Origin of the sequence: Methylocella sp. (assembly GCF_044226135.1) — a bacterium.
GTDB lineage: Bacteria > Pseudomonadota > Alphaproteobacteria > Rhizobiales > Beijerinckiaceae > Methylocapsa.
The window spans coordinates 25,642-128,872 of sequence record NZ_JBGAHM010000006.1 but is presented as its reverse complement, the minus strand read 5'-3'; the positions used below and the strand labels follow the sequence as shown (position 1 = coordinate 128,872).

96 protein-coding genes, 1 tRNA gene and 1 pseudogene are annotated in these 103,231 nt (G+C 69.1%); 55 read left to right on the top strand and 43 right to left on the bottom strand.

Annotated features, from left to right (window positions below):
* Nucleotides 1-39 precede the first annotated feature (39 nt).
* The 8 genes from ACILRB_RS05055 to ACILRB_RS05020 all read right to left on the bottom strand — a co-directional run bounded on the left by ACILRB_RS05055 (nt 40) and on the right by ACILRB_RS05020 (nt 6,869).
* Nucleotides 40-495 (bottom strand): MaoC family dehydratase, encoded by a 456-nt coding sequence (locus tag ACILRB_RS05055; protein ID WP_395665209.1) that lies wholly within the window; start codon nt 493-495, stop codon nt 40-42.
* Entirely contained in the window at nt 492-917 is a 426-nt protein-coding gene (locus ACILRB_RS05050) for a hypothetical protein (RefSeq protein ID WP_395665208.1), read from the bottom strand. Before ACILRB_RS05050 ends, ACILRB_RS05055 begins: the two co-directional genes overlap by 4 nt.
* Nucleotides 917-2,140, bottom strand: a complete 1,224-nt coding sequence (locus tag ACILRB_RS05045; RefSeq protein ID WP_395665207.1) for a beta-ketoacyl-[acyl-carrier-protein] synthase family protein — start codon at nt 2,138-2,140, stop codon at nt 917-919. Before ACILRB_RS05045 ends, ACILRB_RS05050 begins: the two co-directional genes overlap by 1 nt.
* Nucleotide 2,141: 1 nt before the next feature.
* Nucleotides 2,142-2,411, bottom strand: a complete 270-nt coding sequence (locus ACILRB_RS05040; RefSeq protein WP_395665206.1) for an acyl carrier protein — start codon at nt 2,409-2,411, stop codon at nt 2,142-2,144.
* 104 nt (nt 2,412-2,515) lie between these two features.
* Nucleotides 2,516-3,097: a L,D-transpeptidase gene (locus tag ACILRB_RS05035; RefSeq protein WP_395665205.1), complete on the bottom strand. Its 582-nt coding sequence runs from the start codon at nt 3,095-3,097 to the stop codon at nt 2,516-2,518.
* Between the two features lie 209 nt (nt 3,098-3,306).
* Nucleotides 3,307-5,244 (bottom strand): acetate--CoA ligase, encoded by a 1,938-nt coding sequence (acs, locus tag ACILRB_RS05030; RefSeq protein ID WP_395665204.1) that lies wholly within the window; start codon nt 5,242-5,244, stop codon nt 3,307-3,309.
* Between the two features lie 125 nt (nt 5,245-5,369).
* A complete protein-coding gene (locus tag ACILRB_RS05025) occupies nt 5,370-5,990 on the bottom strand; it encodes an invasion associated locus B family protein (RefSeq protein ID WP_395665203.1) in 621 nt (206 codons plus the stop codon).
* A gap of 183 nt (nt 5,991-6,173) precedes the next feature.
* On the bottom strand, nt 6,174-6,869 hold the full coding sequence (locus ACILRB_RS05020) for a DUF1223 domain-containing protein (RefSeq protein WP_395665202.1): 696 nt from the start codon (nt 6,867-6,869) through the stop codon (nt 6,174-6,176).
* 381 nt (nt 6,870-7,250) lie between these two features.
* On the opposite strand from ACILRB_RS05020, the gene ACILRB_RS05015 reads away from it, so the two are divergent.
* The 3 genes from ACILRB_RS05015 to ACILRB_RS05005 are packed head-to-tail and all read left to right on the top strand — an operon-like array spanning nt 7,251 to nt 9,359.
* A complete protein-coding gene (locus tag ACILRB_RS05015; RefSeq protein ID WP_395665213.1) occupies nt 7,251-7,877 on the top strand; it encodes a LemA family protein in 627 nt (208 codons plus the stop codon).
* A 12-nt stretch (nt 7,878-7,889) separates the two neighbouring features.
* Nucleotides 7,890-8,738: a TPM domain-containing protein gene (locus tag ACILRB_RS05010; protein WP_395665201.1), complete on the top strand. Its 849-nt coding sequence runs from the start codon at nt 7,890-7,892 to the stop codon at nt 8,736-8,738.
* A 12-nt stretch (nt 8,739-8,750) separates the two neighbouring features.
* Nucleotides 8,751-9,359, top strand: coding sequence for a TPM domain-containing protein (locus tag ACILRB_RS05005; protein ID WP_395665200.1), 609 nt, complete (start codon nt 8,751-8,753; stop codon nt 9,357-9,359).
* Nucleotides 9,360-9,484: 125 nt separating this feature from the next.
* Here ACILRB_RS05005 and ACILRB_RS05000 read toward each other — a convergent pair whose 3' ends face one another.
* Nucleotides 9,485-10,630 (bottom strand): lytic murein transglycosylase, encoded by a 1,146-nt coding sequence (locus ACILRB_RS05000; RefSeq protein ID WP_395665212.1) that lies wholly within the window; start codon nt 10,628-10,630, stop codon nt 9,485-9,487.
* Nucleotides 10,631-10,906: 276 nt separating this feature from the next.
* Nucleotides 10,907-11,329 carry a cell cycle two-component system response regulator CpdR gene (gene cpdR, locus ACILRB_RS04995; RefSeq protein ID WP_395665199.1) on the bottom strand — a complete coding sequence of 141 codons (423 nt, stop codon included), beginning with the start codon at nt 11,327-11,329 and terminating at the stop codon, nt 10,907-10,909.
* Between the two features lie 340 nt (nt 11,330-11,669).
* On the opposite strand from cpdR, the gene ACILRB_RS04990 reads away from it, so the two are divergent.
* Nucleotides 11,670-12,644, top strand: coding sequence for an N-formylglutamate amidohydrolase (locus ACILRB_RS04990; protein WP_395665198.1), 975 nt, complete (start codon nt 11,670-11,672; stop codon nt 12,642-12,644).
* 30 nt (nt 12,645-12,674) lie between these two features.
* Here ACILRB_RS04990 and ACILRB_RS04985 read toward each other — a convergent pair whose 3' ends face one another.
* Nucleotides 12,675-13,226, bottom strand: a complete 552-nt coding sequence (locus ACILRB_RS04985; protein WP_395665197.1) for an invasion associated locus B family protein — start codon at nt 13,224-13,226, stop codon at nt 12,675-12,677.
* Between the two features lie 305 nt (nt 13,227-13,531).
* Here ACILRB_RS04985 and coxB point away from each other — a divergent pair, with 305 nt between their 5' ends.
* The 6 genes from coxB to ACILRB_RS04955 all read left to right on the top strand — a co-directional run bounded on the left by coxB (nt 13,532) and on the right by ACILRB_RS04955 (nt 19,047).
* Nucleotides 13,532-14,458: a cytochrome c oxidase subunit II gene (gene coxB, locus ACILRB_RS04980; protein ID WP_395665196.1), complete on the top strand. Its 927-nt coding sequence runs from the start codon at nt 13,532-13,534 to the stop codon at nt 14,456-14,458.
* Between the two features lie 41 nt (nt 14,459-14,499).
* Nucleotides 14,500-16,173 carry a cytochrome c oxidase subunit I gene (gene ctaD / locus ACILRB_RS04975; protein ID WP_395665195.1) on the top strand — a complete coding sequence of 558 codons (1,674 nt, stop codon included), beginning with the start codon at nt 14,500-14,502 and terminating at the stop codon, nt 16,171-16,173.
* A gap of 46 nt (nt 16,174-16,219) precedes the next feature.
* Nucleotides 16,220-17,164: a heme o synthase gene (locus tag ACILRB_RS04970; protein ID WP_395665194.1), complete on the top strand. Its 945-nt coding sequence runs from the start codon at nt 16,220-16,222 to the stop codon at nt 17,162-17,164.
* On the top strand, nt 17,161-17,382 hold the full coding sequence (locus ACILRB_RS04965) for a hypothetical protein (RefSeq protein ID WP_395665193.1): 222 nt from the start codon (nt 17,161-17,163) through the stop codon (nt 17,380-17,382). The genes ACILRB_RS04970 and ACILRB_RS04965 overlap by 4 nt, the downstream gene beginning before the upstream one ends.
* A 10-nt stretch (nt 17,383-17,392) precedes the next feature.
* The gene (locus ACILRB_RS04960) at nt 17,393-18,010 is read left to right on the top strand and encodes a cytochrome c oxidase assembly protein (protein ID WP_395665192.1); all 618 of its coding nucleotides are present in this window, start codon (nt 17,393-17,395) and stop codon (nt 18,008-18,010) included.
* Between the two features lie 170 nt (nt 18,011-18,180).
* A complete protein-coding gene (locus ACILRB_RS04955; protein ID WP_395665191.1) occupies nt 18,181-19,047 on the top strand; it encodes a cytochrome c oxidase subunit 3 in 867 nt (288 codons plus the stop codon).
* A 139-nt stretch (nt 19,048-19,186) separates the two neighbouring features.
* On the opposite strand, the gene ACILRB_RS04950 is transcribed toward ACILRB_RS04955, so the two are convergent.
* The 4 genes from ACILRB_RS04950 to ACILRB_RS04935 are packed head-to-tail and all read right to left on the bottom strand — an operon-like array spanning nt 19,187 to nt 33,325.
* A complete protein-coding gene (locus tag ACILRB_RS04950) occupies nt 19,187-20,473 on the bottom strand; it encodes a dienelactone hydrolase family protein (RefSeq protein ID WP_395665190.1) in 1,287 nt (428 codons plus the stop codon).
* 29 nt (nt 20,474-20,502) lie between these two features.
* Entirely contained in the window at nt 20,503-23,361 is a 2,859-nt protein-coding gene (locus ACILRB_RS04945) for a condensation domain-containing protein (RefSeq protein ID WP_395665189.1), read from the bottom strand.
* Complete coding sequence (locus ACILRB_RS04940; protein WP_395665188.1) at nt 23,358-31,397, bottom strand: amino acid adenylation domain-containing protein; 8,040 nt, start codon at nt 31,395-31,397, stop codon at nt 23,358-23,360. The genes ACILRB_RS04945 and ACILRB_RS04940 overlap by 4 nt, the downstream gene beginning before the upstream one ends.
* Nucleotides 31,398-31,405: 8 nt before the next feature.
* The gene (locus ACILRB_RS04935) at nt 31,406-33,325 is read right to left on the bottom strand and encodes an amino acid adenylation domain-containing protein (RefSeq protein ID WP_395665187.1); all 1,920 of its coding nucleotides are present in this window, start codon (nt 33,323-33,325) and stop codon (nt 31,406-31,408) included.
* Between the two features lie 604 nt (nt 33,326-33,929).
* Here ACILRB_RS04935 and ACILRB_RS04930 point away from each other — a divergent pair.
* The 6 genes from ACILRB_RS04930 to ACILRB_RS04905 all read left to right on the top strand — a co-directional run bounded on the left by ACILRB_RS04930 (nt 33,930) and on the right by ACILRB_RS04905 (nt 41,482).
* Nucleotides 33,930-34,316 carry a DUF983 domain-containing protein gene (locus ACILRB_RS04930; RefSeq protein ID WP_395665186.1) on the top strand — a complete coding sequence of 129 codons (387 nt, stop codon included), beginning with the start codon at nt 33,930-33,932 and terminating at the stop codon, nt 34,314-34,316.
* Nucleotides 34,313-35,074 carry an SURF1 family protein gene (locus tag ACILRB_RS04925; protein WP_395665185.1) on the top strand — a complete coding sequence of 254 codons (762 nt, stop codon included), beginning with the start codon at nt 34,313-34,315 and terminating at the stop codon, nt 35,072-35,074. Before ACILRB_RS04930 ends, ACILRB_RS04925 begins: the two co-directional genes overlap by 4 nt.
* A gap of 177 nt (nt 35,075-35,251) precedes the next feature.
* Nucleotides 35,252-36,670, top strand: coding sequence for a threonine synthase (thrC, locus tag ACILRB_RS04920; RefSeq protein ID WP_395665184.1), 1,419 nt, complete (start codon nt 35,252-35,254; stop codon nt 36,668-36,670).
* Nucleotides 36,667-37,929 (top strand): M16 family metallopeptidase, encoded by a 1,263-nt coding sequence (locus ACILRB_RS04915; RefSeq protein ID WP_395665183.1) that lies wholly within the window; start codon nt 36,667-36,669, stop codon nt 37,927-37,929. Before thrC ends, ACILRB_RS04915 begins: the two co-directional genes overlap by 4 nt.
* A 20-nt stretch (nt 37,930-37,949) precedes the next feature.
* Nucleotides 37,950-38,591, top strand: coding sequence for a GNAT family N-acetyltransferase (locus ACILRB_RS04910; protein ID WP_395665182.1), 642 nt, complete (start codon nt 37,950-37,952; stop codon nt 38,589-38,591).
* Nucleotides 38,592-38,677: 86 nt separating this feature from the next.
* On the top strand, nt 38,678-41,482 hold the full coding sequence (locus ACILRB_RS04905; RefSeq protein ID WP_395665211.1) for an EAL domain-containing protein: 2,805 nt from the start codon (nt 38,678-38,680) through the stop codon (nt 41,480-41,482).
* A 24-nt stretch (nt 41,483-41,506) separates the two neighbouring features.
* Here the strand turns inward: ACILRB_RS04905 and ACILRB_RS04900 are convergent, their stop codons facing one another.
* Complete coding sequence (locus ACILRB_RS04900) at nt 41,507-42,127, bottom strand: YqgE/AlgH family protein (RefSeq protein WP_395665181.1); 621 nt, start codon at nt 42,125-42,127, stop codon at nt 41,507-41,509.
* 212 nt (nt 42,128-42,339) lie between these two features.
* Between ACILRB_RS04900 and ACILRB_RS04895 the strand changes: the two genes are divergently transcribed.
* Entirely contained in the window at nt 42,340-43,275 is a 936-nt protein-coding gene (locus ACILRB_RS04895; RefSeq protein ID WP_395665180.1) for a protein-disulfide reductase DsbD domain-containing protein, read from the top strand.
* On the top strand, nt 43,272-43,757 hold the full coding sequence (locus tag ACILRB_RS04890; protein ID WP_395665179.1) for a peroxiredoxin: 486 nt from the start codon (nt 43,272-43,274) through the stop codon (nt 43,755-43,757). Before ACILRB_RS04895 ends, ACILRB_RS04890 begins: the two co-directional genes overlap by 4 nt.
* Before the next feature lie 36 nt (nt 43,758-43,793).
* Here ACILRB_RS04890 and rnhA read toward each other — a convergent pair whose 3' ends face one another.
* From rnhA to ACILRB_RS04870, 4 genes are all read right to left on the bottom strand, one after another.
* Nucleotides 43,794-44,276 carry a ribonuclease HI gene (gene rnhA, locus ACILRB_RS04885; RefSeq protein ID WP_395665178.1) on the bottom strand — a complete coding sequence of 161 codons (483 nt, stop codon included), beginning with the start codon at nt 44,274-44,276 and terminating at the stop codon, nt 43,794-43,796.
* Nucleotides 44,273-45,250: a homoserine kinase gene (thrB, locus tag ACILRB_RS04880; protein WP_395665177.1), complete on the bottom strand. Its 978-nt coding sequence runs from the start codon at nt 45,248-45,250 to the stop codon at nt 44,273-44,275. Before thrB ends, rnhA begins: the two co-directional genes overlap by 4 nt.
* 117 nt (nt 45,251-45,367) lie before the next feature.
* Nucleotides 45,368-46,078: a DUF502 domain-containing protein gene (locus tag ACILRB_RS04875; RefSeq protein ID WP_395665176.1), complete on the bottom strand. Its 711-nt coding sequence runs from the start codon at nt 46,076-46,078 to the stop codon at nt 45,368-45,370.
* A gap of 682 nt (nt 46,079-46,760) precedes the next feature.
* Nucleotides 46,761-47,171 (bottom strand): hypothetical protein, encoded by a 411-nt coding sequence (locus ACILRB_RS04870; protein ID WP_395665175.1) that lies wholly within the window; start codon nt 47,169-47,171, stop codon nt 46,761-46,763.
* Nucleotides 47,172-47,343: 172 nt separating this feature from the next.
* On the opposite strand from ACILRB_RS04870, the gene folE reads away from it, so the two are divergent.
* The gene (gene folE / locus ACILRB_RS04865; RefSeq protein WP_395665174.1) at nt 47,344-47,916 is read left to right on the top strand and encodes a GTP cyclohydrolase I FolE; all 573 of its coding nucleotides are present in this window, start codon (nt 47,344-47,346) and stop codon (nt 47,914-47,916) included.
* Between the two features lie 17 nt (nt 47,917-47,933).
* On the opposite strand, the gene crcB is transcribed toward folE, so the two are convergent.
* Nucleotides 47,934-48,362 (bottom strand): fluoride efflux transporter CrcB, encoded by a 429-nt coding sequence (gene crcB, locus ACILRB_RS04860; RefSeq protein WP_395665173.1) that lies wholly within the window; start codon nt 48,360-48,362, stop codon nt 47,934-47,936.
* 170 nt (nt 48,363-48,532) lie between these two features.
* Between crcB and ACILRB_RS04855 the strand changes: the two genes are divergently transcribed.
* Nucleotides 48,533-50,227 carry an MFS transporter gene (locus ACILRB_RS04855; RefSeq protein WP_395665172.1) on the top strand — a complete coding sequence of 565 codons (1,695 nt, stop codon included), beginning with the start codon at nt 48,533-48,535 and terminating at the stop codon, nt 50,225-50,227.
* Nucleotides 50,228-50,320: 93 nt separating this feature from the next.
* On the opposite strand, the gene ACILRB_RS04850 is transcribed toward ACILRB_RS04855, so the two are convergent.
* On the bottom strand, nt 50,321-50,632 hold the full coding sequence (locus tag ACILRB_RS04850) for a hypothetical protein (RefSeq protein WP_395665171.1): 312 nt from the start codon (nt 50,630-50,632) through the stop codon (nt 50,321-50,323).
* Between the two features lie 270 nt (nt 50,633-50,902).
* On the opposite strand from ACILRB_RS04850, the gene ACILRB_RS04845 reads away from it, so the two are divergent.
* Nucleotides 50,903-51,985 (top strand): aminotransferase class III-fold pyridoxal phosphate-dependent enzyme, encoded by a 1,083-nt coding sequence (locus ACILRB_RS04845; RefSeq protein ID WP_395665170.1) that lies wholly within the window; start codon nt 50,903-50,905, stop codon nt 51,983-51,985.
* A gap of 33 nt (nt 51,986-52,018) precedes the next feature.
* On the opposite strand, the gene fliQ is transcribed toward ACILRB_RS04845, so the two are convergent.
* From fliQ to ACILRB_RS04795, 10 genes and pseudogenes are all read right to left on the bottom strand, one after another.
* On the bottom strand, nt 52,019-52,285 hold the full coding sequence (fliQ, locus tag ACILRB_RS04840; protein WP_395665169.1) for a flagellar biosynthesis protein FliQ: 267 nt from the start codon (nt 52,283-52,285) through the stop codon (nt 52,019-52,021).
* On the bottom strand, nt 52,285-52,680 hold the full coding sequence (flgD, locus tag ACILRB_RS04835) for a flagellar hook assembly protein FlgD (protein WP_395665168.1): 396 nt from the start codon (nt 52,678-52,680) through the stop codon (nt 52,285-52,287). Before flgD ends, fliQ begins: the two co-directional genes overlap by 1 nt.
* 14 nt (nt 52,681-52,694) lie before the next feature.
* Complete coding sequence (gene flbT, locus ACILRB_RS04830) at nt 52,695-53,105, bottom strand: flagellar biosynthesis repressor FlbT (protein WP_395665167.1); 411 nt, start codon at nt 53,103-53,105, stop codon at nt 52,695-52,697.
* Nucleotides 53,106-53,113: 8 nt separating this feature from the next.
* Nucleotides 53,114-53,461, bottom strand: coding sequence for a flagellar biosynthesis regulator FlaF (flaF, locus tag ACILRB_RS04825; RefSeq protein ID WP_395665166.1), 348 nt, complete (start codon nt 53,459-53,461; stop codon nt 53,114-53,116).
* A gap of 119 nt (nt 53,462-53,580) precedes the next feature.
* Nucleotides 53,581-54,615: a flagellar hook-associated family protein gene (locus ACILRB_RS04820; protein ID WP_395665165.1), complete on the bottom strand. Its 1,035-nt coding sequence runs from the start codon at nt 54,613-54,615 to the stop codon at nt 53,581-53,583.
* 9 nt (nt 54,616-54,624) lie between these two features.
* Nucleotides 54,625-56,100, bottom strand: coding sequence for a flagellar hook-associated protein FlgK (flgK, locus tag ACILRB_RS04815; RefSeq protein WP_395665164.1), 1,476 nt, complete (start codon nt 56,098-56,100; stop codon nt 54,625-54,627).
* Nucleotides 56,101-56,125: 25 nt separating this feature from the next.
* Nucleotides 56,126-57,358 (bottom strand): flagellar hook protein FlgE, encoded by a 1,233-nt coding sequence (locus ACILRB_RS04810; protein WP_395665163.1) that lies wholly within the window; start codon nt 57,356-57,358, stop codon nt 56,126-56,128.
* A gap of 269 nt (nt 57,359-57,627) precedes the next feature.
* Entirely contained in the window at nt 57,628-58,026 is a 399-nt protein-coding gene (locus tag ACILRB_RS04805; RefSeq protein ID WP_395665162.1) for a type II toxin-antitoxin system HicB family antitoxin, read from the bottom strand.
* 4 nt (nt 58,027-58,030) lie between these two features.
* Nucleotides 58,031-58,218, bottom strand: a pseudogene (locus tag ACILRB_RS04800) (type II toxin-antitoxin system HicA family toxin).
* A gap of 193 nt (nt 58,219-58,411) precedes the next feature.
* Nucleotides 58,412-58,487 (bottom strand) — tRNA-Ala (locus ACILRB_RS04795).
* Nucleotides 58,488-58,809: 322 nt separating this feature from the next.
* Here ACILRB_RS04795 and ACILRB_RS04790 point away from each other — a divergent pair.
* Both ACILRB_RS04790 and ACILRB_RS04785 read left to right on the top strand, forming a co-directional pair.
* Entirely contained in the window at nt 58,810-59,100 is a 291-nt protein-coding gene (locus ACILRB_RS04790) for a YggT family protein (protein ID WP_395665161.1), read from the top strand.
* Between the two features lie 21 nt (nt 59,101-59,121).
* Nucleotides 59,122-59,442: a DUF167 family protein gene (locus ACILRB_RS04785; RefSeq protein WP_395665160.1), complete on the top strand. Its 321-nt coding sequence runs from the start codon at nt 59,122-59,124 to the stop codon at nt 59,440-59,442.
* Nucleotides 59,443-59,508: 66 nt separating this feature from the next.
* Here ACILRB_RS04785 and ACILRB_RS04780 read toward each other — a convergent pair whose 3' ends face one another.
* The gene (locus tag ACILRB_RS04780; protein ID WP_395665159.1) at nt 59,509-60,390 is read right to left on the bottom strand and encodes a phospholipase; all 882 of its coding nucleotides are present in this window, start codon (nt 60,388-60,390) and stop codon (nt 59,509-59,511) included.
* Nucleotides 60,391-60,720: 330 nt separating this feature from the next.
* Here ACILRB_RS04780 and sdhC point away from each other — a divergent pair, with 330 nt between their 5' ends.
* From sdhC to ACILRB_RS04665, 23 genes are all read left to right on the top strand, one after another.
* On the top strand, nt 60,721-61,131 hold the full coding sequence (gene sdhC / locus ACILRB_RS04775; protein WP_395665158.1) for a succinate dehydrogenase, cytochrome b556 subunit: 411 nt from the start codon (nt 60,721-60,723) through the stop codon (nt 61,129-61,131).
* A 54-nt stretch (nt 61,132-61,185) separates the two neighbouring features.
* Nucleotides 61,186-61,569 carry a succinate dehydrogenase, hydrophobic membrane anchor protein gene (sdhD, locus tag ACILRB_RS04770; protein ID WP_395665157.1) on the top strand — a complete coding sequence of 128 codons (384 nt, stop codon included), beginning with the start codon at nt 61,186-61,188 and terminating at the stop codon, nt 61,567-61,569.
* A 78-nt stretch (nt 61,570-61,647) separates the two neighbouring features.
* Entirely contained in the window at nt 61,648-63,483 is a 1,836-nt protein-coding gene (sdhA, locus tag ACILRB_RS04765) for a succinate dehydrogenase flavoprotein subunit (protein WP_395665156.1), read from the top strand.
* A 37-nt stretch (nt 63,484-63,520) separates the two neighbouring features.
* The gene (locus ACILRB_RS04760) at nt 63,521-64,300 is read left to right on the top strand and encodes a succinate dehydrogenase iron-sulfur subunit (protein ID WP_395665155.1); all 780 of its coding nucleotides are present in this window, start codon (nt 63,521-63,523) and stop codon (nt 64,298-64,300) included.
* Between the two features lie 259 nt (nt 64,301-64,559).
* Nucleotides 64,560-65,441, top strand: coding sequence for a transglycosylase SLT domain-containing protein (locus ACILRB_RS04755; protein ID WP_395665154.1), 882 nt, complete (start codon nt 64,560-64,562; stop codon nt 65,439-65,441).
* 81 nt (nt 65,442-65,522) lie between these two features.
* Nucleotides 65,523-66,683, top strand: coding sequence for an efflux RND transporter periplasmic adaptor subunit (locus ACILRB_RS04750; RefSeq protein ID WP_395665153.1), 1,161 nt, complete (start codon nt 65,523-65,525; stop codon nt 66,681-66,683).
* A gap of 214 nt (nt 66,684-66,897) precedes the next feature.
* Nucleotides 66,898-70,092, top strand: coding sequence for an efflux RND transporter permease subunit (locus tag ACILRB_RS04745; RefSeq protein WP_395665152.1), 3,195 nt, complete (start codon nt 66,898-66,900; stop codon nt 70,090-70,092).
* Nucleotides 70,082-71,359: a lytic murein transglycosylase gene (locus ACILRB_RS04740; protein WP_395665151.1), complete on the top strand. Its 1,278-nt coding sequence runs from the start codon at nt 70,082-70,084 to the stop codon at nt 71,357-71,359. The genes ACILRB_RS04745 and ACILRB_RS04740 overlap by 11 nt, the downstream gene beginning before the upstream one ends.
* Before the next feature lie 116 nt (nt 71,360-71,475).
* A complete protein-coding gene (gene cbbX, locus ACILRB_RS04735) occupies nt 71,476-72,393 on the top strand; it encodes a CbbX protein (RefSeq protein ID WP_395665150.1) in 918 nt (305 codons plus the stop codon).
* A 40-nt stretch (nt 72,394-72,433) separates the two neighbouring features.
* Nucleotides 72,434-73,117 carry a ribulose-phosphate 3-epimerase gene (rpe, locus tag ACILRB_RS04730; protein ID WP_395665149.1) on the top strand — a complete coding sequence of 228 codons (684 nt, stop codon included), beginning with the start codon at nt 72,434-72,436 and terminating at the stop codon, nt 73,115-73,117.
* Nucleotides 73,118-73,319: 202 nt separating this feature from the next.
* Nucleotides 73,320-73,454: a 50S ribosomal protein L34 gene (gene rpmH / locus ACILRB_RS04725; protein ID WP_395665148.1), complete on the top strand. Its 135-nt coding sequence runs from the start codon at nt 73,320-73,322 to the stop codon at nt 73,452-73,454.
* Nucleotides 73,455-73,509: 55 nt separating this feature from the next.
* The gene (gene rnpA / locus ACILRB_RS04720) at nt 73,510-73,974 is read left to right on the top strand and encodes a ribonuclease P protein component (RefSeq protein ID WP_395665147.1); all 465 of its coding nucleotides are present in this window, start codon (nt 73,510-73,512) and stop codon (nt 73,972-73,974) included.
* 142 nt (nt 73,975-74,116) lie between these two features.
* Nucleotides 74,117-75,922 (top strand): membrane protein insertase YidC, encoded by a 1,806-nt coding sequence (yidC, locus tag ACILRB_RS04715; protein WP_395665146.1) that lies wholly within the window; start codon nt 74,117-74,119, stop codon nt 75,920-75,922.
* Nucleotides 75,919-76,611, top strand: coding sequence for a ribosome biogenesis GTP-binding protein YihA/YsxC (gene yihA, locus ACILRB_RS04710; protein ID WP_395665145.1), 693 nt, complete (start codon nt 75,919-75,921; stop codon nt 76,609-76,611). Before yidC ends, yihA begins: the two co-directional genes overlap by 4 nt.
* An 89-nt stretch (nt 76,612-76,700) precedes the next feature.
* The gene (argB, locus tag ACILRB_RS04705) at nt 76,701-77,579 is read left to right on the top strand and encodes an acetylglutamate kinase (RefSeq protein ID WP_395665144.1); all 879 of its coding nucleotides are present in this window, start codon (nt 76,701-76,703) and stop codon (nt 77,577-77,579) included.
* A gap of 89 nt (nt 77,580-77,668) precedes the next feature.
* Nucleotides 77,669-78,373, top strand: coding sequence for a pyrimidine 5'-nucleotidase (locus tag ACILRB_RS04700; RefSeq protein WP_395665210.1), 705 nt, complete (start codon nt 77,669-77,671; stop codon nt 78,371-78,373).
* Between the two features lie 305 nt (nt 78,374-78,678).
* Nucleotides 78,679-79,536, top strand: a complete 858-nt coding sequence (dapD, locus tag ACILRB_RS04695; protein WP_395665143.1) for a 2,3,4,5-tetrahydropyridine-2,6-dicarboxylate N-succinyltransferase — start codon at nt 78,679-78,681, stop codon at nt 79,534-79,536.
* Nucleotides 79,536-80,027: a hypothetical protein gene (locus ACILRB_RS04690; RefSeq protein WP_395665142.1), complete on the top strand. Its 492-nt coding sequence runs from the start codon at nt 79,536-79,538 to the stop codon at nt 80,025-80,027. The genes dapD and ACILRB_RS04690 overlap by 1 nt, the downstream gene beginning before the upstream one ends.
* Nucleotides 80,028-80,092: 65 nt before the next feature.
* Nucleotides 80,093-80,308 (top strand): hypothetical protein, encoded by a 216-nt coding sequence (locus ACILRB_RS04685; protein ID WP_395665141.1) that lies wholly within the window; start codon nt 80,093-80,095, stop codon nt 80,306-80,308.
* Between the two features lie 114 nt (nt 80,309-80,422).
* Nucleotides 80,423-81,292: a chorismate mutase gene (locus tag ACILRB_RS04680; RefSeq protein ID WP_395665140.1), complete on the top strand. Its 870-nt coding sequence runs from the start codon at nt 80,423-80,425 to the stop codon at nt 81,290-81,292.
* A gap of 17 nt (nt 81,293-81,309) precedes the next feature.
* Entirely contained in the window at nt 81,310-82,416 is a 1,107-nt protein-coding gene (hisC, locus tag ACILRB_RS04675) for a histidinol-phosphate transaminase (protein WP_395665139.1), read from the top strand.
* A complete protein-coding gene (locus ACILRB_RS04670; RefSeq protein ID WP_395665138.1) occupies nt 82,409-83,389 on the top strand; it encodes a prephenate/arogenate dehydrogenase family protein in 981 nt (326 codons plus the stop codon). The genes hisC and ACILRB_RS04670 overlap by 8 nt, the downstream gene beginning before the upstream one ends.
* Before the next feature lie 137 nt (nt 83,390-83,526).
* Entirely contained in the window at nt 83,527-84,123 is a 597-nt protein-coding gene (locus ACILRB_RS04665) for an invasion associated locus B family protein (protein WP_395665137.1), read from the top strand.
* Between the two features lie 181 nt (nt 84,124-84,304).
* Here ACILRB_RS04665 and ACILRB_RS04660 read toward each other — a convergent pair whose 3' ends face one another.
* Nucleotides 84,305-85,000, bottom strand: a complete 696-nt coding sequence (locus ACILRB_RS04660) for an orotate phosphoribosyltransferase (protein ID WP_395665136.1) — start codon at nt 84,998-85,000, stop codon at nt 84,305-84,307.
* A gap of 322 nt (nt 85,001-85,322) precedes the next feature.
* Between ACILRB_RS04660 and ACILRB_RS04655 the strand changes: the two genes are divergently transcribed.
* Nucleotides 85,323-86,147 (top strand): sterol desaturase family protein, encoded by an 825-nt coding sequence (locus tag ACILRB_RS04655; protein ID WP_395665135.1) that lies wholly within the window; start codon nt 85,323-85,325, stop codon nt 86,145-86,147.
* A 13-nt stretch (nt 86,148-86,160) separates the two neighbouring features.
* On the opposite strand, the gene ACILRB_RS04650 is transcribed toward ACILRB_RS04655, so the two are convergent.
* Nucleotides 86,161-88,296, bottom strand: coding sequence for a histidine kinase dimerization/phosphoacceptor domain -containing protein (locus ACILRB_RS04650; protein WP_395665134.1), 2,136 nt, complete (start codon nt 88,294-88,296; stop codon nt 86,161-86,163).
* A gap of 184 nt (nt 88,297-88,480) precedes the next feature.
* Between ACILRB_RS04650 and ACILRB_RS04645 the strand changes: the two genes are divergently transcribed.
* Nucleotides 88,481-90,550 carry a M3 family metallopeptidase gene (locus ACILRB_RS04645; protein WP_395665133.1) on the top strand — a complete coding sequence of 690 codons (2,070 nt, stop codon included), beginning with the start codon at nt 88,481-88,483 and terminating at the stop codon, nt 90,548-90,550.
* A gap of 29 nt (nt 90,551-90,579) precedes the next feature.
* Here the strand turns inward: ACILRB_RS04645 and glyS are convergent, their stop codons facing one another.
* Nucleotides 90,580-92,721, bottom strand: coding sequence for a glycine--tRNA ligase subunit beta (gene glyS / locus ACILRB_RS04640; protein WP_395665132.1), 2,142 nt, complete (start codon nt 92,719-92,721; stop codon nt 90,580-90,582).
* A 283-nt stretch (nt 92,722-93,004) separates the two neighbouring features.
* Here glyS and ACILRB_RS04635 point away from each other — a divergent pair, with 283 nt between their 5' ends.
* The gene (locus ACILRB_RS04635; protein WP_395665131.1) at nt 93,005-93,292 is read left to right on the top strand and encodes a hypothetical protein; all 288 of its coding nucleotides are present in this window, start codon (nt 93,005-93,007) and stop codon (nt 93,290-93,292) included.
* A 3-nt stretch (nt 93,293-93,295) separates the two neighbouring features.
* Here ACILRB_RS04635 and ACILRB_RS04630 read toward each other — a convergent pair whose 3' ends face one another.
* The gene (locus tag ACILRB_RS04630) at nt 93,296-94,237 is read right to left on the bottom strand and encodes a glycine--tRNA ligase subunit alpha (RefSeq protein WP_395665130.1); all 942 of its coding nucleotides are present in this window, start codon (nt 94,235-94,237) and stop codon (nt 93,296-93,298) included.
* 165 nt (nt 94,238-94,402) lie between these two features.
* Here ACILRB_RS04630 and ACILRB_RS04625 point away from each other — a divergent pair, with 165 nt between their 5' ends.
* Nucleotides 94,403-94,750 (top strand): hypothetical protein, encoded by a 348-nt coding sequence (locus ACILRB_RS04625; protein WP_395665129.1) that lies wholly within the window; start codon nt 94,403-94,405, stop codon nt 94,748-94,750.
* Between the two features lie 114 nt (nt 94,751-94,864).
* Here ACILRB_RS04625 and ACILRB_RS04620 read toward each other — a convergent pair whose 3' ends face one another.
* Entirely contained in the window at nt 94,865-95,641 is a 777-nt protein-coding gene (locus ACILRB_RS04620) for a tRNA1(Val) (adenine(37)-N6)-methyltransferase (protein WP_395665128.1), read from the bottom strand.
* Nucleotides 95,631-95,855: a DUF2007 domain-containing protein gene (locus ACILRB_RS04615; RefSeq protein WP_395665127.1), complete on the bottom strand. Its 225-nt coding sequence runs from the start codon at nt 95,853-95,855 to the stop codon at nt 95,631-95,633. The genes ACILRB_RS04620 and ACILRB_RS04615 overlap by 11 nt, the downstream gene beginning before the upstream one ends.
* Nucleotides 95,856-96,033: 178 nt before the next feature.
* Between ACILRB_RS04615 and ACILRB_RS04610 the strand changes: the two genes are divergently transcribed.
* The gene (locus ACILRB_RS04610; RefSeq protein ID WP_395665126.1) at nt 96,034-97,047 is read left to right on the top strand and encodes a polyprenyl synthetase family protein; all 1,014 of its coding nucleotides are present in this window, start codon (nt 96,034-96,036) and stop codon (nt 97,045-97,047) included.
* A 131-nt stretch (nt 97,048-97,178) separates the two neighbouring features.
* Here the strand turns inward: ACILRB_RS04610 and ACILRB_RS04605 are convergent, their stop codons facing one another.
* Both ACILRB_RS04605 and grxC read right to left on the bottom strand, forming a co-directional pair.
* On the bottom strand, nt 97,179-97,670 hold the full coding sequence (locus tag ACILRB_RS04605; protein ID WP_395665125.1) for a DUF1178 family protein: 492 nt from the start codon (nt 97,668-97,670) through the stop codon (nt 97,179-97,181).
* Entirely contained in the window at nt 97,670-97,930 is a 261-nt protein-coding gene (grxC, locus tag ACILRB_RS04600) for a glutaredoxin 3 (protein ID WP_395665124.1), read from the bottom strand. Before grxC ends, ACILRB_RS04605 begins: the two co-directional genes overlap by 1 nt.
* A 132-nt stretch (nt 97,931-98,062) precedes the next feature.
* On the opposite strand from grxC, the gene irrA reads away from it, so the two are divergent.
* Complete coding sequence (gene irrA / locus ACILRB_RS04595) at nt 98,063-98,542, top strand: iron response transcriptional regulator IrrA (RefSeq protein ID WP_395665123.1); 480 nt, start codon at nt 98,063-98,065, stop codon at nt 98,540-98,542.
* A gap of 51 nt (nt 98,543-98,593) precedes the next feature.
* Nucleotides 98,594-99,634, top strand: a complete 1,041-nt coding sequence (hemH, locus tag ACILRB_RS04590; RefSeq protein WP_395665122.1) for a ferrochelatase — start codon at nt 98,594-98,596, stop codon at nt 99,632-99,634.
* A 17-nt stretch (nt 99,635-99,651) separates the two neighbouring features.
* On the opposite strand, the gene galE is transcribed toward hemH, so the two are convergent.
* Nucleotides 99,652-100,644 (bottom strand): UDP-glucose 4-epimerase GalE, encoded by a 993-nt coding sequence (gene galE / locus ACILRB_RS04585; protein ID WP_395665121.1) that lies wholly within the window; start codon nt 100,642-100,644, stop codon nt 99,652-99,654.
* Nucleotides 100,645-100,992: 348 nt separating this feature from the next.
* Here galE and galU point away from each other — a divergent pair, with 348 nt between their 5' ends.
* Entirely contained in the window at nt 100,993-101,880 is an 888-nt protein-coding gene (gene galU / locus ACILRB_RS04580) for a UTP--glucose-1-phosphate uridylyltransferase GalU (protein ID WP_395665120.1), read from the top strand.
* A gap of 32 nt (nt 101,881-101,912) precedes the next feature.
* On the opposite strand, the gene ACILRB_RS04575 is transcribed toward galU, so the two are convergent.
* Nucleotides 101,913-102,362 carry a phospholipase D-like domain-containing protein gene (locus ACILRB_RS04575; RefSeq protein WP_395665119.1) on the bottom strand — a complete coding sequence of 150 codons (450 nt, stop codon included), beginning with the start codon at nt 102,360-102,362 and terminating at the stop codon, nt 101,913-101,915.
* A 296-nt stretch (nt 102,363-102,658) separates the two neighbouring features.
* On the opposite strand from ACILRB_RS04575, the gene ACILRB_RS04570 reads away from it, so the two are divergent.
* Nucleotides 102,659-103,189, top strand: a complete 531-nt coding sequence (locus ACILRB_RS04570) for a hypothetical protein (protein ID WP_395665118.1) — start codon at nt 102,659-102,661, stop codon at nt 103,187-103,189.
* Nucleotides 103,190-103,231: the final 42 nt, after the last annotated feature.

Sequence of the window (103,231 nt, the reverse complement as noted above, 5' to 3'; positions counted from 1 at the left end):
ACGAGGACGGAGCGCGCCGCCATGTCTAGGACGCCGCCGTCAAAGCGCCATGGCGGCGCGCGCCTCAGGGCGCGGCCCGGCGCGCACGAGCGCCTCGCCGAGGGCGGCGAGATCGCCGTTCGCGCCGTCGGCCTGAACGCCATGCGCCATGACGCGCAGCAGGGCCGGTTCGCCGGGCGCGGCCGACGCCCGTGCGACGCGGCCGCTCACGCGGATCGTTCCGCCCACGCTCACGGGGCGCAGGAATTTGGCCGAAAGGCGCAAAATCTCGATGGGCTCCAGCCAGCCGCGCAGCGCCGGCTCGAACAGGCTCATGGTCAGCACGCCATGGACGGGCGGCGCCTGAAGCCCCGCCGCCGCCGCGACCGCGGCGTCGAGATGCAGCGGATTGTCGTCGCCCGACGCCGCGGCGTAGGCCAGAAGATGCGCGGCCTCCACCGGGCCGAAATCGACCGGGCCGAAGGCTTCGCCCACGGCGAAGTTCCGCCCGCTCACGGCCGGCCCTCGACGGGCACGAGGCGCAGCACGGCTTCAAAACTCGCGCAGGGCGCGCCGGAAAGGTCGCTGATCGCGGCGGCCACGGTCAGGCGTTCCGGCCCATGCGTGCGCGTGAAGACGAAGTTCGCGACATAATCGGCGCCGGACGCGAGCGGCCGCTCATAGGCGAAGCTCTGCCCCTCATGCACGGGCAGAACGCCCGCGCCCATCATGCGCGTGAGCGCGGGCCGCAGCTCCGGCAGAGTCAGCCAGCGGAAGGGATAGGTCGCGGGGACGGCGTCCGCCCCGGGATCCGCGTCAGCGCCGAGGGCGATTGCGCGGCGGAAGGCGGCGACGCTGTCCGCGTCGGCGCGCAGCGGCACGGCGTCGAGGCGCAGCTCCTCGGGCGCGCCGGCGGCCAGCGTCTCCTGCGCGTGCATCAGGCGGCCTCGAGGCGGCGCACGACGAGGGCGGCGTTGATCCCGCCGAAAGCGAAAGAGTTCGACAGCGCCGTGTCGATGCGCGTCGGCCGCGCCTCGTTCGGCACGGCGTCGATCGGGCATTTGGCGTCGGGCTCGCGCCAGTTGATGGTCGGCGGGGCGACATTCTCGGCGAGCGCGCCGAGCGTGACCACGAGTTCGAGCGCGCCGCCGGCGCCAAGCCCATGGCCGTGGATCGGCTTCGTCGAAGAAATCGGCAGATGCGGCAGCCGCGCGCCGAAAATGCGCCCGAGCGCCTCGGCTTCGGTCGCGTCATTGACCGTGGTGCCGGTGCCATGGGCGTTGACGTAATCGATCTCGTCGGGCGCGACGCCGGCGTCGGCGAGTGCGAGGCGCATGCATTCGGCGGCGCCATGGGCGTCGGGACGCACCTGGTCCTTGGCGTCGGCGGTCGTGCCATAGCCGGCGAGTTCGGCGAGCGGCGTCGCGCCGCGCGCCCGCGCAATCTCCTCGGCCTCGAGGATGAAGACGCCGGCGCCGGCGCCGAGCGTCATGCCGTTGCGCCCTTTCGAGAAGGGGCGGCAGAAATCGGGCGTCAGCACGCGCAGCGCCTCCCAGGCCAGCATGGAGCTGTTGGTCACGCAGTCTTCGGTGCCGCCGACGATGGCGCGGTCGACGAGGCCGGCGCGGATCATCTGGGCGCCGAGGCCGATCGCCTGCGTCGCCGAGGAGCAGGCGCTGGCCACCGCGAAACAGGGCCCCTGCGCGCCGAAGCGGATCGAAATGTTCGACGGCGGCGAGCTCGGGATCAGGCGCGGCACTGTGAGCGGGGTCGGACGGCCCTGTTCGACGAGGGCGAGATGCAGCCCGTCCTCGATCGTGTGCATGCCGCCGACGCCGGTGCCGATGATCGAGGCCGTGCGCGGCCCCATCGGCTCGGCGCGCGTGAGGCCCGCCTGCGCGACCGCCTCGTCGGCGGCGACGAGCAGATATTGCGTGACCGGATCGCAGAACGGCAGAAGCTCGGCTTCGAGACGGGCGGCGGGATCGAAATCGCGCACCTGGGCCGAGATCTTGATGCGGCCGCGATAGGGCCGGTTGAACTGCGTCTCGCCGACGCAGGAGCGTCCGTCGCGGGCGGCGCGCCAGAGCGCCTGCGCTCCGACTCCCGCCGCGGACACGGCTCCCATGCCGGTGACGACGACCCGGCGTCGCTCTGTCATGTCAGGATTTTTCTTTGATGATATAGGCGGCGATGGCGTCGATCAGGCTCTTGATGTCCTTGGCCTCGTGGAACGGCCCGTCCATCGGGATGTAGACGTCGAACTTGTCCTCGATCGCGGTCAGGATCATCACGATGTCGATGGACTTGAGGTCGAGGCTTTCGATCGTCGCGTCGGGCGTGACCTTTTCACGGTCGATCATCCCTTCCTTGCAGATCACCTCGACGATCTGGTCGACGAGATCAGACTGATCAAGCGCCTTCGTGTCCAACCGTTTTCTCCCAGAGCCCGGCGCGGGAACGCGGCACGCGCAGCGCGCCCTCCCGCGTCATTTAAGCCAAAGGCCTTCGGAAATAAAGCCCGATCGCCTTCGCCTCAGGGCAAGGCCACGACGCGCGTCCCGACCCTCACCCGGCCGAACAGGTCGACGACGTCCTCGTCGTACATGCGGATGCATCCGTAAGAGGCCGCCGCGCCGATGGATTTGCGCATCGCCTTCGACGTGCCGTGGATGGCGAGCTCGTCACGCCCGAGCATGAGCGCGGCGGCGCCCATGGGATTGCGCGGCGAGCCGCCCGGAATGAAGCGCGCGACGCCCGGATGGTCGCGCCGCACGTCGGCGGGCGCGGTCCAGGAGGGCCGCAGATATTTGCCTTCGATGAAGGTCTCGCCGAGCCAGCCCCTGCCCGTGCGGCCGACCGCGACGCGGTAGCGGATCGCCCTGCCCTCGCCCGCGACGAAATAGAGCATGCGCTCGCCCTGGCGGATGACGATGACGCCCGCGGGATAGGCGTGCGGGAACGGGACGAGATCGCGCGAAGCGGCCGGCCCCGCGGCGGCGGCCGCGAGCGTCGCCGCCGCGGCGCGCAGGGCCGCCCCGGCGCGAGACTTCAGGACGTCAGGCTTCAGGACGCCGGAGAAAAAGCCCGATCCGCCGCAACGCACGCCGTTTCGCATCGCCCGTCGTCCTCGTGGGACAGGAAATCAGGGCGTGAAAAGGCTTCGCCCTCGCCATGCGGGAGCCTCGCGCGGCGGCGCAAATTTGCGCTGAAGCGCCGTGCGGGTCCAAAACCCGGCGCAAAAATGCGGCGCCTGTGTGGCTTTGGCGCCGCAGCCGTCAGGGGGAGGAAGACGCGCGGCGGACGACCGCCGCGCGGAAGACGCCGTCAGCCGGCGCGGTCGCGGATGAGGTCGTCGACGACCGTCGGATCGGCGAGCGTCGAGGTGTCGCCAAGCGCCGAAAACTCCTTCTCGGCGATCTTGCGCAGGATGCGGCGCATGATCTTGCCGGAGCGGGTCTTGGGCAGGCCGGGGGCGAAATGGACGATGTCGGGCGAGGCGATCGGCCCGATGTCCTTGCGCACCCAGGAGATCAGCTCCTTGCGCAGCTCGTCGCTCGGTTCGACGCCGGTCATCAGCGTGACATAGGCGTAGATGCCCTGCCCCTTGAGGTCGTGCGGATAGCCGACGACGGCGGCTTCGGCCACTTTCTCATGGGCGACGAGCGAGCTTTCGACCTCGGCCGTGCCGAGGCGGTGGCCCGAGACGTTGATGACGTCGTCGACGCGGCCGGTGATCCAGTAATAGCCGTCCTCGTCGCGGCGGCAGCCGTCGCCGGTGAAATATTTGCCCGGATAGGCCGAGAAATAGGACTGCACGAAGCGTTCGTGGTCATTGTAGAGCGTGCGCATCTGCGAGGGCCAGGAATCGGCGATGACGAGATTGCCGGTGCAGGCGCCTTCGAGCACCTCGCCCTGCGCGTCGACCACCTGCGGCTGGACGCCGAAGAAGGGATTCGTCGCGGAGCCGGGCTTCAGCGGGGTCGCGCCGGGCAGCGGGCTGATCAGGATCGACCCCGTCTCGGTCTGCCACCAGGTGTCGACGATCGGGCAGCGCTCGTCGCCGACGACGCGGTAGTACCACTCCCAGGCTTCGGGGTTGATCGGCTCGCCGACCGAGCCGAGCAGGCGCAGGCTCTTGCGGCTCGACGTCTTCACGGCCTCGTCGCCCGAGCCCATGAGCGAGCGGATGGCGGTCGGGGCGGTGTAGAAGATGTTGACCTGGTGCTTGTCGATCACGTCCCAGAAGCGGGAGACGGTCGGATAGGTCGGCACGCCCTCGAACATGACCGTGATCGCGCCATTGGCGAGCGGGCCGTAGACGATATAGCTGTGGCCGGTGACCCAGCCGACGTCGGCCGTGCACCAGTAGACGTCGCCCGGGCGGTAATTGAAGATGTACTGATGCGTCATGGACGCGCCGACGAGATAGCCGCCGGTGGTGTGGACGACGCCCTTCGGCGCGCCGGTCGAGCCCGAGGTGAACAGGATGAACAGCGGATCCTCGGCGTTCATCGGCTCGGGCTCGCAGTCGGTCGAGACCTTGGCCATGGCCTCGTCGAGCCACACGTCGCGGCCGTCGACCCAGGCGACCTTGCCGCCGGTGCGGCGCACGACCAGCATCGTCTCGACGATGCCGCCGACCTTCTTGATGGCGGCGTCGGCGTTGAGCTTGAGCGGCACCTTGCGCCCGCCGCGCAGGCCTTCGTCGGAGGTGATGACGAGCTTGGACTTGCAGCCCTCGATGCGGCCGGCGAGCGAATCGGCCGAGAAGCCGCCGAACACGATCGAATGGATCGCGCCGATGCGGGCGCAGGCCAGCATGGCGTAGGCGGCCTCGGGAATCATCGGCAGGTAGATGGTCACCGTGTCGCCCTTGGCGACGCCGTGCTGCTTCAGCACATTGGCGAGGCGGCAGACCTGCTCATGCAGCTCGCGATAGGTGATATGGCGCGAATCGGAGGGGTCGTCGCCCTCAAAAATAATGGCGGTCTGGTCGCCCTTCGAGGCGAGATGGCGGTCGACGCAGTTCATGGAGACGTTGGTGACGCCGTCCTCGAACCATTTGATCGAGACGTTGTGCGGATCGAAGGAGGTGTTCTTGACCCTGGTGTAAGGCTTGATCCAGTCGATGCGCTTGCCGTGCTCGCCCCAGAAGGTCTCGGGGTCGCTCACCGACTGCTCATACATCGCCTTGTATTTGGCGGCGTCGACATAGGCTGTCTGCGCCCACTCCGTGGAGACGGGATAGACCTTGTCCGACATATGTTTTTCCTCCCCCGGCGCTTTGCGCGCCTCATGGCCCGAACGTGAGTATGCGCCATTGAAGCGCCGTCTTCAAAGCGCTTCCGGCGTCTATTTTTTGAAGCGTTTTCAACGCCTGCGCCCCGTTATGGGCAATCTTTTTGGACTTTGTCCAAGGCCTGCGATATCCCCGAAAGGGAGTAGGTGTCGGTCGTGACGTTGCCCTTGGCCGAAGCCGCCTTGACGGTCAGCTTGGCGCCTTTCTTCAGCGCCTCGACGAATTGCGGCTCCTCGGCGGCGCTCTTGATCCAGGCGTTGGCCCCCTTGGGCGCGAGGGCGAAAGTCGTTCCGCCGATCTCGGCCTTGGGGTCCGACCCGTCCTTGATCGCAAAGCCCATGATGATGGAGACCTCGCCGCGCACCTTCTCGCCCGGCCGGTAGGAAATGAACACATAGGCCGGATCGCGCTTCAGGCGGGCGGGCGCCCGCTCCTTCGGCGTCGCCAGCGCATAGCAGGTCTTGTCCTTGCCGCTCATCGCGGTGAACGCCGCCCAGTCGCCAAACGTGCCGACCTGCTGCGGCTTGCCGGCCTTTTTCGAATCGTCGGACTTCTCGTCCTTGGCGCCGTGCTTCTTGCTCGCCTCGGCGACGACGATGCGCGCGTTTTTCGGCGCGGCGGCGCGCGCGTCCTGCGGCGCCGCCAGGGCTCCGGCGCCCGCGAGCGCGAAAGAAAGAAAGGCGGCGCCGGCCGCGATGCGGAGGGTCATGGCTGTGAAAGGCTCCTCAGGTGTCCCTGGCGTCGGAAGGATTGAAGACGCCGAAAGCGCGTCGAAGCGTCCGCCGACGCTTATAGGCCGCAAGCTCAAGCGGCGGAAGAGCGACGGAGCGGCGCGCCGGCGGCGCGAAAGGAGATGGCGCGAAAGGCGGCGACGGACGGCGCCGGGCGAAAGCTAGAAGCCGGCGGATTTGACGGCGCCGAGAATCGCCCCCGGCCGGCCGAACGACCCCTTTTGCAGGAGCACGACATAGCCTTCGCCGTCGCCGCGCGTGTCGGGCGCGCGAAAGCTCGCGGGCGCGCCGCTCCAGCCGCCGAGATTGGAGATCTGCCGCACGACGTTGGTGTAGACGATCCTGCGGCCGGCGTTCTCGCCCCGCCCGATCTGCACCGCCGCCGACCGCAGCACCTTGACGAGCACCACGTCGGCCGGACCGGCCCCCTCGCCGACGTCGACGACGACGAAGCCGTCGGCCGCGGCGGCGCGCAGCGAGCCGACCGTCATGGCGCCGTCGCGCCCGCGCGTCGCGCTCGCGGCCTGCTCGATCTCCTTGCGGTCGCTGCCGACGACGCCGACGAGCCCGTTGACGATCGCCTGCGGCGTATAGGCGTGACGTTCGCCGAGCACGCCCGCATAGGCGCGCTGGCGCGCCGCGAAGCCCGGCTGGGCGAACGTGTCCTTCCAGCCGATATAATCCCAGTAATCGACCGGAAGGGAGACGGCGGCGATCTCCGGGCGGCGCGAGAGCGCCGCGAGCAGGGCGTCGGCGGGCGGACAGAACGCGCAGCCCTGGCTCGTATAAAGCTCGATCACGCTGGAGACGGACGTGAAGGACGAGCCCGCCAGCGCCGGCCCCACGCCCGCCGACAACAAAAGCGCCGCGGCCAGAAAGTCGCGCCGGCGGCCTCGATGACGAAAAGACGATAGAACGCTGTCGACAAAAACCATTTATTGCGCCGTCATCATCGTCGTCTCGGGACATCTTGAAAGGAAATTCAGGCGACACTACTGCGCCGCCGCAACGGCGCCAGTCAATTCGCGTTTATCCTCGACCGCCGCGGGCCTCGCCGCGACGGCGCCCTGCGTAGTCGCCGCAAAAGCGCCGGGCGCCCCGCCGCGCGAGGCTTTCGCCGGCCCCTGCGATCGTTTATCAGCTTGGATGCGGGGCTGCGGCGCAAACGCCGGCCTCCTGCGCGCTGGAAGACAGGACAGGTTGCGCGGAAAACGGGACAGGAGATCGGACCCATGGCCATTTTCGCCCAGACCACGGCCCGCGGCGCGTCCGCCGGTTTCCTGAGCGCGGCGAAGCTCGTCGGCGCGGCCCTCCTCGCGCTCGCCCTCGCCGGCTGCGGCTACAACACGATTCCGACCCAGGAGGAAGCCGCCAAGGCGGCCTGGGCCGAGGTGCAGAACCAGTATCAGCGGCGCGCCGACCTCGTGCCCAATCTCGTGGCGACGGTGCGCGGCTACGCCCAGCACGAGCAGGACACGCTGAAGGCCGTCGTCGACGCGCGTGCGAAAGCGACCTCGGTCACGATCGACGCTTCGCAGATCACCGACCCCGAAAAGCTGCGCCAGTTCCAGGAGGCGCAGGCCCAGCTATCGGGCGCGCTCGGCCGCCTGCTCGCGGTCAGCGAGAACTATCCCGACCTCAAGGCCAACCAGAATTTCCTCGCGCTGCAATCGCAGCTCGAAGGCACGGAGAACCGCATCGCCGTCGCGCGGCGCGACTTCATCCGGGCGGCGCAGACCTACAACACCACGCTGCAGACCTTCCCGACGATTCTCTGGGCGAAGACGGCGTTCGCCGGCAAGCAGCCGATCGCGCCCTTCGCCGCCGCCGAGGCCGCGCAGACCGCTCCCCAAGTCAAATTCTGAGCGGGCGCGGCGTTGCGCGCCCCGGCTCTCGCGGCGCAGGCGGCGCGGCGCCTTCTGGGCGCGGCGCTGGTTCTTCTCGCCCTCGCGGCGGCGGCCGCGGCCTATGATTTTCCAAAGCTCTCGGGCCGCGTCGTCGACGCCGCCGGCGTCATCCCGGCGCCGGCGCGGACCGCGCTCGCGCAAAAGCTCGCGGCGCTCGAAGAAAAATCAGGGATTCAGCTCGTCGTCGCCACCGTTCCCTCGCTCGAGGGCGACGAGATCGAGCCCTACGCCAACGCGCTGTTTCGCGCCTGGGGCCTTGGCGAGAAGGACAGGAACAACGGCGTCCTCATGCTCGTCGCGCCAAACGAGAAGCGCGTGCGCATCGAGGTCGGCTACGGGCTCGAAGGGACGCTGACCGACGCGCTGTCGCGGGTCGTCATCGCCAACGCCATGGCGCCGCGCTTCAAGGCTGGAGACTTCGGCGGCGGGATCGAGCGCGGCGTCGACGACGTGATCACCATCCTGACGACCGATTCGGCCGAATGGGAGAAGCGGCCCGACCTTCGGCTCGACCGCGCGCATGGGGCTGACGACGAGCTTATCCCCTTCATCTTCTTCGGGCTGTTCCTGATCGTCGTGTTCCTGATGCTGCGCGCGCCGCGGCGGCGCGCGCTTTCGAGCGACGATCCGCGCTGGGGCGATCCGCGCCGGGCGCAGACTCAGGCGTTCTGGGCCAATGTGCTCGGCTCGATGCTCGCGTCGGGCTCGCGCCGCGGCGGCGGCTTCGACGACTGGGGCGGCGGGGGCGGCGGCTTCGGCGGGGGATTTTCAGGCGGCGGCGGCTCGTCGGGCGGCGGCGGGGCCTCGGGCAGCTGGTAGGAGCAAAACGCCATGACGTTCACGGTCGAAGAGCAGCAACGCGTCAACGCGGCGATCGCGGAGGCCGAGAAGACGACCGACGGCGAGATCGTCTGCGTGCTGGCGCGCGCCTCCTCCGACTATCTCGCCTATGCGGTCGCCTGGGCGGCGCTGACCGCGCTCGCCGTCCCCTGGCCTCTCCTCGCCTTCACGCAGCTTTCGGTGCAGCAGATCCTGCTCGCGCAGATCGTCGTCTTCGCCGGCCTCTATCTCGCGCTGTCGCGCTCCGGCGTCGGCTGCCGGCTGGTGCCGAAGCCGGTGCGGCTCGAGCACGCCCATCGCGCCGCGCTCGAACAGTTCGTCACGCGCGGGCTGGCGCGACGGCGCAACCACGCCGCTGTGCTGATCTTCGTCTCGCTCGCCGAGCATTATGTGCGCGTCGTCGCCGACGACGGCGTCGCCGTGAAGGTCGACAAGCGCGTCTGGCAGGGCGCGGTCGACGCCCTGCTCGCCGCGATCAAATCGGGAGATCTCGCCGGCGGCTATGTCGAGGCGGTGAAGCGCTGCGGCGTGGTGCTCGCCGAGCATTTTCCGGCGGGCTCCGGCGGCGCGGAGCTGCCCGACAAGATCTATGTGATCTGAAGAGTCTCGCGCGGCGGGCGCGGGCTAGCGCGCGTCCGGACGTCATCAAGTCGCGAACGCGCGCTAACATTTTGTTTTTGCGCATTTTCTTAACGTAAAAGTCTGCACCTTCTACTGAAAATGCGCTATCGCCCGCGCGCCGCTTCGAGCACGGAGACGCTGGCGCGGCCGTCCGGCGTCATGCCGCGCTTCGACTGGAAGTCGGCGATCGCCTGCTTGGTCTTGGTTCCGACGACGCCGTCGGCCTTGCCGTCGAGGTCGTAGCCGCGCCGCATCAGCAGGGTCTGGAGCTCGCGCCGGTCGGCGCGCGACAGGCCGGGGTCCCGCGTCGGCCAGGGCGTGACGATCCCGCGCCCGCCGCGCAGCCGGTCGGACAGGAGGGCGATGGCCAGCGCATAGGACTCGGCGGCGTTATACGAGAAAATGGCGTCGAAGTTTCTGGTCACGAGAAAGGCCGGGCCGTTGGGGCCGGCGGGCAGCAGCAGCGCCGCCTGGCCCGCCCCGAGCGGGCGCCCGTCGATCCGCGTGATCCCGCGCGCCGCCCATTGCTCCATCGGCTGCCGGCCCTTGCGCCCCGAAGGCCCGGAATAGCCGGCCGGCAGGCGCACCTCGAAGCCCCAGGGCAGGCCCGTGGTCCAGCCGGCCTTGCGCAGATAGGCGGCGGTGGAGCCGAGCGCGTCGGGCACCGAATTGATCAGGTCGCGCCGCCCGTCGCCGTCCATGTCGACGGCGACGCGCAGGAAGGTCGAGGGCATGAACTGGGTGTGGCCGAAGGCGCCGGCCCAGGAGCCGGCGAACTGGTCGGGCCGCACGTCGCCGCGGTCGAGGATTTTCAGCGCGGCGAGGAATTCGGTGCGGAAATAGGCGGCGCGATAGTCGCCGCAGGAGAGCGTCGCCAGCGATTGGATCAGCGGCCGGTTGCCGAAGGCGCGGCCGTAATTGGATTCGACGCCCCAGACCGCGACGATGGTGGCGCCGTCGACGCCGAAGCGCTGCTCGGCGGCGGCGAGCGCCCGGCTCCACTGCGCCGCCATGGCGCGGCCGTCGGCGACGCGCTCCTCGTCGACGAGGCCCGCGAGATAGTCCCAGATCGGCGTCTTGAACTCGGGCTGGGCGCGGGCGAGGTCGAACACCTCGGGATTGGGCGCGAGGCCGGCCGTGGCGCGGTCGTAGGTCGCGGCCGACACGCCGCTCTTCAGCGCGCTTGGGCGGATCGCCGCAAGGCACGCCTCGAACGAGCCGGCGTGGGCTGGCGCCGCGCCCGCGAGCATGACGGCGAGCCCGAGCAGCCGCGGCGCGAGGCCGCGCCGGCCGCGGACCGTTGCGCGAGACAACGCCGGGGCGCGGGGCGGGACGGCGGCGCGAAAAAAGACGGCGGCGTCGGTCATGACGTCAAAATCCAGCGCGGCGCGGGCGGGCGCTGCGGCCGTTCCGCGCGAAAAGTCAGGGAGCCGCGCGCCCGGCCTTTCGGGAGCCCGGCGACAGGCGTCGCATGATAATGAAGGCCGGAGCGGCGCAAAAGGCGCTTTGGCGCGGCGCGCCCCGGCTCAGCCTTCGTTCTGCGCCTCGACCGGCGCGGCCAGCATGCGCTGCACCTCGTTGACGAGGTCGCGCAGGTGGAACGGCTTCGACAGCACCTTGGCCTGAGGCGGGGCGTTGTTGTCGGGGTTGAGGGCGACGGCGGCGAAGCCCGTGATGAACATCACCTTGATGTCCGGGTCGAGTTCGGTGGCGCGCCGGGCGAGCTCGATGCCGTCCATCTCGGGCATCACGATGTCGGTGAGGAGCAGTTCGAACGGCTCCTCGCGCAGGCGGCTGTAGGCCGAAAGCCCATTGTCGAAGGCGGCGACCTCGAAGCCGGCGTTCTGCAGCGCCTTGCCGAGAAAGCGGCGCATGTCTTCGTCGTCTTCGGCGAGCAGGATCTTGCCGAGCTGGAGTTTCGGCGGGGTCGTAAAGCGCATGTCGTTCATGAGAGCCTCGCAATGGAGCCCAAGCAGAAATCCAATCGGTAAAGATCCCATGAAGACTGCAGGCCGCGCCGCCTCTGTGCCGGCCCGGAAAGCCCGCGGCCGGCGTTTTTTCGGCGCCGTGGCGGATTTGCACGCCTTTTTCCAGCATAGCGGCGTTTTCGCGAAAATCGATTCCTGATTGCGCGGGCGCCGCAAATGCGGATGGACAGGGGCGCGCGGCCTTGGCAAAGTCGTGCGTCGTGGCGAAGCCCGCTGTCTTTTTACGCCCGCGCGCCGCGCACGATCGCCTCGCCCGACTCCTCGCCGGATTTCTTCGCCTGGCGGACCGCACGGAGCCCTCATGTCGTCTGCCCCCCCGTCGTCCGGCTCCTCCGCGCCCGCCGGCTGCGGCGCCTCATCGAGGGGCGAGCCCGTCTTCGGCGCGGGATATGAAGTGCTCGAGCCCGAGCGTCTTTCGTCGCCGCTCGTCTTTTCGTCGCCGCACTCGGGCCGGATCTATCCGTCGAGCTTTCTCACGCGGGCGCGGCTCGATCCGACCCAGTTGCGCCGCTCCGAGGACGCCTTCGTCGACCAGCTCTTCGCCGACTGTCTGAGCGTCGGCGCGCCCATGATCAAGGCGCTGTTCCCGCGCGCCTATCTCGACCTCAACCGCGAGCCCTACGAGCTCGACCCGCGCATGTTCGACGGGCGGCTGCCGCCCGGCGCCAACACGCGCTCGATCCGGGTCGCGGGCGGGCTCGGCACCATTCCGCGCGTCGTCGGCCAGGCCCAGGAGATCTATCGCGAGCGCCTGCCCGTGACCGAGGCGCTGCAGCGCATCGAGACGCTTTACCGGCCCTATCACGCAAGGCTCGCGGCGCTGCTCGACCGCGCCGAGCTCGCCTTTGGCTGCGCCGTCCTGATCGACTGCCACTCCATGCCGTCGGGACAGGCCGCCCCGGCCCATGGCGGCTTTTTCCGGCGCGACGAGCCTTCGGGCGAGCGCAAGGCGGATTTCGTGCTCGGCGACCGGCATGGGGCGAGCTGCGCGCCAATCTTTGTCGAAACCGCCGAGGCCGAGCTGCGCAGCCTCGGCTTCACCGTAGCCCGCAACAAGCCCTACGCCGGCGGCTACATCACCGAGCATTATGGCGCGCCGGGCGCAAACCGCCACGCGCTGCAGATCGAGATCGGCCGCGGCCTTTACATGGACGAGCAGGCGGTGGCGCCCCTGCCGCGCTTCGCCGAGATCAGGTCGGGGCTGAAGCGCGTCGCCGCCGCGCTCGCCATGGCCGCCGCGGCGCGCCTGCCGCTCTGCCGCGACGCCGCCGAATAGGCCGCCGGCGGCGCGAGGACGGCGCGCGGCTCAGGGCAGCGCGTCGAACCCTTCCTTGAAGCCGGACAGGGCGAGCGGAATGCCGACGCCTTCCTCCGGGGTCTGGAAGATGATGAAGGTGGCGTTGGTCCCGGCCTTCATCTGTTCGAGCAGCTTCGGCTCCATCACCACCTCGGCGACGCAGCCTGTCGGCAGGCAGCGCACGAAGCCGGCGCGGCCGACGTCGGCGTCGTCGATCTTGAGGCCGAGGCCCGAGGGCAGCAGCACGCCGAGCGGCGCGATGACCCGCAAAAGCCGGCTCTTGCCGTCGGCCGTCTTGAGCACGATCACCACGAGGTTGATGTTCGGCCGGTCCTCGGCGGCGACGCTCTGGAGCAGCGCGCATTGCTCCTTGGCGGCGCCGGCCGGCGTCTCGCAGCGCATCTCCCAGTCGCCGTGCTTGCTTTTGACCACGCCCTGCGCCTGCGCTCCGCCGCCCGTCGCCGCGACCAACGCCGCGCCGGCGAGCGCGAGGACGTGGGCCGGAGCGCGAAGGCGCGAGAAAAAAGCGCGCAGAAGATGAAACCCGTCGCCGTCGGCCATGTTCGCTCCGGTGGTTCTGTGGCGCCCCGGCCGCCGGGCCGGGCGACAGGGCGCGAGGGCGGACCTAGCAAATCGCGCCCCGGTGTCAAGTAAAGCCGCGCGTGGGCCGGCGTCGCGAGGCCCGCGCCGGCGATGTTGCGGCGCCGTGCCTTTTTGCCGCAGCCGCGAAGCCTCCCGGCCGGTTGCGCGCAATGCACAAATATGATTTTGAACTAACTTGGGCGTTTTTTGCGGCGCCCCTAGACGAGTTCAAAAGAAGGTGGTAGGCGCGGAGAACGAGCTGCGCAACCGGAGCCTTGACCGTCATGAGAGCTGCCCGCCAGGCCCCAAACGGCGTCTTCGATTTTTCTGGATTCCATCGTCTTCGGGCTGCGCGCGCGGCGGGCGGGGCCGCGCTCTGCCTTGTCGCTTCGGCTTGGACCGCGGCGGGCGCGCGGGCGCAGGAGGCCCGGCCGGGCGAGAGCTTCGCCGCCCCCGGACAGACGCATCTCATGGAGCCGGTCACGCCGATCGCCCAGGAAATGCATGTGTTCCACAATGCGATCCTGCTGCCGATCATCACCGCCATCTGCCTGTTCGTCCTCGCCCTTCTCGTCTGGATCATCTTCCGCTACCGCGAGTCGAAGCATCCGGTGGCCGCGCAGACGACGCATAATTCGCTGCTCGAAGTCGCCTGGACGGTCCTGCCGGTGATGGTCCTCGTCGTCATCGCCATCCCCTCCTTCCGGCTGCTGACGCACCAGCTCGTCGTGCCGCAGGCCGACGTCACCATGAAGGCGACCGGCAAGCAGTGGTTCTGGACCTATGACTACCCCAAGGACCAGGGCGGCGGCTTCTCCTTCGACTCCTACCTTGTCCCCGAAGCCGATCTGAAGCCCGGGCAGATCCGCCAGCTCTCGGTCGACAACGAAGCGGTGGTCCCCGTCGGCAAGACCGTGCACCTCCTCGTCACCTCGGCCGACGTGATCCATTCTCTCACCGTCCCCGCCTTCGGCATCCGCATCGACGCCGTGCCGGGCCGCATGAACGAGACCTGGTTCAGGGCCGAGCGCGAAGGGATCTATTATGGCCAGTGCTCCAAGATCTGCGGCAAGGACCACGCCTACATGCCGATCGCCTTCCGCGTCGTGAGCCAGGAGAAATACGCGGCCTGGCTCGCCGCGGCGGCCAAGAAATTCGCGGCCGCGCCGCAGGATGAAATCAGGCTGGCGGAGAACGGCGCGGCGCGCTGACGCCCAAAGCCGGACAACATGAATCTTTGAGGGAGGCGAGCATGGCGACGAGCGCCGCGGTCCATGAGGAGCACGGCCACCCGACCGGGTGGCGGCGCTGGCTCCTGTCGACCAACCATAAAGACATCGGCACGATGTATCTCATCTTCGGGATCGCGGCCGGCGTCTTCGGCGGAATTCTCTCGGTGCTGATGCGCATGGAGCTGCAGGAGCCGGGCGTCCAGATCTTCCCGGCGCTCGCCCGCATGCTGCAGGGCGCGGACCCCGATCTCGCCTTCGAGATGGGCAAGAACCTCTACAACGTCACCATCACCATGCACGGCATCGTCATGATCTTCTTCATGGTCATGCCGGCGCTCATCGGCGGCTTCGGCAACTGGTTCGTCCCGATCATGATCGGCGCGCCGGACATGGCCTTCCCGCGCATGAACAACATCTCGTTCTGGCTGCTTCCGGTGTCGTTCTCGCTCGGCTTCATCTCGCTGTTCGTCGAGGGCGCGCCGGGCATGCACGGCTTCGGCGGCGGCTGGGTGATGTATCCGCCGCTCTCGGCCAACACCGGCCATCCCGGCCCGTCGATGGACTTCATCATCCTCGCGCTGCATGTCGCCGGCGTCTCGTCGATCCTCGGCGCGATCAATTTCATCACCACCATCTTCAACATGCGCGCGCCGGGCATGACGCTGCACAAGATGCCGCTGTTCGCCTGGTCGGTGCTGGTCACGGCCTTCCTGCTGCTGCTCTCCCTGCCCGTGCTCGCCGGCGGCATCACCATGCTGCTGACCGACCGCAATTTCGGCACCACCTTCTTCGATCCGGCCGGCGGCGGCGACCCGCTGCTGTTCCAGCACCTGTTCTGGTTCTTCGGCCACCCGGAAGTCTATATCCTGATCCTTCCGGCCTTCGGCCTCATCAGCCACATCATCTCGACCTTCTCCAAGAAGCCGGTGTTCGGCTATCTCGGCATGGCCTACGCCATGGTGGCGATCGGCGCCGTCGGCTTCGTGGTGTGGGCGCACCACATGTTCACCGTCGGCCTGTCGCTCGACACGCAGCGCTATTTCGTCTTCGCCACCATGGTCATCGCGGTGCCGACCGGCGTGAAGATCTTCTCCTGGATCGCCACCATGTGGGGCGGCTCGATCTCCTTCCGCGCGCCGATGGTCTGGGCGACCGGCTTCATCCTGCTGTTCACCATCGGCGGCGTCACCGGCGTGGTGCTGGCCAACGCCGGCATCGACCGCGCCCTGCACGAGACCTATTACGTCGTGGCGCATTTCCACTACGTGCTCTCGCTCGGCGCGGTCTTCGCCCTGTTCGCCGGCTTCTACTACTGGTTCCCCAAGATGTCGGGCTACCTCTACAACGAGACTCTGGCCAAGACGCATTTCTGGCTGATGTTCATCGGCGTCAACCTCACCTTTTTCCCGCAGCATTTCCTCGGCCTCGCCGGCATGCCGCGACGCTACATCGACTATCCCGACGCCTACGCCCTGTGGAACCGGGTCTCGTCCTTCGGCTCCTATCTGTCGATGATCGGCGTCTTTCTGTTCCTTTACGTCGTCTATGACGCCTTCGCGCGGAAGCGCCTCGCCGGCGACAATCCGTGGGGCGTCGGCGCGACCACGCTCGAATGGACGGTGTCCTCGCCGCCGCCGTTCCACACCTTTGAAACCCTGCCGCGCATCACCGGCCCGGCCGACGCGCATCTGTGACGCGTCCGGCGGAAACGCCAGAAACCGGATCAGAACGGACGCCCCCATGAGCTTCGTCACCGAGGACGCCGTAGACCTTTCGATCTCCGCCGCGAGCCCCGGCGACTATCTCGCCCTGATGAAGCCGCGGGTGATGTCGCTCGTCGTCTTCACCGCCTTCACCGGCGTTCTCGTCGCGCCGAAGCCGGTCGATCCCGTCATCGGCTTCGCCTCGCTTCTCGCCATCGCGGCGGGCGCCGGCGCCGCGGGCGCGCTCAACATGTGGTATGACAGCGACATCGACGCGGTGATGCGGCGCACCCAGCGCCGCCCCATCCCGTCCGGCCGGGTGCCGCGCGAAAGCGCCCTCTCCTTCGGAATCGTGCTCGCGGCGCTGTCGGTGCTGACGCTCGGCTTCTGCGCCAACTGGGCGGCGGCGGCGCTGCTCGCCTTCACCATCTTCTTCTACGCCGTCGTCTACACCATGTGGCTGAAGCGCTCGACGCCGCAGAACATCGTCATCGGCGGCGCGGCCGGCGCCTTCCCGCCGATGGTCGGCTATCTCGCCGCGACGGGCGAGGTCAGCGCGGCGAGCCTCGCCCTGTTCGCGCTCATCTTCCTGTGGACGCCGCCGCATTTCTGGGCGCTCGCCCTCGTCAAGACCGGCGATTTCGCGCGCGCCGGCGTGCCCATGCTGCCGAATGTCGCCGGCCCCGACCGCACGCGGCGCGACATCCTGCTCTATACGATCGTCCTCGTTCCGGTCGGCGTGCTGCCCGCGCTCCTCGGCTTCGCCTCGGCGTTTTACGGCGTCCTCGCGGCGGCGCTTGGCGCGGTCATGCTGCTGCACGCGCTGCGCGTCTATCTGATCCGCGACGGCGAGGCGGCGAACCGCGCGGCGATGCGCATGTTCGGCTTTTCGATCGTCTATCTCTTCCTTCTCTTCGCCGCGATCGCCGTCGAGCGTCTCGCGGCCGTCGCCGCGCCGGGCCGGCTCTGGGGCGCGTCATGACCCATGACCCCCTCGAAGACGCGCGCGCCGAAGCGCCCGCTCCTGCGTCCGCCGCCCTGCCCGCGCCTCCGCGGCGCGTGCGGCTGACGCCGGAGCAGGAAAAGAGCCGGCGCCAGCGCAATCTGGCGATCGCGCTCGCGATCGGCTTCTTCGTCGTCCTGGTCTATGTCGTGACCATCGCCAAGCTTGGTCCCGGCGTCCTGCAGCGGCCGATCTAGGGAGACGCCGATGAGCGCGCCGGGACCGCAGACGCCAGAGGCCGCCGGCGCCGCGCGCCGCCAGCGCCGCGTCGCCTATGCGGCCGCGGCCGTGTGCGTCGCCATGCTCGGGCTCTCTTTCGCGGCGTCGCCGCTCTATCGGATGTTTTGCGCCGCGACCGGCTACGGCGGCACCACGCAGGTGGCGCACGCCGCGCCCGCGGCGCGTGGCGAACGCCAGATGACGGTGCGCTTTGACGCCAATGTCGCGCCGGGCCTGCCGTGGCGCTTCGAGCCGGAGACGACGCAGATCAGCCTGCGGCCCGGCCAGACGGCGACGGCGTTCTTCCGGGCGCAGAACCGCTCCGGAGCGCCCTTGGCGGCGATCGCCTCCTATAATGTAGGGCCCGACGGCGTCGGCGTCTATTTCAACAAGATCAGCTGCTTCTGCTTCGACGAGATCATGGTCGGGCCCGGCGAAACCGTCGAGCTGCCGGTCGTGTTCTTCCTCGATCCGGCGCTCGAAAAGGACAAGACGCTCGCCGGCGTCGAAACAGTCGTCCTGTCCTACACCGTGTTTCCGGCCAGGGCCGAGCGGACGAAGCAGAACGCCGCCCGCTTCGACAGGGCCGCGGGCGCGCCGCTCTGAAGCGGCCCGGCGCGAAAGCCTCCGGCTTTCGCGTCAGGACGTTTGGTGAGACAACAAACGGCGCGCGCCCCGCGGCTCGCGTCGAACGGGTTTTGAAAGCCTGAAGCAAGAACAAGGCGCCGCGGCGCCGCAAGGCTCGGCAGAGCCGCCAGATCGGGGGAAGGGTTTTCATGTCGGACGTCCACGCCAAACCCAATCACGACTATCATTTGGTGCCGCCGAGCCCATGGCCCCTGCTCGTTTCAGTCGCGGTCCTGTTCCTTGCGGTCGGCGCGATCTTCTGGATGAAAGACCTCGCCTTCGGCCCGCTGAAGCCCGGCAAGTTCGTGTTCGGCGCGAGCCTCATCGCCGTCGTCTTCATCGCCGCCGCGTGGTGGGTCGACGTGGTGAAAGAATCGCGCGAGGGTTTTCACACGCCCATCGTGCAGCTCGGCCTGCGCTATGGCATGATCCTGTTCATCGCCTCCGAGGTGATGTTCTTCGTGGCCTGGTTCTGGGCCTTCTTCGACTCGAGCCTGTTTCCGAACCATCCGCAGGAATATCTGCGCGCGCAGGCGCTCGGCGGGCAATGGCCGCCGAAGGGGATCGAGGTCATCGACCCCTGGCATCTGCCGCTGCTCAACACGCTGATCCTGCTGACCTCCGGCACCACCGTCACCTGGGCGCATCACGCGCTCCTGACCGGCGACCGCAAGGGCCTCAAGATCGGCCTCGCGCTGACCATCGCGCTCGGCGTGATCTTCACCGCCGTGCAGGCCTATGAATATGTCCACGCGCCTTTCGCGTTCAAAGGCTCGATCTTCGGCGCGACCTTCTTCATGGCGACCGGCTTCCACGGATTCCATGTGATCGTCGGCACCATCTTCCTCGCCGTATGCCTGCTGCGCGCCCTGATGGGCCAGTTGACGCTGCGCCACCACCTCGGGCTCGAATTCGCCGCCTGGTACTGGCACTTCGTCGACGTGGTCTGGCTGTTCCTGTTCGCGACGATCTACATCTGGAGCAGCTGGGGCGCGCCCATCGCCCATGGCCATTGACCGGCGGCGCTTCGGTCTTTTTCAGGAAAACGCTCAGGAAAGACAAGGCGGCCGTCCGGGCCGCCTTTTTTCGTCGTTGTGAAGGTCGCAACGTCGCAACCGGAAGCCGCCGGGACCGGGAAGCGTGGGCCAGCCGTTCTCAGTCGAGACCGAACCAGGAGCGGACCGGAACGGGCTCGTCGCCCTCCGCCCAGCCGCGTCGGCCCTTGAGCGCGATGACGCCACGGGCGGGCGGCGGCGCGGCGCGCAACAGTTCGCCGGCCTCGCCGCGCAGATAGGCGCCGAAGAAGGCCGCGAGATAATCGGCGGCGACGCCATGGACCTCGTCCGGGTCGACGAAAACCCAGCGGTCCGGCCGGCCCGTGCGCGCAAAGGCGGCGTCGGTGAAATCGCCATGCGCCGTGTTGCGCAGCTGGAAGCCGAATTTCCCCTCGTCCTCGAACAGCCTCGCCTGCGCGGCGACGAAATCGCGCTGCTGGCGCGCATAGTTGCGCCGCGCCGGATCTTCGGACTTCAGCGCCTCGCGCGTTGGAAGCGGCTCGTCGCTGAACAGCGCGAGATAGGGTTTGTCGAGACGCGTCTCCGCTTCGCCAAACACCCAGCCGTCGATATTGGCGGCGGCGACGACGCGCGGATCGAGCGAGGCCGCCGTCGCCGCCACGCCGCCTCCAAAGGAGAAGCCGAAAAAGCCGACGCGGTTGAAATCGACGCTTCTGGAAAAAGCCGCGCCGGCGCAGGCTCGCAGCCGGTCGAGCGCGTCGAGCGCCCGCCGCGCGTCGGCCTGCGCTTTCGCCTCCGAGCGCCGCAGCGTCGCGGCGAAAGCCTCGTCGGATGAGAAATCAAAGAAGGTCGGACGCGGCGGCGGCGTCTGCGACAGCGGGTCGTCAAGCGCGACGATGAAGAAGCCGCGGCTCGCGAGCTCGGCCGCGATCGACGCCATTTCGCGCGCGCCGCCCTCAAGCCCCGGCGCGAACAGCAGAAGCGGCCACGCGGGCCGCGACGATGTTTCGGGCGCCGCCTGCCCCGCAGCGTCAGGCAGGCGCAGGCCAGAAAGCGCCGCGCAGGAGCCCGGCGCCTTCTGTCCCGGCGCGGCCGGCGCGAAAACCAGCGCGCGGATCGGCGAGGCGCCGGATCCGGCCGGCGGCAGGATCAGATTCGCCTCGACGACGGCGTAAGGCCCCGTCGGCGCGCGAGGCGGCGGCGCAAAGGCCGCGCGCTGCGCCGCATGGGCGAAACGCGGGACGGCCTGGACGGCGAATGCGCCGCCGACCACGCCAAGGACGCATAAGGCGAGAGCGGCGGGCGTGCGCGCGGACCGTCCGACGATCAGGAGTCCCACGCCTGCCGCCAGCACGAGCGCGGCCCCGACGAGAAAGCCATATCGCCCCATGAACTGGTCGAAGCGCAGGTCAAACAGCCTGACCATGCGAAGGCCTCCGGCGTTGCAAAGCCGCGTCAGACGCTCGCCGACGATCGCGCGTTCGTGAGCGCTTTCGTCGTTCGATTGCGGTCGATCTCCTCGAGCAGGGGACGCAGATGCCGGGCGGCCGCCTCCGCGCCTTTTTCGTGGAACATTTCGTCATGCCAGCCGGGCAGGTTGAAGATGCTGAGACGTCCCTTGACGAGCGGTCCCCAGCCGAGTTTGGGATCGGCGAAAGTGGTGACGATCTCTTCGCTGTTCAGGATCACGACGTCGGCGCCGATCGGCTTGATCTTGTAGGCGTCGCGCGCATGCTCGAGCGACATCAGGAACATCCATTCCTTTCGCCCGATGACCTTGCGCGCGAGCTTCGATCCGTCGACGAGCCCGAGCGAAACCGCGAAATCGAGGATGCGGGTCTTGCGCACCAGGGTGAAGCTCGACAGCACCTCGGCGAAGCTCGACTTGCCGCTCAGCACGAGACTGACGCGATGCGCGAGCTGTCGCGCCCGGTAGTTGAGCTGGTAGAGAATCTTGCGATGCAGCGGGTAGGAGGCGAGATAGCCCGGCACCCACAGATCGGCGAGGATCAGCAGCGGCGTCTCTTCGCCTTCGGCGGAAAGCTGCTGCGCGCATTCATAGGCCAGCGCGCCGCCGATGCAGAGACCGAACAGAACATAGGGGCCGTGCGGCTGCGCCTCCTTGATGCGGCGGACATAGTCGGCCGCGATCTCGCTCATCGAGCGATCCGGCGGCGGTTCGTCGCCCGGAGGAACGACGAGCGAAATGCCGACGAAGGGCCGGTCCGGACCGAGCTTCTGCGCCAGCGTGTAATAGAGCATCGAATTGTTGATCGAGATGATCGGCGTCTTGTCGCCGCGCGGCTGGATGCGCGCGAGCCAGCTCTTGTCGTCCTCCTCGACCGCCGCCGGAGCCTCGCCGTCCGGCAGCCGCGCCGCGAAGGCGCGCAGCGTCGGCGCCTCGAACAGCGTGAGCGGATCGAGCTTGACGCCGAATTCAGCCGCGACCCGCGCCATGAGCCGGATGCTGAGAAGCGAATGGCCGCCGAGCTCGAAGAAATTCGACTGCGGTTCGACGGTCTCGACCTGAAGCAGCTCGCGCCAGACGGCCGCAAGCCGCTTTTCGGTCGCCGTCGGGCCTGAAGCGGGGGCGCCGGTCAGGGCGGGAGTCCTGTCGGACCGTTCCGGCGGCGGCGGCGGCAAACGGCTGCGGTCGATCGCGCCGTGACGCGTTTTGGGCAGCGAAACCAGAACGCTGATTCCGTCGGGGCGCGGCGCGCCTTGCGGCGACGCGGCGTCGAGCGCCTCCGCGAGCCGCCCCGGCAGCGCCTCGAGCGGCGTGCGCAGGCCGGGCTGCGGCGCGACGAACGCGTAAGGCCGCGCCCGCTCGACAGGCTGCACGACCGCGGCCTCGGCGACGCTGGGCTGGGCCTCGAGCATGCGCTCAAGGTCGCGCAGCGCGGCGCGCCGGGCGAGCGCCTCGAAATTTCCGCGCGGCGGCGGGGCGAGCCCCGAAAGCTTCGCCTCCGGGCTGCGCAGGCCGAATTCAAATGTGTCGATCAGGAAGCCGAGCAGGTTTTCGGCGGTCTCGGCCTCGAACAGGTCGGGGTTGTACTCCATGGCCATGCGCCAGCCGTCCGGCCAGTGAACCATGAAGAAAATGAGGTCGTAAAGCGAGCCGGCCGAAAGCGACGGCCGGCCATGCAGCGTGAAGTCGCCATAGGATTTATGGTCCATCACGTCGCGCAGCACGGTGAAATTGACCGAAATCAGCGGCGTGCGGGACGGGTCGCGCGGCGGGTTGAGCGTTTCGACGAGCTTGTCGAACGGCATGCGCCTGTTGATCAGCGCGCCCTGCGTCGCCTCATTGGCGCGGCGCAGAAACTCCGAAAAGGTCGGATCGCCCGACGCGTCGAAGCGCATGACCAGATTGTTGATGAACATGCCGATCAGATTTTCGAGCTCCGGATCGTCGCGCCCGGCGATCTGGGTCCCGAAAATGACGTCGTTTTCATCGGTGAAGCGGTGCAGCGCCGCGCCGAGCATGGCGCAGCCGAGGCTGAACAGGGTCACGTTGAAGCGCCGCGCCGCGGCCTCGAGCCCGTCGCCGAGCTCGGGCGGCAGCGTTTTGGCGATGATGACGCCCTTGTAGGTCGGTCGCGCCGGCTTTTCGTGGTCGGACGGCACCTCGAAATAGGGCGCGTCGCCAAGCCGCTCGGACCAATAGGCGATCTCCTCCTCGAAGGCGCCGGAGGCGAGATAGGCTTTCTGCCAGCGGCAATAGTCGCCATATTGCAGCGGCGGCGGCGGCAGCGCGTGCGGGCGGCGGGCGTTGATCGCCTCGGCGATCTCGCCGAACTCATGGGCGAGAATGCGGATCGACCAGCCGTCGAAGGCGATCTGATGCACGGTGACGAGCAGGATGGCGCGTTCGCCCGACATCTTCAGATAGGTCACGCGGATCGGCGGCGCCTGCGAAAGATCGAAGGAGGCGTGGGCCTCGAGCTCGCCGAGCCGCAGCGCCTCGATCTCCTGCTCCGACGCGGGCAGCATCGACAGATCGACGACGGAAAGCTTGAAATCGAGCGCCGGCGACGCCTCCTGCATCGCCTCCCCGCGGTGCTCGAAGAAGCGCGAGCGCAGGACTTCGTGCCGGTCGACGATCTGCTGGAAGGCCTGCTCCGTCACGGACGGCGAAAGCCGGCCTTCCGCCTCCCAGCGCAGCGCGACGTTGAGCGCCGGATTGCCGGGATTGAGCGCGTTGATGAACCAGCAACGGTTCTGCGACGCCGAGCAGGGGAAAATCAGCGCGTCATCCTGAACGTCCTCCGGCTCGACGGGCCCCAGACCAAGATCATTCGCCTGTATCGTCACGCAGAAGTTCCCTTAAGCTGCGCGCCGCGCCTGAAGCTGCTCAGGGAGGGCGCCTGATCCCGGGCCGGCCGCCGGTCGGCCTCGCCAGCTCCCGCCTCCGCGGCGGCGGCCAGTTCGGCGATGGTGGGGAAGCGCATCAGATGGCGCGCCTCGAGTCCCAGATTTTGCGCCATCATCCGCGCGGCGATGCGGAACAGATGGATTGAATCCGCGCCCAGCGCGAAAAGATTGTCGTCGACGCCGATCTCGTTGATTTGCAGCACTTCTCGCCAGATGTCGACGAGCTTCTGCTCAAGCTCCGTCCGCGGCGCGGCGACGACGCGCTTGTCCTCGGCCGCGCCGAGCTCCGGCGTCGGCAGGGCCTTGCGGTCGAGCTTGCCGTTCGGCGTGAACGGCAGGGCGTCGAGCCGCATCCACACGGCGGGGACCATGTAGTCCGGCAGGCGCTGCGCCGCGAAGCCGGAAAGCTCCGGCGCCGGCAAGGCCGAGGCGGCGACGTAATAGCCGACGAGCCGCGGCGTTCCCTGCCCTTGCGTGCGGATCGCCGTCGCGCAGGCCGCGACGCCGGGGCAGCCGCGCATGACCGCCTCGATCTCCTCGAGCTCGATGCGGAAGCCGCGCAGCTTCACCTGGGCGTCGGCGCGGCCGAGCACCTCGATCCCGCCGTCCGGCAGGCGCCGCGCGAGATCGCCCGTGCGATAGAGCCGCTGCGGCGCGCCGCCGTCGGGCGAGACGTCGACGAAGGCCGCCACGTCGAGCTCCGGCCGGCGGAAATAGCCGATCGCGAGACCGAGCCCGCCGATGAAAAGCTCGCCCCCGACGCCGATCGGCGCAAGCCGGCGGTTCCGGTCGAGCACATGGAGCTGGGTATTGGCGACGGGTTCGCCGATCGTGATCGGCCCGGGCCGCACGCGCCCGATCGAGGACCAGATCGTGGTCTCGGTCGGGCCGTAGACGTTCCAGAGCTCGCCGCCGTTCCGCATAAGGGTTTCGGCGAGGTCGCGCGGGAGCGCCTCGCCGCCGCACAGCATCCGGAGGCCCGGACGCGGCGAGAAGCCGGCTTCGGTCAGCATGCGCCAGAGCGAGGGCGTCGCCTGCACGATCGTCGTCTCGGGCTTTTCAACCATCGCCGCGAGGCCGAAGCCGCCGCGCACGTCGTCGCGGCTCGCGATGACCACCGTCCCGCCCGTGACGAGCGGCATAAAGAGCTCGAGCGCGGCGATGTCGAAGGAGATCGTCGTGGCGGCGACGAGCACGTCGCGCGGGCCGGCCTCGATCTTGCGCGCGATCGACCACAGGAGGTTCGAGACGGAGCGGTGCGCGATCTCGACGCCCTTCGGCACGCCGGTCGAGCCCGAGGTGAAGATCACATAGCAGGGCCGTGCGGCGTCGGCGGGCGCGGCGGGCGCGGTCGCCGGAGCGGCGGCGATCGCCGCCGCGTCGGCGTCGAGCCTGACCACGTGGGCGCCATGCGACATGGCCGACATGAAGGCGTTGTCGTCGCAGACGATGGCCGAGACGTCGGCGTTCTCGAGCACGAGCCGCAGCCGCGCGGCCGGATGGCCCGGGTCGAGCGGCACATAGGCGCAGCCGGTCTTCATCGCCGCGAGCAGCGCGACGACCATGTCAAGCGAGCGCTCCGTCGCGACGCCGATGCGCGCATTGGCGTCGCCGACGACGCCAAGCAGGTGATGGGCGAGCCGGTTCGCCTTTTCGTCGAGCTCGCGATAGGAGAGCGCCCGGTCGGCGCAGCGCACGGCGACGGCGTCGGGCGTGCGCGCCGCCTGGGCGGCGATCAGCTCATGCACCGGGCGCAGGTCAAGGCCCGGCTCGGCCGTGTCGTTGAGGCCGTGGACGAGCCACTCCCGCTCGGCCGGCGACAGCAGCGGCAGGGCCGAAATCTTCTGCGCCGGATCGGCCGCGACGGCGTCGATAAGCGTGCGGTAATGGCCGATCCAGCGATCGATCGTCGCCTCGTCGAACAGGTCGCTGTTGTAGTCGCAGTCGATCCTGAGGCCGCCGTCCTGCTCCGTGACGTTGAAGAACAGGTCGAAGATCACCGCCGCCTTGGGATTTGAGCGCGCCTCGACCTCGAGCCCCGTCAGGCTGATCCTGTCGCCGAGCCGCTCCAGATTGAACTGCACTTCGACGAGCGGACGGCGGCCGGCCTCGAGCGGCCGGTCCATCTTGCGCACCAGCGTGCCGAGCGTGAAGCTCTGGTGCTCCTGCGCCGCGAGCACGCGCTGGCGCGCGGCCGCGAGCTCCTGCGTCATGGCCGCTTCGTCGTCCCAGCGCGCGCGCAGCGGCAGGAAGTTGACGCAATGGCCGACGAGCGCGCCCTCGCTCTCGACAAGCTGCTGCCCGGCGGCGGGGATGCCGACGACGACCTCGTTCTGGCCCGCGAGCCGCGCGAGCAGAACCTCATAGGCGGCGAGCAGCGCGGCGAACAGGGTGCAGCCCTGCTTGGCCATGGCCTTGCGGAAGCGCTGCGTCGGCTCGGCGTCGACGACGCGGGTGAGGGTCGCGCCGGCGAAAGTCTTCTGCGCCGGACGCGGACGGTCGGTCGGCAGATCGAGGGCGGCCGGCGGCGGCGTGAACTGCGGCAGCCAGAAGGCGTCGATGGCCGCGCCCTCGCGCTTGTGGCGGGCGCGCTCCTCGGCGCCGTAGCGCAGGAAAGAAAGCGGCGCCGCAAGGTCCGCCGGCGTGCCGGACACGGCTTCTTCATAGAGCGCCGTCAGTTCGCCGATGATGACGTTGAAGGACCAGCCGTCGCAGACGATGTGATGCGCCGTGACCATGAGCGCGTGCAGGTCGGGCGCGAGCCGGCCGAGCCGCACGCGGATCGCCGGCCCGCGCACGAGGTCGAAGGGCGTGCGGGCGTCCTCGGCGAGCAGAGCGCCCCACGACGCCTCGGCTTCGTCGAGCGAGCCCCGCGAAAAATCCTCGACGTCGAGCGCAAGGCCAAGCTCGGGCTCGACATGCATGCGCAGCCCGTCGGGCGTAAAGACCGCGCGCAGGGCGTCATGCCGCGCGATCACCTTGTTGAGCGCGTCCTCGAGCGCGGCGCGGTCGAGCGTTCCCTTGAGCCGCAGCGTCATGGATTCGTTGAAGGCGCAGGAAGCTTCGTCGGAAAGCTGGGCCGAAAGCCAGATCTCGGTCTGCGCCTCCGTCAGCGGCCCGTCGCGCTCGGGCTCAGGCCCCATGCCCGCGGGCGCCGGCAGGAACTCGGCCTTCTGCATGGCGACGACGCTATCCTCGAAGGCGGTCGCGATCGCCTCGACGTCGGCGTCGGAATGGGCCGTCGTCAGGAAGCAGGGATAATGCTCCTGGATGTAGACGCCGCGCTCCAGCATGTGCGGATAGAACAGGCTGGCGTAGCGCGAGAGCTTGCCGAGATCGAAGAAGAACAGGCTGCCGTAGGTCTCGATCTCGACGTCGAGGCCGCGCTTGCGCAGGAAGGCGTTGAGGCGGGAGACGAGCCCCGCCGTGCGCGCGGCGACGGCCTCCTGAAGCTCGGGGCCCTTCTCCTTGATGTGGTTCAGCACGGCCCACACCGCCGCCATGACCAGCGGATGGCGCACGAAGGTGCCTGCGAAGAAGGTCATCGCCGCTTCGGGGTAGGAGTCGTCGCCGTAGCTCCACTGGCCGCCGTCGAGCGCGTCCATGAAGCGGGCCTTGCCGGCGAGGATGCCGACCGGAAGGCCGCCGCCGACCACCTTGCCGTAGGTCGCGAGGTCGGCGCGGACGCCAAACAGATGCTGCATGCCCCCGGGATGCATGCGGAAGCCCGTCACCACCTCGTCGAAGACGAGCGCGGTCCCCGAGGCCTCGGTGACGGCGCGCAGCTCCTTCAGGAACTCGACCGGCCGCAGCGCAGGATGGCGGCTCTGCACAGGCTCGACCAGCACGGCGGCGATGTCTTCGGCGTGCGCCTTGATCCAGGCGAGCGAGTCCGGCGTCCCATAGGGCAGCACCACCATGTTCTCGACTGAATCGCCCGGGATGCCGGCGGCCGCCGGCATGGATTTGGCGACGCCGCCGCGCAACGTGCCCTTGACCAGCACCTCGTCGAACTGGCCGTGATAGTCGCCCGTGAACATCACCACCGTTTCGCGCGCGGTGACGGTGCGGGCGATGCGCATCGCCGCCATCACCGCCTCGGAGCCGGTGTTGCAGAAGGTCACGCGCTCATTGCCGGTCATTTCCGAGAAGAGCGTGGCGACCTTGCCGGCCAGCGCCGACTGTGGGCCGATGGCGAAGCCCTTCTTCAGCTGCTCGGCCACGGCTTCGACGACGAAGGGAGCGGCATGGCCGAAGAAGGTCTGGCCATAGCCGTTGACGAGGTCGAGGTAGTCGTTGCCGTCGAGATCGTAGATGCGCGAGCCCTGCGCGCGGTCGCTCACCACCGGATAGACGAGATCTTTCCATTCGGGCCTGAAGCCTGCCGCCGCGCGCGGATCGGCGAGCACCTGGCGATAGCGCCCGGTCATGTCCTTCGAGGTCGGCGAGCGCGCGTTGAAGCGCTCGGTCAGGGCGGCGAGCGCGCGCTCCTGGATTTCGGTCATTGCGGCGGCGGGCGCCGAACGCGCGGCGGCGAGAAGCTCGAAGCGCGACTTCGGCTCATCGGCCGCGGCGGGCGCCGCAGGCACGGCCGGAGCCGGCGCCGCAGGCAGGGCATGAGCCGGCGCCGCAGGGGCGGACAAGGCGGAAGCGGGCGCCGGAGCGGGCTGGGGCTGGGCCGACAAGGGGACGGACGCGCCGCCGAGCGCCGCGAGTTGCTGCGCCATGAGCCGGCTCATCGCTTCGAGCTGGTCGCGGATGATCTGCTGCACGCCGCCGTCCGCCGCCGCGGACGCGGCGAACATCGGCGCGGCGAAGACCTGGGCCGGCGCCCCGGCGGCAAAGGCCTGCGGCGCGGCGACGGCCGCCGGAACGGGGGCCACGGCGGGCGCGGGCGGCGCGAAGGCCGCGCGCGCCTCGGGCGGGAGGACGGCGTCGATGTGATCGACCAGCGCTGCGATGGTGGAGAGTTCGCCCATGAGTTGGCGGAAGGTGAGCCTGGCCTTGAAGTCGCGCTGCAGGCTCTGCGTCGCCTGGCTCAGCAGGAGCGAGTCGAAGCCGAGTTCAAGGAAGGTCGCGTCCTGGGGCGCGTCGGAGAGGGATTCGCCGGAAAGATCTTCGAACAGTTCGACGACTTTCGCGCGGATGGCGTCTTTGGCTCCTGCGGCGGGCGTCGCGATCGCGGGGGTCGTCATGGAAGAAGTCATCGAAGAGCTTTCATGCGGAATGAGCGTCATGGGCTGCGGCGCGGGCGCGGAGAAAGGAGCCGCAGGCGGCGCCTGCTCTCCTGAATGTGGGAGCGGCGGCGCGTCGAGCCAATGGCGGACGCGTTCGAACGGATAGGTCGGCAATGACACGCGTCGGCGCGATTCCGCGGCGTAGACGGCGCGCCAGTCGAGCGGCGCGCCCGCGCACCAGAGCTGCCCCGCCGCGCGGGCGAGGACCACGGCGTCCGGCGTCTCGCGCGCCGCGTCGGGCAGGCAGGCGACGACCGCGTCGGACGAGGCGCCCGCGCCGCTCTGGCGGGCGAGCGTCGACAGCGTCTGGCCCGGGCCCGCCTCGATCAGGAGCGGAGCCTCGGCCTCGCGCAGCAGGGTTTCGAGTCCGGCGAGAAAGCGCACCGGCTCGCGGCAATGCGCGGCCCAGTAATCCGGCGAAGCCGCAAGCTCCGGCGTGAGCCAGCCGCCGGTCGTCGAGGAGATCACCGGCAGGGTCGGCGCGGACAGGCGGAGCCCGGCCGCGACCTCGCGCAGGGCGGCCGCGGCCGGCTCCATCATCGGCGAATGAAAAGCGTGGGAGGTGTGCAGCCGGCGCGTCATCACGCCGCGCGCGGCGAGCGTCTCCTCGAGGGCCGCGACGGCGGCGTCTGGCCCGGCGGCGACGCAGAGCTTCGGGCCGTTGACCGCGGCGAGCGCGAGGTCGCCGCCAAGATGAGGCGCAAGCTCCGCCTCGGGCAGGCGCACGGCGGTCATGGAGCCCTTCGGCATCTCCTGCATCAGCCGGCCGCGTTCGGCGATGAGCCGCAGCGCGTCTTCATGCGAGAACACGCCGGCGAGGCAGGCGCCGACGAATTCGCCGATGCTGTGGCCGATCATGTAGGCGGGCGTGACGCCAAACCCGCGCCACAGCGTGGCGAGCGCGTAGCCGACCGAAAACAGCGCCGGCTGGGCGTATTGCGTGGCCTGAAGCGCGGCCGCGTCGAGCCGCTCATGGTCCGCCCCGTAAAGCAGGGCGCAGAGATCGGCGTCGAGGATCGGCCGCAGGATTTCCGCGCTTTCGCGCATGCTGTCGCGGAACGCCGGCTCGCTGCGGAAAAGCCCCTCCCCCATGCCGGGATATTGCGCGCCCTGGCCCGGAAACATGAAGACGATGGAGCGCGGCCCCTTCGGCTCGCCGAAGACGAGCCCCTGCCCCGAGCGCAGCGCGGCCGCGGCCGCGGCGCCGTCGGTCGCGGCGAGCGCCGCCCGGTGCGAAAAGGCGCGCCGGCCGCGCGCCAGCGTAAAGGCGGCGTCGGCGAGCGGCACGTCGGGGTTTGCTTCGAGATGGGCGGCGAGATTTTCGCGCGCCGCCGCCAGCGCCGGGGCGCTGCGCGCCGACAGCACGAAGGTCTGCGCCGGGCGCAGCGACGGGCCGGAGATGAGCGCCGGCGCCTCCTCGAGCACGGCGTGGGCGTTGGTGCCGCCGACGCCGAAGGCGCTGACGCCGGCGCGGCGCGGGGTCTCGCCCGCCGGCCAGTCGCGCCACGCGCGGTTCACATAGAACGGCCCGCCTGCGAAGGCGATGTGCGGATTGGGTGATTCGTAATGGAGCAGCCCCGGAAGCTGCTTCTCCTTGAGCGCGAGCGCGGTCTTGATGACGCCGGCGACGCCCGCCGCCGCGTCGGTGTGGCCGATGTTCGGCTTGACCGAGCCGAGCGCGCAAAAGCCTTCGTCCTGCGTCGACGCGCGGAAGGCGCGCGTCAGCCCGGCGACCTCGATCGGGTCGCCGAGCGGCGTCGCCGTGCCGTGACATTCGACATAGGAGATCGAGCGCGCGTCGACCTCGGCGCTGGCGAGCGCCGCGGCGATCGCCCGCCATTGTCCCTCGGCGCTCGGCGCGGTGAAGCCGGCGCGCTGCGCGCCGTCGTTGTTGAGCGCCGCGCCGCGGATCACGGCGTAGATATGGTCGCCGTCGGCGACGGCGTCCTCGACGCGCTTCAGGAGCACAAGGCCCGCGCCGCTGCCGAACACCGTGCCGTCCGCCTTGGCGTCGAAGGTGCGGACATGGCCGGTCGGCGAGACCATGGCGCCTTCGACCGCGAGATAGCCGCGCTTCTGGGGGAAGGTGATCGACACGCCGCCCGCGAGCGCCATGTCGGATTCAAACAGGAGAAGGCTCTTGCACGCCTCGGCGATGGCGACGAGCGAGGTGGAGCAGGCCGTCTGGACCGTCATCGCCGGGCCGCGCAGGCCGAGCTTGTAGGACAGCCGCGTGGCGAACACGTCCGGCAGGGCGCCGATCAGCTCGGGATAGCTGCCGACCTGATAGTCGCTCGTGAAGCGCTCGACCGCGGCGCGGTCCCGCAGCACGTTGCGCAGGAAATAGGTGCTCATGGAGCAGCCGGCGAAGACGCCGACCGCGCCCGGATAGGCCGCGGGATCGTAGCCCGCGTCCTCGAGCGCGTTCCAGGCGCATTCGAGCAGCACGCGATGCTGCGGATCGGTCAGCTCCGCCTCGCGCGCATGCATGGCGAAGAAGCCGGCGTCGAAATTTTCGACGCCCTCGAGGATCGAGCGCGCGGGCACATAGGCGGGATCGGCTCGCGTCGCGGCGTCGAAGGCGTCCTCGAGGTCGCCGGGCGAGAACCGGCTGATCGACTCGACGCCGGCGCGCAGGTTGCGCCAGAATTCGCCGACGTCCGCGGCGCCGGGATAACGCGCCGCGACGCCGATGATTGCGACCCCGGAGAGCTCCGGTTCATCAAAAGTCTGGGTCATAAACAGCCTCAGGCCGGCGCGGCGCGGCGACGGGCGGCGCGCTTCAGCGCCTCTGCCTGACGGGCCTTGCGGACGGAAAGATCATCGAGCGCCGTCTGGTCCGAGCCGGAAGGCTCGTCAGGCGTCGCGAGGCGGCGCAGATGCGCCGCGAGCGACCTCACGGTCGTGTGCTGAAACAGGTCGGTCATCGGCGCGTCGATCGCAAAGGCTTTCCGGATCTCCTCCTGCATGGCCATGACGTCGAGCGAAGCGCCGCCAAGGTCGAAGAAATTCGCGTCGAGGCTCGACGGCGGCGCCCTGAGGACGCGCGCCCAGACGTCGGCGACCCGTCTTTCAAAGCTATCGCCCGAACCTTGCGCGGGCGGCGCCGCGCCTTGCCCCGGCGGCTCGGGGGCCGCGGCCTGCGGCAGGGCGGCGCGGTCGACCTTGCCGTTCGGCGTGCGCGGCAGTTCGGGCAGGGCCATGAGGATCGCGGGAACGAGGAAGTCCGGCGAGATTTCGAGCATCGTTCGGCGCAGCGCCGGCGCGTCGAGGGCCGCGCCGTCCCGGCCGGTCACATATCCGACGATCTGGCGCTCTCCGTCTGTGCGCTCGCGCACCACGGCGCAGGCGTCGGCGACGCCCGGCAGGCGGCGCAGCAGGGCCTCGACCTCGTCGACCTCGACGCGCTTGCCGCGGATCTTCACCTGGCGGTCGACGCGGCCGAGGAACTCGACCACGCCGTCGGGGCGTCGCCGCACGAGATCGCCCGTGCGATACATGAGCCGGCCGTCCTCGCCGCAGAAGGGATCGGCGAGAAATTTCTCCGCCGTGAGCTCGGGCCGGTTGAGATAGCGGAGCGCGACCCCCTCCCCGCCGGCGAACAGCTCGCCGGTCTCGCCGTCAGGGACAGGCTTCAGCGCGGGATCGAGCACATAGACCAGGCTGTGGTCGATCGCCCTGCCGATCGGAACCGGCGCGTTCGGGTCGAGGTCGCGCGCAATCTCGTGGCAGCAGGTGAAGGTGGTGTTCTCGGTCGGCCCGTAGCCGTTGACGATGCGGCATGAAGGCAGCGCGTCGAACGCGCGGCGCAGATGGCGCGGCGAGAGCACGTCGCCGCCGGCGAGCAGCAGCCGCAGCGGCTTCAGGATCTCGACCTGGCGGTCGACCACCGCGTGGAACAGGCTCGCCGTGAGCCAGGCGACGGTGACGCCATGGCGGGCGATCGCCGCGCCAAGCTCGGAAAAGCCCGGATGCTCCTCGGCGACGATCGCCACCGCCGCGCCGTTCAGGAGCGCGCACCAGATCTCGAAGGTCGAGGCGTCGAAGGCGAGCGGCGCGAACTGCATCACGACGTCGCCCGGCCCGAGATCGGCGAAGCTGTTGAAGGCGAGCCGCGTCACGCCGCGATGGGGCACGACGACGCCCTTCGGCCGGCCGGTGGTGCCGGAGGTGTACATCACATAGCAGGGATCCTCGCCCTGCGGCCGAGGCTCCGGCGCCGGCCCGTCCTCGAACGGGGCGGCGGCGTCGACGGCGAGGCGCGGCGCGGCGAAATCCGGCCCCGCGTCCTGCGGGCGGACGAGGACGGCCGCCGGCGCGGCGTCGGCCGCGATGAAGGCCAGATGCTCGGCGGGATAGGCTGGATCGAGCGGCGCGAAGGCCGCCCCCGCCTTGAGCGCGCCGAGCATGGCCACGATCGCCTCGGGAGAGCGCGGCATGAACAGCGCCACGACGTCGCCCGGCCGCACGCCGGCCGCAGCGAGCGCGCGCGCGCAGGCGTCGGAGCGCCGGTCGAGCTCGGCGAAGCTCATCGGCCCCCGCGCGTCGGACAGAACGGCCGGCCGGTCGGCGAAGGCCTGCGCCGCCGCCCTGAAGCAGGCGCCGACGCTGCGCCCGCGCGCATATCGTCCAAAACCGATTTCAGACGCGCAAGCGGAATCCGGCATTCGAAATCGCTCCATCACGGCGTCGGCCCGCACAGTCGAGCCACAAAAATTTCAGTCGATCTGTGACGCGGCGCGACACGATCGAGGCTAAAGAACCCTTGTTACTATTATAGTGGGCCTCTACGCGGCTTTTGAATGAACTTGTCGCCTCAAAAAAAACAAAATTTGATCGAGTTAAGCGCCCGTACTGTAAGATCGGTACGGAGCCGACGCAAACAAATGGCGACGAACAGTGGCGAGGGTTGCTTGACGCAACTTTGGCGCGCCGCCCGGGCGAGACTGATTCGGGACCGTGGCCCGCGCAGGGCCGCGACGCCATGACCGCGAGCGGCAGACGAGATATATGAAACAGCTGCGCGACAAACTATCGCCCGATTCGCCGTGCCGCAAGCGCCCGCTCGACGCAGGTTCGCCGACGGGCCTTGCCTGAAGCTGGCCCTGCGGGTTGACTCCGGCCCCGCGCGGCCGGCGCCGGAACGGCTGCGCCGGCGGCCGTCTTGCTGTAGAACCGCCGCGTCGCCGCGCGTCGACCGCCCGGCCCGACGGCGTCCGGCCCAACGCCGCAAGACGACGAGCACGAGCAGGGCCAGGCCCGCAGGACGCCATGACCGAACCTTTCGACGCGCAAGCCCATCGCCCGCCGTCCGTGCTCGCCGCCGGCCTCAGGGGCCGGTGTCCGCGCTGCGGCGAGGGCCCGCTGTTTTCCGGCCTCCTCGAACTCGCGCCGCGCTGCTCCGCCTGCGGCCTCGATTACAAATTCGCCGATGCGGCGGACGGGCCGGCCGTCTTCGTTTGCCTGATCGCGGGCTTTCTGGTGCTTGGCGCGGCGCTGTGGGTCGAGCTCGCCTATGAGCCGCCGTTCTGGGTCCATCTCGCCGTGTTCATGCCGCTGACGCTCGTCGTGTGCCTCGGCCTGCTGCGTCCGGCCAAGGGGCTCCTCATCGCCCAGCAATATCGCACCAGGGCGGAACAGGGGCGGCTCGAGCCATGACGCCCTCGCCCGCCGCCGTGCGGGAGCGCCCGCGGCGCGGGCTTTTCCGGCCCGCGCTGGCGACGCTCGCCGGCGTCGCGATCCTGACCTCGCTCGGCGTCTGGCAATTGAAACGGCTCGCCTGGAAAGAGGCGCTGATCGCGCAGATCACGGCGCGCGCCGGCGCGCCGCCGCAGCCCCTGCCGCCCGAAGCCGAGTGGGCGAGCCTCGATCCGCCCTCCTACGAATATCGCCATGTGCGCTTCGCCGCGACGCTGGAGCCCGGCCGCGAGGCGCTGGCGTTCCGGCCGGCGGGCGGCCCGCTGCGCCAGCCGGGCTATCTGTCGCTCGTGCCGGCGCGGCTCGCCTCCGGCGCCGTCGTGATCGTCAATCGCGGCTTCGTGCCGGCCGCGCTCAAGGATCCGGCGACGCGCCCCGAGCCCGCGCCGGCCGGGCCCGCGCCGATCGTCGGCCTGATGCGCGCGCCCGAGGCCCGCAATCCGTTCACGCCGGCGGACGCCCCCGCGAAAGGCGACTTCTACAGCCGCGATCCGGCGCCCGTCGCGGCGCGCTTCGGGCTCGCGCGCGTCGCCCCCTTCATCGTCGACGCCGACCGCGCGGCGGCGCCCGCGCCCGGCGTCCCGTCCGGCGGCGAGACGGAGATCGCCTTTCCAAACAACCAACTCTCCTACGCCCTCACCTGGTTCGGCCTTGCGCTGGCGCTTCTCGGCGTGTTTGCGGCCTTTGCGCTGAGGAGCCGGGCCGAACCCCGTCGATAGGCGTCCGGGTTCCGCGCAATTGCGCCATATTCTCCTGTTTTTGCTTGCCCGCGTCGGTCATTCGGCTCAAATGCTGCCCGTCGCCGCGAACTATGCTAGCCTTTCGGGCCCGGGCCGCGCGCCCGGCCCGCCCCGCGTCGCGCCGCCGGTTTCGCGCATCTTTTCTGGACGTTCGACTTGAAATACATCTCGACCCGCGGCGAGGCTGCCCCGCTTTCCTTCACGCAGACGCTGCTGCACGGGCTCGCCGCCGACGGCGGGCTCTATCTGCCTGAAACCTACCCTCATTTCGACGCCGCCGCGATCGCCGGCCTCGCCGGCCTGTCCTATGCGCAGGCGGCGCAGCGGGTCATTGCGCCCTTCGTCGACGGCGAGATCGAGCCGGACGCGCTCGCGGCCATGATCGAGGACGCCTATGCGGGCTTCCGCCACAAGGCGGTCGCGCCGCTCGTCCAGCTCGAATCGAACCTGTTCGCGCTTGAACTTTTCCACGGGCCGACGCTCGCCTTCAAGGATCTGGCGATGCAGCTGCTCGCCCGGCTCGTCGATCATGCGCTGAAGGCGCGCGGCCAGCGCGCGACCGTCGTCGGCGCGACCTCGGGCGACACCGGCGCCGCCGCAATCGAGGCCTTCGCAGGCCTCGCGCAAGTCGACGTGTTCATTCTCTATCCGCATCAGCGGGTGTCGGAGGTGCAGCGGCGGCAGATGACGACGACCGGCGCGCCGAACGTCCACGCCATCGCGCTCGAAGGCTCCTTCGACGACGCGCAGGGCGCGGTCAAGGCCCTGTTCAACAACCGCCCGCTGCGCGACGAGCTTGGCCTCTGCGGCGTCAACTCCATCAACTGGGCGCGCATTCTCGCCCAGACGGTCTATTACTTCACGAGCGCCGTCGTCCTCGGCGCGCCGGCGCGGCCCGTCAGCTTCGTCACGCCGACGGGCAATTTCGGCGACATCTTCGCCGGCTGGATCGCCAAGCGCATGGGCCTGCCCGTCGAGCGGCTCGTCATCGCCTCGAACGCCAACGACATCCTGCCTCGCGCGCTGGCCTCGGGCCGCTACGAGATCGGCGCCTCGCTCGCCACCCAGTCGCCGTCCATGGACATTCAGGTCTCGTCCAATTTCGAGCGCCTGCTGTTCGAGGCGCATGGCCGCGACGCCGGCGCGATCCGCCTCAAGATGGCGCAGCTGGCGCAGGCGCGCGCCTTTTCGCTCGACGCCGGCCCGCTCGACGCGGTGCGCGCCGAATTCGACGCCTTCAGCGTGTCGGAGCCGGAGACGACGGCGGAAATCGCCCGCCTCTGGCGCGAAAGCGAATATGTCGCCGATCCGCACAGCGCCGTCGGCCTCGCCGCGGCGCGGCGCGAGATTTTCGCGCGCGGCGCCGCGACGCCGGTCGTCGCGCTCGGCACCGCCCACCCCGCCAAATTCCCCGACGCGATCGAAGCCGCGATCGGCCTGCGCCCGGCGCTGCCGCCGCATCTCGACGGGCTGATGGAGGCGGGCGAGCGCTTCGAGATCGTGCCCAACGACCAGCGCGAGATCGAGCGTTTCATCCGCGAGACGGCCCGGGTCGGCCGCAAGGCCGCCTCGTGAGCGCGCGCCTCACGACCCTTCCCTCCGGCCTGCGCGTCGTCACCGACGCCATGGAGCGGCTCGAGACCGCCTCGCTCGGCGTGTGGATCGCGGCCGGCTCGCGCCATGAGGCGAGGAACGAGCACGGCCTGTCGCATCTTCTCGAACACATGGCCTTCAAGGGCACGCGGCGCCGCTCCGCCCGGGCCATCGCCGAAGAGATCGAGGCGGCGGGCGGCGACCTCAACGCCGCGACCTCGACCGAGCACACAGCCTATTACGCGCATCTCTTGTCGGTCGACGCGCCGCTCGCGCTCGACATCCTCGCCGACATCCTGACCGAGAGCGCCTTCGACGAAGTCGAGCTCGAACGCGAAAAGGGCGTGATCCTGCAGGAGATCGGCGCCGTCGAGGACACGCCCGACGATCTCGTCTTCGACCTGTTCAGCGCCGCGGCCTTTCCGGGCCAAGCCATCGGCCGGCCGATCCTCGGCACGCCCGAGCGCGTCTCGAGTTTTGGGCGCGAGGCCATCGGCGCCTATCTCGAAGGTCATTATTCGAGCCCCGCGACCGTCGTCGCCGCGGCCGGCGCCGTCGACCATGACCGCATCTGCGCCGACGTCGAACGCCTGTTCGGCAAGCTCGCGCCGCAGAAGGCGGCCAGGGGGCCGGCGGCCGTCTATCGCGGCGGCGAGGCGCGCGTGAAGCGCCGCCTCGAACAGGCGCATATCGTCATCGGCTTTGAGGGCCTCGCCTATGACGACCCGGATTTCTACGCGCTGCAGATCTTCGCCAACGCGGTCGGCGGCGGCATGTCCTCGCGGCTGTTCCAGGAGGTGCGCGAGACGCGCGGCCTCGCCTATTCGATCCACGCCTTCCACTGGGGCTATTCCGACGCCGGCCTGTTCGGCTTCTACGCCGCGACCGGCGCGCGCGACGTGCCCGAACTGACGCCCGTCGCGCTCGACTGTCTCGCGAGGGCGGCCGAAGACCTGTCCGAGGCCGAGGCGCGCCGCGCCCGGGCCCAGATGAAGGTTTCGCTGCTCGCCGCGCTCGAATCGCCGTCGCAGCGCTGCGAGCAGATCGCGCGCCAGACCATGGCCTTCGGCCGCGTGCTGTCGCGCGAGGAGATCGTCGCCTCGATCGACGCGCTGACCATCGCCGAGATCAGGGCGGCCGGGGCGCGGGCGCTGCGCTCGGCGCCGACGGTCGCGGCCATCGGCCCGGTGGCCAAGGTCTATTCGCCCGACCGCGTGGCCGAACGCCTGCGCGCCGGCTGAGAATCAGGGGCTTTCCGGACATGGCTCTCTTCCGCCTCGGCGCCAACACCGAAACCGCGCAGCTCCTGCGCGGCGACGGCGTCTATCTGCGTCCGCCCGAAATGCGCGACTATGAAGACTGGTCGGCCCTGCGCGAAGCGAGCCGCGGCTTCCTCGTCCCGTGGGAGCCGACCTGGCCTTCCGACGATCTGACCCGGACCGCCTTCAGGCGCCGCGTGCGGCGCCACCAGCAGGAGCTCGAAAGCAGCGAATCCTTCGCCTTTCTGGTGTTTCGCGACGACGACGCCCTGCTTGGCGGCCTGACCCTCGGCCAGGTGCGGCGCGGCGTGGTGCAGGCGGCGACGCTCGGCTACTGGATCGGCGAGCCCTACGCCAATCGCGGCTACATGACGAAAGCCGTGCGCGCCGTCGTCGGCTTCGCCTTCGGCGCGCTGCGGCTGCATCGGGTCGAGGCTTCATGTCTGCCGCACAACGGCCCTTCGACGCGCCTTCTGGAGCGCGTCGGCTTCACGCGCGAGGGCTATGCGCGCGCCTATCTGCGCATCAACGGCCTGTGGGAGGACCATCTGCTGTACGGACTGCTCGAATCCGACCCGCAGCCGGCGCTCCAGCCCGGGGGGGCGGCCGCGGCCCGCACCGACGACGGCGACATCTGGCCGTGAGGCGCGCCAGGGCAAGCTGCGCGGCGAGCCTCGTCTTCGCGCTCGCCGCGCTTGTCGCGCTTCTCGCCGCGCCGGCCGCGCAGGCGATCGAGGCCGTGCGCACCCCGCTCGACGCGCGCGTCGTCGACCTCACCAAGGCGATCGAAAGCTATTCGTCGGCCGGCGACCGCCTGCTCGTCGCCACCGCCCCCGGCGCCGACGGCATCGTGCGCCGCATCGAGGTGCGCGCGCGTGAGGAAGGGGCCCGGCCGAACTGGATCGTGTTCGCGCTGTCGAACGACACCGGCGAGCAGATCGAGCGGCTGATCGTCGCGCCGCATTTCCGCCTTGTGGGCTCGGGCGTCGTCTGGCCCGACCTCGGGTCCACGCGCATCTCGGCGATCACCGCGAGCCAGGGCTATCCGCCCGAGCGCGAGGACAGCCAGGACGCCGACGTGTTCCGCCTGACGCTCGACCCCGGCGCGACCGTGACCTATGTCGCCGAATTGCGCACGCCGAACCTGCCGCAGCTGCATCTGTGGGAGCCCGACGCCTACAAGGACCGCCAGACCAGCCTCGCGCTCTACAAGGGCATCGTCATCGGCGTCGCGGGGCTGCTCGCGCTGTTTCTGACCATCGTCTTCGTGGTGCGCGGCGCGGTCATCTTTCCGGCCGCGGCGGCGCTCGCCTGGACGGTGCTCGTCTATGTCTGCATCGACTTCGGCTTCTGGACGCGCATCTTCGGCTCGGAGGGCCAGTCCGACCGCATCTGGCGCGCCGGAACCGAGTCGATCCTGGCGGCGACGCTGCTCGTCTTCCTGTTCGCCTATCTGAACCTCAACCGCTGGCATGTGCGGGCCTCGCATGTGGCGGCGATCTGGCTCCTGTTCCTTGGCGCGCTGGTCGGCCTCGCGGTCTATGACGCCCCCGTCGCGGCGGGCGTCGCGCGCATCTCGATCGCCACGGTCGGCGCGGTCGGCTTCGTGCTCGTGCTTTATCTCGCCGCGCATGGCTATGACCGGGCGGTGATGCTGATTCCGACCTGGACGCTGCTCGTCGCCTGGATCGTCGGCGCGGCCTTCGCCGTCACCGGCACGCTCGCCAACGACCTCGTCTCGCCGGCGCTGATCGGCGGGCTGGTGCTGATCGTGATGCTGATCGGCTTCACCATCATGCAGAACGCCTTCGCCGGCTCCGGCCTCGCCCATGGCGGCGTGTCGGATTCGGAGCGCAAGGCGCTGGCGCTGTCGGGCGGCGGCGACACCGTGTTCGACTGGGACGTCGCCGGCGACCGCATCTATGTCAGCCCCGAGATCGAAACCCAGCTCGGCCTGCCGCGCGGCGCGCTCGAAGGCCCGGCCTCGAACTGGTTCGACGTGCTCCACCCCTCGGAGCGCGACCGCTACCGCGCCTGCCTCGACGCCATGCTGGAGCAGCGGCGCGGGCGCATCAACCAGGACTTCCGCCTGCGCGCGGCCGACGGGCAATATTACTGGCTGCGCCTCAAGGCGCGTCCGGTGGTCGGCGCCAACGGCGAGGTTTTGCGCGTCGTCGGCACGCTCGCCGACGTGACCGAGGAGAAGATCGCCGAAGAGCGGCTCCTGCGCGACTCGGTGCGCGACAATCTGACCGGGCTGCCCAACCGGGAGCTGTTCTTCGACCGGCTCGACGCGGCGCTCGCGCTCGCCCAGGCGGACCCCTCGCTGCGGCCGGCGGTGATGAGCGTCGACGTCGACCGCTTCAGGGAGGTCAATGAAGACGCCGGGCTTTCGGCCGGCGACACCATTCTGCTCGCGCTGGCGCGGCGGCTGTCGCGCCTCCTGAAGCCGCAGGACACGCTCGCCCGCCTCTCGGGCGACGAATTCGTGGCGCTGATCGTCTCGGAGCCCGAGCCCGAAGGGGCGGTCGCGCTCGCCAACGCCATGCTGCGCGCGATCTCGACGCCGGTCGCCTTCTCCGACAGGGAGATCCCCGTCTCGGCCTCGATCGGCCTCGCCTTCCACGATCCGCAGCTGCATGTGCGGCGCGAGGACATGGTGAAGGACGCCGAAATCGCCATGCGCCACGCCAAACGGCTCGGCGGCGGCCGCATCGAGACGTTCCGCGCCACCATGCGCGCGCTCCGCTCCGACCGTTTCGGCCTTTCGGCCGACCTGCGCCGCGCGGTCGAGCGGGGCGAGATGAAAGTCTATTTCCAGCCGATCGTGCGGCTCGAGGACCGCACCGTCGCGGGCTTCGAGGCGCTGCTGCGCTGGGACCATCCGCGCCAGGGGCGGGTCGCGCCGGCCGAATTCATTCCGCTCGCCGAGGAGACCGGCGTGATCGTCGAGCTCGGCCTTTTCGCGCTCGACCGCGCGGCGCGCGAACTCGCCCTGTGGCAGCGCGCGCTCGACGTCGACCCGCCGATCTTCGTCAGCGTCAACGTCTCCTCGCGCCAGCTCATGCGCCATGACCTCATCGCCGACGTCAAGGCCGTCCTCGGCAGGTCCGCGGTCGCGCCGGGCTCGCTGAAGCTCGAACTGACCGAAAGCCTCGTCATGGAGAACCCGGAATACGCCGCGCAGATGCTGACGCGCATCCGCGAGCTTGGCGCGGGGCTCTCGCTCGACGATTTCGGCACGGGGTTTTCATCGCTCGCCTATCTGCAGCGCTTCCCCTTCGACACCATCAAGATCGACCGCTCCTTCGTGCGGCAGAACGGGTCGGGGACGCGGCCCGCGATCCTGCGCTCCATCATGGCGCTCGCGCATGACCTTGGCATGGAGACGGTGGCCGAGGGGGTCGAGGCGGAGTCGGACGCGATCGAACTGTCCCAGCTCGGTTGCGAATACGCCCAAGGCTTCGCCTTCGGCCATCCGATCAGCGCCGAGGAGGCGAGAAAGCTCGTCGGCGCGGCGACCGTCGCCGCCTGACGGCGCGACGGCGCCGCGCCCGTCTCAGGCGTGGCCGAGATCGGCGGAGAGGCGCCCCGGGTCGATCCCGACCTTCATCAGCGCGCGCTCATATTTCGAGCCGAGCGCGTCGTCGAAGATCAGCGAAGGGTCGGCCGGGATGTTCAGCCAGCCATTGTCCTGCATCTCGGCCTCGAGCTGGCCGGCCGACCAGCCGGCGTAGCCGAGCGCCAGAACCGCGCGGTCCGGCCCCGCGCCGCGCGCGATCGCGCGCAGGATGTCGATGGTCGCGGTCAGCGACACGCCGGAGTCGATCGGCAGCGTCGAATTGTCGATGAAGAAATCGTTGGAATGCAGCACGAAGCCGCGGCCGGTCTCGACCGGCCCGCCCTTGAGCACCGGCACGAGCCCCGCCTGCGCCGGAAGCTGGATCGCCTCGTCGGCCTTGATCACGTCAAGCTGGACGAGCAGCTCCGAGAAGGTCACCTTGCGCGCGGGCCGGTTGACGACGATGCCCATCGCGCCCTCCTCCGAATGCGCGCACAGATAGATCACCGAACGGGCGAAGCGGTTGTCGGACATTCCGGGCATGGCGACGAGCAGCTGCCCGTCCAGGAAGGAGTCATGGCCCTGCCGGCCGCCGTCGCGAGGCATTTTCGATCCCATGTTTTCCGCCACATTCTGCTGGAAAAGCTTCCAACGCTGGTTAAGGCCGCCCAGGCTTGGATCCTGACGCGTCGCTCCCGTTCGGCTTCTGCTCGTCTTCTGGCTTCGTCTGGTTCACCTCAATGTAGGTTGCGGCCTCCCCGCCTGCAAAATAGGCTGCGGGACCTCGGCCGAACAGCGACAGACCCCGCAATCGTAAGACTGTGATGCAAATGTCTTTCCATTCCCGAAAGACCGGCCGCCGCGCCGGCCGGCCGCGCGTCCTGGCGCTCGCCGCCGGCTGGGGGCTCGTCCTCGGCTGGGGGCTCGCCGCGACGCTCGCGGGCGCGACGGCGGCGCACGCCGACGAATTCGCAAGCGACTGGAGCTACGGCAAAAAATCCTCCGTACGGCTGATTGCGGCGGCGCAGCCCGGCGGCTATCGCGCCGGCGTCGAAATCGCCCTCGACGACGACGCCATCACCTATTGGCGCAACCCCGGCGACGCCGGCGCGCCGCCCGAGTTCGATTTCTCGCAATCCGACAATATCGACGAGGCGACGGTCCGGTTTCCGCCCCCGGAGCGCCTGCATGAGGACGGGCTCGACGTGTTCGGCTATCGTCGCGGCGTGCTGCTGCCGGTCTCCCTGCGCGTCAGGGACGCCTCGCGCCCGGCGACGCTCGTGCTCGCGCTCACCTACGCCGTCTGCGGCAAGATCTGCATCCCCGCCTCGGCCCATGTGCAGATGCGTCTCCCGGCGGGCGCCGGCGCCCGCCCCGACGCCAGAAAGCACGAAGACGCGCTCAAGGCGGCCGAGGCCCGCGTTCCGCGCCGCCTCGACGCGCGGGAGCGCGACGAGAAGCTGAGCCTGTCGCGCGATCCCGACGCGGCGCGGCCAAGCTGGCGCGTGAAGCTGCGCGAGGCGCCGGGCGACGCGGCGGACCTCTTCGTGGAGGCGCCGGCGGCCTGGTTCTTCGAGACCCGCCGCGGCGCGGCGCCCGACGAATTCATCGTCACCGAAGTCGAGGCCCCGCGCGAAGCCGGCCACGCGCCCTCGACGCTGACCTTCACGTCGGGAACGCAGGCCTTTGAATTCGCGGCCGATCTCGGCCGCGCGCGCGCGGTCGCCGAGAGCGAATCCGCACAACGGCAGGGAGAGGTGCGATGACCGTCAAGATCGGCGACCGGCTGCCCGCGGCGCGTTTCGCGGTGATGACCCCGGACGGCCCCGCGACGAAAACCACCGACGAGATCTTCAAGGGCCGGCGTGTCGCGCTGATCGGCGTGCCCGGCGCCTTCACGCCGACCTGCAGCAATGTGCATCTGCCGAGCTTCGTCAACCGGCTCGACGACTTCAAAGCGAAGCATGTCGACCTCGTCGCCGTCACCGCGGTCAACGACGTCTTCGTGCTGAGCGCCTGGGCGAAGGAGAACGGCGCCGGCCAAAAGATCATGTTCCTCGCCGACGGCTCCGGCGCCTTCGCCGCCGCGCTCGGCCTGACGCTCGATCTGTCGGAGCGCGGGCTCGGCGTCCGCTCGCAGCGCTATTCGATGCTGGTCGACGACGGCGTGGTCAAGGCCCTGAACGTCGAGGACAGCCCCGGCAGGGCCGAGGCGTCGAGCGCCGAAACCCTGCTCGGGCAGATCTGAGCCGCCGCGCGGCGCTCAGGGGCGCGGCGGCTCCGCTCAGGGCGCGCGGCGCGTTTTTCGCGCAGCGAGGAACGGCGCCATGCCTTGCCGCGCCAGCTCGTCGGCGCGCTCGTTCATCGCGTCGCCGGCATGGCCCTTGACCCAGCGCCATTCGACCCGGTGCGGCGCGGCCGCGGCCTCGAGCCGCAGCCACAATTCGACGTTCTTCACGGGCTTCCTGTCGGCGGTGCGCCAGCCGTTGCGCTTCCATCCGGCGATCCACGAGGTGACGCCGCCCTTCAGATAGTTCGAGTCCGTGTGAAGCTCGACCACGCAGGGGCGGCTCAGCGCTTCGAGCGCCATGATCGCGGCCGTGAGCTCCATGCGGTTGTTGGTCGTGTCGGGCTCGCCGCCGGCCATCTCCTTGCGATGCGCGCCAAAGCTCAGGATCGCGCCCCAGCCGCCCGGCCCCGGATTGCCGGAGCAGGCGCCGTCGGTGAAGATCGTGACCGGCTTGCCGTCAGCCTGCGCCCCGCTCACGCGCCAGGCTCCAGCGCCAGGCCAAGGTCGGCCGGCCCGCACGCCTGCTGCAGAAATTCGAGCTTTCCGACATATTCAAGCGGGTTCTTCGGCGTCACCAGCGCCCCCGGCGGCACGTTGAGCCAGTCGACGAGCCGCGTCAGGGCGAAGCGCAGCGCCGCGCCGCGCGCGAGCACGGGGAGCGCGCGCGCCTCGGCCGCGCTCAGGGGACGCAGGGCGCGATAGGCGTCAAAGAAGGCCGTGGCCTTGGCGGCGTCGAAACGCCCCTCGGGCGAAAAGCACCAGGCGTTGAGGCACACGGCGAGGTCATAGGCGAGATAGTCGACGCAGGCGAAATAGAAGTCGATCAGGCCGGAAATCTCCGCCCCCAGGAACAGCACGTTGTCGGGAAAGAGATCGGCGTGGATCACGCCGCGCGGCAGACCCTCGGGCCAGTTGGCGGCAAGATAGGCGAGCTCCCGCGCGATCGTCGTCTGAAGCCCCGGGCTCAGGTCGTCGGCGCGCGCCGCCACGGGCGCAAACAGCTGCGGCCAGGCCGAAGGGCCGAGCGTGTTCTCGCGCACGCCCTTGAAATCGGCGGCGGCGAGGTGAAGCCGCGCGAGCGCGCGTCCAAGCTCGGCGCAGTCGCGCGCGTCGGGGCGGTCGCGGCACACGCCTTCAAGAAAGGTGACGATGGCGGCGGGACGCCCGTTGAGCTCTCCCAGCGCGCCGCCGGAGCGCATCGGCACCGGCTGCGGGCAGTCGAGCCCGCGCGCCGAAAGATGGTTCATGAGCCCGAGGAAGAACGGCAGGCACGCCGCGTCGACGCGTTTTTCGTAAAGCGTGAGGATATAGACGCCGGCTTCGGTGCGCAGGATGAAATTGGAGTTCTCGACGCCCTCGGCGACGCCCTTCAGCGCGCGCGCCCGGCCAAGATCGTAATGTTCGAGAAAGGCCGCGAGCTCCGCGTCCGAGACTTCTGTGTAGACGGCCATTCGCGTTCGTTGGGTGGGAGCGCGCCGAAAAGGCCCTGCGGAGGCCGGCGGCGCTTCTTCAGGAAAGCGCCTTGCTGTTAGAGAGAAGCGCGCCCAAGGTCAATTTGGCGGCTTCGCTCAGAGCGGCTTCGTCGCGGCGAGCGCCGCGAGGACGGCGGGCGGGTCCGGCTGGATGACGCCGCAGGACATGATCAGCTTGGCCGCGGCCTCGGGCGTCAGCGCGGTTTCGACCACCTCGCGCGCGGGCAGATAGAAAAAGAAGCCCGTCGTCGGATTGGGCGTGCAGGGCAGGAACACCGAGACATACGCCTCGCCGGCGACGAGATTTTCGACGACGCCCGGCCCGGGCGGCGAGGAGATGAAGACGAGCGACCAAGCGCCCCTCGCCGGGAACTCGATCATGCCGACCTTGCGGAAGCTCTGGCCGGATTGCGAGAACAGGGTTTCGAAAATCTGCTTCAGGCTCTTGTAGATCGAGCGCACGACCGGCATGCGGGCGAGCATCGCCTCGCCAAGCAGAAGAAAGCTGCGGCCGGCGATGTTGGTCGCGGCGAAGCCGAGCAGGGTGAGGCCCAGAAAGGCGAAGACGACGCCAAGCCCCGGCACGCGGAACGGCAGATAGGCGTCGGGCAGCGCCGTCGCGGGCAAAAGGCCGCGCACCGCCGCGTCGATCGCGTCGACGAACCACCAGACGATATAGGCCGTGACGGCGAGCGGCCCGGCGACGACGACGCCGGTCAGGAACCAGTTTCTCACCCTTGCGCCGAAGCCGCGTCCGGCGGCGCCCGGCCGCGCGTCAGTCTCGGAAAAAGGCGGGATCTGCGTCATGCGAAGCGAAGCCTTTGCCGCTGGAGCGCGGGATCGAGCCAGACCATCGGGCGGCGGCCTGACGGCGAAGCGTGGCGCGAAGCCCGGAACCTATAGCATGGGCCGCGCCAGAATGGCCAAGCGGAGGCTGGCGCGGACATCGCCGCCGGGCCGCCGCGGCATGCGCCGTCGCCCGCTTCAGGGTTGGCGGCGCGGCTGCGCGCAAACGCAGCATGATTTCTTGCGGCGCAGCATGAATAGTTCCATTTTGTTGTTTTTTTAGACGGCGCCGGCGCAAATCCTCGTGACAATCCGGCCCGCTTCGTCTATCAGAAACCTACGCTCAATGCGCGCGCGCCGCCTTGAATCGGCGCACTGTCCAAGTCCAGGGGGGACGCCGATTGCACGCCGTTCGGCGGCGTCATTTTATCTGTTCGCGGAAGCTTATCTGTTCGCAGAAGCGGCCAGGCGCGCAGTGGGAACAAGGGTCTAAAGCCGGACGAGGGCGGGAATGCGCGGCATTCTCGCCCTTTTCTGTCGCCGGTTCTGTCGCCAGGCTCCCTGTCCCCCGTCCTGGCCTTGTCCGCCGCCCCGCCCTTTTCGGGTTGCGCTTCTGCCTGGTCCGACGCCCGGGCGCGGCCGGCGCGAACGCGGCCGCCGCGGGCCCCGCGCTTCGCCCTTCAGGCCCGGCGCGGCGCGGCGCTCAATTCGCCGGCCCGGCCGGCTGCGGCGAACGCCGTTCGATCACGGGAACGGCCGGGCCGCCGCCCGTCCCGCCCTGGCTCCGCGACAGCGCGCCGGCCTCGTCATACATCTCGATGCAGGTCAGGATCTCGACATAGCTCGGCATGGGCGAGAGGCCCTGAGCGAGACATGTGTCGCGATTTTTCTGCGCGTAGCGGCTCCAGTTGCGGCGCAGCGTCGTCGCCGCCACGTTCTCATCCTGCATGCAGCCCTTGTAGGCGAGGCTGGCGTCGACTCCGCCGCCGAGCTTGGCGGCGGCGCGGCAGGTCACGCCGACGTCGAAATTCGGCGGGCTGTCGGCCGCGGCGCCCTGGGCCGCGAGTCCGAGAATCAGGGCCGCGCCGGCGGCGGGCAGGCTTCGAGTTCTCATGCGTGACCCCGCGCGAATCGTCGGGGCTCGCCCCCGCGCGCCCGCAATCTGAACCGCCGGCGCCATATGCGCAAGGCGAAGCCGCCGTGCGCATATGGCGCCGGCGTCGTTTCGGGCATTGTCGGGGGCCGGGCCCGTGTCGGGCGCGAAGACGAATCAGGGAGACGCCCCAATGGCCAAACCGACCGAGTCCGACGCCGAAGCCGCCGTGCGCGTGCTGATCGAATGGGCCGGCGACGATCCCGACCGCGAAGGCCTCGTCGACACGCCGCGCCGCGTCGCGCGCTCCTACCGCGAGCTGTTCAGGGGCTACGAAGAAGACCCGCGCTCCTATCTCGCGCGCACCTTCGAGGAGGTCGGCGGCTATGACGAGCTTGTCGTGCTGCGCGACATCCGCGTCGTCAGCTTCTGCGAGCACCACATGCTGCCGGTGGTCGGCCGCGCCCATGTCGGCTATCTGCCGACGCGCCGCGTCGTCGGCATTTCAAAGCTCGCCCGGGTGGTGCACGGCTTCGCACGGCGGCTCCAGATTCAGGAGAAGCTGACGGCGGACATCGCCGAGGCGATCACCGACATTCTCGAACCGCAGGGCGTGGGCGTCGTGATCGAGGCCGAACACAGCTGCATGACGCTGCGCGGCGTCAACACGCCGGGCTCGACCCTCATCACGAGCCGCCTCACCGGCGCGCTGCGCGAGGACCAGCGCACGCGCGAGGAATTTTTGCGGCTCGCCCGCGGCCCGTGACGGCCGGCGCGGCGGCCTCAGGCCTCCTCCTCGATCGCCGCCTGGGCGATCCGCGTTCCGCCGCCGAGCGCGCCGGCGCAGGCGTAGCCGAACGCGACCGCGGCGAGGCACGCCACGACCGACAGCGCGACATTGGCGAAGGCCCGCCACGGCGCCCCGAGGCGCAGGAGGTCGAAGGTTTGCAGGCTGAAGGACGAAAAGGTGGTGAAGCCGCCGCAAAACCCGACCATCATGAAGATCCGCGCGCCTTCAGGCGCCGGAAACCGTCCATGCGCCGTCGTCAGCGCGCCGAAGAAGCCGATGACGAAAGAGCCGGCGACATTGATGACGATGGTGCCGACGGGCATGCGCGCGCTCCATGGCGCCGCAAGCTCGGCGACGGCGTAGCGCGAAACGCTTCCAAGCGCGCCGCCGAGGGCGACGAGCAGGCAGTTCAGAAACGTCATGCCATGTTTCCTCGCCAGGATGAGGCCCTCATAGCACGAGACGCCGCATCCGTCCGCCGGACGCGTCGTCACGCCTCGCCCGGAGCGGCGATTGACAAACGCCCGCGCCGGCCATCTTCTGGCCGCAAGGGCGCAGAGCGGTCCGCGACCGCCGACAAGCCAGGGTCAACATGGCGATCGCGATCACATCGGGGGAGGCCGCCGCCGGCGCGCGCAAGATGTCGCCGAGCCAGAAGAAGCTCATTTTCGCCTCCTCGCTCGGCACCATCTTCGAATGGTATGATTTTTACCTCTATCTGTCGCTCGCCGGCGTCATGGGCCCGCATTTCTTCGGCCATATGCCGAAATGGGCGGCCGAGCTCTCGCTGATCGTCGCCGCGGTCAGCGGCTTTCTGGTGCGCCCCGTCGGCGCCCTGCTGTTCGGCCGCATGGGCGACCTCATCGGCCGCAAATACACGTTCCTGCTCACCATCCTCATCATGGGCGGCTCGACCTTCGTCGTCGGGCTGCTGCCGGGCTACGGGCTCATCGGCGCGGCGGCGCCCACGCTGCTCGTCGCCGCGCGCCTGCTGCAGGGGCTCGCCATGGGCGGCGAATATGGCGGCGCGGCGGCCTTCGTCGGCGAACATGCGCCGAACGCGCGGAGGGGCTTCTTCACCTCCTTCATCCAGTCCACGGCGACGCTCGGCCTGTTCTCCTCCCTCGTCGTCGTGCTCATGACGCGCTGGGCCTTCGGCGAGGACGCCTTCGCGCGTTATGGCTGGCGGCTGCCGTTTCTGCTCTCGGCGGGGCTGCTCGGCGTCTCGCTCTACATCCGCCTCCAGCTCAACGAATCGCCGGCCTTCGCGCTGCTCAAGGCCGAGGGCCTCGCCTCGCGCAAGCCGCTGCGCGACGCCTTCTGCCGCTGGCGCAATCTGCGCCTCGTCCTGATCGCCCTGTTCGGCCTCACCATGGGCCAGGGCGTGGTCTGGTACGCGGGCCAGGTCTATGCGCTGAATTTCATGCAGTCGGTGCTGCGCGTCGACGCCTTCACGGCCATGGTCCTGATGGCCTGGGCGATGGCGCTGGGCGCGGGCTTCTTCGTGCTGTCTGGCTGGGCGTCTGACCATATCGGCCGCAAGCCGATCCTGATGTTCGGCTGCCTCGCCTTCGCCTTCGGCGCGGCGCCGATCTTCGACCGGCTGGCCCATATCGCCAATCCGGCGCTGGCCAGGGCGCAGCGCGCGGTCGAAGTGTCCGTCGTCGCCGACCCGGCCGGCTGCGGGCGGCTGTTCAGCCTCGACGACAGGCGCCGTCCGACGACCTCCTGCGACATCGCCCGTGAGCTGCTGTCGACCCATTCGGCGAGCTTCACCCGGGTTCCGGGCCCGCCGGGCGCGCCGGCGCGCGTCAGGATCATGCGCGCGACCGAGGCGGGCGCGGCGCCGGCGCCGGTCGAGATCGTCGCCTTTTTCACGGCGCGCGTCCTGGCGGCGCTCGAGGCCGCCGGCTATCCGTCGCTGGGCGCGCCGACCGCAGTGCGCATCGCCCATCCGTTCGACGTGTTCCGCGCCCAGCCGGCCGAGATCATCGGCCTCCTGTTCATGCTGGTCCTGTTCGTGTCTCTGGTCTATGGGCCGCTGGCCGCGACGCTGGTCGAAATGTTCCAGACCCGGGTGCGCTATGTCTCGCTGTCCGTGCCCTATCACATCGGCAACGGATGGTTCGGCGGCGTGACGCCGGCGATCGCCTTCGCCATCACCGCGCATACGGGCGACCTTCTGGCCGGGCTCTGGTACCCGATGGCCGTCGCCGCGGCGACTTTCATCATCGGCGTGTTTTTGCTGCCCGAAACCAGAGGCCGCGACATCTACGCCGAAGACTGACCGGCGGCCGGGGCCGCCGGCGCCTCGCGACGGCTTTCGCAACGCCGGCCCTGTCGGATCCCGGAAAAACGCGCGGGCGGTCCGGGCCGACCGCTATTCGCAGACGCGCACGCGCTGATAGACGTAGGCGTAGCCGTCCCACACCGCCTGCGGCTCGGTCCAGCAGCGCGGCGGGGGCGGCGGCGGATAGTAGGACGGGCCATAATAGGGCGGCGGATAGGGGCGTGACTGGCTCGCGAGCGCGCCGCCGGCGAGCGCCCCGAGCGCCAGCCCGCCGATGAGGCCGGCGGCGGCCGCGCCGCCGTCGTCCGCCCGGGCCGGCGCGCCGGCCGAAGCGGCGAAAGCGGTCGCCGCGACGGCGGCGGCCATGGCCGCCCTGAACGCCTTGATGTCGAAAATGCGCATATGCTCCTCCGTGCGGCCGACTCCGCGCCGCTTTCGCGGCCGCCCCGCCGCCGCGGGCGTGAACGTCGCTCGCCGGCGCGACCGTCTTGCGGGCTTCCGCAGCTTCAGGCGTCGCGCCGGCCTGACGTTCAAAAGACGCGGCTTCTTCCCGCGCCATCGCGGCGAGATTAGGTCGAATCGCCTAAGAAAAAGTAGCCCCCGGCCGCGCCGCGCGTCGGTCAAAGGCCTCCGCCGCTTGCGAGACGCTTCGCCCGCCGATAGCCTTGCGCCATGTCAGGTCCGCCGCTCATTCCGCCGGAGGCTGACGCGGCCGGCCCGCCCGGCGCGGAGGGCCGCGCCACCGGCGGCCCCGCGGCCGCCCCGCCCCCATCGCCCGATTTTTCGGGCGCTCACGAGGCTTTCGCGCCGGAGGCGGGCGATCAGGGCGGCGCGCCAGACCTGTCCGCGCAGGCGCTCGCCGCGCGGCTGCCGTCCGTCTCCTTCGGAGATCGCGCCTTTCTCCTGTCGTCGCGACGCGCGGCTTTCGCCTTCGCGCTGGACCTCGTCCGCCGGCGCCAGCGCACGGCCGGCCGGGCGAAGCGGAGCCGCCTTCTCGTCTGCGCGCGCGCCGCGTCTCCGGCCGCCGTCCCGGACGGCCTCGACGGCGACGTCGAGATCCTGCGCATCGACGATCCCGACGCCGTGGAGGCGCAGATCACGCCGCGCGTCGCAGGCTTTCTGATCGCGCCGCTGCGCGCCGAGGAGGGGCTTGAAGCGGTGTCGGGCGATCTGCTCGCCAGCCTGCGCCAGGCCTGCGACGATTACGGACTGGCGCTCGTGTTTGACGAAAGCTTCTGCGGACTCGGCCGGTCCGGCATGATGTGGGCCTATGAATGGACCGGGGCGACGCCCGACATTCTTGTCTGCGGCGAAGGGCTCGCCGGCCCGCATGAGCTCGCGACGGTGATCGCGACGCAGAAATTCGCGCAAAACGCGGCGGCGCCGGCGTTCGAGCCGACGCCGGAAGCCCTGGCCTGCGCCCACGCCAAGCTCGACGCCCTGCTCTCGCCGGGCTTTCTGGAGCATGTGCAAAACCGCTCGTGGCGGCTTGAAGACCAGCTTGCGCTGATCGCGCGGCGCAGGCCGGATCTGTTCCGCGGCGTTCGCGGCCTTGGCCTGACGCAGGGGCTCCTGTGCGCCGGGCCGGCCCGACCGCTCGCCGAAAGGCTCCTCGAGCGCGGCCTGGCGACGCGCTCCGAGGGCGACGTGCTCGGCCTGATCGCGCCGCTGCGCGTCGAAGACGACGTCATCGACGCGGCGGCCGCGCTCATCGCCAGCGCTTTCCCGATCGGCTTCGACCCATGGGCCGCCTGACCCCGCCTGAAGCCGGAGCGCGGCCTTGAAGGCCTAAAAGCCTTTTTCGATGCGTGCATAGACATGCTCGGCGAAGGCGTAGATCTGGGCGCCCATGAACGGGCCTCCCACCGCGAGCACGACGAAGACGGCCACGATCTTCGGCACGAAGGTCAAGGTCGACTCCTGAACCTGCGTCAGCGCCTGAAACAGCGCCACGACAAGGCCAACGATCATGGCGGCGGCCACCGCCGGGCCACAGCCCACGATGATCGTCCAGATCGCGGAGCGAAGGAGTTCGAGCGCGTCGGCTTCATTCATCAGGCGCTGATCTTCACGCCGGAGCCAAGCTCGATTTCACCGCCGTTCGACAACACGGCCGTCGCCGTCCCCCCGCCGCCCGCGGTCACGGAGGCGATCACGCCGGACGTTTCGCCGTCCGCCGAAGTGGCCACGCGTCCGATCAGCGCGCCCGACTGAACCGACAACAGCGCGTCCAGCGCCGAATTGGTCTTGATCTGTTGTTCGACGGCCGAGAAAGACGCGAGCTGGCTCATATATTGAGTGGGATCGGTCGGGCTCGTCGGGTCCTGGTTCTGGATCTGGGCGATCAGCAATTTGAGAAACTGATTGTAGTCGACCGTGGCGGTCGCCGCAGCCGGCGTCGTTTGCGACGAAGAGGCGGCCGAACCGGCTGCGCTTACGCTGACGGACATGGAAACTCCTGTTCTCAAGCGGCCTGAATAGGCGACGCTGGCGCGGCGCCGCGAAGAATTTCGGCCTCCGCCGGGAAAAGCGCCCGAATGGCCTTCAACGCCTCGAACACCCTGCCCGCGTCGACATGCGCCTTCACGTTCTGGAGCCCCGCGCGAAGCATCCCATCGTCTGCGATCGACAACAGGCTTCGCATGGATTGCTCGAACATCTGCGCGGCCCTGTCGCTGTCGGTCGGATTCATGAGCATGATCTGCACAATGAAATAGAGCTGCCGCAGCGGCGTGACGGCGTCCTCCACCTTCATGACATGGGCCTCGAGCAGAAATGTCACGTCGTTCAGAAGTTCGATCGAAACCTTCCGGTCGGCGCGCAACACCGCGCCGTTGATGTAGATTTTCTCGCCCGCCCGAAGCGAAAGATGCATGATCGTCCTCACCGCAAACCATCGCGAATTGTCGCACAGACCTCGATGAGGCTTCGAAAGCCGTCGGGCCCGCCCGCACGCAGCCGATCGCTCTCGCGCAGGACCCAGATGCCGACCGAAATGAGGTCGCCTCGCAACGACTCCGGAAGGTCGTTGTCGGCGCTGGCGAGGTCCTCGAGCAGCGCCTTCCAGAGCCGGCAGACAAAATCGATCGCCTCGAGCGCCGTCGTCGAGCCTCGACCATCGGACTCCGCTCGCTTGAGCAGATCGATCGCATGATCGAACGCCATCCGCTCCCGTTCGCGGCATTCGGACGGAGCGTTCTCAAGTGCTTCGGCGTAGCTGGCCTGATACATCGTCTTCCATCGGCTTGGGCGTTGAGGATTTGCGCCGGGGCGCCCCCGGAGCCTTGCGGCGCGACACGGACGACGCAACCGGACAATCCGTCCTGGCGGCCGCGCCGTTTGACGCCGTTCTACAGATATTTCACCAGACTGAGCGACTGAAGTTGAGCCGTGAGCGCATATGAAGTTTCGATCTGCGTCTGGAGTTCGCTGACGCGCGCCTGCGCCGTGTAGGGATCGACGCTTTCGAGATCGACGATCTGCGTCGCCAGAATATTGGTCTGGAGCGAGATCTGGGCGTTGGCGCTCGTGATCGACGCCTGCGCGACGCCGAGCCCCGCGCGCACGTCCGAGAGTTTGTTCATGCCCGTCGAAATCAGTTCACGCGCCTTTGCGGTCACGGTTTGATAACTTTGCTGATTCATCGACTGAACGCCAAGGTCCGCGAGCATGGTGTAAGCCTGCGCAAGATCGCGAAACGCCTCGTGATTGGCGCTGACCGACGTCACGACGTCGCGGCCCGGAGCGATCGTGTTGACGATCGGCGTATCTGAGGCCGACGACCAGGCGCCGCTCCAGGCGCTTCCCTGAAACAGAGCCGAAAACTGCGTGTCGAGATAGGCGCCGAGCGCGTTCGCGTCGATGGTCGACGCGCCGTCCTGCGTGACCCCGAAGGTCGAAAGAAATGACGCGTCGACCGCGGCCTTGCCGCTCGAACCCGCAGCGAAATAATCGAAGATCGGCGCGGTCGCCGTGTCGATTCCGGCAAACAGCGCGTCTCCATTGTATCGCGTGTTGAGATTTGCGGTGAGGCGCTTCAACGCGTCGACCGCCTGATCATGAATCGTCGCGGCGTTTGTCGTCGACCCGTTCGACGACAGCAGCGCGTTCAGCATCGCCTGCGCGGAGGCGTCAAGGTCGCTCAGCTGATCTTGCGTCGTGTCGAGACGGCCGAGCGTGACGGCGTTGGCGCCGACGACGGAGTCGAGCAGATTTCGTTCCGATTGAAGCGACAGGCTTCGCCCCGTCCGCTCGGCGAGCGCGAGCCCCATGTCGGCATGCTTGCCGGCGACCTCGGTTTGCGCCGACCCGAGTTCCGTCTGCGCCCTCAGGACGGCCTGCCGCAAAGAGGCGGAGATGGATTGCGACGAAATGTAGGAGCTCATGAGAAAAGCCTAGATGCCGTTCAACAGGGATTTGAACATATCGTTGATCGCGCTCAGCAACTTCGCCGACGCCGTATAGGATTGCTCAAGGTCGAGCATCTTTGACATTTCATCGTTGATGTTCACGCCTGTGGCGTTGGACAGGGCGGTCGACGCGGCGCTGCGCACCGTCTCCTGATAGTCGGCGGCGTCGGTCGCCGAGGCGCGCGCGGACTGCAGCCAGCTCGCGGCGGCCGCGGCGTAGTCTCCGACGCTGGCGCTGGTTGTGATCTCCCCTCCCGCCGGGAAGCTTCGCACGCTGGCGAGCGCGTCTGAAAGCTGCGAAATCCTGCCGACGTAACTCGCAGCGCCTGTGGCGTTGTAGGTGTAGAGCGACCCCGCCGGATCGGATATGCCGCCATCGCGCAGCAGGTTGACGTCGCCGCCCTGCGTTGGATCGACCGTCGCATTGACGACGATCGACGCCGCGAGCCCTGTGGAGGATGACGGCATCGCGCTCGCGCCAAAAGTCGTGAAGAGGCCCGGCCGGTCCGGCCCGCCTCCGCTCTGGGCGCTCTCGCGAAACGTCTCGATCAGGGCGGCGGCGATATTGTCGAGCTGCGCCTGGCTGGAGACGGCGACCTCGTCACGCGCCTTCGCGAGGCCCGCGATCTTGCCCGACGTCGCCGGCATCGCCGCCGAAACGCCGGTGACCGCGACGCCGTCGACATACACCTGCCGTCCGACGGTGGAGGCGACATAAGTTTCTGTGGGAACGAAGGTCACGGCGCGCGCGCGCCCGCCCTGGAACAGGGTGGCGCCGCCGTCGGCGTAGATCGACATGCCGCCGTCAGCGTCGAGCGTCGTCGTCACGCCGATGTCCGAGGAAAGCTGCTTGAGGATCGCGTCGCGCTGGTCCTGAAGATCGCCGACGTCGCGGCTGGAGGCGAGGCCCTTGACGATTTTGTCGTCGACTTCGCCGAAACGCGCGAGGAGGTCGTTCACGTCGGCGACGGCGGAGGCGATGTCCTGATCCGTCGACTGTCGCAGCTTCTGCACGTCGTCCGACGCCTCGTTGAGGCGGCGCGCGAGCTCTTCGGCCGCGGAGACGACGTTTCCGGCGGCCGTCGCGTCGCTTGGCGTCGCCGAATAATATTGGAGCGCGCCGGAGAGATTTCCGATCAGCGTCGTCAGCGTTCCCGACTGCGCGTCTTCGCTTGAGACGCTTCCCATCGCCTGCGAAAGCGTCTCGAGCGACGCCTTCGTCGCGTCCTGCGCCGCGCTCGCCGCCGTGGCGGCGAGCAGGTTTTCAAAAACCGCGCGGTTCGACGCGCGGCTGACGGAGACGACCTGCGATCCATAGGCGGTCGACGCGACGTTCGCGGATTTGCGCGAATAGTAAGCCGTGTCCGACGCGCCGGAGACGTTTCTGGACAGCGTCGCGATCTCGGTCGTGACCGAAGCAAGGCCCGACTGCGTGATCGCTGCGGCGTTCGACAGACTCATGACGACGACTCCGACGCAGGCGAGTTTATTTCAACATGTTGTTGAGTTGCGACATCAGCTCGGAGCCGGTCTGAAAGACCTTCGAATTCGACTCATAGGCGCGCTGCGCGACGATCATGTTGGTCAACTGCGTCGCGAGATCGACCGTTGAACCTTCAAGTCGTTCCGACTGGATGAGGCCGAAGCCGTCATGCCCCGGATCGCCGACGAAAATGTCGCCCGATTGCGCGTTCTGACGAAACACGTCTCCCGCCAGGGGCGTGAGATTGTCGACGCTCGGCGCGCTCGCCAGTGGAATCTTGTAGAGGTCCTTTTGCGCGCCGCTGGCGTAGACGGCGGTCAACACGCCGTCGGTTCCGACGCTCACGCTCTCGACCGCGCTCGGCGCGGCTCCATTGGTCTTCGACGACGCCGAGAAGTTTGAGGCGAGTTGCGTCGAGCCCGCAAGATCAAGGGTCAGCGCCTGGCCTCCGGGCACGTTCAGCGACAGGCTCGTCGCGCCTGTCAGACTTCCGTCGGCCGCGCTGAAATTCAGCGTCTGGGTTGCGAGCGCCGCCGTCGAGTAGGGAAACCCGCCGCCAGAGGCCGCGGACGCGGCGTCATAGACCGACGCCTCCCAGCTGTTGTCGGCGGTCTTCGTGTAATAGACGTCAAGTTTGACGGCCGCGCCCAGATTGTCATAGGCGACCACCGAGGTTTTCGACGTGTAGGTCGAGGTGGCCAGATTGTCGCTCGGCAGATCGCCGGCGACCGCCGTCGCCTCCGAATTCAGGTTGGTCTTGAGCGCGCCCGTGGTCGACGGCGTGGATTGCGGCGAGCCAGCGGCGACGTTGACCGGCGTCAGCGCGCCAAGCCCCGTCGCGCCTGACGCGGCGTCGTAGCCCATCAGGGTGAAACCCGCGGCGTTGACGAGGTCGCCGCCCGAACTGGGCGTGAAATTTCCGGCTCGCGTCAGAAAGATCGCGCCATTCGCGTCGCTCACAAGAAAGAAGCCCGAGCCCTGAACGGCGAGGTCGGTCGCCGACGTCGAGGATTTGAGGTTTCCCTGCTCCGCGATGTTGTAGCGCACGAACGTCGCCACGCCCGACGCGTCATAGCTCGATCGGCCGCGCTGTTCGATGAGATTCAGGAATTCCGTCGAGGCCTGCTTGTAGCCCGTGGTGTCGGAGTTCGCGATATTGTCGGATACGGTCGATAATTTGTTGGCTTGAGCCGCCATGCCTGAGACGCTTGCGGTCAGGGCGCTGAAAAGACTCATTGGGGTTCTCCTCGCTCGGCGCATGACCATAGGCCTGCGGACCTTGCGCGAGGCTTGACCGGCGCCGGCGGTCGCACAGATCCCGAACGGGAAGGCGCGCCATGACCTGCATCCTCGATCTTCTCGTCGCCAACCGCGCGCAGGCGCGCAGCGGGCCGCGCATCGTCGCTGGCGACAGCGTCGCCACGGTCCATGTCCATGACGCGATCGGGCCGAGCGTCAGAGGCACAGGGCGCGGCTGCGGCTCTATAGCTGAGAGCGGCGCCCAATCACCGGACGACGCGAATCGCGTCCTTCGCCGCCTTGACCAGAAAACCCGAGCGGGTCATGCCCTCGCGCTCGGCGTGACGGTCGATCTCGCCGAGGACGTCCTCGGGAATCGTGACATTGACGCGGACCGCCTTCGCCGCGCCGCCTGGCGCGGGAACAAGGAAAGCGACGGCGTCGCGGTTCTCGCGGTCGCTCATGACGGCCTCGAGAGACGAGGGCTCGGGAAACGCCTCGCCGTCTTCCGCCAGCCCTTCAAGATGCAGGGCGAGCGCCTCCTGCGCCATCGCGCGGGCCTCGTCGAGGTCGCGGCCGGCCGTGACGCAGCCCGGCAGATCCGGGAACGAAACCCCGTAATCGCTGCCGGCGTCCTTGTGAATGAGGGCGATGTACTGGCGCATGGCCTTACCTCAACTTCAGGCCGGCTTGCTTCTCGACGCTTTTCAGCGTCCCGATCGGAAGGTCAGGTTCGGATGCGGGACCGTCACGCGGCCCGGCTTCGTCGGGTGCCTGAACTGAACGTGATCGCCCTTTTGCGCGACGCGAAACCAGCCGTCGGCCTCCAGGGCGGCGATGACGAGCCGGCTATGCATATGCGCATAGATACACACGACGGGAGCGGAAGCAATGGGCGAGCGTCGCCGCCGGAACCGATTTCAAGCGGCGGCGCGAGGCGCAGGAACTGAATATCTGAGGGAGCCGGCGCAGCTTGTCGCCTTGCTTCCCCCCTGCTTCCCCGACGGTCCGGCGGGCCTTCCACCAAGTCGTCTAAGTCTTTGATTTCCTTGGTGGAGCTGAGGGGAATCGAACCCCTGACCTCTGCAGTGCGATTGCAGCGCTCTCCCATCTGAGCTACAGCCCCGGCCCGCCGCTGTTTACGCGACTGCGCGGCGTGGCGCAAGGGGATGTCCCGCGCTTCTTGCGTTCGCCTCGCCGCCTCCAGCCGACGGTTGCCAGCCGGGCTCAAGCCGCTTAAATCGAAGCGGCTTTCGCATGCGGCTCGTCGGGAGCGCGCCGCTTCGCCGCGCCGGACCGACGCAAGGGACGGCGGCGCAAGAGGCTGACGGCGGACCGCATTCGCCAGGCCGCGGCGTCGCAGGTTCGGCGCGCCGTTCATCGCTCGCACGGCCGCCGCGGCGGGGCGATCAGCCTTCCGCGTCGGGCGCCCCGATTCTGGAGTTTCAATGCGCGCTCTTCTCGACGTCGTCCTGTTCGCCCTCGATCTCTATGTTTACGTCGTGATCGCGGCGGTGATCATTTCCTGGCTGGTCGCCTTCAACGTCATCAACACTTACAATGACGTGGTGCGCGCCATCGTCAACGGCGTCGCCGCCCTGACCGAGCCTGTGCTGCGGCCGATCCGCCAGGCGCTGCCCAACCTCGGCGGCCTCGACATTTCGCCGATCATCCTGTTTCTGCTGATCTATCTGATCCAGCGCATCATCATTCAGTATATTTATCCAAACGTCATCTGACGCCGCGCCGACGCCCGCCCGATGTCGGCGCAGCCTTTCGTCGTGCGGCATGGCGCCGTCGCGCTCGCGGTGCGGCTGACCCCGAAAGCCGCGCGCGACGAGATCGAGGGCGCGGCCGTGCTCGCCGACGGGCGCGCCGTGCTGAAGGCGCGGGTGCGCGCCCTGCCGCAGGACGGCGAGGCCAACGCCGCCGTGATCAGGCTTCTGGCCAAGGCGCTGAAGCTTCCGGCCTCGTCCATCCATCTCGAATCGGGCGCGACGTCGCGCGTGAAGATCTTCATTCTCGACGGCGACCCAGAGCGTCTGGCGCCGGCGCTCGCCGCAGTCTGCGCGCCGGCGTGAGCGGCCCGTCGTCCGCCGGGCGCGTGAGCGTCGCCGCCCGGGCCTGACGTCCGGGCGCGGGACTCGTCACCGCGCGACGCCGCGGAAAAAATCGAGGATGAGCTTCGACCCGACGACGTCGGCGGCCTGCGCCCCGGACGGCGGCGCGTCATGCGCCGGGGGCGGGTCGTTTTCGACGCGGGCGAAGGCGAGCGGCGCCTTGCAGCCTTCGAGCCGGTCGAGCACGACCTTCCAGCCGTCGCGCGGGTCGCGGTCGGGCGGCAGCGTCACGGCGCGACCGTCGCCGCAGGCCGAGACGCGCGCGAACACGGCGAGCGCGGCTTCGGGCGCGAGCGCCTCGGCCGCGCCTTTGGCCGGAGCCTCCCGCGGCGCGCTGGCCGCGCCGATCAGCATCAGCGCCGGCGCCTTCGAGGGCTTGCAGGCGGCGGCGAGGTCGGGCGGCATGGCGCCGCTCGCCGCATAGGCCGCGAAAGGCGCGTTCGCCGAACAGGCGAGGCGATAGGCCGGAGCCGCGCCGTCGCCGATCCCGACGATGAAGATCCGGCGGCGGTCGACGCCGCCCGCGCGCACGAGCCGCCCGACGAGATCGCGGACGAAGCCTGCGTCCCGCTCGGCCTCCGCTCCCTTGCCGAAGGCCCAGCGCGCCCCCGCGGGGTCGGGATAGACCAGCGTCGCGCCGGCCCAGCGGCGCATCTCGTCGAGGCCGAAGAGCCGTCCGCGCCGCGGCGCGCGGTCGCGCGCGGAGGCGCGCAGAATCACGACGAGCGGCCGCGGCGCCTGCTTGAGGCGGCGCTGCTGCAGGAGCAGCGCCGTGCGCGTCGCGCCGCCCGACTGGATGGCGATTCGGCCCGACGCGGCCTCGGCCTGGAACAGGCCCGCCGGCGCGAGAAGGGCCGGCGCGGCCGTCAGCGCGGCGGCGGCCATAAACGCCGCGACGAGACGGCGCAAGGCCGGGCTCCCGCCTGCTCGCAGGCCGGCGGCGCGCCGGTTCGCTGTTTCGTCGTGCGGTGAAAAAGGCATGGCGAACACTCGACGAGGACGGACGAAGACGCGCGGCCGCGGGGCGGCCGGAACCCGTCCATTTTCGAATCCCGACGCCGCCAAGGTCAACCGCCGGCGATTTTCTTAGAAGACTTATTAGACCGTTTCTCGCGACGGCGTTAACCCCCGCGCCGGCCCCGACATAGCCGCTTTAGCCTAGCCATATCGTTTGCGGGCGGCTGCGCTTTGGGATATGGGAGGGCGAAACCCGCCTCACGACGATCGGATGTTGTCTTCATGACCGAAGTCGAGCTCAAATCCGGCCGGCCGGCCAGCCGTCCGCTGTCGCCGCATCTTCAGATTTACCGCCCGACCATGACGATGACGATGTCGATCGTGCATCGCATCACCGGCGCGGCGCTGTATTTCGGCATGCTGCTGCTCGCCTTCGTCCTGATCTCGGCGGCGGGCGGCCCCGCGAGCTTCGCCCCGGCCGCGGCCTTCGCCAATTCGATCCTCGGCAAGCTGATCCTGTTCGGCTTCACTTGGGCGCTTTTCCATCACATGCTCGGCGGCGTGCGCCACCTCCTGTGGGACATGGGCTGGGGCCTCGACCATCCGCAGCGCGAATGGCTCGCCTGGGGTACGCTGATTGGCGGAATTGCGCTCGCCGCGCTCACATGGATATGCGTGGGCCTGCGCGTCTGACCCGGCGCTTGCCAGCGCCTTCCGATTCCGCGACTTTCCGGAGCCTTTCCCGCCATGGCGCATGACGCATCCACCTCCCGCCGCTCCAGGGGCTTCCTCGGCTCGGCCAAGTCCGGCGCCGCCGCGGCCTGGGCCATGCACGTCACCTCCGTCGCCCTGCTGGTCCTGACCTTCTTTTTCGTGGGGACCGTGCTCTCCTTCGTCGGGCAGGACTGGGCCGGCGTCAAAGCCGTGGTCTCGCATCCGCTGGCCGCCGTCGTGCTGATCCTGTTCACGCTGGCCGGCTGCTGGCACATGAAGCTCGGCATGCAGTCGATCATCGACGACTACGTCCACGCGCCGCACGCCAAGGAATGGGCGCTCGTCGGCAATTTCTGCTTCAGCGCGGCCCTTGGCCTCGCCACCGTTTTCGCGATCATCAAGCTGAGCCTCGCATAAGGCGCGCAGCCGGCCGCGCGCTGTTGAGGCGCCGCGGCCCCGCGCCAAAGAGGCCAATTCATCGGAAAGGCGACTAGCATGGCGGACGGCAAGGCGAACGGCGCGGCGGGACCGGGACGACTCGGCGCGGCCTATCCGATCACCGACCACACCTTCGACGTGATCGTGGTCGGGGCCGGCGGCGCGGGCCTGCGCGCCACCGTCGGCTGCTCGCAGGCGGGCCTGCGCACCGCCTGCGTCACCAAGGTGTTTCCGACGCGCTCGCACACCGTCGCCGCCCAGGGCGGCGTCGCCGCCTCGCTCGCCAACATGGGGCCGGACAACTGGAAATGGCACATGTACGACACCGTCAAGGGGTCGGACTGGCTCGGCGATCAGGACGCCATCGAATATCTCACCCGCAACGCGCCCGCCGCCGTCTATGAGCTCGAGCACTGGGGCGTGCCCTTCTCGCGCACCGAGGACGGCAAGATCTATCAGCGCCCCTTCGGCGGCATGACCACCGACTACGGCAAGGGCCCGCCGGCGCAGCGCACCTGCGCCGCCGCCGACCGCACCGGCCACGCCATGCTGCACACGCTGTACGGCCAGGCGCTGCGCTACAACACCGAATTCTTCATCGAATATTTCGCCATCGACCTGATCATGGAGGACGGCCGCTGCCGCGGCGTCGTCTGCCTGAAGCTCGACGACGGCACCATCCACCGTTTCCGCGCCCAGCTGGTGATTCTCGCCACCGGCGGCTACGGCCGCGCCTATTTCTCGGCGACCTCGGCGCATACCTGCACCGGCGACGGCAACGCCATGGTGCTGCGCGCCGGCCTGCCGCTGCAGGACATGGAGTTCGTGCAGTTCCACCCGACCGGCATCTATGGCGCCGGCTGCCTGATCACCGAGGGCGCGCGCGGCGAGGGCGGCTACCTCACCAACGGCGCCGGCGAGCGCTTCATGGAGCGCTACGCGCCCTCCGTGAAGGACCTCGCGCCGCGCGACATGGTCTCGCGCGCCATGACCATGGAGATCCGCGAGGGCCGCGGCGTCGGCAAGGGCAAGGACCACATCTTCCTGCACCTCGACCATCTCGACCCGAAGATCCTGCACGAGCGCCTGCCCGGCATCTCGGAAAGCGCCAAGATCTTCGCCGGCGTCGACGTGACCCGCCAGCCGATCCCCGTGCTGCCGACGGTCCATTACAACATGGGCGGCATCCCCACGAATTATCACGGCGAGGTCGTCATCAAGAGGGACGGCGACCCGGACGTCATCGTCCCCGGCCTGATGGCGCTCGGCGAGGCCGCCTGCGTCTCCGTCCATGGCGCGAACCGGCTCGGCTCGAACTCGCTGATCGACCTCGTGGTGTTCGGCCGCGCCGCCGGCATCCGCGCCGCCGAGATCGTCACGGCGGGGGCGAAGCAGCCCGAGCTTCCGGCCGATTCCGCCGAGCAGTCGCTCTCGCGCCTCGACGGCATGCGCCACGCCAAGGGCTCGATCCCGACCGCCGAACTGCGCGGGCGCATGCAGCGCGTGATGCAGAACCATTGCGCCGTCTACCGCACCGGCGAGGTGCTGGAGGAAGGCTCGAAGCTGATCCATGACGTCTGGGCCGCGAAGGACCAGATCGGCGTCACCGACCGCTCGCTGATCTGGAACTCGGACCTCGTCGAATCGCTCGAATTCGACAATCTGATCATCCAGGCCGTCGTCACCATGGACGGCGCCGTCAACCGCACGGAGTCGCGCGGCGCCCACGCCCGCGAGGATTATCCGAACCGCGACGACGTCAACTGGATGAAGCACACGCTGGCGACGGTCGACCCGCAGGCCCTCTCGGTCTCGATCGACTATCGCCCGGTGCACAGCTACACCATGACCAACGAGATGCAGTACATCGAGCCGAAGGCGCGCGTGTACTAAGGGCGTCAGCCCCTTCCGTCCGACACCGGGAACGCCAATGGTTGAATTCGCCCTGCCCCAGAACTCGCGCGTCACGACCGGCAAGAGCTGGCCGAAGCCCGAAGGCGCGACGCGGCTGACCCAGTTCAACGTCTACCGCTGGAGCCCCGACGACGGTCGGAATCCGCGCGTCGACACCTATTACGTCGACCGCGACGACTGCGGCCCGATGGTCCTCGACGCGATCATCTGGATCAAGTCCAAGATCGATCCGACGCTGACCTTCCGCCGCTCCTGCCGCGAGGGCATCTGCGGCTCCTGCGCGATGAACATCGACGGCGCCAACACGCTCGCCTGCACCAAGGCGATCGACGACGTGAAGGGCGTCGTGAGGATCTATCCGCTGCCGCATATGGAGGTGGTGAAGGATCTCGTTCCCGACCTCACCCGCTTCTACGCCCAGCACGCCTCGATCCAGCCCTGGCTGCAGACCACCTCGCCGACGCCGGAGAAGGAATGGCGCCAGGCGCCCGCCGACCGCGCCAAGCTCGATGGGCTCTATGAGTGCATCCTGTGCGCCTGCTGCTCGACCTCCTGCCCGAGCTACTGGTGGAACGGCGACCGCTACCTCGGCCCCGCGGCGCTGCTGCAGGCCTATCGCTGGCTGATCGACTCGCGCGACGAGGCGACGAGCGGACGGCTCGACAATGTCGAGGATCCGTTCAAGCTCTATCGCTGCCACACCATCATGAACTGCGCCAAGACCTGCCCCAAGGGGCTCAACCCGGCCAAGGCGATCGCCAACATCAAGACCATGATGATCGAGCGCCAGATCTAGGCGCCCCCAGCTTCGGCGCCGGCGCAAGACCGGCCCACACGCGCCTGACGGCCGATTCGCGCGAATCGGCCGTTTTTTTTGCGCCGTCGGACGCCTTTTCGCCGCCTGACACTTTTTTGCGACGCGACATAATTTTCCGGCCTGTGGCGGGAAAGCAACGCGGCGGACAGGAAACGGCAAGGAAACGGTAACCATAGCCCGCGCGCCACGTTCCCGCCATGATCGAACAGCAGCGTCCCCGCCAGAAGGGGAGTCCCGCATGCGCCGAATTCGTCTTGGATCTTTCGCCGTCGCGCTGTCCTGCTGCGCGCTCGCCGGGGCCTCCGCCTTCGCGCAGGATTCGGACCGCGACGGCTCCGGCAAAAGCTCCTATGACGCCTTCATCGCCGCCCAGGCGAAAAAACACGGCCTTCCCGAGCGGCTCATCCACCGCGTCGTCAAGCGCGAGAGCGGCTACAATCCGCGCCTCGTCAGCCGGGCCTGCTACGGCCTCATGCAGATCAAGCACGCGACCGCGCGCTCCATGGGCTACAAGGGCGACGCGCGCGGCCTGCTCGACCCTTTCACCAACATGACCTACGCCATTCCCTATCTCGCCAACGCCTATCGCGTGGCGGGCGGAAACGAGGATCGGGCGGTGTCGCTCTACGCCTCGGGCTTCTATTATACGGCCAAGCGCGCCGGCAAGCTCGACGAGATGCGCACGGCCGAGTCGGCCCCGCTCGTCGACTCCCCCGCGCCGCAACCCGTCGCGACCGGGGCGCCCGGGCTGCTCGCCTTCCTCGCCGGCGGCGCGCCGCGCCCCGCGCCCGCCGCAGATTTTCCTTCGGCCGCAGCCCCCGCCGCGCAGGCGATCGAGACCGCCGCGCCCGGGACCGAGGCCGTTCCCGCCCAGACCGCCGCGCTCGCGCAGGCGACGGCCGAGCCCCCCGCCGAAACGCAGACGGCGCTCGCCGACGTTCCGCTGCCGCCGGAGCGGCCGGAGTCGCTCTCGACCCAGAGCGGGGCGCAGGCGAGCCTCCGGCGCAACGCCCAGGAAACACGGCGGACGGCGGCGAGGCAGCGCGCCGCCGCGGCGGCGATCGCCGCCCTGCCCGACGACATGAGCTGGAGCGCCGCCCAGGCGATGCAGTCGAACTGAGGCGAGACGCCAGAAGTCCATTGCAACGCGCTTAAAAACGTCTAAACGTTTTTCCCGACCGAAGCGAAACAGAGTCTGCGCGTGACGTTTTCCCTGAAAATCACGGGCGCGCTTTGGGGCGCGCTTTTCTGCGCCGGCGCGGCGCTCGCCCAGGCGCCGGGCGGTCCGCCGCCCAACGTCGGCGTCGCGCGCGTCGAGCTGCGGCCGATCACCCAGACCTCGAACTTCATCGGCCGCATCCAGTCGATCGGCCGCGTCGACATCGTCGCGCGCGTCACCGCCTTCCTCGACAAGGTGGAGTTCCGCGACGGCGCCGACGTCAAGAAGGGCGACGTCCTCTACCGGCTCGAGCGCGCGCCGTTCGAGGCCGACCTCGCCGCCAAGACGGCCGTGCAGCAGCAATATGAGGCGCAGCTCGAAAACGCCAATGTCCAGCTCGAGCGCGCGCGAAAGCTGCTGCAGACGCAATCGGGCGCGCAGGCGACCGTCGACACGGCGCTCGCGGCGCAGCGCAGCCTCGAGGCGCAGATCCTCGGCGCGAAGGCCAATGTCCAGCAGTCGCAGATCAATCTCGACTATACGGTGATCTCGGCGCCGATCGACGGCAAGATCGGCGCGACCGCCGTGACCCCCGGCAATGTCGTGACGCCCTCGACCACATCGCTCGTCAAGCTCGTCAGCCAGGACCCGATGTATGTCCTGTTCCCGGTCGCGGTGCGCACCATGATCAAGCTGCGCGAGCGCTATCTTCCGCTCGGCGGATTCGACGCCGTCGTCGTCCGGCTCGGCCTGCCGGACGGCAGCACCTACAAATATCCCGCCAAGCTCGACTTCGTCGACAACACCACGCAGGCTTCGACCGACACCGTGCTGGTGCGCGCGGTCGTGCCCAATCCGCCGGTCCAGAAGATCGGGACCACGGCCGTCCGCGAGCTGATCGACACGCAGTTCGTCAACGTCAGCCTTGAAGGCGTGAAGCCGATGGAGTTCCTCGCGGTGCCGCGCGCCGCCATTCTGGCCGACCAGCGCGGCGACTATGTCTATGTCCTCGACGCCGACAACAAGGCGCAGCGGCGCGACGTCAAGCTCGGCCAGTCGACCCCGACCGTCGCCGCCGTCGAGGACGGGCTCAAGGTCGGCGAACTGGTGATCGTCGAAGGCCTGCAGCGCGTGCGCCCGGGGGTCGTCGTGCAGGCGAGCCCGGCGACGCCGCCGCCGCCGACGCCGGAACCCGCGCCCTGAGCCCCTTCGCGGGGCCCCGCCCCGTGGCGCCGCGCGCGTCGGGGCTTTCGGGGGCGCCGGCCGGCGCCGGCTTCAGAGACGCGCGCGGCGGCGGCCGCGCCGCCCCGACGTCCAGCGCCCTCCCGACATCCAGCGCCCTCCTGACGTCCAGCGCCCTCCCGACCTCCAGCGCCCTCCCGCCGTCCCGCGCGCGAGCGGCGTTCAAGGCTTTCGCATGATCTCCTCGATTTTCGTCGACCGCCCGCGGCTCGCCATCGTCATCTCGATCGTGATCACGATCGCCGGCGCGCTGGCGCTGATGCAGATCCCGGTTTCGCAGTTTCCCGACATCGTGCCGCCGCAGGTGCAGGTCACGGCGACCTATCCGGGCGCCTCGGCCTCGGTCGTCGAAGCCTCGGTCGCCCAGCCGCTCGAAGCGCAGATGGTCGGCGTCGACCGCGCGATCTACATGAAATCCGCGAGCGGCGACGACGGCAGCTACAACCTCACCGTCAGCTTCGCGCTCGGCACCAATCCCGACATCGCCACCGTCAACGTCAACAACCGCGTGCAGACCGCCCTTGCGCTCCTGCCCGAAACCGTGACGCGGCAGGGCCTCACGGTGCAGAAACGCTCGTCGGCGGTGCTGCAGTTCATGATGTTCTACAGCGAGAACGGCGAGCAGGACCCGCTGTACATCACCAATTTCGCGACCATCAACGTCCTTGACGAGATCGCCCGCACGCCCGGCGTCGGCCAGGCGGCCCTGTTCGGCAAGCTCAAATATTCGATGCGCATCTGGTTCGACGTCGAGCGGCTGACGAGCCTCAGCCTCGCGCCGTCCGACGTCATCGCCGCCGTGCAGTCGCAGAACCGCCAGGCGGCGATCGGCCGCCTCGGCGCGCGGCCGATCGAGAACGACCAGCAGTTCCAGATCAACCTGCAGACTCAAGGCCGCCTCACGACCCCGGAGGAGTTCGGCGCCATCGTGCTGCGCGCCAATCCCGACGGCTCGCTCGTGCGCGTGCGCGACGTCGCCCGCGTCGAAATGGGCGCGCAGAACATGGACAGCGAGAGCCGCCTCAACGGCAAGCCGGCGGTGGCCATCGGCATCTATCTCTCGCCGGGCGCGAACGCCGTGGCCACCGCCGCCGCCGTGCAGAAGACGCTCGAAAAGGTCGCGCCGCGCTTCCCGACCGGGCTCAAGACCAAGATCGTCTATGATTCGACGACCTTCGTCTCCGACACCATCCACGAGGTGCTGAAGACGCTGATCGAGGCCTTCGTCCTCGTCGTGGTCGTGGTGTTCTTCTTCCTCGGCTCGCTGCGCGCCACCGTCATCCCGGCGATCGCCGTGCCGGTCAGCCTCATCGGCACCTTCGCCGTGCTGCTGGCGCTCGGCTATTCGGCCAACACGGTGTCGCTGCTCGCGCTGGTGCTCGCGATCGGCATCGTCGTCGACGACGCGATCGTGGTCGTCGAGAACGTCGAGCGCGTGATGGAGGAGGAGCCGGAGCTCTCGACCGCCGACGCGACCAAGAAGGCGATGGGCCAGATCACCGCGCCGATCATCGCCATCACGCTGGTGCTGCTCTCGGTGTTCGTGCCGATCGCCTTCATTCCCGGCGTCTCGGGCCAGCTGTTCCGCCAGTTCGCGGTGACGATCAGCGTCGCCATGCTGATCTCGGCGCTCAACGCGCTGACGCTGTCGCCCGCGCTCTGCGCCGTCGTGCTGCGCCACAGCTCGGGGCGCCGGCGCGGCGTTCTCGGCCGTGTCATGGGCGCGGTCATGAAAGCGATCGACCGCACCCGCGACGGCTACGCCCATGTCGTCTCGATCCTGGTGCGCCGCGCCGCCTTCTCGCTGCTCGCGCTCGTCGCCATTGGCGCCGCGGTCTATTTTCTCGCCGCGCGAACGCCCTCGGGATTTCTGCCGGACGAGGATCAGGGGGCCTTCTTCGTGGTGACCCAGCTGCCCGACGCCGCCTCCGTCGAGCGCACCAGCGCCGCGATGAAGGAGGTCGAGGCGCTGGCTCTCTCCATGCCCCAGGTCGACGCGACCTTCGCGGTCGTCGGCTACTCGTTCCTCGACGGCGTCAACCAGTCGAACGCCGGCTTCATCGTCGTCAAGCTGAAGCCCTTCGACGAACGCAAGGGGCCGCAAAATTCCGCCCAGGCGCTGATCGGGAAGCTGACGCGCGAGGCCGCGACGATCCGTCAGGCCTCGGTGATCGCCTTCAACCTGCCGCCGATCATCGGCCTTTCGACGACCGGCGGTTTCGAATTCGTGCTCGAAGCGCTCGAAGGCCAGGACACCTCGTCGATGGCGAGCGTGGCGCGCGCGCTCATCGGCTCGGCCAACGCCAACCCCGCGCTCACGCGCGTGTTCTCGACCTTCAGCGCCACCAATCCGTCGATCTTCCTCGACATCGACCGCGAGAAGGCGCAGGCGCTCGGCGTCGAGATCGCCGACATCTTCACCACGCTGCAGGCGACGCTCGGCGGAACCTATATCAACGACTTCAACCTGTTCGGCCGCACCTGGCAGGTCAATCTGCAGGCCGACGGAAAGGACAGGCGCGACTTTTCCTCGATCTGGCGCATCTATATCCGCAACAAGACCGGCACCATGGTGCCGATGGCCGCGCTCGCCTCGCTGCGCACCGTCGTCGGCCCGCAGGTGATCACCCGCTACAACAATTACCGCGCGGTGACGATCAACGGGTCGCCCGCGCCCGGAACCTCGTCGGGCGGCGCGCTCGGCGCCATGGCCACGGTCGCGGCCAACACGCTGCCCGCCGGCTACAGCTATGAATGGACCGGCACCGCCTATCAGGAGACGCAGGCTTCGGGCCAGACCGGGGTCATTCTGGCGCTCGCCCTGCTGTTCGCCTTCCTGTTCCTCGTCGCGCTCTATGAAAGCTGGATCATTCCCGTGCCGGTGCTGCTCTCGGTCTCGGTGGCCGTGCTCGGCTCCTTCCTCGGCGTGCTCGTGGCGCGGCTCACGCTCGATCTTTACGCCCAGATCGGCCTTGTCGTGCTGATCGCGCTCGCCGCCAAGAACGGCATCCTGATCGTCGAATTCGCCAAGGACGAGCGCGAGAAGGGGCTTGGAATCCACGAAGCCGCGATCCTCGGCTCGCGGATGCGGTTCCGCGCCGTGATGATGACCTCGATCGCCTTCATCCTCGGCCTCGCGCCGCTGGTCGTGGCGACGGGCGCGGCGCAGGTCAGCCGGCGCTCGGTCGGCACGCCGGTGTTCTCAGGCATGATCGCGGCGAGCTTTGTCGGCATCTTCCTCGTGCCCATGCTCTATGTCGTGTTCCAGCAGATGCGCGAAAAGACAGGCGGACGCTCCGGCCGGCCCGGCGGCGCGTCCCACGCCCCGGCCCCGGAGACGGGCCCCGCCCGGAACCCCCATGACGCGTAAAATCCGTGACGAACGCGTCCGCGCGGCGCGGCGCGGCGTGCGCCTCGCCGTCGCCGGCGCGGGCCTTTTCGCCCTCGGCGCCTTCGCGGCCGGACCCGCCGCGGCGCAGGCGGCGCGTCAGGAACAGGCGCAGGGACAGGGCCAGAGCGCCCGCACGGCGCAGTTCCAGGCTTTTCTGCGCGCGCTCGAACCGCGCGCGCGGGCGGCCGGCGTCTCGAAGGCGACGTTCGAGGCCGCGCTCGACGGGCTGACGCCCGATCCCGCGGCGCCGTCGGCCTCGGCGAAGCAGCCGGAGTTCGACAAGCCGCTCAAGACCTATCTCGCCGAGGCCGCCGGCGCCGCCCGCGTCAGGCGCGGCCGCGCGGCGGCGGAGCGCTGGCGCGGCGAGCTCGCCCGCGTCGCCGGGCGCACGGGCGTGCCGCCGGCGATCATCCTCGCGGCCTGGGGGCTCGAAACCGATTTCGGCGCCGTGCGCGGCGGCAAGGACGTCGTCCGCACGCTGGCGACGCTGGCTTTCGAGCGCCCCGACCGCCCGCTGTTCGTCGACGAATGGATCGCCGCGCTGGCGATCCTCGAAAAGGAGCACGCCCCGCGCGAAAAACTCAAAGGGTCATGGGCCGGAGCCATGGGCGACCCGCAGTTCATTCCCTCGGCCTATCTCAAATACGCCGTAAGCTATGACGGACAGGGCTATCCCGACATCTGGGACAAGCCGCAGGACAGCCTGGCCTCGATCGGCAATTTCCTGCGCCAGTCCGGCTGGCGGCCGGGCCAGCCCTGGGGCCTTGAGGTCGTGCTGCCGCCGGGCTTCGAGACGCCGGCGCTGCGCCAGACGTTCGAGGCCTTCGCCGCGAAAGGCGTCACGGCCGCCGACGGGACGCCGATCCGCGCGCGCGGCGAGGCGACGCTGTTTTTACCCTCCGGAGCGCGCGGCCCGGCCTTCCTGCTGTCCGAAAACTACTGGATTCTCAAGGCCTACAACAATTCGGACTCCTATGCGCTGTCGCTCGGGCTGCTCGCCGACCGGATCGACGGCGCGGGCGCCCTTCGGGGCCGCTGGCCCGACGACGAAGTGTTTCTGAGCCGGCCGCAGAAGGCCGCGATCCAGACCGCGCTGCAGAAGCGGGGCTTCTACAAGGGCACGGTCGACGGGCGCTTCGGCCAGGCCTCGCGCGACGCGATCCACGCCTATCAGACGGCGAACGCCATCCGCCCGGCCGACGGCTTCGCGACGCCCGCGCTGCTGCGCCGGCTGACCGGAGACTGAGCGCCGGCCGCCGGTGGACGCGGCGGGGCGCGGTTGCTATGGAAGGCTGCGACGTCAGGACGCCGGCGGCAGGACGGCCGGCGGCAAGACCGGGGAAGCCCCGGCCCCGAGGCCCGATGACCTCAATCGACCCAACCACGCCGGCCCCGAACGCGAGACCCGAAACCGTCGACCTGCGCGCCGACCTGCGCGAGACCCATGCGCTCGACGTCATCGAGCAGCTCGACCGCGAGCTGGTCGGCCTCAGGCCGGTCAAGCAGAGGATCCGCGACATCTGCGCCCTGCTCGTCGTCGACCGGGCGCGGCGGCGCGTCGGCCTCGTCTCCGAGCCGCCGACGCTGCACATGTCGTTCACCGGCAATCCCGGGACCGGCAAGACCACGCTCGCCCTGCGCATGGCCGAGATCCTGCACAGGCTCGGCTATCTGCGCAAAGGCCATCTCGTCGCCGTGACGCGCGACGATCTCGTCGGCCAGTATATCGGCCACACCGCGCCCAAGACCAAGGAGATCCTCAAGAAGGCGATGGGCGGCGTGCTGTTCATCGACGAGGCCTATTATCTCCACCGGCAGGAGAATGAGCGCGATTACGGGCAGGAGGCGATCGAGATCCTGCTCCAGGTCATGGAGAACCGGCGCGAGGACATCGTGGTGATCCTCGCCGGCTACGCCGACCGCATGGAGCAGTTCTTCCGCTCGAACCCGGGCTTGCGCTCGCGCATCGCCCATCACATCGACTTCCCGGACTATTCCGACGCCGAGCTGATGGCGATCGCATGCGCCATGCTGGAGGCGCAGCACTATCGTTTCAGCCCCGCCGGAGCCAAAGCCTTCGCCGCCTATCTCGTGGAGCGGCGCAAGCGGCCGCATTTTTCCAACGCGCGTTCGGTGCGCAACGCGCTCGACCGCGCGCGGCTGCGCCACGCCGGCCGCCAGTTCGACCACGACGGCCCGGTGCGCGTCGAGGATCTGGCGGTGATCGACGCGCCCGACGTTCTGGCGAGCCGCGTGTTCGACCCGCAAAACCTCGCCTGAAGCCCGCCCCGAAGCGCGACACTCACGAAGCAAGACACCCATGGCCCCACTCGTCATCGCCCCCTCGATCCTCTCCGCCGATTTCGCGAGGCTCGGCGAGGAGACGCGCGCCATCGCCGACGCCGGCGCGGACTGGATCCACATCGACGTCATGGACGGGCATTTCGTGCCGAACATCACCATCGGCCCGGCGGTGGTCGCGGCGCTGCGCCCGCACACCGGCCTGCCGTTCGACGTGCATCTGATGATCGCCCCCTGCGACCCCTATCTCGCGGCCTTCGCCGAGGCCGGCGCCGACCTCATCGCCGTGCATGTCGAGGCCGGCCCGCATCTGCATCGCTCATTGCAGGCGATCCGCGCGCTGGGCAAGAAGGCGGGCGTGGTGCTGAACCCGGCGACGCCGGCGGCGAGCGTCGCCCATGTGCTCGACCTGCTCGACCTCGTGCTGGTGATGTCGGTCAATCCGGGCTTCGGCGGCCAGGCTTTCATCGAATCGCAGCTCTCGAAGATCGCCGAGCTGCGGGCCATGATCGGCGAGCGGGCGATCCGCATCGAGGTCGACGGCGGGCTCAACCCGGAGACGGCGCGGCGCGTCGTCGCGGCCGGCGCCGACACGCTGGTCGCGGGCTCCGCCGCCTTCAGGGGCGGCCCCGCCCATTACGCCGCCAACATCGCCGCGCTGAAGGCTGGAGCGCAATCGGGCCGGCGCGGCGCGGCGGCCTGATCCGCGGCGTTCGGGCCGGCGGATCAGGTCGCCGGCCGAAATTGACTTCTCCAAGGCCCCGCCCTTATAAGTCCGGTTCCCGCCGGGCGCCCCTGTCTCCCGCGCGCGTCCTGCGCGCGCGTTCTGGCCGGCGCATGAGTTTTGACGTCAAACACCGCCTCGGGCCGCAGACCGGCCGGCGGCCGAAAGAAGGAAATTTGCGGTGAAGCGGACTTATCAACCGAGCAAGCTCGTGCGCAAGCGCCGGCATGGATTCCGGTCCCGCATGGCGACGGTCGGCGGACGCCGCATCATCGCCGCGCGTCGCGCCCGCGGCCGCAAGAAGCTCTCCGCCTGAGGCCGGCGCGCGCCCCGCGCGGCGCCCCGGACAGGACAAGAAGGAAGGCGCGGCCGTGACCCTCATCCCGCCGGCGCGGGCGCCGGCGCGCCTCAAAAAGCGCGCCGATTTTCTGCGCGCGGCCAAGGGCGGACGGCGCCACGCCAAAGCCTTCACGCTGCAGGCCGCCGACCGCGCCGCTCTTGCCGGCGCGAATCCTGCCGGCGCGAAAAGCGAAATGGGCGCGGAGGAAGCAGGCGCGAAAGGCGAATCGGCTCCCGAGCCGCCGCGCTTCGGCTTCACCGTCACCAAGAAGACCGGCGGCGCGGTCGAGCGCAACCGCATCCGCCGCCGGCTCAAGGAGGCGCTGCGGCTCGCAGCCCCCCTTCCCGCGCGCGCCGGGCGCGATTATGTAGTCATCGCCCGCATCGAGGCCCTGACGCAGCCTTTCCTCGATCTTCAGGCCGATCTCATCCGCGCGGTCGCGGGCGTCGAAGGCTCGGCGAAGCCGCGCGCCACAAGGCCGCGCGGCGGAAAATAAGAAACGCAAGGCGCGGCCAGGCCGCGCCCTAAGGGCCCGAAAGCCCTCGCCAGGGCGAGGCTTTCGGGCGTTCCGTTCAACCGCAGTCTTCCGGCGCGAGAGCCCGCGGCTTTCCGGCGGAACGCTTGAGGGCGACCAAAGCATGTCGAGCGAAACGAGGAATCTCTATCTGGCGATCGGCCTGTCGATCCTCGTCATTTTCGGCTGGAGCTATTTCTTCGCGCCGTCGCAGCGCCATCCCGCTCCGCAGACGGCCGCGACCCAGACCGCGGCGCAGGACCAGCCGTCCGGAACGACGATCGACCCGCGGCTCGGCCGCGCGCCGCCGCCGCTCGACGCCGCGCCCAAAACCCGCGCGGAGGCGCTCGCCGCCTCGCCGCGCGTGAAGATCGACACCCCGGCGATCAAGGGCTCGCTCTCGCTCGTCGGCGCGCGCCTCGACGACGTGGCGCTCAAGGGCTATCGCGAGACGGTCGAGAAGGACAGCCCGAACATCGTGCTGCTGTCGCCGCCCGGCGCGCCGCACGCCTATTATGCGGAGGCGGGCTTCCTCGGGGCCGGCGGCGATTCGCCCGCGACGCCGCGCTTCGACACGCTCTGGACCGCCGACCATGAGACGCTGACGCCCGCCGCGCCGGTGACGCTGACCTATGACAACGGCCAGGGCCTCGTCTTCAGGCGCAAGATCTCGGTCGACGACCGCTTCATGTTCACGATCGACGACGCGGTCGAGAACAAGTCGGGCAAGCCCGTGGCGCTCGCGCCCTATTCGCTGGTGTCGCGCCTCGGCCAGCCCGCGACCCATGGCGTCTATGTGCTGCATGAGGGTTTCGTCGGGGTGATCGGCGATTCCGGCGTGCAGGAGTTCCATTACGACGCGATCGCCAAGGAGGAGAAGGCGCAGAAGAACTTCTCCGGCGCGGGCGGCTGGCTCGGCATCACCGACAAATACTGGGCGGCGGCGGTCATTCCCGACCAGCATGCCGAGATCGAGGCGCGCTTTTCGGCCAATCCGTCGCAGACGCGCGGCGTCAACGTCTATCGCGCCGATTTCGTCGGCCCGACGCAGACGATCGCGCCCGGCGCGACCCTCGAAACCCAGAGCCGGGTCTTCGCCGGCGCCAAGGAAGTGCAGACGCTCGACGCCTATGAGGCCAATCTCGGCATCAAGAAGTTCGACCTTCTGATCGACTGGGGCTGGTTCTACTTCATCACGCGGCCGATGTTCCGGCTGCTGCATTTCCTGCATTCGCTGACCGGCAATTTCGGCGTCGCCATCCTGCTCGCGACGGTGATCCTCAAGGCGGCGTTCTTCCCGCTCGCCAACAAGAGCTACCTGTCGATGGCCAAGATGAAGGCCGTCGCGCCCCAGCTCGCGGCGCTGCGCGACAAATATCCCGACGACAAGCTGAAGCAGCAGCAGGAGACGATGGCGCTCTACAAGCGCGAGAAGATCAATCCGGTCTCCGGCTGCCTGCCGATGCTGATCCAGATCCCGGTCTTCTTTGCGCTCTACAAGGTGCTCTACGTCACGATCGAGATGCGTCACGCGCCCTTCTTCGGCTGGGTGCGCGACCTTTCGGCGCCGGACCCGACCAATGTCTTCAACCTGTTCGGGCTGCTGCCGTTCGACCCGACGCATATTCCGCTGATCGGCGCCTTTCTGGCGATCGGCGTCTGGCCGCTGCTCATGGGCGTGTCGATGTTCGTCCAGATGAAGGCGAACCCCGAGCCGGCCGACCCGATGCAGAAGCAGATCTTCTCGTGGATGCCGGTGATCTTCACTTTCACCCTCGGCGGCTTCCCGGTCGGGCTCGTGATCTACTGGACATGGAACAACATTCTCTCGGTCACGCAGCAGACCTTGATCATGAAGCGCGCCGGCGTGAAGATCGAGCTGTTCGACAATATCCTCAACATGTTCAGGCCGAAGAAGGCGACGAGTTGATCGACGCGCACGCCAGCCCGCTTCCGGGCCCCTCCCCCGACGAGGGCGGCTTCCTCGAGGCCGGGCGCAGGCTTTTCGCCGAGCCCTGCGACTTCCTGTGGGCCGCGTCCTCGGTTCCGAGCCTGCCGCCGACGGCCGGGCCCGAGATCGCCTTCGCCGGACGCTCCAACGTCGGCAAGAGCTCGCTCCTCAACGCGCTCACGGGCCGCAAGAGCCTCGCGCGCACCTCGCATACGCCGGGGCGCACGCGCGAACTGAATTTCTTCGGCCTCGGCGGCGACGTCAAACAGGCGAAGCTCCGGCTCGTCGACATGCCGGGCTATGGCTACGCCGCCGCGCCCAAGGAGCAGATCGCGCAATGGACGCGGCTGACGCAGGATTTTCTGCGCGGCCGCGCCCCCCTCCTGCGCTGCTTCGTGCTGGTCGACGGGCGCCACGGGCTGAAGCCGCCCGACGAAGAGATGATGGACCTGCTCGACCGCTGCGCGCTCTCCTATCAGCTCGTCCTCACGAAACGCGACGAAGTGAAGGACGCGGAGGCCGAACGCCGCGTCGCCGAGACGCTGGAGCGGATCGCCCGGCGCCCCGCCGCCTTCCCGCAGATCGTCTTCACCTCCTCGCGCAGCGCCGAAGGCGTCGCCGAGCTGCGCGGCGCGATCGCCCGGCTGCTCGCCGAGCAGACGGTCTAGGCGCGCGCTTGGAGCCTTGAGGCGCGCGCTTGGACTTGTCACATCGGGCGGCTAGACAGACTCTTCAGGACATTCAGCAGGCGAGAACCATGACCGACGCGGCGAGCGAGGAACAGAAGGCGCAGGAGCAGGCCGCCATCCTGATGCAGGCGCTGCCGCACATGCTGCGCTACGACGACGCCACCGTGGTCGTGAAATATGGCGGCCACGCCATGGGCGACGAGAAAGTGGCGCGCGACTTCGCCCGCGACATGGTGCTGCTCGAACAGTCCGGCCTCAATCCGGTCGTGGTGCATGGCGGCGGGCCGCAGATCGGCGCCATGCTCAAGAAGCTCGGCATCAAGTCGGAGTTCTCGGACGGGCTGCGGGTCACCGACAAGCCGACGATGGAGATCGTCGAGATGGTGCTCGCCGGCGCCATCAACAAGCAGATCGTCGGCTTCATCAACGCCGAGGGCGGGCGCGCCGTCGGGCTTTGCGGCAAGGACGGCAACATGGTCATCGCCCGCAAGGCGGCCAAGACCAGCGAGGCGGTCGACCTCGGCTTCGTCGGCGAGCCGGACCGGGTCGACGCCACCGTGCTCGAACAGATCCTCGGCCGCGAGCTGATCCCGGTGCTGGCCCCGGTCGCGCTCGGGCCGAGCGGCGAGACCTATAACGTCAACGCCGACACGTTCGCCGGAGCGATCGCGGGCGCCCTCGGCGCCAAGCGCCTGCTGTTCCTGACCGACGTGCCAGGCGTGCTCGACGCCGACAGGAACCTCATCAAGGAGCTCAAGGTGAACGACATCCACGCGCTGATCGCGGAGGGCGTCATCACCGGCGGCATGATCCCCAAGGTCGAAACCTGCATCTACGCCATCGAGCAGGGCGTCGAAGGCGTCGTCATCCTCGACGGCAAGACCCCCCACGCCGTGCTCGTCGAGCTTCTCACCGACCATGGCGCGGGAACGCTGATCACGCGGTGACCGACAAGGACGACGTCCCGCGCTCCGATCTCGTCGAGGCGTTCGATCCCGACGGCGCGCCGGCCCGCCGCCGCGCCGCGCAGGACGCGCTGTTCTCGCACAAGGACGTCTGGGTCTTCGACCTCGACAACACGCTCTATCCGGCCGACGCCGACCTCTGGCCCAAGATCGACGCGCGCATCACGCTGTTCATGGCCCATCTGTTCGGGCTCGACGGCATGTCGTCGCGCGCGCTGCAGAAATATTACTACGAACGCTACGGCACCACGCTGCGCGGGCTGATGGAGCAGCATCGCGTCAGCGCCGAGGAGTTTCTGGCGTTCGCCCATGACGTCGACCGCTCCGGCCTCAAGCCGAACCATACGCTCGCGGCCTCGATCGCGGCGCTGCCGGGGCGCAAGCTGATCCTCACCAACGGCTCGCGCGACCATGCGCTGCGCACCGCCGAGGCGCTCGGCATCCATGACATGTTCGAGGACGTGTTCGACATCGTGGCGGCCGATTTCGTGCCAAAGCCCGAGGCCGCGACCTATGAGCGCTTCTTCGACCGGCACGGCGTCGATCCGAAGCGGGCCGTGATGTTCGAGGATCTCGCCCGCAATCTCGTCGTGCCGCATGAGCGCGGCATGACCACGGCGCTGGTCGTGCCGAAGCCCGGCCAGGCCGACCACCGCGAAGCCTTCGAGATGGTCACGGAAGCCGCGCCGCCGCATATCGACTTCGTGATCTCCGACCTCGAAGCCTTTCTCGACGAGGTCGCGCGCACGCTGCGCGGCGGCCCTGACGGGGCCTGACCCTTCGCCGCCCCGAGACGCCGGCGGCCGTCCTGAAGCCGGAGCGCGAAGCCGATCTTCGTCTTTTCTCCGGCGTTGACAAATCGCGCCTGCGCCCGCGCCCGGCCCGAGGCCCCGTCCACGGCCTGCGCCGCCCCCGGACGCGCGAGCAGGGCGAAGACCGGCGCGAGTCTGCACATGGGCCGGTTCTCTGGCGCGGCCGCGGCCCCGATCTCATAGCACGGCCCGCCGCCCGTGTTGATCACGCGGCCCTAACCCTGTAACGCCTGAGCGAACGACGCCGTCAAAAACAAGAAAGACCCGCCATGCCGCACACCGCGCTAGAAACGCTCATCGAAGCCGCCTTCGAGGACCGCGCCAACGTCACCCCCGCGACCCAGGGCGACGTGCGCAAGGCGGTCGAGGCGGCACTGCACCTGCTCGACGAAGGCAAGCTGCGCGTCGCCGAACGGGTCGAGGGCAAGGCCGGCCGGGAATCGTGGAAGGTCAACCAGTGGCTCAAGAAGGCCGTGCTGCTGTCCTTCCGTCTCAACGACATGGCCGAAATCTCGGGCGGGCCCGGCGCGACCAGCTGGTGGGACAAGGTCCCCTCCAAATTCGCCGGCTGGGGCGCGAAGGAGCACGCCGCCGCGGGCTTCCGCTCCGTGCCGAACTGCGTCGTGCGCCGCTCGGCCTATATCGCGCCGGGCGTGATCCTGATGCCCTCCTTCGTCAATCTCGGCGCCCATGTCGACACCGGGACCATGGTCGACACCTGGGTCACGGTCGGCTCCTGCGCCCAGATCGGCAAGAACGTGCATCTTTCGGGCGGCGTCGGCATCGGCGGCGTGCTCGAGCCGCTGCAGGCGGCGCCCACCATCATCGAGGACGACTGCTTCATCGGCGCGCGCTCGGAGATCGTCGAGGGCGTGATCGTCGGCAAGGGCTCGGTGGTCTCGATGGGCGTCTTCATCGGCGCCTCGACCAAGATCGTCGACCGCGCGACGGGCGAAATCCACATGGGCCATGTGCCGCCCTATTCGGTCGTCGTCTCGGGCGCCCTGCCCGGCAGGCCGCTGCCGAACGGCGAGCCCGGGCCCTCGCTCTACTGCGCCGTGATCGTCAAGACGGTCGACGCGCAGACGCGCTCCAAGACCGCCATCAACGAGCTTCTGCGCGACTGATGGCGAGGTCCTTTCAGGCCTTTCTGCGGGAGTGCGGCTTTCGCACCGGCGAGGGCGTCGTCGACGCCTGGACCTGGCGCAAGGGCGTCGGCTTTCTCACGGTCGTCTTCGTCGCGCTCACCGCGATCTGGCGCCTCGTCGAGCCCTACGCCCACCGCCAGATGACGCCGCAGACGCCGCTGTTCGACTGGCGCGTCTTCGCGGCCTACGCCTATCTCCTGTTCTACGCCGCGGCCGTGCTGTTCATCGGCATAAGCCTCTACAATCTCTCGGCGAAGCGGCTGCGCGCCAGACGCCTGCCGAGCGGCCTCGCCGGCCTCGTGCCGCTCGCCACGCTGTTTTGGGGCGCGGCCCGCTGGCTGCAGCCGCGCGTCGCCGACCAAATGTCCTCGTGGTGGGTCGTGGGGCTTGACGCCCTGCTCGTCGGCGCGATCGTGTGGACGGTTCTGGAGCTGGGATTCAGGGAGCCGCGCGGGCTCGTCCCGCGTTGAGCCGAAACGCCCGGGCCGGCGCCGCGCCGGTCCCGCCGCCCTCCTTTCGCGAAGGCTGGCGATGGGTGATAAAGGCGTCCGGCGACTTCGCGTTCGGCGCGCTCGGCCTCGCCCTGCTGCTCGCCGTCGTCTATCCGCTCCATGCGCAGGACTGGCATTGGGCGCGCGGCGCCGTCATCTGCACGCCGCGCCTGACGGCCTCGGCCGCGCCGGGCGACGTGCGCGCCGCTCCCGTCGTGGCGGTCGCGCTCGCGCTCGACCGCTTCAGCGCCCGAAAATAAACGCCCGAAACCGCACGCCCGACCCGGCCGGGGTCAAAGGCGCGCGCCGCCCGTTTGAACTTTCGGCGCGAAGTGCGCTAAGACGGGCGCGCCTTCATCCCAGAGCGCGCCGACATGACCCACGCCGACCGACAGGAGACGCTCGCCGAGCTTCGGCGCGAGATCGACGGCCTCGACTCGCAGATGCACCAGCTCCTGATCAAGCGTGGCGAGATCATCGACCGGCTGATCGAGGCCAAGGCGCGCCAGACCGGCGCGGTCGAGGGGGCCTCGGCTTTCCGGCCGGGGCGCGAGGCCGACATGATGCGCGCGCTCGTCTCGCGCCATTCGGGTCATCTGCCGCTCGACACGGTCGAGAGCATCTGGCGCATCATCATCTCGACCTTCACCTATGTGCAGTCGCCCTATGGCGTGCACGCCGACGTTTCGGCCGGCGACGCGCCGATGCGCGACGGCTGCCGCTTCCATTTCGGCTTCACCGTGCCCTATGAGCCGGAGCCCAACGCCGCCGCCGTGGTGGCGGCGGTCGCGGCCTCGGCCGGCGACCTTGGCGTGGCGCCGGTCGCGCCCAATCCGGCGTCGCCCGGCTGGCGCCGCCTTTTGCGCGCGCCGGGCGCGCCAAAAATCATCGCCCGGCTGCCTTTCGTCGAGCGTCCCGACCATCCGGCCGGCCTGCCGCTCTTTGTCATCGCCCGCCCGCTCGCCGACGCCGCCGCGCGCGAGATCGTCGTCTATGACCTCGACCTCGCCGGCGCGCCGGCGCCTGACGGCCGCGCGCTGGCGGCGCTCGGGGCGGAAGCCGCGCCCGCCCTGCCCGGCGAGGACGCGCTTCTCGTCTTTGCGCCGGGAACGCTCGCTCCGCAGGCGATCGCCGACGCCGCCGGCCTCCCCCTCTCCCTGCTGCATGAGATCGGCGGCCATGCGGCGCGCTGCGAGGCCGAGGAGGCCCGCCGCGACCCCGCGCCCTTCCTCGCGGCGCAATAGGTTCGGAGTCTGCTTCAATGACCAAATCCGAGGCCGCGGCGCGGCCCGTCCCCAATCCGTCGGTGTTCGCCATCGACCCTTATGTGCCGGGCAAGAGCGCGGCGCCGGGCGTCGAAAGAATCCACAAGCTGTCCTCGAACGAGACGCCGCTCGGGCCTTCGCCCCGGGCGCGCGAGGCGTTCCGCGCGGCGGGCGACGCGCTCGAAGCCTATCCCGACGGCGCGGCGACGGCGCTGCGCGACGCGATCGCCCAAAAGCACGGCCTTGCGCCCGAAACAATCGTCTGCGGCTCGGGCTCCGACGAGATCCTGCATCTTCTCGCCGCCGCCTATCTCGGCCCGGGCGACGAAGGGCTGTTCACCGAGCACGGCTTTCTCGTCTATAAAATCGCCATTCTCGCCGCCGGCGGAACGCCGGTCGTCGCGCCCGAGACAAACCTCACGGCCGACGTCGACGCGATTCTCGCCCGCGTCACGCCGCGCACCAAAATCGTGTTCCTGGCCAATCCCAACAATCCGACCGGCACCTATCTGCCGAAGGCCGAGGTGCTGCGCCTCGCCGACGCCCTGCCGCCGCAGACCCTGCTGGTGATCGACGCGGCCTACGCCGAATATGCGACGCAGGCCGATTACGACGACGGTCTGGCGCTGGCGCAGGCGCGCGAAAACGTCGTCATGACGCGCACTTTCTCCAAGATCTTCGGGCTCGCCGCGCTGCGGCTCGGCTGGTGCCATGCGCCCGCCGCCGTCTGCGACGCGCTGAACCGCATCCGGCCGCCCTTCAACGTCAATAGCGCGGCGCTCGCCGCCGGCGTCGCGGCGCTCGCCGACGAGGCCCATATCGAGACGGCGGTCGCCCACAATGCGCTCTGGCGCGACAGGCTCGCGCATGAACTTGCGGCGATGGGCCTCGCGCCGCCGCCGAGCGCCGGCAATTTCCTGCTCATTCCCTTCGCCGACGCTGCGGCCGCCGCCGCGGCCGACGCCTTTCTGACCAAGCGCGGGCTCATCCTGCGTGCGGTCGGCGCCTATGGGCTGCCGCATTGCCTGCGGCTTTCGGTCGGCTCCGGCGAGGCGAACGGGCTCGTCCTCGCCGCGCTGCGCGATTTTTTCGCAAATGGCTGAAGCCGCGCCGGACGGGCTTCCGCCCGCGGACGGGCTTGGCCCCGCGCTCGACGAGCCGATCTTCGGGCGGGCGGCGATCGTCGGCGTCGGGCTGATCGGCTCGTCGCTCGCCCGCGTGATCCGCCGCAAGCGGCTGGCGCGCGAGATCGCCCTTTTCGACGCCTCGCCCGAGGTCCGCGCCCGGGCGCGCGAGCTCGGGCTCGGCGACGTCGTCCCCGACAGCCTCGCCGAGGCGGTCGCGGGCGCGGGCTTCGTCATCCTGTGCACGCCGGTCGGGGCCATGGCCACGGTCGCGGCGAAAATGGCGCCGCATCTCGCGCCCGGCGCGATCGTCTCCGACGTGGGCTCGGTCAAGGCGTCGGTGACGACGGAGCTCGCCGCCGTGCTGCCGCCGCATGTCGCGCTGGCGCCGGCCCATCCTGTCGCCGGCACCGAGCAGTCGGGGCCAGACGCCGGCTTCGCCACGCTGTTTCGCAACCGCTGGACCATCCTGACTCCGCCGGACGGCGCCGACCCCGCGGCGGTCGACAGGACGCGCCGCTTCTGGGAGGGCGCCGGGGCGCGGGTCGAATTGATGACGCCCGAGCACCACGATCTGGTGCTCGCCATCACCAGCCATGTGCCGCATCTCATCGCCTACAACATCGTCGGCACGGCGTCAGACCTCGAAGACCAGGCGCGCGCGGAAGTCATCAAATTCTCGGCCGGCGGCTTTCGCGACTTCACCCGCATCGCCGCGTCCGATCCCGTGATGTGGCGCGACATCTTTCTCGCCAACAAGGACGCCGTGCTCGAAATGCTCGGCCGCTTCACCGAGGATCTGACGGCGCTGCAGCGCATGATCCGGCGCGGCGACGGCGAGGGGCTCGAGGCGCTGTTCACGCGCACGCGGGCGATCCGGCGCGGCATCATCGACCTTGGCCAGGAGACGGCCGCCCCGGATTTCGGCCGGCGCTCGGGCGAGGAGGCCTGAGCGCGCCGAAAGGCGCCTGCGACAGATTTGCGTGAGCGCGGCGGATTCCGTTTTGCGGCCGGGCGCGAAACATGGTCTAAGCCCGCGCGGGCGGCTTCGGCCGCCCGCAACGTCTCAAGAAAAGACCGGAAACGTCCATGCGCCTTTGGCAGACCCTGCCCGCTCTCCTCGCTCTCGCCGGGCCGGCCTCCGTCGCCCCCGCCTTCGCCCAGCCCTCCGCGCAGGAGGCTCCCGCCCCGGCCTCTCCCGCCAAGGACGCCCCGGGCCAGGAAGCGCCCGTCGCGGACGGCGCCCTGCCGGCCGCGCGCACCCCGCTCGGCGACTGGGTCGCGATCTGCAACGCCGCGCCCTCGCGCGCGGCGCAGGTCTGCGAAGCCGACATCTCGCTCACGCCGGACGAGGCGAAAGCGCCCGTCGCCCGGGTCGCCTTCTTCAGCGAGGGCGCCGGCAAGCCGGTCAAGCTCGTCGCCATCGTGCAGGCCAATCTGACGCTCGCGCCGGGCGTCGAGGTCACGGGCGACGGCGGCAAGGTGAAGGTCAAGCTGGCCTTCAAGTCCTGCCTCAACATGGCCTGCCTCGCCGACGCCGTGATCACGCCCGAAGACGTCGAGCTGTTCCGCGCCGCGCGCGAGTCGGGGCGGCTGATCATCGTCAATTCGGCCGGCGAGAAGCTCGAAGCCAAGATCTCGCCCAAGGGGCTGAAGGAAGCGCTCGACATCGTCGCCCCGCGCTGAGGGTGAAGCTTCGGCGCGCCCGGAGCGTCGGCTTCGGGCTGTCGCGCCCGTTGCGGGCGGCCGGATCGCCCCGATCCGGCCGGACCGCGTTCAGCGTTCATCGAGTCGTGAACGCGCTCCAACATCCTGTTTTTCCGCATTTTCTCAACGTAAAAGTCTGCAACTTTTACTGAAAATGCCCTTAGCCCGAGATCGCGCTCGCGCCGCCATGGGCCGCCGACCATTCGGCCGGCGCGACGAGAAAGCGCTCGACCTCGTCGAGCGTGTCGCGGGCGAAATAGCCCTCGGCCCGCGCGGTTTCGAGAATGTCGCGCCAGGTCACGAGATGATGCAGGCGCACGCCAAGGTCGGCGAAAATCTTGTCCGACTGCGCGAAGACGCCATAGAAGAAAAAGACGAAGACATGGTCGCAGCGCTGGCCGGCCTCGCGGACCGCCTCGCAGAAGCCGACCTTGCTGCGCCCGTCGGTGGCGAGATCCTCGACGAGCAGGGTGCGGGCGCCTTCCTGCACGACCCCCTCGATGCGCGCGTTGCGGCCAAACCCCTTCGGCTTCTTGCGCACATATTGCATCGGCAGCATCATCCGCTCGGACAGCCAGGCGGCGTAGGGGATGCCGGCGGTCTCGCCGCCCGCCACCACGTCGAGGCGCTCATAGCCGATCTCGCGCTCGATCGTCTCCACCGCGAAGTCGAGGATACGGCGGCGCAGGCGCGGAAAGGCGATGAGCTTGCGCATGTCGGTGTAGACCGGGCTCGCCCAGCCCGACGTGAAGATGAAGGGCTTTTCGGCGTTGAAGAGAACCGCCTCGATCTCGATCAGCATCTTCGCCGTCTCGCGCGCGATGAGCCGCTTTTCAGGGGAGTCTTCTCTCGTCATGCGCATCCGCCCTTGGTTCGCGCGGCGCCCTTCACGGCCGCCCGCGCCTTCCTAATTCATCGCCGGCGTTTGGCAAGCGGGCGCGCGCGGCTTTGGGCGGGACTCTGGAATTTTTCCAATAGGCCATGCGCGTCAAGGGGATGCGTTACATGATGACACAAAATGTGCGCGCTTCGCGCGCGCTTTATGCGGTAGATCAAACCGCCGCGCGACGTGAGGGCCGATGACGTCCTGAAGCCGCACCGCCCGCAAGGCCGGATTGCGGCGACGCCAGACAGCCAGGAAGGCCACATGAATTTTTCCTGCGGAAAGGACGCCTGACATGAGCGACGCATCGGGCGGCCTGATTCTCCCCCTCTCTGTCCTGACCTTCGCCGTGCAGATGGTCGTCTACCACGGCGTCGGCCTGTGGTTCGAATGGTGCGACCGCGCCGGGCGCCTGCCGGCCTACAAGATGCGCGCCGTCGAGCGCATGAGCTATTTCGAGCTGCTGCCGCGCGTGCTGTTCAACCAGGTCTTCATCCTGCTGCCGGCCATGGTTCTGGTCGAGGTTCTGGGCCTCGCCTTCGTCGGCGCGCCGCAGATCGGCGCCGTGCATTTCGTGCTGGCGATGATCGCCATGGGCGTCGGCCATGACGTCGTGCAATATGTCGCGCACCGCTTCGTGCTGCATCGCCCGGGCCTGATGCGCAGGCTCGGCCATGGGGTGCATCATTCGACCGGGGCGAGCCGCGCGGTCAGCGCCTGCTACATGGGCGCGCCCGACTTCTTCCTTGAAATCGTGTTGCCCTACCTTCTGCCGCTGACGCTCGTCGGCGCGGGCGCGGACGTGTCGTTCCATCTGCTCGTCGCCAGCCTCGGGGCGATCGGCGGCCTTTATGAGCATTCGGGCTATGATTTCTCGGCCCGTCTGCCGCGCGACAAGACCGGGCTCAGGGGCCGCTTCTACGCGCTGCTGCGCTCCTTCTCGACCAGCAAGGCGCACGCCGAGCACCACCGGCGCGGCAATGTGAGCTTCTCCGACGGCTTCGGCAGCCCCGGCATCTGCGACTCCATGTTCAAGACCCGCTGGGACCTCGTCGGCGACCGCGGCGAGCCGCGCGAGCGTCCGGCCGAGTCGCCGCGCAGGCGGAAGCAGGCCGCCTGAGCGGGGCGCGGCGTCAGACGCCGGCGCGCAGCGGCGCGGTCAGCTTCGCCCTGAGGCCCGGCCGGTTGTCCTCATAGGTCAACTGGCCGCCGAGCTGGCGCGTCAGCGCTTCGAGCATGCGCCCGCCAAACCCCTGGCGGGCGTCCTGCGCCCGCCCGCGCCCCTTGTCCGAGACGGTGAGCTCGATTTGCCCGCGCGTCTCCGCCAGAGCGACCGCGAGCGGGCCGGGCGCGCCGCCGTAAGCGTATTTGTTGGCGTTGATCAGAAGCTCGGTCAGGATCAGCCCGATCGAGGCCGCCTGATCGGTCGGCGCCGCCGCCGGGGCGAGATCGAGCGTCAGCCGCTCCTTCCAGCCCACGCCGAGCGCGGCCATGGCGTCGGCGACGAGATCCTCGATGTAGCGGGCAAGCTGCACCATCTCGATCTGGTCTCCGCGATAGAGCCGGCGATGCAGCAGGGCGACGGCGGCGATGCGCCGGTTCGCCTCCTCGACCGCCTCGCGCAGCCCGGGCTCGCGTGAAGACATCGCCTGAAGCGTCAGAAAGCTCGTCACGAGCTGCAGGCTGTTCTGGACGCGATGGTTCACCTCGCCGATCAGATATTGCTTCTGCTCGATCAGCAGGTCCTTGTCCTTGAGCGTTTCGGTCAGGCGACGGTTCAGGTCGCGTTCGCGCCTGGTCTGGCGCGCCTCGATCACCAGCGCGCCGAGCCGGCCCGCCGCCTCGACTTCGGCCGGGGTCCAGCCGCGCGCGCGCCCGCGCACCGTCTCGCTCCACAGCGCGAAGGAGGCGCGCGGCGTCAGCGCGCCGACCTCGCCCCCGGCCACGGGCTTGTGCGGATTTCCGGCCCAGTTCACCGTCTCGATCTTCTCGGCGCGCAGCCACAGGATCGCCCATGGCTCGTCGAACGACAGCACGCTCGCCACGACGCCGCAGGCGAGCCGCTGAAACGCCTTCGCCGGCGGATGAATCTGCGGCAGGCGGTCGGTCGCGAACACCGGCTTGCCGCGCAGGGCGATCCAGCGCGCCAGCGCCGCGATCTCGTCGCGTCCGGGCGCCGCGCCGCCGACGATGAGGTCATGGCCGTGCACGATCGCCACGCCGTCGGCCCTCAGCATGCACGCCGTCTCGTCGAGATGATTGGCGAGGGCCTGGTCGAGCGGCCCGTCGCGCGCCAGCACCTCGACGAGGCTCGACGAGAAGCTCGCGAGGCGCAGGCGCTCGCGATAGTCCTCCGCCTCGGCCTTCGCCCTGACATGCTGCGCGAAGGCGAAGGCGAGCGCGCGGCACAGGCCGCGCGCCTCTGAATCGAGCCGGCGCGCGCTCTCATGGTGGCAGGCGACGAGCCCCCAGAGCCGCCCGTCGATCACGATCGACACGGAGGCCGAGGCCGTGACCCCCATGTTGCGCAGATATTCGAGATGGATCGGCGAGACGCTGCGCAGGACGCAGTCGCTGAGGTCGACGCCCGCGCTTTCGGCTTCGGGCCGCAGCGGCTCGGGCGCGTAATCGACCTCGGGGATCGTGCGCACGAGGTTGCGCACATAGAGCGCGCGCGCCTGCCGCGGGATGTCGGAGGCCGGGAAATGCTGGTTCAGGAAGGAGGCGACGCCCGCGCGCCGCGCCTCGGCGACGACCTTGCCGGACTCGTCCTCAAGGAAGCGATAGATCATCACCCGGTCGAAGCCGGTCAGGCTGCGGAATTGGCGCGCCGCGAGATCGCACAGCTCCTGAACGCTTTCGGCGCGCTGCAGCTCGACGCTCGCGACCTCGAGCTCGCAAAGCGCCTCCGAGGCGCTTCGCGACGCCGCCTCGACGGGCTCGAGCTCGACGAAGACGAAATCGTCGGACGCATGGGCGCCGCCCTCGAACAGGGCGCCGCGCGTCGTCTCGACGCGCCCGAGGAACAGCGACGCCGGGCCCTGCGGCGCCCCGGCCGCGCGCCCCGCCGCCTCCGCCCCGATGAAGTCGGCGAGCGGCCGGCCGCGCCAGTCGTCGAGGCCGAACAGCGCCTGCGGATCGCCGGCGAGGAAGGCGAGGCGCAGGTCGGCGCGGCGCGCGGCCAGCAGCGCGCCATGCGGCTGGATCGCGCCCGGAACATGGATCGGCTCGCGGTCGCAGGCGGTCAGATCCGGCGTTTGCGCGGTCATGCGTGGCTCCAGATGCGGCGCGGACGCGCGCGCGGCGAAACGTGTCCGCCAAGGGTCGAAAACAGGCCCTTCAAACCGCGCGTTGCGGCGAAGGTTCCGCCCCCGGCGCGGCCGGGCGGTTGTGCGGCCGCACGCCTGCGCTATCTTTCAGTCACAGACGCGCAGACAGATTTTTGAGGGTTCAATGACCAAGGCCGACGTTCACGGCAACCCCCTGCTCGAACCCTGGAGCGGCCCCTACCATGTCCCGCCGTTCGAGCGCATCGTTTCGGCCGATTTCCGCCCGGCCTTCGAGGCGGCGCTGGCCGAGGCGCGGGCCGACGTCGACGCCATCGCCGACGACCCGGCCGCGCCGACTTTCGAGAACGTCGTCGGCGCGCTCGAGCGCAGCGGCAAGAGTCTCGACAAGGCGGCGAGCGTGTTCTTCAACCTCGTCGGCACGGACGCCGACGACGAGCTTGAGGCGGCCGAACGCGATCTCGCCCCCGTGCTGTCGCGCCATCGCAGCGCGACCCTGCTCAATGACCGGCTTTTTTCGCGCATCGAAGCCCTTTACGGCCAGCGCGAGACGCTCGGCCTCAAGCCCGAGGAAAAGCGCCTGCTCGAGCGCACGCATATCAATTTCACCCGCGCCGGCGCGGGGCTCGCGCCCGGGAAAAAGGCGCGGCTCGCCGAAATCTCGGAACGGCTCGCGAGCCTTGGGGCGCGGTTCGGCCAGAACGTGCTCGCCGACGAAAAAAGCTGGCTGATGCTGCTCGACGGGGCCGATCTCGTCGGACTGCCGGACTTTCTGGTTTCGAGCGCGGCGCGGACGGCCGCCGAGCGCGGCCACGCCGGGCGCTATGGAATCACCCTGTCGCGCTCCAGCATCGAGCCGTTCCTGCAGTTTTCGGCGCGGCGCGACCTGCGCGAGAAGGCCTGGCGCGCCTGGGCCGCGCGCGGCGAGAACGGCGGCGAGACCGACAATCGCGCGATCGCCGCCGAAATGGTGAAGCTGCGCGCCGAGCGCGCGAAGCTCCTGGGCTATGAGAGCTTCGCCCATTTCCGCCTCGCCGACACGATGGCGAAGACGCCCGCCGCCGCGCTGGACCTTCTCGACTCCGTCTGGCCGCCGGCGCGCGCGCGCGCGGCGCAGGAGGAGGCCGCGCTTCAGGCGCTGGCCGCGGCCGAGGGCGGCAATTTCCCGATCGCGCCCTGGGACTGGCGCTATTACGCCGAGAAGAAGCGCAAGTCCGAGTTCGACCTCGAAGAGGGCGAGCTCAAGCCCTACCTCCAGCTCGACCGGATGATCGAGGCGGCCTTCTATGTGGCGGGGCGCCTGTTCGGCCTTTCCTTCTCCGAGCGTTTCGACATCCCGCTCTATAATCCGGGCGCGCGCGTGTTCGAGGTCTCGCGGGACGGCGCGCCGGTCGCGCTGTTCATCGGCGACTATCTCGCCCGGCCGGAAAAGCGCAGCGGCGCCTGGATGAGCGATTTCCGCACCCAGCACAGGCTCGACGGCGGCCAGCTTCCGGTCATCGTCAACGTCATGAATTTCTCGGCCGGCGGCGAGGGCGAGCCGACCCTGCTCAGCTTCGACGACGCGCGCACGCTGTTCCACGAGTTCGGCCACGGCCTGCATGGCATGCTGTCCGACGTGACCTTCCCGACGCTCGCCGGCGCCAATGTCGCGCGTGACTTCGTGGAGTTCCCCTCGCAGCTCTATGAGCACTGGCTGGAGCAGCCCGACGTGCTGCGCCGCTACGCGCGCCATTACGCGACCGGCGAGCCGATGCCCGAAGCCCTGATCGACAAGCTGCTCGCGGCGCGCAAATTCAACCAGGGCTTCGCGACGGTCGAATACGCCGCCTCGGCCCTCGTCGACCTCGCGCTGCACATGAACCCCGACCCTGAAAATCTCGACGTCGCGGCGGCCGAGAAGGCCGAGCTCGCGCGCATCGGCATGCCCGACGCCATCGGCATGCGTCACCGCACCCCGCATTTCCAGCATATCTTCTCGGGCGAATCCTATTCGGCCGGCTATTACAGCTATCTGTGGTCGGAGATTCTCGACGCCGACGGGTTCGAGGCGTTCCGCGAGGCGGGCGATCCGTTCGATCCCGCGACCGCCGCGCGGCTTCTGCGCCATGTCTATGCGGCCGGCGACAGCGTCGAGCCCGAGGCCGCCTACGCCGCCTTCAGGGGCTCTTCGCCTTCGCCGCTGGCGCTGCTGCGCAAGCGCGGCCTCGACGCGCCGCCGTCAGGCGACGACTGAGGCGCGCCGCGTGGCGTCGCGGGCTGTTCTCAGCCCGCGATGCGCGCGAAATCGGCGACCGCGTTGACCGCGCGGCGCAGATGGGCGAGCAGGCGCAGGCGGTTCAGACGAAGCTCGGGCTCCGGCGCATTGACCGTGACTTTCTCAAAAAACGCGTCGACCGGCGCGCGCAGCGGAGCCAGCGCCTTCATCGCGCCCTCATAATCCTCGGCGGCGAGCGGGGCGGCCCAGCCGGGCTCTTTCCCTTCGGGCGCGAGCGCCTGCGCCAGGGCGATCTCTTCGGGCTCGCGCAGCAGCGCGCGCGCGAACGGCGCTTCATAGGCCGCGGCTTCGGCCGCGCCCGCCTTTTTCTCCTCGGCGCGCAGGATGTTGGCGGCGCGGCGAGAGCCGGCGAGCAGATTGGCGCCGTCCTCGGTTTCGAGGAACCGCCCGAGCGCGCCGACCCGCGCCACGATCAGCGTCAGATCGTCCTCGCCCGGCAGGGCGAACACCGCGTCGATAAGGTCGAAGCGCCCGCCGCGCTCGCGCAGATAGACCTTCAGCCGGTCCTCCACAAAGGCCATCAGCTCCGTGGCGAGCGCGGCGTCGTCCGCCGCCGCGGCCCTGAGCGCGCCACCTTCGCGATGGCCGGCGAGCGCCGCCGCAAAGACCGCGCCGAGCCGCAGGCGCAGCCCCGCGCCCAGAATGACCGCGATCGCGCCGAGCGCGGCCCGGCGCAGCGCGTAAGGGTCCTTGCTGCCGGTCGGCTTCTCGTCGATGGCCCAGAAGCCCGCCAGAATGTCGAGCTTGTCGGCGAGCGCCACGGCGACGGCGACGGGCGCCGCCGGAACGCGGTCCGACGGCCCCTGCGGCCGGTAATGATCGCCGATGGCGTCGGCGACCTCGGCGTCCTCGCCCTGCGCCAGCGCGTAATAGCGACCCATCAGCCCCTGCAGCTCCGGGAACTCGCCGACCATTTCGGACGGCAGATCGGCCTTGGCGAGCAGCGCGGCGCGGGCGGCGAGCGCCTCGTCCGCCCCGACCTGCGGCGCGAGCAGGCGCGCGAGCCGCACGAGGCGCGCGACGCGCTGGCGCTGCGTCCCGAGCTTTTCATGGAACACGACGTGTTCGAGCCGGGCGAGCCGGTCCTCGAGCCTGACGCCGAGATCGGTCTCCCAGAAGAATTTGGCGTCGGACAGGCGCGCGCGCACCACCCGCGCATTGCCGGCGGCGATCGCCGCGCCGCCGTCCGCCGCGTCGATGTTGGCGACGAGCGCAAATTTATTGGCGAGCCGGCCGGTCTCGGCGCCGTTCATGACGAAGCATTTCTGATTCGCCCGGATCGTCGCCCGTATGACCTCCGGCGGAATGTCGAGAAAGGCTTCGTCGAAGTCGCCGAGCAGCGTGACCGGCCATTCGACGAGGCCGGCGACTTCTTCGAGCAGCCCCTGATCCTCGATCAGCTCCAGCCCGTTGGCGAGCGCGAGATCACGCAGATCGTGCAGGATGATGTCGCGCCGGCGGGCCGCGTCGAGCACCACCTTCGCCTTTTCGAGCGCCGGCGCGTAATCGTCGAAGCGGCGCACGCGGATCGGCCCCGGCGCCATGAACCTGTGGCCGTAGGTCACCTGCCCGGACGCGATCCCGCCCAGGCTGAAGGGCACCACCTGCGGGTCTTCGGTTTCGGGGCCGAAGGTCGCGACGATGGAATGCAGCGGGCGCACCCAGCGCGGCGCGCCCTCCTGCGCCGAGGCCGCGCCCCAGCGCATCGACTTCGGCCAGGGGAAGCGCTGCGCGACGGCGGGCAGGACCTCGGACAGGACCTCGATCGTGTCCCGGCCCTTGCGCTCGACGATCGCGACGTAGAACTCGCCCTTCTTCCTGGGGTCGACTTCGATCTTGGCCTCGTCGATCGAGGCGAGGCCGGCGCTTTTCAAAAAGCCCTGCACGGCGGCCTCGGGCGCGCCGACGCGCGGGCCTTTCTTTTCTTCGCGCAGATCGGGCTGGCGGGCCGGCAGGCCGGCGACATGGAGCGCAAGGCGGCGCGGCGTCGAGAAGGCGGCGGCGCCTTCGGATCTGAGCCCTTTCCCGGCGAGCTCCTCAAGGACGAGGCGCTTCAGGTCCTCCGCCGCCTGGGCCTGCATGCGGGCGGGGATTTCTTCGGAGAAAAGCTCAAGCAGAAGATCGGGCATGATCGCTCCCGCCGCCCGCCGCAGAGCCTGCGCGGGCGATCCCCGACGCGGGCGCGGTCCGTGCGGAACGTGCGCTAGGTTACAGTCTTGCGGCCCGCCGCGTCGCACATACGGACGGCGGCCGAAACCTTCGGGCGAGTCCCGTCAGGAGAATCTCGCCGGAAAGGCCCGGGCCGGGTTGAGTTAAAGCCCGCGCCAGGCTTCGCCAAGCGGAAATTCCGCGCATAGGCGGGGAACTTGAGCTGCGCCTCGCGCGTTTGGCAGTCAACGAAGGGCATTTCAGATGAAGCTTTCGATCCCCGCCGCCGCCGCGCTCCTCGCTTCGACTCTCTGCGCCTCCGCCGCTCCGCTCGCCACGCCCGCGCGGCTCGTCTCCGGCGATCTCGTCGTCCCCGTCGCGCTCTATCAGACGCGCTCCGGCGAGACCCTGACGCCTGACGCCTATCGCCATTCGGGCGTCCTTGAGGAAGAGCGGCTCGTGACCGGCCGCAGCGTCGCGGTCAGCCGCAGCCCGCATGACGGCTTCTTCACCGACGACCATCGCCGCTGCGAAGACAGCCGCGGCTGCTGACCTTCAACGACCTCCGCCGCCCTCGGTCCTGAGCCAGGCCGCGCCGCAGGCCTTCGCCAGCTCGCGCACGCGCAAAATATAGCTCTGCCGTTCCGTGACCGAGATCACGCCGCGCGCGTCGAGCAGATTGAAGATGTGCGAGGCCTTCAGGCACTGGTCATAGGCCGGCAGCACGATCAGCGCCCGCCCGTCCGGCCCCTCGCCCTGTTCGAGCAGCGCCCGGCATTCGGCCTCGGCGTCGCGGAAATGGCGGAACAGGACCTCGACGTCCGCCGCCTCAAAGTTGAAGCGCGAATATTCCTGCTCGGCCTGATGAAACACGTCGCCGTAGGTGATCTTCTCCACGCCCTCGCGGCCGTTGAAATTGAGATCGTAGACGCTCTCCACGCCCTGCACATACATGGCGAGGCGTTCGAGCCCATAGGTCAGTTCGCCCGAGACCGGCGCGCATTCGACGCCCGCCACCTGCTGGAAATAGGTGAACTGCGACACCTCCATGCCGTCGCACCAGCATTCCCAGCCAAGCCCCCAGGCGCCGAGCGTCGGGCTTTCCCAGTCGTCCTCCACAAAACGGATGTCGTGCAGCGAAAGGTCGACGCCGATCGCCGCGAGCGAGCGCAGATAGAGCGCCTGCAGGTCGGGCGGCGAGGGCTTCAGGATCGCCTGAAACTGGTAATAATGCTGGAGCCTGTTCGGATTCTCGCCATAGCGCCCGTCTTTCGGCCGGCGCGAGGGCTGCACATAGGCGGCCCGCCACGGTTTCGGCCCCAGCGCGCGCAGCGTCGTCGCCGGGTGGAAGGTGCCGGCCCCGACCTCCATGTCATAGGGTTGCAGGATGACGCAGCCCTGTTCCGCCCAGAACTGCTGCAGCGTCAGGATCAGGCCCTGAAAGGACCTCGTCGGGTCGAGCCGCGCGGGCTCGAATGTCTGGAAAGGGCTGGTCATCGCTTCGTCGCCGGGGTCGTCGCCGCAGGCATAGGGGCGCCCATGGGGAGGGTCAAGCGCGGCGCGCGCAAAGACGGCCGCGCCTCCCATCTGGGTTCTTGCGCGCCCGCCCCGGACGGCGCAGTCTTGCCGGGCTTTTCGCTTCGGCTCGCTCCGGAGGAGAACATGACGTCTCGTTCAGGCCCGTTCGCGGCGACGCTCGCCGTCCTTATCGCTCTTTCGGAACTGTTTGGAGGGCTCGCCCCCGCCGCCGCCGCTCCGGCGTCGGGGTTTGCGGCCTCCGCCGCGGCGATCCGCGCCGCCGCGACCCCAGCGCGCTCCGAAGGAGCCGAAAAGGCCTATTATGCCTATCGTCGGCGCTATTATCGTCCAAGATACGCCTACCCGCGCCGCTATTACAGGCCGCGGTATTATTATCCGCGCCGCTATTATCGGCCGAGATATTATCATCCGAGGCGCTATTATGCGCCGCGGGCTTACTATCACCCCTATTATTATCGCCGCTACTGGTGACGCCGGGGCGACGTCAGCGCGCGTTCGGACTTCATCGAGTCGCAAACGCGCTCCAACATTTTGGTCTTGCGCATTTTCTTAACGTAAAAATCTGCAACTTTCACTGAAAATGCCCTATCGCGCGTCGCCCCAGGCGAGCGCGTCCTCGCCGGCAAGCAGCGCCTGCGCCTCGCGCGTAAAACCCCCTTCGTCATCATGCAGGACGAGGCCCGGGGCGATCGCGAGCGGGGTTCGGGCGCCCTTGCGCGCGCGCAGCAGGACGCGAATCGCCGCGGCGCCGGCGCGCGGATAAACCGGCTTCAGCACGGCCGCGCCGGCGCGGCCTTCGAGCGCGGCCAGAAAGCCGCCGAGCCGCTCGGGCCGGTCGATCAGCATGACGTCGCCGCCCGGCCGCGCCAGGGCGAGGCAGGCGACGGTCCAGCGCGCCGCGCCGCCGTCCGGCGCCATATGGGCCCGGCGCCGGTCCGCGTCGGGCGAGGCCCGCGCCCGCGCCGGATCGAGAAAGGGCGGATTGGACAGGACGAGGTCGGCCGCCTCGTCTTTCAGGCCCGCGGCCCGTCGCGCGCGGGGCGCAAGCGCGTCCGCCTCATGGGCCTGCACGCGCGCGCCAAGCCCGTTGAGCGCGATGTTTTCGCGCGCCAGCGCGGCGGAGGCGGGGTCGCATTCAATGAGGCCGACGCGCGCGCCGGGCCGCGTGGCGGCGAGCGCGAGGCCGACCGCGCCCGAGCCCGCGCCGACGTCGAGCGCCAGTCCTGAAAACGCCGCAGGGGCGGCGGCGGCGAGCAGAGCCGCGTCGAGGCCGGCGCGGTGGCCGCGGCGAAACTGCCGCAACAGCACCCTGCGCCCGAAGAATCCGTCGAGCGTCTCGCCCGGCGCCGCCTCATCCGTCATTGAGCCAGTCGCCGAGCCCCGCGTCGATCAGCGTCTCGCGCGCAAGCTCGGCGTCCTCGTCGGGCACGAGCAGGCGGCGCGGCAGAAAGCCGAGCGAGCCTTCGACCGCGCTCATGTGGCGGTCGGCGACGACGAGCCGCACGCCGGCCCCGGCGAGCAGCGCCTCGACGCGCGAGATCAGCACAAGGTCGTTGGCGCGCAACAGCTCGATCATGGCGCAAATCCCGCCGCCGCCGCCGCGGCGCCGCCAAGGCGTCGCACGGCCCATGGGCCGGCGGCAAGGGGTTTTCGGCGCCCCCGTGTCCGCCCCGCCGGCGCGATCTTCGTCGCCGAGTTGAAAAAGCCGGCTCCTCGCCCTAAAAGCCGAAGACTGGCCGCGGAGATCTAGTCCTTTGGGCGTCGTCCTTTCGATCGAAGAAAACGCGCCCGAGCGCGGCATAGAGCCTCTCGTCGCGCTTGTGCGCGCGGACATGGAGCTCGTCAACCAGACCATCCTGAGCCGTTCCTCATCCGACGTCTCGATGATCCCCGAGGTCGCGAACCATCTGATCTCGTCGGGCGGCAAGAGGCTCCGGCCGATGCTGACGCTCGCCGCCTCCGGCCTTTGCGGCTATCGCGGCCAGGGCCACGTCAAGCTCGCGGCCGCCGTCGAATTCATGCATACGGCGACGCTGCTGCATGACGACGTGGTCGACGAAAGCGACATGCGGCGCGGCAAGCTCGCCGCCCGCATGGTGTGGGGCAATGAGGCGAGCGTGCTCGTCGGCGATTTCCTGCTCGGCCAGGCCTTCAAGATGATGGTCGAGGTCGGCTCGCTGCCCTGCCTCGAGGTGCTCTCGACGGCGGCGGCGGTGATCGCCGAGGGCGAGGTCATGCAGCTGTCCGCCGCCAAGGACACCGAGACGAGCGAGGACGACTATCTCGCCGTGATCCGCGCCAAGACCGCCGCGCTGTTTGGCGCCGCGGCCGAGGTCGGCCCGCTGCTCGCCGACCGGCCGAAGGCCGAGATCGCCGCCTGCCGCGGCTTCGGCGTCAATCTCGGCGTCGCCTTCCAGCTCATCGACGACGCGCTCGATTATGGCGGCGCCTCGGCCAAGCTCGGCAAGAACGTCGGCGACGATTTCCGCGAGGGCAAGATCACCCTGCCGATCGTGCTCGCCTTCCGCCGCGGCGGGCCCGAGCAGCGCGAATTCTGGAAGCGCGCGCTGGAGCGCGGCGAGATCCAGGACGGCGACCTTGAGGCCGCCATCGCCATCCTGCGCAAGCACCGCGCGCTCGAGGACACGATCGAGCGCGCGCGCCATTACGGCGCCATGGCGCGCGACGCGCTGGAGCTGTTTCCGACTTCGCCCTGGAAGACGGCGCTGTCGGGCGCGGTCGATTTCTGCGTCGACCGGGCGTTCTGAAACGAATCTTCGGCGCGCTTCAGGCGTCGCGCTGGGCGCCAGCCGAAAACGCCGGCTTGGGATCGTGTTCCAACATCTTGTTTTTGCGCATTTTCTTAACGTAAAAGTCTGCAACTTTTACTGAAAATGCTCTAGTTGAGGTCTTCGGGGCCGCGCGGCAGCGGCGTCAGAAGCACGCCCTCCTCCAGCAGCCGCCGCGCCTCGTCGGCGCTCGCCTGCCCGCGGATGGCCCGGTCGGGCGCCTCGCCATGATGAATGCGCCAGGCCTCCTCGACGAATTTGTCGCCGAGATCGTCGGTGTTTTCGAGAATATGCCGGCGCAGCTCGTCCATCACGGCGCGCAGATTCGCGTCGGCGGCGCTGATGAGCACGGGGCCGCCCTGCGGCGCCGGAGCCGGCGCGGCCGCGCCGTCGCTGTCCTTCGCCTGAGATTCGGCCGCGCGCGTCTCTTCGGCGCTGAGGCGGGCGAGCGCCGGCGCCATGATCGCCTTGGACACGGAGGCCGAGCCGCAGGCCGGACAGCGGATCAGGCCCGCCTGCGCCTGCGCGTCAAACGCCGCGCCGAGCTGAAACCAGCTCTCGAACTCATGGCCCTCGTCGCAGCGCAGCGCGAATTTGATCATCAGTCTTGTTCAGCCAGAAGCTGTTCGATCTTGCCGTCGTAATGGAGGTCGTAGAGATCGTCGCAGCCGCCGACATGATGCGCCCCGAAGAAGATCTGCGGCACGCTGGTGCGGCCGGCGCGCTGCGCGAGCTCGGCGCGCAGCTCCGGCTCGCCGTCGACCGGAATCTCTTTGAAGGGGAGGCCCTTTTTGGCGAGAAGCTCCTTCGCCCTGCGGCAATAGGGACAGGTCGCTGTCGTATAAATGGTGATCTCGGGCATCAAATTTTCCTCTTTTGCGAGCATATAGGAACAAGACGCGCGCCGACAAGCGGCGCGGCCCTGTTCAAGGTTGCGGCGCGTGGCGGCGCGCATTATCCTTCGCGCCAGTCTTTTCAAGGAAGCGCGCCCTTCATGCCCAGACGCAGCGCCAAATCGCGAAAGATCGACGGGCCGGCCAAGGCGCCGCTCGGCGCCCTCGTCGGCTGCCGCTTTCATGAGCTTCGCATGAAATTCGCCGAAGCCGGCCTGCGTCCGACGCGGCAGCGGCTTTCGCTCGGCTGGCTCCTGTTCTCGCGCGGGTCGCGTCATCTGACGGCCGAAATCCTGCAGGACGAAGCGCAGGCCTCGAACGTGCCGGTCTCGCTCGCCACCATCTATAACAATCTGCACCAGTTCACCGGCGCGGGGATCCTGCGCGAGATCGCGGTCGACGGCACGCGCACCTATTTCGACACCAACACGCTGCGGCATCATCATTTTCTGGTCGACGGCGCGCTCGTCGACATCCCCGAAGTGGCGATCGACCTCCTGAACCTGCCGCCGCCGCCTGCGGGCAAGGCCGTCGCGGCGGTCGAAGTCGTCGTCCGCCTGCGCGACGCGCCGGCGGCCTGAGCCGCCGCAAGCCCCCCCCGTCCCCAAAGCCAGAACCGAAAGCGAGGGCCAATGAGCCGCGACGCGCCCGCGTCGTCCGCGCCCGCGGGCCGGATCGGCGTTCTTCTCGTCAATCTCGGCACGCCCGACGCGCTCGGCTACTGGCCGGTGCGGCGTTATCTGCGCGAGTTCCTGTCCGACCGGCGCGTGGTGAACACGTCGCGCCTCGTCTGGTGGCCGGTGCTCAACCTCATTATTTTGTCGACGCGGCCGCAGCGCTCAAGCGAGGCCTATGCGACGATCTGGAACCGCGAGCTCGACGAAAGCCCGCTCAAGACGGTCACGCGGTCGCAGGCCGAAAAGCTCGCGCGGCTCGCGACTGAGGGCGCCTTCGGCGACGAAACGATTCTGGTCGACTGGGCGATGCGCTACGCCAATCCGCCGATTCGCGAAGGGCTCGAACGCCTGCGCGCGGCGGGCTGCGGGCGCGTGCTGATTGTTCCGCTCTATCCGCAATACGCCGGCGCGACGACGGAGAGCGTGGCCGACAAGGTCGCTGAATCGTTAAGGAAAATGCGCTGGCGCCCGGAGCTGCGCAGCGTCCCGCCCTATTACGCCGACCCGGTCTATGTCGAGGCGCTCGCGCAATCGACGCGCGAACATCTCGCCGCGCTCCCTTTCGAGCCCGAAGTCCTGCTGCTCTCTTTCCACGGGATTCCGAAATCCTATGTGGAGGCGGGCGACCCCTATTACGCCCATTGCCTCGAAACCGGGCGGCTGCTGCGCGAGGCGCTCGACCTTTCGGAAGAGCGCTGCCCGATCACCTTCCAGTCGCGCTTCGGGCGGACCGAATGGATCAGGCCCTACACCGACGAGACGGTGAAGGCGCTCGCCGCCAAAGGCGTGAAACGGCTGGCGGTGGCGACGCCCGGCTTCTCGGTCGACTGTCTCGAGACCATTTCCGAGATCGGCATCGAGAACCGCGACTATTTTCTCGAGCACGGCGGCGAGGCCTTCGCGCAGGTCCCCTGCCTCAACGACAGCGCGCTCGGCATGAAGGTGGTGCGGCATATCGTTGCAGGCGCGCTCGACGGCTGGACGCCGGCGCGCTGAAAAAAGACGCGCGGCGCCTATTCCGCCGCCTTGCGGTTGTGCAGCCGCCGCTCCCATGACAGCGCCTGTTCGACGATGGTCGGCAGGTTGTCGTATTTCGGGATCCAGCCGAGCGTCTCGCGCACGCGCTTGGCGCCGGCGACGAGCGAGGCCGGGTCGCCCGCCCGGCGCCCCTTGATCCGCACCGGGAAATCGACGCCCGAAACCGTCTTCACCACCTCGACGACTTCGAGCACCGAGAAGCCGCGGCCATAGCCGCAATTGCAGGTGAGATTTTCGCCGCCCGCGCGCAGATGGTCGAGCGCGCGCAGATGGGCGTCGACGAGATCGCTCACCTGAATGTAGTCGCGCACGCAGGAGCCGTCCGGCGTCGGATAATCCGTGCCGAACACGTCGAGCCCGTCGCGATGGCCGAGCGCCGCCTGCGAGGCGACCTTGATGAGATGGGTCGCGACCGGCGAGGACTGGCCGAGCCGCCCCTGCGGGTCGGCGCCCGCCACGTTGAAATAGCGCAGCACGACAAAGCCCAGCCCATGCGCCTTGGCGACGTCGGCGAGCATCCATTCGACCATCAGCTTGGAGCGCCCATAGGGGTTGATCGGCGCGAGCGCGACCTCCTCGAACACGGGATTGGCGGCGGGTTCGCCATAGACCGCGGCGGTCGAGGAAAAGATGAAATGCTTCACCCCGCCCTTGACCGCCCGCTCCAGCAGGGCGCGCGCCTTGGCCGTATTGTTGAGATAATAGCCGAGCGGGTCGGCGACAGATTCGGGCACGACGATTTTGGCCGCGAAATGGGCGATGGCCTCGATCTTTTCTTCGGCGATCAGCTTGTCGACCAGAGCCTCGTCGCCGAAATCGCCGACCACGAGCTTCGCGCCCGGCGGAACCGCCCAGGCGTAGCCGGTCGAGAGATTGTCGAGCACGACGACCTCCTCGCCCCGGTCGAGAAGCGCCAGAGCCATATGGCCGCCGATATAGCCGGCCCCGCCCGTCACCAACACCGCCATGAAGATCTCCTCGCGCCAAACGCGCCCGACAGGCCAGAACGTTACGCCCCACGCGTCAAGAAAAAGCGTCGCGCGCCGCAGTTGGAATGAATAAAATTCTTCGCTTCAAGGTTGCGTCTCCTCCGTGCAAGGTAGAAGCTCGCCGCCTGCAAAAAAGACCCGAACAAAATGCCGCATAGGCGAATTTCGCCGTAAAGCCTGTCTCGATTGCTTCATATCGAGAAAGCATATGTCGTGCGCATGACGCAAGTCCACGACGCCGACTCTGGTTCGACAGAGAATTATTGGCTATTCTCGCGCCGCCGTTCATCCGGCGCCGCAGCGCGGCGCCTCTTTTAGGAACACTCGATGACGAAGCGGATTCGAAAGGCCGTTTTCCCCGTGGCCGGCCTCGGCACGCGATTCCTTCCCGCCACCAAATCGATTCCGAAGGAGATGCTGACGATCGTCGACCGCCCCGTCCTGCAGCATGTCGTCGAGGAGGCGGCGGAGGCCGGAATCGAGCATTTCATCTTCGTCACAGGCCGCGGCAAGGCCGTCATCGAGGACCATTTCGACATCAATTACGAACTCGACGACACGCTGCAGAAGCGCGGCAAGCTCAAGGAGTTCGAGGCGCTGAAGGCGCAGCTTCCCGCCGCCGGCGCGACAAGCTTCACCCGCCAGCAGGCGCCGCTCGGCCTTGGCCATGCGGTCTGGTGCGCGCGCGAACTCGTCGGCGACGAGCCCTTCGCCGTGCTGCTGCCCGACATGGTGACCATGGCCGGGCCGCAGAGCGCGGGCCGCTGCCTGAAGCAGTGCGTCGAGGCCTATGAGAAACATGGCGGCAACATCATCGCCGTCGAGGAGGTGTCGCCTGAGGAGACGCATCAATATGGCGTCGTCTCGATCGGCAGGGACGAAGGCGCGTCCTTCGAGATCACCGGCATGGTCGAGAAGCCGCCGAAGGGAACCGCGCCCTCGACCAGCATCATCTCGGGCCGCTATCTGCTCGGGCCGGAGATCTTCCCGATTCTCGAAACCATCGAGAAGGGCGCGGGCGGCGAGATCCAGCTCACCGACGGCATGAAGGAGCTGGCGAAGTCTCAAGCCTTCCATGGCGTGCGCTTCGACGGCAGGACCTATGACTGCGGCTCGAAGATCGGCTTCCTTTCGGCCAACGTCGCCTTCGCGCTGGCCAATCCCGACGTCGCCTCCGCCTTCAAGGCCGAACTGAAGAAGTTCGGCCCCTTCTGAGCCGCCGCGCGTCCGCCCCTGTGGCGGGCGCGTCACCCCTGCGGCGCGAAAAAGCTGCGCCGGCGATCCTGCGCGGCCGCCGGCAGGGGCTCGCTTCCGGCGAAGATCGTCTCGAACCTGCGCCGGAACTCGGCCGCGGCTTCGGGGTCGTTGATGATGATCAGGTCGTTGTCCTGTTTCTTGAGGCCCGAGGCCGAGAAATTGGCCGCGCCCGTGCGCAGGATGCGCCCGTCGATCTGGTAGCTCTTCAGATGCATCAGCGCGGCCCCGCGCCGCTTGACGCCGATCGCGATGTCCGGATTGTCGATAAGCTCGAGAAAGGGCTCGCTCGGCGCCTTCTGGCCGATCAGCCCGTTGTCGAGGTAGATCCGGATCTTCACGCCGCGCCCGGCCGCGCGCGAGAGCGCCTTCATCACCGGCCAGTTGGTCAGCACATAGGCCGCCATGTCGATCGAGTCGCGCGCCGAATCGATCAGGTCCACGTCGATCTTTTCCAGATTCTCGGCCGGCGCATAATGCACCGAGATCCCCGACGGCGGATGCAGCCCGACCTGGGGCGGCGCCGCCGCAGCGGCGAACAGGACGCCTCCGACGAACAGAAAACCGGCGAGATGGGACGCGCGGAACAGGGTCTTTTCTCCTCAGGACGCGTTCATGGGCGGAGCGCCCGCGGACGATTCGCCGCCGATCCTTTCTAGCCCGCCCGCCTTAAGCGATTTTACAACCTTCGCTGAAAATCATTGCACAATCCACAACTATAAGACGCAAGGAGACCGACATGGGACGTGGCCTGAAATCCGAACGGCCGGCGCTCGACGCCGAGGAGCTCGCGCTCGTCGAGCCGACGCGCCATCCGGCGCTCGGCGCGATCGACGACGCCGAACTGGCGCGGCTGCGCAAGCTGGTGCGCGACCGGCGCGACCGGGCGCGCGACATCGCCGCGCGCCAGCGCCGCGAGATGCGCGGCAAAACCGCGCCGAAAGGGGCGCGCGCGGCCGCCGACGACACGGGCTCGCGCCGCAAGCGCGACGCGCTCGCCGCCGCGCTCAAGCGCCTCAACGCCGAGGCGGCGCGCCGCGAGGGGAAAGCCGCCCGCGACGCGATGAAGGACGCGGCCGGTCGCGCTCTGGAGCTTCGCCGCAAGCGCGACGCCGAGGCCGCCCGCCGGCCGATGAGCCGCACCGCGCGCGAGGGCATGACGCCGATCGAAAGCGCGAAGACCCTGTCGCGCAATCGCGCCAAGCTCGGGGCGGTGAGCCAGCACGGCAAGAACATGCAGGCCAAACGCGACAACCGCGTTCCGTCCTGAGCCGCCCGGCCCGGGCTGACGCGTCCGCGGCGCGTCAGCCCG

Bases quoted from the DNA above. Each gene is read 5' to 3' on its own strand.
- ctaD (WP_395665195.1), top strand. From the start codon at position 14,500: ATGGCGACGAGCGCCGCGGTCCATGAGGAGCACGGCCACCCGACCGGG.
- ACILRB_RS04660 (WP_395665136.1), bottom strand. From the start codon at position 85,000: ATGACGAGAGAAGACTCCCCTGAAAAGCGGCTCATCGCGCGCGAGACG.
- glyS (WP_395665132.1), bottom strand. From the start codon at position 92,721: ATGCCCGATCTTCTGCTTGAGCTTTTCTCCGAAGAAATCCCCGCCCGC.
- galE (WP_395665121.1), bottom strand. From the start codon at position 100,644: ATGGCGGTGTTGGTGACGGGCGGGGCCGGCTATATCGGCGGCCATATG.
- ACILRB_RS05005 (WP_395665200.1), top strand. From the start codon at position 8,751: ATGACGTTCACGGTCGAAGAGCAGCAACGCGTCAACGCGGCGATCGCG.
- flbT (WP_395665167.1), bottom strand. From the start codon at position 53,105: ATGCATCTTTCGCTTCGGGCGGGCGAGAAAATCTACATCAACGGCGCG.
- ACILRB_RS04605 (WP_395665125.1), bottom strand. From the start codon at position 97,670: ATGATCAAATTCGCGCTGCGCTGCGACGAGGGCCATGAGTTCGAGAGC.
- acs (WP_395665204.1), bottom strand. From the start codon at position 5,244: ATGTCGGACAAGGTCTATCCCGTCTCCACGGAGTGGGCGCAGACAGCC.
- flgK (WP_395665164.1), bottom strand. From the start codon at position 56,100: ATGAGTCTGTCGAACGCCGCAGCGATCACGCAGTCGGGCCTTGCTTCG.
- ACILRB_RS04570 (WP_395665118.1), top strand. From the start codon at position 102,659: ATGGGACGTGGCCTGAAATCCGAACGGCCGGCGCTCGACGCCGAGGAG.
- ACILRB_RS04960 (WP_395665192.1), top strand. From the start codon at position 17,393: ATGAGCGCGCCGGGACCGCAGACGCCAGAGGCCGCCGGCGCCGCGCGC.
- ACILRB_RS04845 (WP_395665170.1), top strand. From the start codon at position 50,903: ATGTCAGGTCCGCCGCTCATTCCGCCGGAGGCTGACGCGGCCGGCCCG.
- sdhA (WP_395665156.1), top strand. From the start codon at position 61,648: ATGGCGGACGGCAAGGCGAACGGCGCGGCGGGACCGGGACGACTCGGC.
- yidC (WP_395665146.1), top strand. From the start codon at position 74,117: ATGTCGAGCGAAACGAGGAATCTCTATCTGGCGATCGGCCTGTCGATC.
- ACILRB_RS04625 (WP_395665129.1), top strand. From the start codon at position 94,403: ATGACGTCTCGTTCAGGCCCGTTCGCGGCGACGCTCGCCGTCCTTATC.
- ACILRB_RS04755 (WP_395665154.1), top strand. From the start codon at position 64,560: ATGCGCCGAATTCGTCTTGGATCTTTCGCCGTCGCGCTGTCCTGCTGC.
- ACILRB_RS04900 (WP_395665181.1), bottom strand. From the start codon at position 42,127: ATGGGATCGAAAATGCCTCGCGACGGCGGCCGGCAGGGCCATGACTCC.
- ACILRB_RS04820 (WP_395665165.1), bottom strand. From the start codon at position 54,615: ATGAGCTCCTACATTTCGTCGCAATCCATCTCCGCCTCTTTGCGGCAG.
- sdhD (WP_395665157.1), top strand. From the start codon at position 61,186: ATGGCGCATGACGCATCCACCTCCCGCCGCTCCAGGGGCTTCCTCGGC.
- ACILRB_RS05045 (WP_395665207.1), bottom strand. From the start codon at position 2,140: ATGACAGAGCGACGCCGGGTCGTCGTCACCGGCATGGGAGCCGTGTCC.
- irrA (WP_395665123.1), top strand. From the start codon at position 98,063: ATGCCCAGACGCAGCGCCAAATCGCGAAAGATCGACGGGCCGGCCAAG.
- dapD (WP_395665143.1), top strand. From the start codon at position 78,679: ATGCCGCACACCGCGCTAGAAACGCTCATCGAAGCCGCCTTCGAGGAC.
- ACILRB_RS04950 (WP_395665190.1), bottom strand. From the start codon at position 20,473: ATGGTCAGGCTGTTTGACCTGCGCTTCGACCAGTTCATGGGGCGATAT.
- folE (WP_395665174.1), top strand. From the start codon at position 47,344: ATGGCCAAACCGACCGAGTCCGACGCCGAAGCCGCCGTGCGCGTGCTG.
- ACILRB_RS04965 (WP_395665193.1), top strand. From the start codon at position 17,161: ATGACCCATGACCCCCTCGAAGACGCGCGCGCCGAAGCGCCCGCTCCT.
- coxB (WP_395665196.1), top strand. From the start codon at position 13,532: ATGAGAGCTGCCCGCCAGGCCCCAAACGGCGTCTTCGATTTTTCTGGA.
- ACILRB_RS04680 (WP_395665140.1), top strand. From the start codon at position 80,423: ATGACCCACGCCGACCGACAGGAGACGCTCGCCGAGCTTCGGCGCGAG.
- ACILRB_RS04620 (WP_395665128.1), bottom strand. From the start codon at position 95,641: ATGACGGATGAGGCGGCGCCGGGCGAGACGCTCGACGGATTCTTCGGG.
- fliQ (WP_395665169.1), bottom strand. From the start codon at position 52,285: ATGAATGAAGCCGACGCGCTCGAACTCCTTCGCTCCGCGATCTGGACG.
- ACILRB_RS04645 (WP_395665133.1), top strand. From the start codon at position 88,481: ATGACCAAGGCCGACGTTCACGGCAACCCCCTGCTCGAACCCTGGAGC.
- ACILRB_RS04670 (WP_395665138.1), top strand. From the start codon at position 82,409: ATGGCTGAAGCCGCGCCGGACGGGCTTCCGCCCGCGGACGGGCTTGGC.
- ACILRB_RS04805 (WP_395665162.1), bottom strand. From the start codon at position 58,026: ATGCGCCAGTACATCGCCCTCATTCACAAGGACGCCGGCAGCGATTAC.
- ACILRB_RS04910 (WP_395665182.1), top strand. From the start codon at position 37,950: ATGGCTCTCTTCCGCCTCGGCGCCAACACCGAAACCGCGCAGCTCCTG.
- ACILRB_RS04955 (WP_395665191.1), top strand. From the start codon at position 18,181: ATGTCGGACGTCCACGCCAAACCCAATCACGACTATCATTTGGTGCCG.
- crcB (WP_395665173.1), bottom strand. From the start codon at position 48,362: ATGACGTTTCTGAACTGCCTGCTCGTCGCCCTCGGCGGCGCGCTTGGA.
- ACILRB_RS04935 (WP_395665187.1), bottom strand. From the start codon at position 33,325: ATGCCGGATTCCGCTTGCGCGTCTGAAATCGGTTTTGGACGATATGCG.
- ACILRB_RS04760 (WP_395665155.1), top strand. From the start codon at position 63,521: ATGGTTGAATTCGCCCTGCCCCAGAACTCGCGCGTCACGACCGGCAAG.
- cpdR (WP_395665199.1), bottom strand. From the start codon at position 11,329: ATGAACGACATGCGCTTTACGACCCCGCCGAAACTCCAGCTCGGCAAG.
- ACILRB_RS05035 (WP_395665205.1), bottom strand. From the start codon at position 3,097: ATGCGAAACGGCGTGCGTTGCGGCGGATCGGGCTTTTTCTCCGGCGTC.
- ACILRB_RS04875 (WP_395665176.1), bottom strand. From the start codon at position 46,078: ATGACGCAGATCCCGCCTTTTTCCGAGACTGACGCGCGGCCGGGCGCC.
- ACILRB_RS04635 (WP_395665131.1), top strand. From the start codon at position 93,005: ATGAAGCTTTCGATCCCCGCCGCCGCCGCGCTCCTCGCTTCGACTCTC.
- ACILRB_RS04870 (WP_395665175.1), bottom strand. From the start codon at position 47,171: ATGAGAACTCGAAGCCTGCCCGCCGCCGGCGCGGCCCTGATTCTCGGA.
- ACILRB_RS04785 (WP_395665160.1), top strand. From the start codon at position 59,122: ATGTCGGCGCAGCCTTTCGTCGTGCGGCATGGCGCCGTCGCGCTCGCG.
- ACILRB_RS04895 (WP_395665180.1), top strand. From the start codon at position 42,340: ATGTCTTTCCATTCCCGAAAGACCGGCCGCCGCGCCGGCCGGCCGCGC.
- ACILRB_RS04940 (WP_395665188.1), bottom strand. From the start codon at position 31,397: ATGACCCAGACTTTTGATGAACCGGAGCTCTCCGGGGTCGCAATCATC.
- hemH (WP_395665122.1), top strand. From the start codon at position 98,594: ATGAGCCGCGACGCGCCCGCGTCGTCCGCGCCCGCGGGCCGGATCGGC.
- ACILRB_RS04790 (WP_395665161.1), top strand. From the start codon at position 58,810: ATGCGCGCTCTTCTCGACGTCGTCCTGTTCGCCCTCGATCTCTATGTT.
- galU (WP_395665120.1), top strand. From the start codon at position 100,993: ATGACGAAGCGGATTCGAAAGGCCGTTTTCCCCGTGGCCGGCCTCGGC.
- grxC (WP_395665124.1), bottom strand. From the start codon at position 97,930: ATGCCCGAGATCACCATTTATACGACAGCGACCTGTCCCTATTGCCGC.
- ACILRB_RS04985 (WP_395665197.1), bottom strand. From the start codon at position 13,226: ATGGCCGACGGCGACGGGTTTCATCTTCTGCGCGCTTTTTTCTCGCGC.
- ACILRB_RS04970 (WP_395665194.1), top strand. From the start codon at position 16,220: ATGAGCTTCGTCACCGAGGACGCCGTAGACCTTTCGATCTCCGCCGCG.
- thrB (WP_395665177.1), bottom strand. From the start codon at position 45,250: ATGGCCGTCTACACAGAAGTCTCGGACGCGGAGCTCGCGGCCTTTCTC.
- ACILRB_RS04745 (WP_395665152.1), top strand. From the start codon at position 66,898: ATGATCTCCTCGATTTTCGTCGACCGCCCGCGGCTCGCCATCGTCATC.
- ACILRB_RS04925 (WP_395665185.1), top strand. From the start codon at position 34,313: ATGACGCCCTCGCCCGCCGCCGTGCGGGAGCGCCCGCGGCGCGGGCTT.
- ACILRB_RS04650 (WP_395665134.1), bottom strand. From the start codon at position 88,296: ATGACCGCGCAAACGCCGGATCTGACCGCCTGCGACCGCGAGCCGATC.
- ACILRB_RS04665 (WP_395665137.1), top strand. From the start codon at position 83,527: ATGCGCCTTTGGCAGACCCTGCCCGCTCTCCTCGCTCTCGCCGGGCCG.
- ACILRB_RS04850 (WP_395665171.1), bottom strand. From the start codon at position 50,632: ATGCGCATTTTCGACATCAAGGCGTTCAGGGCGGCCATGGCCGCCGCC.
- flgD (WP_395665168.1), bottom strand. From the start codon at position 52,680: ATGTCCGTCAGCGTAAGCGCAGCCGGTTCGGCCGCCTCTTCGTCGCAA.
- cbbX (WP_395665150.1), top strand. From the start codon at position 71,476: ATGACCTCAATCGACCCAACCACGCCGGCCCCGAACGCGAGACCCGAA.
- sdhC (WP_395665158.1), top strand. From the start codon at position 60,721: ATGACCGAAGTCGAGCTCAAATCCGGCCGGCCGGCCAGCCGTCCGCTG.
- ACILRB_RS04930 (WP_395665186.1), top strand. From the start codon at position 33,930: ATGACCGAACCTTTCGACGCGCAAGCCCATCGCCCGCCGTCCGTGCTC.
- ACILRB_RS04615 (WP_395665127.1), bottom strand. From the start codon at position 95,855: ATGATCGAGCTGTTGCGCGCCAACGACCTTGTGCTGATCTCGCGCGTC.
- ACILRB_RS04630 (WP_395665130.1), bottom strand. From the start codon at position 94,237: ATGACCAGCCCTTTCCAGACATTCGAGCCCGCGCGGCTCGACCCGACG.
- ACILRB_RS04855 (WP_395665172.1), top strand. From the start codon at position 48,533: ATGGCGATCGCGATCACATCGGGGGAGGCCGCCGCCGGCGCGCGCAAG.
- ACILRB_RS04890 (WP_395665179.1), top strand. From the start codon at position 43,272: ATGACCGTCAAGATCGGCGACCGGCTGCCCGCGGCGCGTTTCGCGGTG.
- ACILRB_RS05025 (WP_395665203.1), bottom strand. From the start codon at position 5,990: ATGACCCTCCGCATCGCGGCCGGCGCCGCCTTTCTTTCTTTCGCGCTC.
- ACILRB_RS04990 (WP_395665198.1), top strand. From the start codon at position 11,670: ATGTCGTCTGCCCCCCCGTCGTCCGGCTCCTCCGCGCCCGCCGGCTGC.
- ACILRB_RS05000 (WP_395665212.1), bottom strand. From the start codon at position 10,630: ATGCTCGCGGGCGCGGCGCCAGCCCACGCCGGCTCGTTCGAGGCGTGC.
- flaF (WP_395665166.1), bottom strand. From the start codon at position 53,461: ATGTATCAGGCCAGCTACGCCGAAGCACTTGAGAACGCTCCGTCCGAA.
- rpe (WP_395665149.1), top strand. From the start codon at position 72,434: ATGGCCCCACTCGTCATCGCCCCCTCGATCCTCTCCGCCGATTTCGCG.
- argB (WP_395665144.1), top strand. From the start codon at position 76,701: ATGACCGACGCGGCGAGCGAGGAACAGAAGGCGCAGGAGCAGGCCGCC.
- ACILRB_RS04740 (WP_395665151.1), top strand. From the start codon at position 70,082: ATGACGCGTAAAATCCGTGACGAACGCGTCCGCGCGGCGCGGCGCGGC.
- ACILRB_RS04690 (WP_395665142.1), top strand. From the start codon at position 79,536: ATGGCGAGGTCCTTTCAGGCCTTTCTGCGGGAGTGCGGCTTTCGCACC.
- ACILRB_RS04810 (WP_395665163.1), bottom strand. From the start codon at position 57,358: ATGAGTCTTTTCAGCGCCCTGACCGCAAGCGTCTCAGGCATGGCGGCT.
- hisC (WP_395665139.1), top strand. From the start codon at position 81,310: ATGACCAAATCCGAGGCCGCGGCGCGGCCCGTCCCCAATCCGTCGGTG.
- ACILRB_RS04655 (WP_395665135.1), top strand. From the start codon at position 85,323: ATGAGCGACGCATCGGGCGGCCTGATTCTCCCCCTCTCTGTCCTGACC.
- ACILRB_RS05050 (WP_395665208.1), bottom strand. From the start codon at position 917: ATGCACGCGCAGGAGACGCTGGCCGCCGGCGCGCCCGAGGAGCTGCGC.